The 115343-nt window shown below is 62.4% G+C and carries 101 protein-coding genes and 2 pseudogenes (1 of these 103 running past the window's edge); 60 read left to right on the top strand and 43 right to left on the bottom strand.

Features of this window, described 5'->3' with window-relative positions:
• Window positions 1-367 (top strand): hypothetical protein (locus ABIB06_RS26405; RefSeq protein WP_354125680.1); only part of this gene is annotated, 367 nt, incomplete at its 5' end.
• Window positions 368-486: 119 nt separating this feature from the next.
• Entirely contained in the window at window positions 487-2010 is a 1524-nt protein-coding gene (locus ABIB06_RS26410) for an MATE family efflux transporter (RefSeq protein WP_354069460.1), read from the top strand.
• A gap of 42 nt (window positions 2011-2052) precedes the next feature.
• On the opposite strand, the gene ABIB06_RS26415 is transcribed toward ABIB06_RS26410, so the two are convergent.
• From ABIB06_RS26415 to ABIB06_RS26425, 3 genes are all read right to left on the bottom strand, one after another.
• The gene (locus ABIB06_RS26415) at window positions 2053-3189 is read right to left on the bottom strand and encodes a glycosyltransferase family 4 protein (protein ID WP_354069458.1); all 1137 of its coding nucleotides are present in this window, start codon (window positions 3187-3189) and stop codon (window positions 2053-2055) included.
• Between the two features lie 517 nt (window positions 3190-3706).
• The gene (locus ABIB06_RS26420) at window positions 3707-4789 is read right to left on the bottom strand and encodes a CgeB family protein (protein ID WP_354069456.1); all 1083 of its coding nucleotides are present in this window, start codon (window positions 4787-4789) and stop codon (window positions 3707-3709) included.
• Window positions 4790-4889: 100 nt separating this feature from the next.
• A complete protein-coding gene (locus ABIB06_RS26425; RefSeq protein ID WP_354069454.1) occupies window positions 4890-6218 on the bottom strand; it encodes a hypothetical protein in 1329 nt (442 codons plus the stop codon).
• A 107-nt stretch (window positions 6219-6325) separates the two neighbouring features.
• Here ABIB06_RS26425 and ABIB06_RS26430 point away from each other — a divergent pair, with 107 nt between their 5' ends.
• The 7 genes and pseudogenes from ABIB06_RS26430 (at window position 6326) to ABIB06_RS26460 (ending at window position 13876) form a co-directional block, all read left to right on the top strand.
• The gene (locus tag ABIB06_RS26430) at window positions 6326-6640 is read left to right on the top strand and encodes a Gfo/Idh/MocA family oxidoreductase (protein ID WP_354069452.1); all 315 of its coding nucleotides are present in this window, start codon (window positions 6326-6328) and stop codon (window positions 6638-6640) included.
• 44 nt (window positions 6641-6684) lie between these two features.
• A pseudogene (locus ABIB06_RS26435) lies at window positions 6685-7084 on the top strand (DegT/DnrJ/EryC1/StrS family aminotransferase).
• A 208-nt stretch (window positions 7085-7292) separates the two neighbouring features.
• Window positions 7293-8291, top strand: a complete 999-nt coding sequence (locus tag ABIB06_RS26440) for an NAD-dependent 4,6-dehydratase LegB (protein ID WP_354069450.1) — start codon at window positions 7293-7295, stop codon at window positions 8289-8291.
• Window positions 8292-8296: 5 nt separating this feature from the next.
• The gene (locus ABIB06_RS26445) at window positions 8297-9517 is read left to right on the top strand and encodes a LegC family aminotransferase (protein WP_354069448.1); all 1221 of its coding nucleotides are present in this window, start codon (window positions 8297-8299) and stop codon (window positions 9515-9517) included.
• Window positions 9517-10905, top strand: coding sequence for a hypothetical protein (locus ABIB06_RS26450; protein WP_354069446.1), 1389 nt, complete (start codon window positions 9517-9519; stop codon window positions 10903-10905). The genes ABIB06_RS26445 and ABIB06_RS26450 overlap by 1 nt, the downstream gene beginning before the upstream one ends.
• 62 nt (window positions 10906-10967) lie before the next feature.
• Window positions 10968-12293: an oligosaccharide flippase family protein gene (locus tag ABIB06_RS26455; RefSeq protein ID WP_354069444.1), complete on the top strand. Its 1326-nt coding sequence runs from the start codon at window positions 10968-10970 to the stop codon at window positions 12291-12293.
• A gap of 65 nt (window positions 12294-12358) precedes the next feature.
• Entirely contained in the window at window positions 12359-13876 is a 1518-nt protein-coding gene (locus tag ABIB06_RS26460) for a hypothetical protein (RefSeq protein ID WP_354069442.1), read from the top strand.
• Between the two features lie 43 nt (window positions 13877-13919).
• Here the strand turns inward: ABIB06_RS26460 and ABIB06_RS26465 are convergent, their stop codons facing one another.
• From ABIB06_RS26465 to ABIB06_RS26480, 4 genes are all read right to left on the bottom strand, one after another.
• Window positions 13920-14879 carry an NAD-dependent epimerase/dehydratase family protein gene (locus ABIB06_RS26465; protein ID WP_354069440.1) on the bottom strand — a complete coding sequence of 320 codons (960 nt, stop codon included), beginning with the start codon at window positions 14877-14879 and terminating at the stop codon, window positions 13920-13922.
• Window positions 14880-14956: 77 nt separating this feature from the next.
• Window positions 14957-16111: a phytanoyl-CoA dioxygenase family protein gene (locus ABIB06_RS26470; RefSeq protein ID WP_354069438.1), complete on the bottom strand. Its 1155-nt coding sequence runs from the start codon at window positions 16109-16111 to the stop codon at window positions 14957-14959.
• Window positions 16112-16201: 90 nt separating this feature from the next.
• Window positions 16202-17395, bottom strand: a complete 1194-nt coding sequence (gene neuC / locus ABIB06_RS26475) for a UDP-N-acetylglucosamine 2-epimerase (protein ID WP_354069436.1) — start codon at window positions 17393-17395, stop codon at window positions 16202-16204.
• Entirely contained in the window at window positions 17392-18138 is a 747-nt protein-coding gene (locus ABIB06_RS26480; RefSeq protein ID WP_354069434.1) for an acylneuraminate cytidylyltransferase family protein, read from the bottom strand. Before ABIB06_RS26480 ends, neuC begins: the two co-directional genes overlap by 4 nt.
• 178 nt (window positions 18139-18316) lie before the next feature.
• Between ABIB06_RS26480 and neuB the strand changes: the two genes are divergently transcribed.
• The 8 genes from neuB to ABIB06_RS26520 are packed head-to-tail and all read left to right on the top strand — an operon-like array spanning window position 18317 to window position 25243.
• The gene (gene neuB, locus ABIB06_RS26485) at window positions 18317-19399 is read left to right on the top strand and encodes an N-acetylneuraminate synthase (RefSeq protein ID WP_354069432.1); all 1083 of its coding nucleotides are present in this window, start codon (window positions 18317-18319) and stop codon (window positions 19397-19399) included.
• Window positions 19396-20028 carry an acetyltransferase gene (locus tag ABIB06_RS26490; RefSeq protein ID WP_354069430.1) on the top strand — a complete coding sequence of 211 codons (633 nt, stop codon included), beginning with the start codon at window positions 19396-19398 and terminating at the stop codon, window positions 20026-20028. The genes neuB and ABIB06_RS26490 overlap by 4 nt, the downstream gene beginning before the upstream one ends.
• Before the next feature lie 6 nt (window positions 20029-20034).
• Window positions 20035-21075, top strand: a complete 1041-nt coding sequence (locus ABIB06_RS26495) for a nucleotidyltransferase family protein (RefSeq protein WP_354069428.1) — start codon at window positions 20035-20037, stop codon at window positions 21073-21075.
• Window positions 21072-21884 carry an SDR family oxidoreductase gene (locus ABIB06_RS26500; protein ID WP_354069426.1) on the top strand — a complete coding sequence of 271 codons (813 nt, stop codon included), beginning with the start codon at window positions 21072-21074 and terminating at the stop codon, window positions 21882-21884. Before ABIB06_RS26495 ends, ABIB06_RS26500 begins: the two co-directional genes overlap by 4 nt.
• Window positions 21885-21921: 37 nt before the next feature.
• On the top strand, window positions 21922-23103 hold the full coding sequence (locus ABIB06_RS26505; protein ID WP_354069424.1) for an N-acetyl sugar amidotransferase: 1182 nt from the start codon (window positions 21922-21924) through the stop codon (window positions 23101-23103).
• A 44-nt stretch (window positions 23104-23147) separates the two neighbouring features.
• Window positions 23148-23786 (top strand): imidazole glycerol phosphate synthase subunit HisH, encoded by a 639-nt coding sequence (gene hisH, locus ABIB06_RS26510; protein ID WP_354069422.1) that lies wholly within the window; start codon window positions 23148-23150, stop codon window positions 23784-23786.
• A gap of 10 nt (window positions 23787-23796) precedes the next feature.
• On the top strand, window positions 23797-24573 hold the full coding sequence (locus tag ABIB06_RS26515; RefSeq protein WP_063995631.1) for an imidazole glycerol phosphate synthase cyclase subunit: 777 nt from the start codon (window positions 23797-23799) through the stop codon (window positions 24571-24573).
• Window positions 24574-24577: 4 nt separating this feature from the next.
• Window positions 24578-25243, top strand: a complete 666-nt coding sequence (locus ABIB06_RS26520) for an LbetaH domain-containing protein (RefSeq protein ID WP_354069420.1) — start codon at window positions 24578-24580, stop codon at window positions 25241-25243.
• On the opposite strand, the gene ABIB06_RS26525 is transcribed toward ABIB06_RS26520, so the two are convergent.
• Window positions 25244-26557, bottom strand: a complete 1314-nt coding sequence (locus ABIB06_RS26525; protein ID WP_354069418.1) for an aminotransferase class III-fold pyridoxal phosphate-dependent enzyme — start codon at window positions 26555-26557, stop codon at window positions 25244-25246.
• Between the two features lie 989 nt (window positions 26558-27546).
• Here ABIB06_RS26525 and ABIB06_RS26530 point away from each other — a divergent pair.
• The 4 genes from ABIB06_RS26530 (at window position 27547) to ABIB06_RS26545 (ending at window position 31104) form a co-directional block, all read left to right on the top strand.
• Entirely contained in the window at window positions 27547-28764 is a 1218-nt protein-coding gene (locus tag ABIB06_RS26530) for a class I SAM-dependent methyltransferase (RefSeq protein ID WP_354069416.1), read from the top strand.
• A 62-nt stretch (window positions 28765-28826) separates the two neighbouring features.
• On the top strand, window positions 28827-29213 hold the full coding sequence (locus tag ABIB06_RS26535) for a cupin domain-containing protein (protein ID WP_354069414.1): 387 nt from the start codon (window positions 28827-28829) through the stop codon (window positions 29211-29213).
• Window positions 29213-30334, top strand: coding sequence for a DegT/DnrJ/EryC1/StrS family aminotransferase (locus ABIB06_RS26540; protein WP_354069412.1), 1122 nt, complete (start codon window positions 29213-29215; stop codon window positions 30332-30334). Before ABIB06_RS26535 ends, ABIB06_RS26540 begins: the two co-directional genes overlap by 1 nt.
• Before the next feature lie 80 nt (window positions 30335-30414).
• Window positions 30415-31104, top strand: a complete 690-nt coding sequence (locus ABIB06_RS26545) for a class I SAM-dependent methyltransferase (RefSeq protein ID WP_354069411.1) — start codon at window positions 30415-30417, stop codon at window positions 31102-31104.
• 62 nt (window positions 31105-31166) lie between these two features.
• On the opposite strand, the gene ABIB06_RS26550 is transcribed toward ABIB06_RS26545, so the two are convergent.
• Genes ABIB06_RS26550 through ABIB06_RS26560 form a run of 3 tightly spaced genes read right to left on the bottom strand, consistent with a single transcriptional unit; the run spans window position 31167 to window position 34604 of the window.
• Window positions 31167-32834, bottom strand: a complete 1668-nt coding sequence (locus ABIB06_RS26550) for an ArnT family glycosyltransferase (protein ID WP_354069410.1) — start codon at window positions 32832-32834, stop codon at window positions 31167-31169.
• A 49-nt stretch (window positions 32835-32883) separates the two neighbouring features.
• Window positions 32884-33930, bottom strand: a complete 1047-nt coding sequence (locus ABIB06_RS26555; protein ID WP_354069409.1) for a lysylphosphatidylglycerol synthase transmembrane domain-containing protein — start codon at window positions 33928-33930, stop codon at window positions 32884-32886.
• 5 nt (window positions 33931-33935) lie between these two features.
• Window positions 33936-34604 carry a TVP38/TMEM64 family protein gene (locus ABIB06_RS26560; protein ID WP_354125681.1) on the bottom strand — a complete coding sequence of 223 codons (669 nt, stop codon included), beginning with the start codon at window positions 34602-34604 and terminating at the stop codon, window positions 33936-33938.
• Between the two features lie 452 nt (window positions 34605-35056).
• Here ABIB06_RS26560 and ABIB06_RS26565 point away from each other — a divergent pair, with 452 nt between their 5' ends.
• The 3 genes from ABIB06_RS26565 to ABIB06_RS26575 all read left to right on the top strand — a co-directional run bounded on the left by ABIB06_RS26565 (window position 35057) and on the right by ABIB06_RS26575 (window position 39272).
• Window positions 35057-36091: a glycosyltransferase family 2 protein gene (locus tag ABIB06_RS26565; RefSeq protein ID WP_354069406.1), complete on the top strand. Its 1035-nt coding sequence runs from the start codon at window positions 35057-35059 to the stop codon at window positions 36089-36091.
• A gap of 20 nt (window positions 36092-36111) precedes the next feature.
• Window positions 36112-37209 (top strand): glycosyltransferase family 4 protein, encoded by a 1098-nt coding sequence (locus ABIB06_RS26570; RefSeq protein WP_354069404.1) that lies wholly within the window; start codon window positions 36112-36114, stop codon window positions 37207-37209.
• Between the two features lie 131 nt (window positions 37210-37340).
• Entirely contained in the window at window positions 37341-39272 is a 1932-nt protein-coding gene (locus ABIB06_RS26575) for a hypothetical protein (RefSeq protein WP_354069402.1), read from the top strand.
• 552 nt (window positions 39273-39824) lie between these two features.
• Here the strand turns inward: ABIB06_RS26575 and ABIB06_RS26580 are convergent.
• From ABIB06_RS26580 to ABIB06_RS26615, 8 genes are all read right to left on the bottom strand, one after another.
• Entirely contained in the window at window positions 39825-39998 is a 174-nt protein-coding gene (locus ABIB06_RS26580; RefSeq protein WP_354069400.1) for a hypothetical protein, read from the bottom strand.
• 240 nt (window positions 39999-40238) lie between these two features.
• Window positions 40239-40469 (bottom strand): hypothetical protein, encoded by a 231-nt coding sequence (locus ABIB06_RS26585; protein ID WP_354069398.1) that lies wholly within the window; start codon window positions 40467-40469, stop codon window positions 40239-40241.
• Between the two features lie 1791 nt (window positions 40470-42260).
• Entirely contained in the window at window positions 42261-42671 is a 411-nt protein-coding gene (locus ABIB06_RS26590; protein ID WP_354069396.1) for a hypothetical protein, read from the bottom strand.
• 172 nt (window positions 42672-42843) lie between these two features.
• Complete coding sequence (locus ABIB06_RS26595; protein ID WP_354069394.1) at window positions 42844-44052, bottom strand: glycosyltransferase family 4 protein; 1209 nt, start codon at window positions 44050-44052, stop codon at window positions 42844-42846.
• A gap of 15 nt (window positions 44053-44067) precedes the next feature.
• On the bottom strand, window positions 44068-45036 hold the full coding sequence (gene fcl / locus ABIB06_RS26600) for a GDP-L-fucose synthase (RefSeq protein WP_354069392.1): 969 nt from the start codon (window positions 45034-45036) through the stop codon (window positions 44068-44070).
• Window positions 45017-46102: a GDP-mannose 4,6-dehydratase gene (gene gmd / locus ABIB06_RS26605; RefSeq protein WP_354069390.1), complete on the bottom strand. Its 1086-nt coding sequence runs from the start codon at window positions 46100-46102 to the stop codon at window positions 45017-45019. Before gmd ends, fcl begins: the two co-directional genes overlap by 20 nt.
• 649 nt (window positions 46103-46751) lie before the next feature.
• Entirely contained in the window at window positions 46752-47930 is a 1179-nt protein-coding gene (locus tag ABIB06_RS26610; RefSeq protein ID WP_354069388.1) for an ERF family protein, read from the bottom strand.
• Window positions 47914-48738 carry a YqaJ viral recombinase family protein gene (locus ABIB06_RS26615; protein ID WP_354069386.1) on the bottom strand — a complete coding sequence of 275 codons (825 nt, stop codon included), beginning with the start codon at window positions 48736-48738 and terminating at the stop codon, window positions 47914-47916. Before ABIB06_RS26615 ends, ABIB06_RS26610 begins: the two co-directional genes overlap by 17 nt.
• Before the next feature lie 106 nt (window positions 48739-48844).
• Between ABIB06_RS26615 and ABIB06_RS26620 the strand changes: the two genes are divergently transcribed.
• Window positions 48845-49069 (top strand): helix-turn-helix domain-containing protein, encoded by a 225-nt coding sequence (locus ABIB06_RS26620; protein WP_306664666.1) that lies wholly within the window; start codon window positions 48845-48847, stop codon window positions 49067-49069.
• A gap of 64 nt (window positions 49070-49133) precedes the next feature.
• Window positions 49134-49640: a D-glycero-alpha-D-manno-heptose-1,7-bisphosphate 7-phosphatase gene (locus ABIB06_RS26625; RefSeq protein ID WP_354069384.1), complete on the top strand. Its 507-nt coding sequence runs from the start codon at window positions 49134-49136 to the stop codon at window positions 49638-49640.
• 109 nt (window positions 49641-49749) lie between these two features.
• Here the strand turns inward: ABIB06_RS26625 and ABIB06_RS26630 are convergent, their stop codons facing one another.
• On the bottom strand, window positions 49750-51306 hold the full coding sequence (locus ABIB06_RS26630) for a recombinase family protein (protein WP_354069382.1): 1557 nt from the start codon (window positions 51304-51306) through the stop codon (window positions 49750-49752).
• Between the two features lie 37 nt (window positions 51307-51343).
• Window positions 51344-51565: a hypothetical protein gene (locus ABIB06_RS26635; protein ID WP_354069380.1), complete on the bottom strand. Its 222-nt coding sequence runs from the start codon at window positions 51563-51565 to the stop codon at window positions 51344-51346.
• A gap of 639 nt (window positions 51566-52204) precedes the next feature.
• Here ABIB06_RS26635 and ABIB06_RS26640 point away from each other — a divergent pair.
• Window positions 52205-52567 (top strand): annotated as a pseudogene (locus ABIB06_RS26640) (methyl-accepting chemotaxis protein); the annotation flags it as partial.
• Between the two features lie 47 nt (window positions 52568-52614).
• On the opposite strand, the gene ABIB06_RS26645 reads toward ABIB06_RS26640, so the two are convergent.
• Window positions 52615-52971, bottom strand: a complete 357-nt coding sequence (locus tag ABIB06_RS26645) for a hypothetical protein (protein ID WP_354069378.1) — start codon at window positions 52969-52971, stop codon at window positions 52615-52617.
• Window positions 52972-53172: 201 nt separating this feature from the next.
• Here ABIB06_RS26645 and ABIB06_RS26650 point away from each other — a divergent pair, with 201 nt between their 5' ends.
• Window positions 53173-54021, top strand: a complete 849-nt coding sequence (locus tag ABIB06_RS26650; protein WP_354069376.1) for a hypothetical protein — start codon at window positions 53173-53175, stop codon at window positions 54019-54021.
• Window positions 54022-54156: 135 nt separating this feature from the next.
• Here the strand turns inward: ABIB06_RS26650 and ABIB06_RS26655 are convergent, their stop codons facing one another.
• A complete protein-coding gene (locus ABIB06_RS26655) occupies window positions 54157-55380 on the bottom strand; it encodes a phenylacetate--CoA ligase family protein (protein ID WP_354069374.1) in 1224 nt (407 codons plus the stop codon).
• An 86-nt stretch (window positions 55381-55466) separates the two neighbouring features.
• Between ABIB06_RS26655 and ABIB06_RS26660 the strand changes: the two genes are divergently transcribed.
• The gene (locus ABIB06_RS26660; protein ID WP_354049878.1) at window positions 55467-56609 is read left to right on the top strand and encodes an AGE family epimerase/isomerase; all 1143 of its coding nucleotides are present in this window, start codon (window positions 55467-55469) and stop codon (window positions 56607-56609) included.
• On the opposite strand, the gene ABIB06_RS26665 is transcribed toward ABIB06_RS26660, so the two are convergent.
• The 6 genes from ABIB06_RS26665 to ABIB06_RS26690 form a co-directional block, all read right to left on the bottom strand.
• A complete protein-coding gene (locus ABIB06_RS26665; protein ID WP_354049880.1) occupies window positions 56606-57445 on the bottom strand; it encodes an ABC transporter ATP-binding protein in 840 nt (279 codons plus the stop codon). The two genes, ABIB06_RS26660 and ABIB06_RS26665, sit on opposite strands and share 4 nt — an antisense overlap.
• A 183-nt stretch (window positions 57446-57628) precedes the next feature.
• Window positions 57629-58912, bottom strand: coding sequence for an ABC transporter substrate-binding protein (locus ABIB06_RS26670; protein ID WP_354049882.1), 1284 nt, complete (start codon window positions 58910-58912; stop codon window positions 57629-57631).
• 46 nt (window positions 58913-58958) lie between these two features.
• The gene (locus ABIB06_RS26675) at window positions 58959-60032 is read right to left on the bottom strand and encodes a branched-chain amino acid ABC transporter permease (RefSeq protein WP_354049884.1); all 1074 of its coding nucleotides are present in this window, start codon (window positions 60030-60032) and stop codon (window positions 58959-58961) included.
• A 3-nt stretch (window positions 60033-60035) separates the two neighbouring features.
• Entirely contained in the window at window positions 60036-60929 is an 894-nt protein-coding gene (locus ABIB06_RS26680) for a branched-chain amino acid ABC transporter permease (RefSeq protein ID WP_354049885.1), read from the bottom strand.
• Between the two features lie 79 nt (window positions 60930-61008).
• On the bottom strand, window positions 61009-62940 hold the full coding sequence (locus ABIB06_RS26685) for a long-chain fatty acid--CoA ligase (RefSeq protein WP_354049887.1): 1932 nt from the start codon (window positions 62938-62940) through the stop codon (window positions 61009-61011).
• Window positions 62937-63758, bottom strand: a complete 822-nt coding sequence (locus tag ABIB06_RS26690) for an ABC transporter ATP-binding protein (RefSeq protein WP_354069372.1) — start codon at window positions 63756-63758, stop codon at window positions 62937-62939. The genes ABIB06_RS26685 and ABIB06_RS26690 overlap by 4 nt, the downstream gene beginning before the upstream one ends.
• Window positions 63759-64091: 333 nt before the next feature.
• On the opposite strand from ABIB06_RS26690, the gene ABIB06_RS26695 reads away from it, so the two are divergent.
• On the top strand, window positions 64092-64766 hold the full coding sequence (locus ABIB06_RS26695; RefSeq protein WP_106946375.1) for a Crp/Fnr family transcriptional regulator: 675 nt from the start codon (window positions 64092-64094) through the stop codon (window positions 64764-64766).
• On the opposite strand, the gene ABIB06_RS26700 is transcribed toward ABIB06_RS26695, so the two are convergent.
• Both ABIB06_RS26700 and ABIB06_RS26705 read right to left on the bottom strand, forming a co-directional pair.
• Window positions 64763-66025 carry an MFS transporter gene (locus tag ABIB06_RS26700; protein ID WP_354049890.1) on the bottom strand — a complete coding sequence of 421 codons (1263 nt, stop codon included), beginning with the start codon at window positions 66023-66025 and terminating at the stop codon, window positions 64763-64765. The two genes, ABIB06_RS26695 and ABIB06_RS26700, sit on opposite strands and share 4 nt — an antisense overlap.
• A gap of 123 nt (window positions 66026-66148) precedes the next feature.
• Window positions 66149-66991 (bottom strand): uroporphyrinogen-III synthase, encoded by an 843-nt coding sequence (locus tag ABIB06_RS26705; RefSeq protein ID WP_354049892.1) that lies wholly within the window; start codon window positions 66989-66991, stop codon window positions 66149-66151.
• A 141-nt stretch (window positions 66992-67132) separates the two neighbouring features.
• Between ABIB06_RS26705 and purU the strand changes: the two genes are divergently transcribed.
• Window positions 67133-67996 (top strand): formyltetrahydrofolate deformylase, encoded by an 864-nt coding sequence (purU, locus tag ABIB06_RS26710; protein ID WP_354049894.1) that lies wholly within the window; start codon window positions 67133-67135, stop codon window positions 67994-67996.
• Window positions 67997-68035: 39 nt separating this feature from the next.
• Here the strand turns inward: purU and ABIB06_RS26715 are convergent, their stop codons facing one another.
• On the bottom strand, window positions 68036-68320 hold the full coding sequence (locus tag ABIB06_RS26715; protein WP_354049896.1) for a hypothetical protein: 285 nt from the start codon (window positions 68318-68320) through the stop codon (window positions 68036-68038).
• Between the two features lie 523 nt (window positions 68321-68843).
• Here ABIB06_RS26715 and ABIB06_RS26720 point away from each other — a divergent pair.
• The 6 genes from ABIB06_RS26720 (at window position 68844) to ABIB06_RS26745 (ending at window position 74693) form a co-directional block, all read left to right on the top strand.
• Complete coding sequence (locus ABIB06_RS26720; protein WP_354049898.1) at window positions 68844-70034, top strand: ABC transporter substrate-binding protein; 1191 nt, start codon at window positions 68844-68846, stop codon at window positions 70032-70034.
• A gap of 151 nt (window positions 70035-70185) precedes the next feature.
• On the top strand, window positions 70186-71055 hold the full coding sequence (locus tag ABIB06_RS26725) for a branched-chain amino acid ABC transporter permease (RefSeq protein WP_354049900.1): 870 nt from the start codon (window positions 70186-70188) through the stop codon (window positions 71053-71055).
• An 8-nt stretch (window positions 71056-71063) separates the two neighbouring features.
• Entirely contained in the window at window positions 71064-72092 is a 1029-nt protein-coding gene (locus ABIB06_RS26730) for a branched-chain amino acid ABC transporter permease (RefSeq protein ID WP_247443644.1), read from the top strand.
• The gene (locus ABIB06_RS26735) at window positions 72089-72844 is read left to right on the top strand and encodes an ABC transporter ATP-binding protein (RefSeq protein WP_247352149.1); all 756 of its coding nucleotides are present in this window, start codon (window positions 72089-72091) and stop codon (window positions 72842-72844) included. Before ABIB06_RS26730 ends, ABIB06_RS26735 begins: the two co-directional genes overlap by 4 nt.
• Entirely contained in the window at window positions 72837-73553 is a 717-nt protein-coding gene (locus ABIB06_RS26740) for an ABC transporter ATP-binding protein (RefSeq protein WP_247352147.1), read from the top strand. Before ABIB06_RS26735 ends, ABIB06_RS26740 begins: the two co-directional genes overlap by 8 nt.
• Before the next feature lie 21 nt (window positions 73554-73574).
• The gene (locus ABIB06_RS26745; RefSeq protein ID WP_354049904.1) at window positions 73575-74693 is read left to right on the top strand and encodes a cobalamin-independent methionine synthase II family protein; all 1119 of its coding nucleotides are present in this window, start codon (window positions 73575-73577) and stop codon (window positions 74691-74693) included.
• A 173-nt stretch (window positions 74694-74866) separates the two neighbouring features.
• On the opposite strand, the gene ABIB06_RS26750 is transcribed toward ABIB06_RS26745, so the two are convergent.
• Entirely contained in the window at window positions 74867-76579 is a 1713-nt protein-coding gene (locus ABIB06_RS26750; protein WP_354049906.1) for a caspase family protein, read from the bottom strand.
• Window positions 76580-76754: 175 nt separating this feature from the next.
• Between ABIB06_RS26750 and ABIB06_RS26755 the strand changes: the two genes are divergently transcribed.
• From ABIB06_RS26755 to ABIB06_RS26770, 4 genes are all read left to right on the top strand, one after another.
• A complete protein-coding gene (locus tag ABIB06_RS26755) occupies window positions 76755-78110 on the top strand; it encodes a hypothetical protein (RefSeq protein WP_247352192.1) in 1356 nt (451 codons plus the stop codon).
• 60 nt (window positions 78111-78170) lie between these two features.
• Window positions 78171-79367, top strand: a complete 1197-nt coding sequence (gene metK / locus ABIB06_RS26760; protein WP_247352142.1) for a methionine adenosyltransferase — start codon at window positions 78171-78173, stop codon at window positions 79365-79367.
• A gap of 127 nt (window positions 79368-79494) precedes the next feature.
• Window positions 79495-80916, top strand: coding sequence for an adenosylhomocysteinase (gene ahcY, locus ABIB06_RS26765; protein WP_354049908.1), 1422 nt, complete (start codon window positions 79495-79497; stop codon window positions 80914-80916).
• Window positions 80917-81075: 159 nt separating this feature from the next.
• Window positions 81076-82536 carry a flavin-containing monooxygenase gene (locus ABIB06_RS26770; RefSeq protein ID WP_354049910.1) on the top strand — a complete coding sequence of 487 codons (1461 nt, stop codon included), beginning with the start codon at window positions 81076-81078 and terminating at the stop codon, window positions 82534-82536.
• 18 nt (window positions 82537-82554) lie between these two features.
• Here ABIB06_RS26770 and ABIB06_RS26775 read toward each other — a convergent pair whose 3' ends face one another.
• The 3 genes from ABIB06_RS26775 to ABIB06_RS26785 are packed head-to-tail and all read right to left on the bottom strand — an operon-like array spanning window position 82555 to window position 84789.
• The gene (locus ABIB06_RS26775) at window positions 82555-83796 is read right to left on the bottom strand and encodes an MFS transporter (RefSeq protein ID WP_354049911.1); all 1242 of its coding nucleotides are present in this window, start codon (window positions 83794-83796) and stop codon (window positions 82555-82557) included.
• Window positions 83797-83826: 30 nt separating this feature from the next.
• Window positions 83827-84063 carry a tautomerase family protein gene (locus ABIB06_RS26780; RefSeq protein ID WP_247352134.1) on the bottom strand — a complete coding sequence of 79 codons (237 nt, stop codon included), beginning with the start codon at window positions 84061-84063 and terminating at the stop codon, window positions 83827-83829.
• Window positions 84064-84078: 15 nt separating this feature from the next.
• Window positions 84079-84789 (bottom strand): SDR family NAD(P)-dependent oxidoreductase, encoded by a 711-nt coding sequence (locus tag ABIB06_RS26785; RefSeq protein WP_247352131.1) that lies wholly within the window; start codon window positions 84787-84789, stop codon window positions 84079-84081.
• 213 nt (window positions 84790-85002) lie between these two features.
• Here ABIB06_RS26785 and ABIB06_RS26790 point away from each other — a divergent pair, with 213 nt between their 5' ends.
• The 3 genes from ABIB06_RS26790 to ABIB06_RS26800 all read left to right on the top strand — a co-directional run bounded on the left by ABIB06_RS26790 (window position 85003) and on the right by ABIB06_RS26800 (window position 87293).
• Window positions 85003-85926 (top strand): LysR family transcriptional regulator, encoded by a 924-nt coding sequence (locus ABIB06_RS26790; protein ID WP_354049913.1) that lies wholly within the window; start codon window positions 85003-85005, stop codon window positions 85924-85926.
• Window positions 85927-86073: 147 nt separating this feature from the next.
• Window positions 86074-86229, top strand: coding sequence for a hypothetical protein (locus ABIB06_RS26795; RefSeq protein ID WP_247352127.1), 156 nt, complete (start codon window positions 86074-86076; stop codon window positions 86227-86229).
• 134 nt (window positions 86230-86363) lie between these two features.
• The gene (locus ABIB06_RS26800) at window positions 86364-87293 is read left to right on the top strand and encodes an aspartyl/asparaginyl beta-hydroxylase domain-containing protein (RefSeq protein ID WP_354049915.1); all 930 of its coding nucleotides are present in this window, start codon (window positions 86364-86366) and stop codon (window positions 87291-87293) included.
• A 41-nt stretch (window positions 87294-87334) separates the two neighbouring features.
• Here the strand turns inward: ABIB06_RS26800 and ABIB06_RS26805 are convergent, their stop codons facing one another.
• Complete coding sequence (locus ABIB06_RS26805; RefSeq protein ID WP_354049917.1) at window positions 87335-87877, bottom strand: periplasmic heavy metal sensor; 543 nt, start codon at window positions 87875-87877, stop codon at window positions 87335-87337.
• A gap of 130 nt (window positions 87878-88007) precedes the next feature.
• Here ABIB06_RS26805 and ABIB06_RS26810 point away from each other — a divergent pair, with 130 nt between their 5' ends.
• Both ABIB06_RS26810 and ABIB06_RS26815 read left to right on the top strand, forming a co-directional pair.
• Window positions 88008-88466: a YybH family protein gene (locus ABIB06_RS26810; RefSeq protein WP_354049965.1), complete on the top strand. Its 459-nt coding sequence runs from the start codon at window positions 88008-88010 to the stop codon at window positions 88464-88466.
• A 140-nt stretch (window positions 88467-88606) separates the two neighbouring features.
• Window positions 88607-89947, top strand: a complete 1341-nt coding sequence (locus tag ABIB06_RS26815; protein ID WP_354049919.1) for an MFS transporter — start codon at window positions 88607-88609, stop codon at window positions 89945-89947.
• Between the two features lie 63 nt (window positions 89948-90010).
• On the opposite strand, the gene ABIB06_RS26820 is transcribed toward ABIB06_RS26815, so the two are convergent.
• The 3 genes from ABIB06_RS26820 to galE all read right to left on the bottom strand — a co-directional run bounded on the left by ABIB06_RS26820 (window position 90011) and on the right by galE (window position 93683).
• The gene (locus ABIB06_RS26820) at window positions 90011-90712 is read right to left on the bottom strand and encodes a fumarylacetoacetate hydrolase family protein (protein WP_247352123.1); all 702 of its coding nucleotides are present in this window, start codon (window positions 90710-90712) and stop codon (window positions 90011-90013) included.
• A 35-nt stretch (window positions 90713-90747) separates the two neighbouring features.
• Window positions 90748-92550: an ABC transporter ATP-binding protein gene (locus ABIB06_RS26825; protein ID WP_354069370.1), complete on the bottom strand. Its 1803-nt coding sequence runs from the start codon at window positions 92548-92550 to the stop codon at window positions 90748-90750.
• Window positions 92551-92669: 119 nt separating this feature from the next.
• On the bottom strand, window positions 92670-93683 hold the full coding sequence (gene galE, locus ABIB06_RS26830) for a UDP-glucose 4-epimerase GalE (RefSeq protein ID WP_354049923.1): 1014 nt from the start codon (window positions 93681-93683) through the stop codon (window positions 92670-92672).
• Between the two features lie 126 nt (window positions 93684-93809).
• On the opposite strand from galE, the gene ABIB06_RS26835 reads away from it, so the two are divergent.
• A complete protein-coding gene (locus ABIB06_RS26835; protein WP_354069368.1) occupies window positions 93810-94847 on the top strand; it encodes a glycosyltransferase family 4 protein in 1038 nt (345 codons plus the stop codon).
• A 178-nt stretch (window positions 94848-95025) separates the two neighbouring features.
• Here the strand turns inward: ABIB06_RS26835 and waaF are convergent, their stop codons facing one another.
• Window positions 95026-96096 carry a lipopolysaccharide heptosyltransferase II gene (waaF, locus tag ABIB06_RS26840; protein WP_354069366.1) on the bottom strand — a complete coding sequence of 357 codons (1071 nt, stop codon included), beginning with the start codon at window positions 96094-96096 and terminating at the stop codon, window positions 95026-95028.
• Window positions 96097-96272: 176 nt separating this feature from the next.
• Here waaF and rfaD point away from each other — a divergent pair, with 176 nt between their 5' ends.
• The 6 genes from rfaD to ABIB06_RS26870 all read left to right on the top strand — a co-directional run bounded on the left by rfaD (window position 96273) and on the right by ABIB06_RS26870 (window position 104214).
• Window positions 96273-97253 carry an ADP-glyceromanno-heptose 6-epimerase gene (rfaD, locus tag ABIB06_RS26845; RefSeq protein ID WP_354049927.1) on the top strand — a complete coding sequence of 327 codons (981 nt, stop codon included), beginning with the start codon at window positions 96273-96275 and terminating at the stop codon, window positions 97251-97253.
• 11 nt (window positions 97254-97264) lie between these two features.
• Entirely contained in the window at window positions 97265-98749 is a 1485-nt protein-coding gene (gene rfaE1, locus ABIB06_RS26850) for a D-glycero-beta-D-manno-heptose-7-phosphate kinase (protein WP_354049928.1), read from the top strand.
• Complete coding sequence (locus ABIB06_RS26855; RefSeq protein ID WP_354049929.1) at window positions 98746-100032, top strand: O-antigen ligase family protein; 1287 nt, start codon at window positions 98746-98748, stop codon at window positions 100030-100032. Before rfaE1 ends, ABIB06_RS26855 begins: the two co-directional genes overlap by 4 nt.
• A gap of 101 nt (window positions 100033-100133) precedes the next feature.
• A complete protein-coding gene (locus ABIB06_RS26860; protein ID WP_354049930.1) occupies window positions 100134-102047 on the top strand; it encodes an SDR family NAD(P)-dependent oxidoreductase in 1914 nt (637 codons plus the stop codon).
• Between the two features lie 2 nt (window positions 102048-102049).
• On the top strand, window positions 102050-103270 hold the full coding sequence (locus ABIB06_RS26865) for a glycosyltransferase family 4 protein (RefSeq protein ID WP_354049932.1): 1221 nt from the start codon (window positions 102050-102052) through the stop codon (window positions 103268-103270).
• Entirely contained in the window at window positions 103267-104214 is a 948-nt protein-coding gene (locus ABIB06_RS26870) for an NAD-dependent epimerase/dehydratase family protein (RefSeq protein ID WP_354049933.1), read from the top strand. The genes ABIB06_RS26865 and ABIB06_RS26870 overlap by 4 nt, the downstream gene beginning before the upstream one ends.
• On the opposite strand, the gene ABIB06_RS26875 is transcribed toward ABIB06_RS26870, so the two are convergent.
• Together ABIB06_RS26875 and ABIB06_RS26880 are read right to left on the bottom strand one after the other, a co-directional pair.
• Complete coding sequence (locus tag ABIB06_RS26875; RefSeq protein WP_354049935.1) at window positions 104202-105221, bottom strand: MraY family glycosyltransferase; 1020 nt, start codon at window positions 105219-105221, stop codon at window positions 104202-104204. The genes ABIB06_RS26870 and ABIB06_RS26875 overlap by 13 nt on opposite strands.
• Window positions 105218-106177, bottom strand: a complete 960-nt coding sequence (locus tag ABIB06_RS26880; RefSeq protein ID WP_247443624.1) for a lysylphosphatidylglycerol synthase transmembrane domain-containing protein — start codon at window positions 106175-106177, stop codon at window positions 105218-105220. The genes ABIB06_RS26875 and ABIB06_RS26880 overlap by 4 nt, the downstream gene beginning before the upstream one ends.
• A 193-nt stretch (window positions 106178-106370) precedes the next feature.
• Between ABIB06_RS26880 and ABIB06_RS26885 the strand changes: the two genes are divergently transcribed.
• The 7 genes from ABIB06_RS26885 to ABIB06_RS26915 all read left to right on the top strand — a co-directional run.
• Window positions 106371-107360, top strand: a complete 990-nt coding sequence (locus ABIB06_RS26885) for an SDR family NAD(P)-dependent oxidoreductase (RefSeq protein ID WP_354049936.1) — start codon at window positions 106371-106373, stop codon at window positions 107358-107360.
• Between the two features lie 7 nt (window positions 107361-107367).
• Window positions 107368-108780: a mannose-1-phosphate guanylyltransferase/mannose-6-phosphate isomerase gene (locus tag ABIB06_RS26890; RefSeq protein WP_354049938.1), complete on the top strand. Its 1413-nt coding sequence runs from the start codon at window positions 107368-107370 to the stop codon at window positions 108778-108780.
• 185 nt (window positions 108781-108965) lie between these two features.
• A complete protein-coding gene (locus tag ABIB06_RS26895; RefSeq protein ID WP_247445515.1) occupies window positions 108966-109970 on the top strand; it encodes a Gfo/Idh/MocA family protein in 1005 nt (334 codons plus the stop codon).
• A 9-nt stretch (window positions 109971-109979) separates the two neighbouring features.
• Window positions 109980-111167: a DegT/DnrJ/EryC1/StrS family aminotransferase gene (locus tag ABIB06_RS26900; protein WP_354049939.1), complete on the top strand. Its 1188-nt coding sequence runs from the start codon at window positions 109980-109982 to the stop codon at window positions 111165-111167.
• A gap of 196 nt (window positions 111168-111363) precedes the next feature.
• Window positions 111364-112890, top strand: a complete 1527-nt coding sequence (gene murJ / locus ABIB06_RS26905; RefSeq protein WP_354049941.1) for a murein biosynthesis integral membrane protein MurJ — start codon at window positions 111364-111366, stop codon at window positions 112888-112890.
• A gap of 162 nt (window positions 112891-113052) precedes the next feature.
• A complete protein-coding gene (locus ABIB06_RS26910) occupies window positions 113053-113469 on the top strand; it encodes an SRPBCC family protein (RefSeq protein ID WP_354049967.1) in 417 nt (138 codons plus the stop codon).
• Window positions 113470-113838: 369 nt separating this feature from the next.
• On the top strand, window positions 113839-115343 hold the 5' portion of the coding sequence (locus ABIB06_RS26915; protein ID WP_354049943.1) for a xanthine dehydrogenase family protein molybdopterin-binding subunit. 805 nt of this gene lie beyond the right edge of the window; only the first 1505 of its 2310 coding nucleotides appear in the window; it begins with the start codon at window positions 113839-113841; its stop codon lies beyond the right edge, outside the window.

Below are 115343 nucleotides of genomic sequence, written 5' to 3' on the forward strand. Positions count from 1 at the left end.
CGCCGCCGCGTCGATCTCGGGCCTCTATCTATCGACCGACGCAACGATCACGACTGGAGATACGCTACTGACGACCGTGGCCTCGCCAGGGCTGTCGGCGAACGGGGCGATGGGCTATTTCGATCACCAGACGATCTCGCTGGGGCTGCCAGCCAATCTGGCGCCTGGCACCTATTACATCGGCGGAATCGCGGACTACAATAATGCGATTTCGGAGAGCAACGAGGCCAACAACAATCACAATGTTACGCAAATTTCTGTTATTGCCGCATCGTCTCAGGTGCAGGACACGACTGGCGGCAGGGGGGACAACCCCGACTCCGGATTTCATTTTGTCGACCCGACAGGACACTTCATTATAGTCTGACCTCTTCGGGGGCCGATGACGGGTGATGGTCGCGGTTGTTGCCCCGACCCAACTGCGATGACCAACGGGTGGCCGAGCTATGTCTCTGATCTATCGTTGATATGCAGCTTGAGAGCCGAATGAACGTCCCCGGCCGCCTTCGCCGCCTCATTCATGGCTGGTCTGCGAATGTCGTCCAGATGCTGCTTGCCCTGACCCAGCAGCTCGTTCTGATTCCGGCGTTTTTGCATTTCTGGAGCAGTGACACACTTGCGGCCTGGCTCGCGCTGTATGCGGCCGGAAGCCTCGTTGTCGTCGCCGATGCCGGCCTGCAGCTTCGTGCCATCAACCGCTTTCTCGCGTTCAAGGCCTGCGTCGATTCCGACGGACGCACGGCAACTTTCTACGCGCGCATGATGCGGCTCTATCTGGGGATCGTCCTGGGACTCAGTGTCCTGCTGATTGCGGGTACCGAGCTGTTCCCGCCGGCGGCAGTCCTCGGGTTTCACGAAACGCCGAGCTTCAATGTCGCGATGATCGTCATCACTGTCGGCACGCTGCTCGCTCTGCCGGCCAATCTCGTCTCGGGGCTCTATCGCGTGCGCGGCAAATACAGTCGCGCGGTGTGGTCGCAGAATGTCGCGCTGCTAGTTGGACAGATCGGACAGTTCATCGCGGTTGCATGGCTCGGGAGCCTGCTTGCGGTCGCGATCACTTTCGTCGCGACGCAGATTCTGTTCGCGTTGTTCCTGACCGTCTACGACGCCCCGCGCCAGTTGCCATTCCTGGGGCGGGGACGCGCGGTCACCTCACGGTCCTGGCTATGGAATGCCGGGCAATTCCGTCTTGCGCTGCCATTCGCCGTGGCCAATCTGACGGAGATCGCGCTCGCCAATGCGCCGATGCTGCTGGTCAGCGCGATGGTTGCCGATCGCGTGGCGGTCGTGCAATGGGGCTTGATCCGCGTGATCTCGAGCTTCCTGCGCGGCATCAGCATCCAGATGACATTGCCCATCGGCGCTGAGCTCGGCCACGATTTTGCGATCGGCGACTTGGTACGGCTGCGCGGCCTCTACGCCTTCGGATCGCTGTTCATCACCGCGATGGCCAGCTTGATCGTCGGCGGGTTGCTGCCGTTCTGGCCGGATTTCTTTACATTGTGGACGCATGGCAGTATTCCGAACGACGCTGCGCTCACCGTCACGCTGCTGATAGGTTCGGCTGTCGTTGCGCCTTCCCTGATGGCCCTTAGTTTCGCCAATCACAGCAATCGTGGTAATCTCCTGGTGCGGACCAAGGGAGTACAGCTGGGAGTTTTCCTGGTGTTGTCGGCCGTGCTGATTCCCCGGCTCGGTCCGCTCGGTGCCGCAATCGCGATCGTTGCGAGCGACCTGCTTACCCAGTTCGGAATCCTGACGCTCGTGATCGTCTACCAGACGCTAAGCCATCCGGTCCGCCACGTGGTGGTCCTGATCTCAACCATGGCGACGATCGTGCTCGGCGGATGGGGTCTCGGCGCAGCAATCCGGGATGTCGTGCCGGGGGCGGGGCTGCTGCCTTTCATCGCGGAGTGTGCGATCTGGCTGGTCGTCGTTGCCATCGCGGCCAGTCCGCTTCTGATGGAGCGGGTGCGTGCGCGGGTGCTGGCGGCGGTGCCGAACTGATTTAGCACATCCGGCCAATCGTCTTTCCTGCTCCCGTGGAAGTCAGTAGATCTGGGGATAGCAGCGGTATCGCAGCCGCATCAGCTTCCGGGCGAGCTGGCGATGACCCTCGTCAATCCGCTCGGCAAAAAAAGCGAGCCGCTCCTTGCCGGCCGCGGCGAGCCGGCTGCGCTCCTCCGCCGAGCCGACCTTGACGATGGCCTCGGCCAGCGATGCGGGATCGTCGTAGTCGAACAGGATTGCGGCATCGCCGGCTTGCGCCTTCAATGCTTCCGGATAGATTACGGGCGTTCCGACCGCCCAAGCTTCCAAGGGCGGGAGGTTGGTCGGGCCAAAATAGGTAGCCATCACCATCGCATTTGCTGCCCGATAGAGAGCGGCAAGCTCGGTGGAGGGGACGAAGCCGAGGAAACGGACGGAATCTTCAAGCTTATGATGGGTGACAAGCGCCTCGAAAGTAGATCGGGCACCAGGATCGGAGCCGCACAGCACCAGCGTATGCTTTCGCCCTTGATCTCTCAGGAGGCGCATCGCGAGCAGGATGGTCGCATGGTTCTTATGCGACCAAAATTGTGCAGGGTAAAACAGATAGCCTGGCTCCAAGCCATATCTGCCCAAAATCGCAGCATCCTGTTCCCGTGTTGCCTCGTCCGCGTTCGCTCGGGTCACGTAAGGTGATGGCGAAAGAGGAATGCAAACGGCATGGTCCAGCGCCATCGCATAACGGAAGCATAATTTTTCGATAAGCTCGTCGGCGTTTGTGATGACAAGGGCAGCTTTGGTGCAAGCGCTGCGCCAAACGATTTCCCGTCGCTCGAACTGGGCAAATTCGCGTACCTCGTCGAATTCCGGGCTGTCACGGTGGCAGCCGTCGAAGATTGTGATGATGAACGGCAGCTTGTAGAGCACCAGATTCCAGTTGGACGTCGTGGTGAAGTAGACGATGTCGACCCCGGCGTTCCTCAGTTTTCTCTCAAACGGCGCGCATGTGCGCATGGTGTATTGCAGGAGATCGAACGGTCCCAGATATTTGAGGAACAAGAACAGGCGGTCGAGCCAGTTGAGTTTCAGATACACGCCGGTGATGCCGAGGTCGGCAAGGATCGCAACGTTATCGCGCAGCGTCGTGAATACGGTAACCTCCAGGCCGACGGTCCTGGCCCAGTCGCGCATCCACATGATGTCGGTGAGCGACTGCTGGAAACCGCCGCCGACGTCGAGCGGAAGTTCGAGAAACACACCAATGTGATAGCGTTTCATCGTTCAGCGCCCGCTCTTGTTTGCGACTTCGGCAGCAAGGCGTGATGAGGCAATCGAAACCCGCTGGAGTTTGACGTCGTGCCGACTTTGAATGGACACCCGTAGTACGGTCGGTGACGATTCGTAAGAAGAGCACCTCGTCAAGCGATCCTCTTCGTCAATGAGTATTTGATCCACGCGAATACTCGATCTGATTTTCGACGCTTTGGGGTTGTGCGATCCAGCCCGAATTGAAGCGTCCTGTGCTTGGTCCGCTCGATGCCTGCTTGCTGAGAATGATCTAGATAAAGGTGTTCGCCGAATCTGAAATGATCAACGTCTGCCATCCGGGCCCTCAAACAAAAAAAGGCGCCATCAAAGTGACATGGCGTCTCTTATGCGCAGGCACTTTGGCTATTTTGATTCGTACCGTCAAGGGTGAGGGGACTCGCGACCTTCAGCTCACAAAGCGAAGAATGTCCTCAATCCGTCGCCTGAATGTATGGGTCGATAGTGTCCGCGCCTGTCCTGCGGCAGCAATTGCGCAGCGCTCGTCTTCGTTCCCGAGATAGCGGTCGATCAGCGTCAGACAGTCGTCAGCCGTATGCCAAGCCGCGACCTCGCTGCCCACATCAAACAGTGTGTGGAGATTGTCCTTGAAATCGGTCAGCAGGAACGTGCCGGCGCCGGTCGCCTCGAACAGCCGCGCGTTGCCGGCCTCGCGGCCAGCCTGGTCGATATGCGAATTAAGCGTCAGGCGCGAAGCCCGGAGCGCCTGGTACATCTCCACGCCCCAGACCTCGCCCTGGTAGCAGCGGTGCAGCGGCGACGAGGCGGGCAGGTTCTGCAGGCCGCTGCCGTAGAGCTTCATGTCGAATTTTCGCGCCACCGCTTCGAGTTGTGCCACCCGCTGCTGGTGATCGGCCGAAACCGCGCCGACGAAAGAAATGTCGACGCTGCGTTCAGGCGCGGGCGGAAGACGGTTGAGGATGTCCGGTTCAAAGGCCAGATGGACCACCTCGGACCTGACGCCAACGTCGCTAAGGGACTGAACGACCCGCAGAAGCTGCGAGATCATCAGATCATAGGCCGACCAATCCTCGCCGCGCGAGGGGACGATGCCGACCTGCCCGATCAGAGTCGGCCGCCCGATGCCCTTGATCCGCCGGGCCAGGCGTGCGTCGATGTGGAAGATGTCCTGATTTAGGACCAGGTCCGGCTTGAATTCCTCAATCTGCGCCAACAGGATCTCTTCCGCCTGCGCATCGAGCCGTGGGCTCAAGCCCACTTTTCGTGCCAGTGGCCTGAGGATCGGCTTGAATGGCGCGATCATGCGTTGAAGCGAGCCGGGGATCGCTCGCCGTTGAGCCTCGTTGCCCGGCTCCGGTGGCTGCTCGAAAGCAAGCCCGTGTTCGCGCGCCCAAGCTGCGCGCATCCAGGGATTGTTGATGTGAATGTCGGCGGCGACATGCCCAGCGGCCGCGAAGTTGCGTGAGTAGAAATCGGCAACGCCAAACAGGCTGGCATTGCGCGCCGCCATCTGCGTCGCGTAAGTCGCGCCGGCAAGATCGGGCGTGCGGCGGTACAGCCAGGTCAGGAAGCGTGGATAGTCGGCGTTGAGGATGAGGACACGCATCGCGTTAATCTGCTCGTTCGGTTGTGTCTCGCGGCATCACATACCACAGGAGAAACAACACGACGGCTCCATGAGTCAGCATCACAGTCGTGAACGGCACGTTCAGCAGGGTCTGCGGCAACAGTGCCGAGGATACGAGAACAATCCGCTGGGATGCGCCTGCGGACATGCCGTTGGCGATGGCGACGACGATACCGCATAAGAGTGCAGAGATCGGGGCAAGCAGCGGGCCGACGGACGCAACGCCTTCGGTGGCGAAGAGCGAGGCGTTCATGTAGCCGCCGATGCCAAACCAATTGTAAATGACGACTGCCAGTGGCTCCCGATAGGGGCAAGGCATGATTGGCTTCAAATAGCTGATCTGACAGAAGTGCGTCAGATCGTGAGTGAAAAAGAACGCGTTATAATAGTCCATCGCAAGCGAGGGCATGGTCACCATACGGAGGTTCAGGAGTTGGAAGACCGCCATCGCGAACCGCTCTGGGAATAGGCCCCACTGGTAAAGGCCGAACAGAACCAGACCCGCTGCAGTCGGGAGCAGGAGGGACAGGATGACGGTGAGCCGCAAGCTGATGAACCGCGTGACCACGAACATGAAAACAAGCCATGCGGGGGTAAAGAAGGCCTGCTTGCTCAATGTGATCGGATAGAACAGCAAAAGCAGGATGAGGACTGCGCCAGCCCACCAGAGTTTTCCATGCACTGCGTAGCATGCGAATGCGAACGGCAAGAGGGCCGTCATTGTGCCCCCAACCAAGTAGTTCACCAGTGTCGGTGCGGTCAAAGCTTCTCGATACGTGTAGATGTCTCCAAGCGAGACCAGCCTGAAGTTGTAATATGCTCCAACCGCAGCGACGGCAGCCCCAGTTAGAACGATGCAGCTCAATAGCCGCTCGAAAGTCTGCGTGGACAAATTTAGCAATCGCGGCAAGGTTGGCTGGCAGAGTGCCGGCAACAGGAATGCCGCGGCGGAGGCCGCCGCCGAGAGGCCGCTCAGGCGATGGTTGTAATCTAGCTCAGTGAAGTTGATTAGCCAGAGATAGCCGGCAATCATGACGAAGAGGTAGTAGCCGGCAAAATAGCCGAAGCTGAACCTGGCGCGGACGAACAAGACGGTCAGGACGGCGAACGCTGCGACCGTGGCAATCGCCGCGGGTAGCTTCTCGTTGTCGAAGAGAATGTGGTAGACCGGGTAGATCCGCGCGACGCAGATCAGCGAGATGCTGCCCAGGGCCAGATGGCACAGGATGAGCAGCGGTACGCCGCGATCGTTGCCGCGCAAACGAAATCCGTCCGCGGCCGTGTGATCCGTGAAGTCCGTGAGGGGCGCCATGTGGCGATTCGGATATCCCATTCGAGGAACGCAAGCAATGTCTGAGGTACGCCCGAATGGGGGTATGAACGGTCTGAAACCTTGATTTATTCGAGCTTTTGTTAATATTGGTCAGCCTGGCTGGTGCGCTCAAGACCTTTCGTCACGAGCCCATCAAGGGGAAAGATCGAAGTCTCATGGTTAGGTTCGGCCTGCTCGGATGCGGGCATATCGCCAAGCGTCATTCCGAACTCCTGGGTGGCGGTATTGTCGAAGGCGCTCGCTTAGTTGCGGTGTGCGATTCCGACCGTGCACGGGCTGACGCAATCGCCGCGAAGTTCAAGGTTTCCGCGTATGCCGATCACAACGAGATGCTCGCGCGCGACGACATTGACGCCGTCGCGGTACTCACGCCGAGCGGGAGGCATGGCGGGGTCTGGTGAAGCATCAACACGAGATCGAGGGCGTCAACAGCCGGCTCGATGGGATGCAGGCCGCGATCCTGGCGGCAAAGCTTCCGCATCTGGCCGCCTGGACCGAAGCGCGGCAGCGCGCTGCCGCAGTCTACGATGCTGGTCTCAACCAGATCGAAGGGGTGAGCGTACCGCAGGTCGCCCGGTCGCGATCACGTTTATCACCTCTACACTATCAGGCATCCGCGACGCGATGCGCTGGCGGCTCACCTCAACGCCAATGGCATGCAGACCGCGATCAACTATCCGACCGCGCTGCCGCTGCTTCAGGCCTATGCGCGATTCGGCCACACAGCGGCGCAATTTCCACATGCATGCCGAGACCAGACCAGCATCCTGTCGCTGCCGATGTTTGCCGAAATCACGCCGGCGCAGCAGGAGAGTGTGATTTGGCTCGTTCGCGAATTTGCATAGCCCCGGCTGCGCGTCTATCGCGCGAGATTTATTGATCTTTCTCAAAGACTTGTGCGCCGCGCGCGTTCGTACTTCGTGCGGAGGTTCCCGAGCCCGTTGTTGGCCTGTAGTGCATTCAAAACTGGCCTCCAGCGGCGGGAATGTTTAGAAGCGGCCGTGTCAGGTCGGCAGGCGGGGCGGGTGGCCCGTCCAGAGGGGAACAGGAACTTTGCAAAAAGTACTTTTGACGGGTGCGGGTGGGTTCATCGGATCGCACCTCGCCGAAGAGCTGGTCCGCCGCAATGTCGCGGTGCGCACGTTCGTGCACTACAACAGCGCGGGTTCGCACGGCTGGCTCGATTTCTCGTCGCCCGATATCCGCAAGGAGTTTGACGTCTTCGCGGGCAATATTTGCGACCCCAACGGCGTGCGCACGGCGATGAAGGGATGCGATGCCGTGCTGCATCTCGCCGCGCTGATTGCCATTCCCTATTCGTACCACTCGCCTGATACCTATGTGGAAGCCAACATCCGCGGCACCCTCAACGTTCTGCAGGCAGCGCGCGATCTTGGCGTCGAAAAGGTGATCCACACGTCGACCAGCGAGGTCTACGGCACTGCTCAATTCGTTCCGATCACCGAGGAGCATCCGCTGCAGGGCCAGTCGCCTTACTCCGCGACCAAGATCGGCGCTGACCAGCTTGCGTTGTCATTCGAGCGCTCGTTCGGTACGCCGGTGACCGTGGTGCGGCCCTTCAACACGTATGGCCCGCGGCAATCGGCCCGCGCTGTGATCCCGACCATCATCACCCAGATCGCGGCAGGCGCGCGCCAGATCAAGCTCGGCAGCATTCATCCGACCCGCGACTTCAACTTTGTCGCTGACACCGCCGCTGGCTTCCTGGCGGCACTCGAGTCCAAGGCCAGCATCGGCGAGGTCATCAATATCGGCAGCGCCTTCGAGATCTCGATCGGCGACACCGCGAACCTAATTGCTGAGCTGATGGGAGTCGAGATCGAGATTGAGCACGATGACGTTCGTGTGCGCCCCGAGCGCAGCGAGGTCGAGCGGCTCTGGGCCTCCAACGCCAAGGCGCTCAAGCTGCTCGGCTGGTCGCCGCGTTTCGGCGGCGTCGACGGCCTGCGCAAGGGTCTTGAACAGACCGTCGCCTGGTTCACCAAGCAGGACAATCTGTCCCGCTATCGCGTCAATACCTACACGTTGTGAGCATCATGAGCATGTCCTCCGCGCAAGCGAGCCCTAACCGTCCTGCCGTGCTTGACGTTAATCCGGTGCTCGACGCCGTCGATGCGGCGCTCGGCCCAGCCCAGCGTCCGGTCGAGCTGCACGAGCCGCGGTTCGGTGATCGCGAGCGCGAGTTGGTGCTCGACTGCATCGACACCAATTGGGTGTCGTCGGCCGGCAAATACGTCACTAGTTTCGAAGAAATGGTGGCGGAGGCGACTGGGTCGCGCCACGCTGTTGCGATCGTCAACGGCACCGCGGCGCTGCATGCGGCGTTGGTGCTGGAGGGCGTCGAGCCGAATGACGAGGTGCTGCTGCCCTCGATCACCTTCGTCGCCACTGCCAACGCCATCAGCCATGCCGGCGCCGTGCCTCACTTTGTCGATTCGACCTGGGACACGCTCGGGCTCGACCCGCGTGCGCTCGAGGCCCATCTCGATGCGGTCGCCGTGCAGCAGAACGGCGCCTGGGTGAACAGGCACACGGGCCGCCGACTTCGCGCCGTCGTTCCCGTGCACATTTTTGGACATCCCGTCGACATGGTCGCGCTCTGCGCAGTCGCTGCTCGTTACGGCCTCGTCATCGTCGAGGATGCGACCGAGTCGCTGGGCTCGCGCCTGAACGGCAAGGGCTGTGGCACGTTCGGCCATTCCGCGGTGCTGAGCTTCAACGGCAACAAGATTGTCACAACAGGTGGCGGCGGTATGATCGTGACCGACGATGAGGCGCATGCACGCCACGCCCGGCATTTCACGTCGACTGCAAAGAAAGCCCATGCTTGGGCGTTCGAGCACGACGAGATCGCATACAACTACCGCCTGCCCAACATCAATGCCGCGCTCGGCTGCGCGCAGATGGAACGGCTAGGGGGAATGGTCACGGCCAAGCGCGTCCTTGCTCGGCGGTATCTCGATGCGTTCAACGATTTCCCATGGGCGCGCATCTATCGTGAGCCGAAAGGGTCCGAGAGCAATTACTGGCTCAATACGCTGGTGCTCGACCGCGAATACGCCCCCGAGCGCGACCGCCTGCTTCAGGCCCTGCACGGCCACGGTATTCGTGCGCGCCCGCTATGGACGCCGATGCACCTGTTGCCGATGTACCGCGACTGTCCACGCGCAGCGCTCCCCGTCGCCGAAGATATGAATACCCGCTGCATCAACCTGCCGAGCAGTCCGTTCCTCGCCGAAAACGCGAACGAGCGCTGATGCCCCGGATCGTTTTCTTCACGATTCACAGCACGACGGCCTGGTGGAAGTACCTGGCCTCGCGCATGGAGTTTGCCGACGCGGTTGTGCTCAGCGATCTGCGCGACGACGGCGACTATTCGTTAGTCGACGACTTCTATCGTTTCATCGACCAGGGCGATGCCGCCGCCGCGGCGCTCGACCGCTTCGGCCAGGAGGGCTGCGCCGACATCATCCTGCGCTGTCGTGTGCTCAGGAGCATAGATCGCGATCTCGCGCTTAATATGATCGGCGGCATGGCGCAGGCCATCGAACAGGCTTTTGACACTCTTGGCCCCGAGTTGGTCGTGACCTTCACGATCGATCGCTACGTCATGGACGTGATGGCGCGCGTCGCGCGGCGGCGCGGTATCGACTTCCTGGAGATGACGACCTCGATCATCCCGGATCAGGTGATGTTGATGCGGCGCGGAAAGCCAGCCTGGCTGCGCGAGCCCTCCACGGAGGACATCGACGCGGCAGTCGGTCAGCTCTGCCGGGAAGATTTCGCGCCGGCTTATGTTCGCGACGCCCAGCGTTTTTCACTCGCCAGGTTCTGGTGGATTTTCGGGTATTACGCCCTGCGTGGCGCATATTTCAACCTCTGGCGCTTTCTCAAGCGCGACCGTTACAACTGCCACTATCTCGATGCGTCGAAGCGGCTCAAGCACAAGGTCCGCGTGCGCGACGTGGCCGTGCTTGGAATGCTCGATCATGGCTGGGACAGGCGGCTCGCCGAAGTGCCACGCGAGCGTCGGGTGTTCCTCGGGCTTCAGCTCTTCCCCGAAGCTTCGATGGATTACTGGCTCGAGGCGCAAAACATGCTCGCGCATGACGACGTCGTCGTACGCTATTGCGAGGTGCTCAGCCGCGTCGGCTACCGCATCTTCGTCAAGGACCATCCGCTGCAGTTCGGTTTCCGCCAGCGCGAGCTGTTCGAGCGCCTGGCGAAGCTGCCGTTCGTGGTGCTGGTGCCTTATGACGTGCCGGCGAATCTGCTGAACGCGAAATGCGCGGTGTCGGTGACGTTCACGGGCACCATTGGCTTCCAGGCGGCGCTGGCTGGGTTGTGCTCGATCGCGACCGAGCCGTACTACGCAACCGAGCGGCACTTTCTTCACGTCCGCGACACCAGCGAGGTCGATGGCATCGTTGACCGGCTGGCGCGGTGGCAATCCCCCGACGATCTCGACACGACCCGTCGGGCGATCATGCGGCACTTGGCGTCGATCAGCGTCGAAGGCGACTATTTCGGCTGGCGCAAGTTCGATCCGGGGAGCGAGGCCTTGCGGGCCTCGGTCGAGCCGCTGGCGCGTTCGCTGAACGCGCACCTGCCGCGATTCTTGAAATCCTGCAGAACTGCGGCCTGACGATCCCGTGGGACGCGCGCCTGTAACGGATGTCGATGGCCGGGCGTAGATGGAACAGCGCGATGCGATCTCGTCTGCTTGACCTCGCAACTCGGCCGGCGGTTATTGCCGCCGTCGCGGTCCTTATCTTGCGCGGTTTGACGCTTGGCAGCCGTTTTCTCCTGTCTGTGCTGCTGGCACGGATGCTCTCGCCGGAGGAGATGGGCAAGTACGGACTGATAACAGCGGTACTGGCGTTCGCACTGCTCGGCCTGGGGCTCGAGTTCTATTCCTACATGTATCGCGAGATGGTGCCATCGACGCCAGAAAGGCGGGTGCAGATTATCGCAGATGAGGCCGCACTGGGGGGGCTCACGTTTCTCGCCGTGGTAATCCTCTCGGCTCTGGCGGTCCTTGCGGGGGTGTTTCCGGCAAGGCTCGCTACCTGGTTTCTCTTGATCTTGTTGACCGAGCATATCTCGCTCGAGGCCACGCGCTTCCTCATCATCATGTCGCGACCGATTCGCGCCTATATCGTTGTTTTCCTTCGGGGTGCCGTATGGGTCTACGCCATCGCGATTCTGATGTTCACCGTGCCGTCGTCGCGCTCGTTCGAGACGGTCCTGGTCTGGTGGGGGCTCGGGGGAGCTAGTTCGATTCTCTTCACGGCGATCTCCCTGCGAGATCTGCCGTGGCGCAAACTCCGGAAGCGGCGGCCGGATTGGGCCTGGATTGGTCACGGCTTGCGCACCGCTGGTCCCTTCATGTTGACAGCAGCGGGAGCACTGGTCATCTCCTATGTCGACCGCTTCGTCATCGACGCGTTCGTCGGTCGCGATGCGCTCGGCGTCTACACGTTCTATTCGACGATCCTGATCGGCCTGCTGTCGCTGGGCGGCTCGGTGTCGCATCAGTTCCTGCCAAAAGTTATCGCGGGCTATGCCGCGGGCAGGGAGGCCTATCGCACGGCGTTGCGCTCGTTCTTCTGGTCGATGCTGGCGCTGGACTGCGTGACCATGATCCTTGCGGCCTTTGCAATGGGACCCATGCTCGCGCTGCTTGGGCTGTCCACCTACGCGACGAGCATCGGCGTGTTCTATGCCATGCTTCCAGGGATATTCCTGCGCATGCTGGCGGATGTCCCGTCCTATGCTCTCTACGCGGCGCGGTCGGACAAATATCTCATGATCTGCAATCTCGGTTCAGCCGCGGTGTCGACGCTGCTGAACGTGGCATTGGTTCCCGTGCTGGGCATCTACGGGGCACCGCTTGCCGGTGGAGTTGCCAGTGCTGTGCTGTTCCTCTCCCTGGTGGGGTTCGCAATCCGCAGGATGCGCGGGAGATTCGGGGAACGCTCTGCGACCGAATCCGTCGGCCTTCCCACCGATCCGGACATGCTCTATCCGTGAAAGACTGGCTCATGCGTCAGGGCAATCTCACTTCTAAACCCGAGGGGCGCCTCTTGGACGGAAGCATGCAGAAACGGTTCACTCCGTTGGTCGGCGCTCTCGCGTCGCCCGCGATTCTGATGACGGTGATCTGGCTCGGGACCCTCCTCGCCGTCGCCATCGGGCCGATCAACTATCCGGGACAGCCCTCCGCTGCGGTGCTGACGTTGGTCTCGCTGGGGCTGGCGATCTTTCTGCTGTCCTATCAGGGCGGCAAGCTCCTCTTCGATCGCGGGTTTGTGCTCCTGGCGCGTTCGCCGCGCCTTTCCGAGCCGGTTCTAAACAATGTCACCATGGCCGCATCGCTGTTCGGCATCATCGGCATTGCGCTGGTGGCGCTCGACCGCACCGTCCTCAGCGGCGTGAGCAACAGCAGCTATGCCGAGCTGCTGCGCTGTGCGCCCGGGCTGGTCGACACGATCGCGATCAAGCGCACGCCGCTGCTCTACGGCGGTTACGCGATGTTCTCCTTCGGTTTCGTCTCCATCGTGCTGTTTCTGCTGAAAGGCGAGGAAATCAGAGGCCGGGCGGCTGTGCTGGCGCAACTGTCCATCATCTCGCCGGTCGGGTATGCGCTGCTCTATTCGGGTCGGATGCCGATCCTGTTCGTTTTCGTCCTGGTCGCGATGACGATGATGGTACGCCTCCTACAGGGACGAACGCTGTTGCCCCTTGGCCACTATCTCGTGCTCAAGACCATCATCGCCGTGGGCTTGTTTGCGGTCTATTCGAGCTCGATCTGGACCAGCAGACAGAACTTCTGTATCCAGATGTCGCCTCTGATCTCTAAATTGCAACAGGAGATGACCCAGCGCAACGCGCCTGAGGCCGTTGCTTCGAGCGTATCAGGCGAACCCAACCAGCCCAAAGCCGCGGAGGCCATCACCGCAACCGAGCTCAACAAGCGGGTGGCCGAGGCGCGAGCGGTCGCGCCGACCGCGCCGTCAGCGCCCGACGCAAGCTCGACGGACGCTGTTCTGGCCATGCTGGAGCGCTGGGGTGTCAAGCCGCGCAGATATGTCACTTCGGCAATCGAATCCAGCCACATGTCGACGCACGGAGCCGTAACTGGCCTCGGCACCTATTTCTACCTGACTCATGGTGTGCGGACGGTCGACATGGTCTGGAAGGCGCGCCACGAGTTCACGCCCCAATGGGGCGTGTACGAGATCGGCGTGTTATCGCCTCTGCTGCGGATCTTCTTCCCGGAGAGCGATCAGCTAGCAATCATGGAGGCTGAGCAACGGGCGGCGTGGATCTACGGCTTCTACCCGAGCGCATGGGCTGCGGCCTTCATCGATTTCGGTCTTGTGGGCGCCATCATCTACGTCGCGATCTGGGGGGGGGTGGCCGGCTGGAGCGCGGCCGGAAGCCGGCATTCCGGTCTGATGACACCGTTGCTGCTGCTCGTGTTCGTGCTCGCCAGTGTCCTGCTCAGTCCGGTTCAGGGACCTCTCGGCATGGCCAATTCGGCCCTGGTGCTGGCGTCGATGCTGGTGACCGGACTAATGCTTGATCTGGCGACCCTGCCCGCGAGGGTGTAGCAGGCTGAGGCAAACTCTAGGCCAACGAGCCTGCGACCTGATATCAGCGTGCGGAGGTGTTGCGCAGCCACGCGACGGTCGCCGCGACGCCTTGCTCCATGTCGAAGGGAAGCGGGCCGCAGACCGCTGCGGTCGGCGCGAGATCGAATTGATATTGCGTGAGAACGTTGTTGAGGCGGAACGAATTGAAGGGAAACCGCTTCAACCCGATCGCGTTTGCCGCATCACCGCAGTGTGCCAGCGCGCGTGCGACGCTGTTCGGTAGATGCGGGATCGGCCGCGAACCGAACGCGTGCTGAAACGCGTCGCACCACGCCATCAGATCGATCGGCGTGTAGTCGGCGAGATAAAACGTTCGGCGATGGATCTGCTCCGCCGGTACGCTCAGGAGACGCCAATACTGGAAGACAATGTTCTCGATATAGCTATACGACTTCCAGAGCGGGTCTTGCCCGACGTGGAAATAATGGCCGCGCTCGATCATGCGCAGGAAACGCTGATAGTGGGCGCTCATGCCAGGGCCCCAGACGGTCGTGGGGCGCGCCAGGCACCATTCGCGCCCGGCGCCGTCGGCGCTGCGGACAATCTCCTCGGTGCGGACCTTGCTCTTTCCGTACAGCGTGTCAGCCTGGTAGTCGGTGTCGCTGGTCGGCATATAGCCGACGCGGCAGACGAGCTGTGACGAGGTCCAGATCGCCCGCCGCACGGACGGCGTCTGCCGTACGGCTTCGACCAGGGTCTCGACGCCTTCGATATTGGCGGTGTAGCCGGAAAGGTTGACCTTTTCGTCGAGATCGATGCGTGCGGCAAGATGGACCACCGCGTCCGGCGCAGCGCCGGTCACGGCTCTCGTCAAGCCGTCGGCATCGAGAATGTCGCATACGATATCGGTGGCCCCGGCCGGAACCTTGTCCAGCCCCACGACTTCGCAATGTTCGGCGCGCAGCCGCCGCACCAGTGCCTGCCCGATAAAGCCGGAGCTTCCGGTCACGAGAACTTTCATGCTGATGCCATTGTCTTGAGTATCTCAGGCTTCCGAGCGAGCCGGAAGGCGCGTAGCCGTGATCGACGCCCTCTGCGTCAGATTTCCGCGAGCAGGATGAATAGGCAGCGACGCTCGCCCTTGTTCACCATGCCGCCGCGATGCACGCCGTTGCCGTCGAACAGCACGCAATTGCCGTAGTTCGAGGTCGCGGCGAAATGGCCCTCGCGCAGGCGCGTCACATCGCGCGAATTGTCCAGCAGGTCGCCGCCGAAGTCCGCTTTCTTACGTAGGAACGCCGGCAGCGCCATAAACTTCTTGCGCGCGTCGGGCCGCCGGCCGGAGAAGCCGGAGAAATCGTTGGTGCGCCGGATCATGCCCTCGAACCAGCCGATCTTCGCGTTCTGGCTGCCGCGAATGTAGCAGAACGGGCCACCGTCCGGACCGATGTCGTGGACGTAGATCGCGCATTTCAGCATGCCGTAGGTGGCATCGATGTGCAGGTAGCTGCCCCAAGGATCGGCGAGTTGGGTATCCGGGAATACGCGCTTCCAGAACGCGAGGTCCTGGTCGTTGATCTGCGCGTTGACGTGCTTCACGCCGGCCGGCCGGCCGAGATAGGCGCTCGCCGCTTCCATGATGCCGTAGCGCTTGAAGATGGATTCCACGGTCGCGAACGCCTGGGGATCAGCGGCGCGTGTGCACCAGTAGACGTTGTCGTCGAACTTGCGCTTCTCCGGCGGAATGTTGGCGCGGCGCTCGTCGAGCTTGGCGAAGCCCGGATTGGTGACCCTGCGGATCTGGTCGAGCTCGTCGGGCCCGAGCGTCAGGCAGACGATGCCGTCGGATTTGATCTTGTTGAGCAGCGACGGGTTCGCCGGCCTTGCGGGACGACGCGCGCCGGTCAGCCTGCCGATCGCACGGCTCGCGCGGATGCGCGCAAACATCGACATGTAGCGCAGCGCCGTCCTTGCATTGAGGCCGCTGAAGCCCGCTTCCTTGGTCAGCAGCGGCATGTTGTCGTAGTCGACGATGCGGCGAATGGTGACGAAGGCGAAGGTTCGCAGGAACACGTTCAGCGCATAGAGCCGCTCGCGGGAGGTCGGCTTGGGCAGCATGCCGCCATAGGCCGGATGCGCGTCATAATCGATCGCAGGAAGCGTGTTGCCGCCATAGGGCGGAACCGGAAGTTCACCAATCTCGACGGCGCGTGCCACCGGCGCCGCGTTCGAAAGTGAATCGATCGTCGTCATGTCGCGTTCTCCCGGAACGAGCGCGGTTCGTCAAAAGTTCGCCCCGATCTATACAGCCAGAGGCGCTGCACAGGCAATAATCGCGGACAGTTATCCGGTCGTGCTGGGCGATTCCCGTGTTGCCACTAAATCATGAAAATGCTTCGGAAAAGCGCGCCCGATGTCGATCTTTCGAAGGGTTCCAGCGATCGCCTCGGACGCGCCGCCGCGGCCATAGGGCGGGACCAGGGCCGGATCGGGCTGGAACCGGCCCTCGAAGATGCGCGTGAGGCTCGCGAGGATGGCAGCCGAATCGGCCGGGCAATCGATGATCGACGCGGCGCGAAGCCGGCCCTTCTGGCGGTCGCCGATATTTATTGTGGGCACGCCGACGGCGGGCGCCTCCAAAATACCGCTGGAGGAGTTGCCGGCCACGGCGTCCGCAAGCCGCAGCGCGGCCCAGTAGCGCTCACTGCCGAGCGAGGTGAAGAGATGGGCGCGATCGGGGCGTGTCGCGACAAACGCCCTGATCGCGTCGTCGATGGCGCGATAGCCTGGATCGGCGTTGACGCCGGTGAAGATGAAGCTGCGGTCCTCGAGCTCCGCGAGCGCGGCGAGGAGGGCATCGACATTGGCGGCGTCGGCTCCAGGCTGCGCCGTGGTCGGATGCAGCGTCACCAGCAGGAAGCGCTCGGGGCCGGCGATACCGAGCTTTGCAAACAGCTCGGCGCGGGTCAGCGGCGCCGCGCTATCCGCCAGATCGAGGCCGGGCGCGCCGACATTGAAGACGAGATCGGGCTGCTCGCCCATCCGGATCACGCGCTGGCGATAGGACTCGGCCGCGACGAAATGCAGGCAGGCCATCTTGGTGATGGCATGACGGATCGCGTCGTCGAAGGCGCCCGCGGTGATCTCGCCGCCATGGATATGCGCGATCGGAATGTTGAGAAGCGTCGCCGCGACCGCGGCGGCCAGCACCTCGTAACGGTCGCCGAGCACAACGAGGATGTCGGGTGCGAGCTTCGGCAGCTCCTCGGCAAAGCCGGTCACGCCGATGCCGGTGCCGCGGGCGACGGTCTCGGCGCGGTCGTCGTCGAGCGCGAGATCGATTTTCGCGGCGATCGGAAAGCCGTCGGCCTCGATCGCTCGCCAGGTCTCGCCGAAGCGTGGCACCAGATGCGTACCGCATGCGATCACGCTTAGTGCGACGTCGTCGGCCGCCTTGAGCCGCGTCAGGATGCCCCGCAGCAGGCCGTAGTCGGCGCGCGAGCCCGTGACGACAGCGATGCGGCGGCGTGCGCTCATGCCTGCTGCCGCCAGGGTGACGCGTCGAGCATGCCGTGCTCGATGACATAGGACGCATAGGCGAGATCAGCCGCACTCTCAATCTCGATCGAATGCATGCGGTCCATCATGATGCCGTAGCTCGCGGGCGGATCGGCGTAGATCTTGCGATGCTTGCGCATCGCGTCCCAGCCGACGAGATAGAGCGCGCCGTTCATGGTGACTTCGATCGCCTGGTCCTGCCGCCGCTGCGCCGTGGTCGTCAGCATCTTCTCGACGATGCCGCCGATCGAGCCGTACTTGCCAAGCGTGCCGACGAAGATCGAGGAGACCTCGGTCTCGCGCATGCCGACCACGAGGCTCGCCTTGCGCGCCGCGAACAGTTCGACGGCCTCGTCGAAGTGCTTAGGTGCTGCGAAGGGCGAAGAGGGTTCCAGCAGCATGATGGCGTCGTAGCGCCGCTTCTCATGCGTCTCGATCCAGTCCATGGCATGCAGCACCACGTCGTTGGAGGAGGCGGTGTCGCTGGCAAGCTCGGCCGGTCGCTCGAACGGCACCTCGGCGCCATGCCGCTTTGCCTCGGCCCGGATCTCCGCGCTGTCGCTGGAAACGATCAGGCGGGTGCAGTAGCGGGACTGCCGGGCCGCAATTGCCTTGTAGCCGGTCAGGCTGAGGCCACCGATCTCGCGCAAATTCTTGCCGGGCAAGCCTTTGGATCCGCCGCGGCCGACCAGCAGGAACAAAATCTCAGGCGAATTCGTCATCTGTTCTTCGCAATCCCGTTGCCAGCGCCGTTCGGGAATCGGCGTCATTCGTCGTCCTTTCGGGGCCGTTGGGGAAACGCCGCAAGCTGCCCGCTTGCGTTGCTTTTACCAGTGTACTCGACTAAGACAACCGCTTGATTGGCGAGGCGATTTTGCCTTGCCCCAGCAACGAAAGCCCATGCATCGCCGAACCCTGATCATTGCTGAGGCTGGCGTCAACCACAACGGCGATCGCGACCGCGCGCTTGCGCTGGTGGACGCGGCTGCGATGGCCGGGGCCGACGTCGTCAAGTTCCAGTCGTTCCGCGCCGACAAGCTTGCGACCGCCGAGGCGGCGAAGGCGAGCTATCAGCAGGCGGCCACCGGTAATGCGCAATCGCAGCTCGACATGCTGCGCGCGCTCGAGCTGAGCGAGGACGACGAGGCGCGCATAGCCGCCGCCTGCGCGGCGTCCAACATCACCTACATGTCGACGCCGTTCGACGCCGACAGCGCCACGCATCTGGTGCGCCGCATCGGCGTTTCCGCGCTGAAGGTCGGCTCGGGCGACCTCACCAATGCGCCGCTGCTGCTGCATCTTTCGCGCTTCCGCCTGCCGATCATTCTGTCGACAGGCATGGGCACGCTTGCCGAGGTGGAGCAGGCACTCGGCGTCATCGCCTTCGGCTATCTCAGCGATGCGACGGCAAGGCCGGCGCCTGGCGACTTCGCGAAACTCCTGCTCGATCGCGAGACGTGGACGGAGCTGCGCGCCAAGGTGACGCTCCTGCATTGCACGACCGAATACCCGGCCGATCCGCAATCGATCAATCTGCGCGCGATGGGGACGCTGCGCGATGCGTTCGGCCTCCCCGTCGGCTTCTCCGATCACAGCCGCGGCATCCACATCGCAGCGGCCGCCGTGGCGCTCGGGGCTGGCGTGATCGAGAAGCATCTGACCCTCGACCGAAACCTGCCGGGACCGGACCACCGCGCCTCGATCGAGCCGTATGAGATGGCGGCGATGATTGCCTCGATCCGCGATGTCGAGGCCGCGCTCGGCGACGGGCGCAAGGTGCCCGCGCCGGAGGAGATCCCGAACCGTGCGGTGGCGCGGCGCAGCCTCGTGGCGCTTGCCCCCGTGCGCGCCGGCGAGCGCTTCACGGAAGCCAATCTTGGCGTAAAGCGGCCCGGCAACGGCGTCGCGCCGATCGAATATTGGAATTGGCTCGGCAAGACCGCGCATCGCAATTACGCGGCCAACGAGGCGCTGGAGCCATGAGCCTGATCGTGCTCTGCGCGGGCGGTCACGCCCGCGTCGTCATCGAGGCCTTGCTGAGCCGCGGCATCCGTCCCGACGGCGTGATTGATCGCGACGCAGCGCGTGTGGGCGAAAAGCTGGGCGGTATTCCGATCACGGGATCCGACGACGACATCCTGAAGATGAGCGCTGAGAAGGTCGAGCTCGTCAATGGTCTGGGAAATCGCGCCTCGCGCAGCGATTCGGGGCTGTCGGGGCGGCGCGCCTTGTTTGGCAGGTTTGCCGCGCTGGGCTACAAATTTCCAGTGATCTCGCATGTATCGGCGGTGATCGCCTCCGATGCAAAGCTCGGCGACGGTGCGCAGGTGATGGCCGGCGCCGTCATTCAACCGGCGGCGCGGATCGGGCAGAACGTCCTGGTCAACACGCGCGCGGTGGTGGAGCATGACTGCGTCGTGGGCGATCACGCGCATGTCGCGCCGGGGGCGGTGCTGTGCGGTGGGGTGTCGATCGGCGAGAGCGCGCATGTTGGCGCGGGCGCCGTGGTGTTGGTCGGCGTCAATGTTGGCGCCGGAGCTATCGTTGCCGCGGGCGCGGTGGTTGCAAGGGATGTCACGGCCGGCGGGTTTGCCGGCGGCGTCAGGGATTAGTCTGTCATGAAGGGTGCGTTTGTCGTCAATGAAGATACGCCGTTGATCGAGACGCTGCGGCGCATCGATCAGGGCACGCTGCAACTCGCCATCGTTGAGCGCGACAGCCGGATCGTCGGCACCGTCACCGATGGTGACGTGCGGCGCGCGCTGCTCGGCGGAATTGGCCTCGACGCCTCCGTCGACCTCGTGATGAACCGCTCGCCGATCACGGCGCCCGTCAGCATCTCGAATCCGGCCGCCCTCAATCTGATGCGCAAGCATTCGATCCACCAGCTTCCGCTGGTCGATGCGGACGGGCGGGTGATCGAGGTCAAGCTGATCGACGACCTCGCGCTTGCGCAGCAATCCGATCACTGGGTCGTGCTGATGGCCGGCGGCCTCGGTTCGCGGCTGAAGCCGCTCACCGACGAGATTCCGAAGCCGCTAATTCGCGTCGGCGACAAACCGATCCTGGAGACCGTGCTCGGCGGTTTCGTGAAGGCGGGCTTCGGCAAGTTCTTCATCTCGGTCAACTACAAGGCCGAGATGATCCGGGAGTATTTCGGCGACGGCTCGGCCTGGGGCGTCGAGATCGACTACCTCCAGGAGAACGCCCGTCTCGGCACTGCCGGCGCGCTGTCGCTGTTGCCGGAGCGGCCCAGGCAGCCGTTCTTCGTCATGAACGGCGATCTGCTGACGACGGTGAATTTCGAGCAGATGCTGAAATATCATCGCGAGCACCAGGCCTTCTCCACCGTCTGCGTGCGCGAGCATTCGGTGACGGTACCGTTCGGCGTGATCGACTTCGACGATCATCGCCTGCTCGGCATTCGCGAGAAGCCGACCCAGAAATTCTTCGTCAATGCCGGCGTCTATTTGCTCGATCCCGGTGTGCTCGACCATCTCGACGCCAATGAAGCCGTGGACATGCCGACGCTGATCGAGCGCACCATCGCCAAGGACAAGCCGTCGGTCGTGTTTCCCTTGCGGGAATACTGGATCGACGTCGGCCGGCTCGACGACCTCCAGCGCGCGTCCGACGAGTTCCAGAGGATCTTTGGATGAGCACCGAACGTTCGCTCCGGGAGCTGATGTCGCTCGACGGGCGCGTCGCTGTTGTCACCGGCGGCGCAGGCCATATCGGCCGCGCGATCGCGGGCGGCCTTGCCGAACTCGGTGCCAACATCGCGCTGGTGGACATCGCTGCGCCCGCCGGCACGGAGGCCGCCGCGAAGCTTACGGCAAGTCATTCGGTCAAGGTCGCGATGTTCGACTGCGATTTCGAGCAAAGCGCGGCGGTGAAGGATCTGCCGCGGCGGGTGCGCGAGGCGTTTGGTGGTATCGACATCATCGTCAATTGCGCGGCCTTCGTCGGCACCAGCGGGCTCGAGGGCTGGGCGGTGCCGTTCGAGCAGCAATCGGACGCGACCTGGCGGCGGGCGATCGAGGTCAACCTCACCGCGCCCTTCGTGCTGATCCAGGCTGCGGCAGAGGATCTCGGCAAGTCCGGCCATGGCAGCGTGATCAATATTTCCTCGATCTACGGGCTCGCGGGGCCGGATTGGCGGCTCTACGAGGGGACGGCGCTGGGGAACCCGGCGGCTTATGCCGCGAGCAAGGGCGGGCTGATCCAGATGACGCGCTGGCTTGCCACCACCATGGCGCCAAAGGTGCGCGTCAATTCGGTGGCGCCGGGGGGCGTCTTCAGGGCCACGCCGGAGCCGTTTTTGAGCCGCTATGTAGCCCGGACGCCGCTTGCCCGCATGGCACGCGAGGACGATATGAAGGGCGCTGTGGCCTACCTCGCGAGCGACCTAGCAGCCTATGTGACGGGCCAGTGCATTGCGGTCGACGGGGGGTGGACGGCGTGGTAAGCCAACGGCAAATCATGCAATTGCAGGAATCTCCGAAATGTTGAGCTGTAGCAAGTGCTTATTGCCGGAAACGGCAGAGGCCACGTCGTTCGACGACTCTGGTTCGTGCAGCGTCTGCGCCCAGATCGAGGTCCGTGACACCCAGATCAATTGGGACGAGCGCCACGCTCAGATGCTCGAATTGGTATCGAAATACCGCGACAAGGGGCTGTACGACTGCATCGTGCCCTATTCGGGCGGCAAGGACAGCGTTTTCCAGCTCTGGTACGTCGTCAAGACGCTTGGTCTGAAGCCGTTGGTTGTGCGCTTCGACCATTGGTTCTATCGTCCGCTGATCGAAGAGAACAATACCAGCGTGTTCAAGCAGCTCGGTGTCGACGTGCTGAACTTCACGCCGAATTGGCATGTCGTGCGTGAGCTGATGCTGGAATCGCTGAAGCGCCGCGGCGATTTCTGCTGGCACTGCCATACCGGCATCTACGCCCACACCATGCAGATCGCGATCCGCTACGAGACGCCGCTGCTGTTCTGGGGCGAGAGTTTGGCCGAATACCAGTCATTCTATTCCTACGACGAGATGGAAGAGGTCGACGAGAAGCGCTTCAACCGCGCGATGAATCTCGGCATCACCGCCGACGACATGTACGAGTTTCTGGGGGGCCGCGTTGCCAAGCGCGACCTGTATCCGTTCGTCTATCCGCCGCGCAAGGAATTGATGCGGATCAAGTGCCGTTCGATCTGTCTCGGCAGCTACATCAAGTGGGACACCAAGAAGCACGTTGAGATCATCAAGCGCGAGCTCGGCTGGAAAGGCCAGGAGGTCGAGGGCATTCCGCCGGAGTACGATTACGAGAAGATCGAGTGCTTTTTCCAGGGCGTGCGCGACTACCTCAAGTACATCAAGCGCGGCATGGGCCGGACCAACCATCTCGCCAATATCGACATCCGTAACAAGCGCATGACCCGCGAGCAGGGCGAAGCGCTGGTGCGCGAGTTCGATGGCAAGCGGCCGCCGAGCCTCGATCTGTTCCTCGACTATCTCCAACTCACCGAGGAGCAGTTCCTGGGGATTGCGATCAAGCACGAGGTCAGCCCTTGGCAGTTCTCGCCGAACACGGTCGAGCCGGGACGCCGCATGCCGGACATGGACAAGTGGAACAACACGCAAGTGCCGTGGCCGAACCATCCCGGCGTCGAGATCGGCGGCGGCAAGGGCTAGGCGAGGATTGACGGGCGGCGCGTCGAAACGCCGGGGAGCAGGCGATGTCAGGCGTAGCGATCGTCGATTACGGCATCAACAATGTGCGCTCGGTGAAGAACGCCGTCGAATATTGCGGCTTCGATCCGGTCGTGACCCCTGACGCCGCTGCGATTGCGGATGCTTCCCACGTCATCCTCCCCGGCGTCGGTGCGTTCGGCGATGCGATGAGCAACATCCGCGCCCGTGGCATCGACGAGATGCTGGAGCGCCACGTCCGCGAGAAGGGCAAGCCCTTCCTAGCCGTGTGCCTCGGGATGCAGCTGCTCGCCAACACGTCCGAGGAGCATGTCGACGACGGCGTCGCGCATCGTGGGCTCGGCTGGTTCGATGCCGACGTCCTGCGGCTGATGCCGAACGATCCCGCTTTGAAGATCCCGCATATGGGCTGGAACATGGTGGCGAAGGAGCGCGACCATCCGATCCTTGCCAACATCCGCGAGAGCAATCTGGCCTTCTATTTCGTGCACTCCTTCGCGATGCGTTGCAGGGATGCAGGCGATGTGGTCGGCTTCGCCCAGTACGGCCAATCGGTGACCGCAATCATCGCACGGGACAATATCGCCGCCACGCAGTTCCATCCCGAGAAGAGCCAGGACACCGGGATCGAGCTGATGAGCAATTTCCTGCGCTGGAATCCCTGAAGTTCTCGCGATGTTGAAGAAGCGCCTGATCCCGAAATTTCTGCTGCGCGACGGCAGACTCGTCAAATATGTCCGCTTCTTCGAGAACGAGCGCGCCGCCGGCAATCCTGTGACGACCGCTAAAGTCTACAACGACTACGGTGTCGACGAGTTGATCGTGCTCGACATCGTGCCGAGCGCGGCCTCGCGCGGCCGCGTGGTCGACATCATCGAACGGATGTCGGAAGAGATTTTCATGCCCTTCACGGTGGGCGGCGGGGTCAAGACGCTCGACGACGTCAACATGCTGCTCCGCGCCGGCGCCGACAAGGTGTCGGTGAATTCGGAGGCCGTGCGGCGCCCGGAGTTCTTGCGCGAGGCAGCACGCACATTCGGCGACCAGTGCATGACGGTGTCGATCGACTACAAGCGGATCAGCCCCAACCACGCCAGCGTATTTATCGACGGAGGCCGCGAGCATGTCGCGCTCGATCCGATCGAATGGGCGCAGCGCTGCGAAGACCTGCACTGTGGCGAAGTGCTGTTCGGCTCGATCGACCGCGATGGCACCATGAGTGGTTACGATCTCGAACTGATCCACAAGGCGGCAAGCGTCTTGAGCGTGCCGCTGATCGTCTCCGGCGGCTGCGGTTCGCTCCAGCATGCGATCGACGCACTCGAGGCTGGAGCTTCGGCGGTGGCGATCTCCTCGATGTTCCTCTTTACCGATCACAGCCCGATAAAGTTGCGTAGTCATCTGTTCTCGCGCGGTCTCGACGTGCGCGCTAGCTTCTCGAGCAGGAATTAGCACCGTGCAGCTTTCCCTGGCCCGTACCGATCTTGCGATCTATGTGCGAAAGCAGTTCGAGAACCTATTTCCTGATCGCGCAGATCTCGGCGACCTCCCGAAATTCGTCGAACTTGCACTCGGCCGGGTCGACCATTGCTTTTCGCGGCTGCGGCTGAAAGGGTTCTTTGCGAACGGCGAGGCTCGATTCTCGCACTGGCACTCCGACCAGTATGCGATCTTCCTCTATTTCCTTGCCAATTCAGCTTTTCGCGAATGGCCAGGCCACCCCATCGCGGACAAGGCCTACGCAATGAACAAGGCGCTGCACGCGCTCGACGCGTTCTACGAGGTGGAGCTGCCTGACGTGTTCGCGGTCCAGCATCCGGTGGGCACCGTACTCGGCCGCGCCAGCTATTCGGACTATTTTATCTGCTACCACAATTGCACGGTGGGTGCGAACCTCGACAATGACTACCCGTCGTTCGGCCGCGGCATCGTGATGTACGGCGGCAGCCGCGTCATCGGCAAGACGGCCGTGGGCGATAACTCCTTCGTCTCGACGGGTGCAATCGTGATTGACGGCGGCACGCTTGCTGCCGATAGCGTCTTGCACGGGATCTATCCGAAGGCAGCGCGCTCGCCGACGTCGCGCAACGTGGTGCGCGATATTTTCGGAATGACGACCTGATCAGGTCAGCCGCTTGAATCCGGAGTGAGCGACGGGGCCACGCAACAACTGCTTGACCGCCTTCTGGTCAACGGCGGTGCGGAGCTCGCGGAATACCTCGGACACCGTTTCCAGGTAACGATCGACATGAGCGTCGGTGTGCGACCACATCGCGTAGAACGAGCCGGTTGCGAGGATGCCGCGGTCCAGCATCATCTGCGTGAACAGCGTGCGCACCCCCTGGGCGTCGGGCAGGTCAAAGGCGAAATGGCCGAGCGGCGAGATGCCGGAGACGTGCAGCGGTAGGCCGGCGGCCTGCGACGCGTCGGTCCAGCCCTTCTGGACGCGCTTACCGATCCGCATCAGGTGCCGCGCGACGTTCTGCTCGCGATGTTTGCGCAAGGTGGCAAGTGCCGCGACCGGGCCGACGCGCTCGGTCCATGCCGTCGAGCTGACGAAAGTCTCCTGCGCGGCGTCCATCACCGAGGCGCGGCCAACGATCGCGGCCATCGGAAAGCCGTTGGCGATAGCCTTGGCAAACACGGCTATGTCAGGATCGACGCCGTAAGCGAGATGCGCGCCGCCGGAATTGATGCGGAAGCCCGACGTCACCTCGTCGAAGATCAGCGCGGCGCTGCAGCGGTCGGCGAGTGTACGAATGCCCTTGATGAAGGATGGCTCGGGCTCACTAGAGCGCACCGGCTCCATCACGATTGCGGCGAGCCGCTCGCCATGGGCGACGACGATCGCCTCGATCTCGTCGAGCTTGTTGAAGTGGAACGGGTGCATCAGGCCGGCGAGGCCGCGCGGCACACCCTTGGTATCGAGGCCCGGCAGCAGATGTCCGTCGAGTGCGGTGGTCTCGCCGAGATTGGCGCTGAGGTACCAGTCGTGCCAGCCGTGATAGCCGCAGAACGCCACCATGTCGCGGCCGGTCGCGGCGCGAGCGATGCGCACCGCGATCGCCATGGCCTCGCCGCCGGCGCGTCCGAACCGCACCATGTCGGCCCAGGGATGCAGCTCGACCAGGAGTTCTGCAAGCTCAATATCCTCGGCGCAGTTCAAGGTCGACATCGAGCCCAGGTCGATCGCGGATTTCACCGCAGCATCGACGTCGGGATCGGCAAAACCCAGGATGGTGGCGCCGATGCCGCAATAGCTCATGTCGAGATAGGTCTTTCCGTCCAGATCGACAACTTCCGCGCCCTTGGCCGATTTGAAATAGGTCGGCCATTGACCGGGCAGGAACATCTCCGGACGCTTCGATAGCAACTGGGTGCCACCGGGCATAACGGCGCGGGCACGCTCGTAGAGCGCTTGAGCGGAATTAGACATTGCGCTTCTCCAATACGGTCGTGCAACCTAGGTCGATACCTCAAAGCGACACCAGCTTGCAAGGAGCTCTGGTGCCTTGGCAGAAAGGGCCCGTTGCAACGGTGAGGTGGCGCAAGCCGGGCAGATGAAGAGCGACTCAAAATCCGATCGCCGCAGTCGTCAGACCATCGATCCGCGGCCAGGACCGCGTTGTGGCCGCAGCGATAGCCGGCGTAGTAAGCGAGGACGTCGCGCAAGCCCATTGCGCGCATCTGCCGAGAGTGATCCTCACCGGGCAACCGTCAGCGGAGTCTGATCGTTTGCAAGAGTGGAGGTCAGCGGCATTTGATGAGCTCGCGATCTCGTCGGCGGAAAGCTGTTAGTTCCCCGGCAATCCCATAGCGCATCGTTGCGGATGCTGCGGCCCATTCACGGGCAGTGCGCTTCGTCTCGCGAAGCTCGACCGCTATCCTCGGACGGCGCGCGCTTCGACGGTGCCCTCAACGCGCTTAGCTTCCTCTCATCAGTCAACGGCCGGTGTTGGTGCGAGGACATTGGGAGTGCGCATCTCGAAACACCAACATGGTTGGGACACAGGAGTACTGCGTCAGCAGTTGATTGTGGTGCCCAAATACCAGTTTCCGCGAACTCGGTTCACGTCTCAGGGGCCGATGTTCCTGAAATGTTCTTGTAATTTTGATCGTTAAAGGCCACTCGATCCGTCGGATTTTGTTGCTCTGGGAGTAGACCGGAACTTGCTGTTGAGGCCGCCCAAGCGGTCGTCAGCGCCAATTGAGAGCGGTGGAGGGCAGCTGAACCGGAATGACATCCTGCGGCATTATTTGGGCGGTCCGCGAGGCTAAAGTCTGCACTAATCCATGCCCTCCAACCCTCTCGATTTTACGGAGGAAGTGTGTTCTTAGAAACAGTCTCCAGCTGGAGTCGCGGAACTGGCGACTGCCTTCAACCCCTGAATGATGGGCCGACCTATGTTCGTAAAGAATTGCCGCATGTGCGCGAGCGAGCGTCTCGCGCTCTTTCTCGATTTGGGAGAGATGCCGCCGGCCGATCAGTTCCTGCACAAGCACCAGCTCAGCGAGCACCGGGATGCGTACCCACTGCAGGTCGCGGTCTGCGAAGAGTGCGGGCTGATCCAGCTCAACTATGTAGTGCCGCCCGAGATTCTCTACTGCGACGACTATCCCTACGAATCCTCGACCACCACGGCCGGCCGCCGGCATTGGGGGGAGTTTGCTCGCACCACGACGCGCCTGCTCGGGCTGACCAAGGATGATCTGGTCGTCGATATCGGCAGCAATGTCGGCGTGCTCCTGCAGATGTTCAAGGAGCAGGGCACCAAGGTGCTCGGCGTCGACCCGGCCGCCAACATCGCGGAGATCGCCAACAAAAACGGCATCGAGACCGTCGCCGCGTTCTTCAACAGCGAAAGCGCCAAGAAGGTCGTTGCCAGCAAGGGGCAGGCCTCGGTCATTACCGGAACCAACGTCTTCGCTCATGTCGGCGATCTGCATGATCTGATGCAGGCCGTTTCCATCCTGCTCGCCGAGCGTGGCACCTTCATCATCGAGGCTCCCTATTTCCTCGAACTGCTGCACAGCCTCGAGTACGACACTATTTATCACGAGCACCTGTCCTATCTGTCGGTGAAGCCGCTGGTGCGGTTCTTCAAACAGTTCGGCATGGAGATATTCGACGTGCAACTGCGCGACATCCATGGCGGTTCGATCCGCCTGTTCGTGCGCAAGATCGGCGTCTCGACCAGCCGGGTCGCTCCGATCGTCGAACAGATGCTGGCCAATGAAGAGCGCGAGAAAATCTACGAGCTGGATACCTTGCGGAAGTTCGCGCAGGGCGTCGCCAACAACCGCCTGGCGCTTCGGGCGATGCTGACCGGCCTCAAGCAAAGCGGTAGCAAGATCGTCGCCGTGAGTGCGCCGGCAAAGGGAATGACCCTGCTGAATTATTGCGGACTGGGCAGCGATTTCCTCGACTTCGTCACCGAGAAGTCCAGGCTGAAGCTCGGCCGTTACACGCCGGGGATGAACATTGAAGTCGTTCCGGACGATATGTTACTGAAGCACCAGCCTGATTATGCGCTTCTGCTGGCCTGGAATTTTGCCGAAGAGATCATGAACAACCTGAAGGAGTTTTCGGATCGGGGCGGCAAGTTCATCATCCCGATTCCGACGCCCAGGATCGTCGGCTGACATCTTTCCAACTAGTTCCTGCCAGGCAACTCAACTTGCCATCGGCAGCAGGGAGTCATGAGATGAATTTAAAAAAGCTTCCAATTTCCTTTGCGGATACGCGCGGGGAAATCATCGACGTGCTGCAGCGGGAACCCATCGAGTACGCGACCATCATTCACAGCCGGAAGCACGCGGTTCGCGCCAACCACTATCACAAGGAGACGTGGCAGTGGCTGTACGTACTGTCGGGGAAGCTTCGCACCGTTTCGCAAATGCCGGACCAGGCGCCAGTCGAGGCGATCATGGGGCCTAACGATCTCATCCTTAGTGTTCCCCACGAGCGGCACGCTTTTGAGGCGCTGGAAGACACGACGTTTCTGGTGCTGACCCGCGGCCCGCGCGGCGGCGAGGACTACGAGAAGGACACCTTTCGTCTCGACGTCCCCCTGATCGCACCGAGGTCGTAATGGAAGCGGCCCCGTTCATTCCGGTCTCCGAGCCCCTGATCGGAGACAACACGGCTCCCCTTGTCAACGAGTGCATCGAAACCGGCTGGGTTTCTTCAGAAGGGCGCTTCATCCAGGAGTTCGAGCAGAAATTTTCGCAGTTTTGCGGCGTCGCGCACGGTGTGGCGGTCAGTAATGGCACCACGGCCCTTCAGGTCGCCATGAAGGCATTGAGTCTCGAGCCCGGCTCCGAGGTCATCATGCCGTCCTACACCATCATCTCCTGCGCTATCGCGATACTAGAGGCCGATTGCGTGCCGGTGCTGGTAGATTGCGATCCCGAAACCTGGTGCATGGATCTCGATCAGGTTGAAGCCGCGATCACGCGGCGGACACGCGCGATCATGCCGGTGCACATGTTCGGGCATCCCGTCGACATGCGTCGCGTCATGAAGCTTGCCGCCAAGCATGATCTGCGCATCATCGAGGACGCCGCGGAGGCCCACGGTGCGGAAGTCGAGGGCCGCCGTGTCGGGAGTTTCGGCGACATGGCCTGCTACAGCTTCTACGCCAACAAGATTGTGACCACAGGCGAGGGCGGGATGGTCGTCACCAGCAGTGACCACTATGCCGCCCGGCTGCGTTCCCTGCGCAATCTTTGCTTCCGCCCGGAGCGGCGGTTCTATCACACCGAAATCGGTCACAATTATCGCCTGACCAATCTGCAGGCTGCGATCGGCGTGGCTCAGGTCGACCGCGTCGAAGATCACATCCGGCGCAAGCGAAAGATGGCCGTCGCGTATCGTGAACGGCTGTCCGATCTGGCGCAGATCACGTTACCGATCGAGCGGGAATGGGCAAAGAACGTCTACTGGATGTATTGCCTAATCCTCGTCGATGACGTTGGCTTTGACGCCGTCGAGTTCGCGAAGCGCCTGCGTGCAAAGGGGATCGACACACGGCCGCTTTTCCTCGGCATGCACGAGCAACCGGTCCTGCGCGAACGAGGCCTTTTTGTCGGAAGCAGCTATCCGGTGACGGAGCGGCTGGCGCGCCGCGGCCTGTATGTTCCCTCCGGACTTGGCTTGACCGAAGCGCAGATCGATCGCGTCAGCGCCGCGGTTCGTGAGGTTCTTTCGTGACGGGCGTCTTCAACGACTCCTATGCGGCGACCTATGATACGGTCTACGCCGAAAAGAACTACGCCGCCGAATGCGAGGCGGTGGAGAACCTGATCGCGAAATTCAGGCGCGGCGAGATCAAGAAATTGCTCGATCTCGGCTGCGGAACCGGCAAGCATGCTGTGATCTTCGCAGGCGATGGCTTCGACGTAACCGGCGTCGATCAATCCGAAGCGATGGTGGCGCGCGCACGCCACCGCGCATCGCACATGAAACTCGGTGCCAATCCGGAATTTCTTTCCGGCGATATCAGGAATTTCTCGGGCAAATCACCGTTTGACGCGGCGCTGATGAATTTCAACGTCATCGGCTATATGAGCAGCAATGACGATGCCCTGGACGCGCTCGGCGCGGCGCGGAAGAATCTGCGACAGGACGGATTGCTGATCGCAGACTTCTGGTATGGGCCGGCCGTGGTCGTGGATCCGCCGGGTGAGAACACCCGAAGGTTCGAGACTGGCGACGCGGTCGTCGTTAGGTCCTCTTCAGGCCTGCATCTGCCTGACAGCCAGCGCTGCGAAATCACGGTCAAGGTCATGCGCCTGCAGGGCAACACTGTCCTCGGACAAGCAGAGGAAACCCACCAGGTTCGGTATTTTTTTCCGCTTGAGCTCGAGCTGATGCTTCGGGTCAGCGGATTTAAGTTGCTCGCGCTGACCGGTTTCCCGGACATCAATACGCCCGCGAGTTCGCGTAAATGGGCTGCGGCTATGGTCGCGGTCGCGGTCTGATGCTTTTGCCGAGCAGGCCATTTGGGAAGGCGACCTAATCTCTACTTGCCGCCAGGCGCCACTTACTCGTGCCTGCGGTAGACCTCGAACGTCCGCTCTCCGACTGCGAAGCTGGCCGTGAGCGCGAAATGCTTAGCCACGACGTCGCCGAATGGAATGCCGTCGCGCACGGTCCCGACAAGCGTGTCGCCATAGTCCTTGCGGCGCTCGATCAGCAGCGTCTGGTAGTCCTGGACCAGCGCGAGCCGCATGCTGGCCTCGCTCCAGAAGCCGGCTTCCCAGATCGCCGAATTGACCCTGTCGCGCTGCTCGTTCGTCAATCCGGGCTTGGGCTCACGTAAGACCGTGGGCAGGTATAGGGATCGCGGCTCGATCACGCCGCCGGCCAGCCAAACGGCTTGTGCGACCTCGACGCGATCGCTCAGGACAAAAACGCGGCCTGTTGGAGGGAGGCTCTGCCGCAACTGACGCGAAATGTCCGTTGCGGCTGTCCGCACTTTTTCGGTTTGCGGGCGCAACAGAGAAGGGAAAGAAGGAAAGACATGCATCACCGCGCCTGTGATGCAGAGGCCACCGAGCGCGACATAGACCAGTTGGCGACTGCGCCCAAGCCTGGATATCTCCCCAATTAGGGCCGCCGCGCCAAGCGCGCCAACGGGCAGAAAGTAGTTCGTGTAAGGAATAATGCAGTCGACGCAGTAAGACAGCGACAGCATGTAATGCAGGATGGCGGTGATCCAAAAATAAGCCAGGATCAGGTCGATCGGTTTCAGTCGACGCCCCTCGCTCGAGCGGCTGGCTGAAACAATCCGCAGCCCGATCATCGCCAGCGTGATCACCGACACAACAAAATACGGTCGAAAAAAATATGAGTTGAAATAGACCGGGATTTCACTGAGCCGCACCACAGGGTCCAGCGGTGACACCGTAAGCGGCAGGATGTTGGAGGTTGGAGCCGCCGGCACCCCCAGCGCCATGGCAATCTGCGCCAACCCCGGCGTGTCCAGAACGACATCCACCAAACCACGTCCGAATATCCAGAGTGTTGCCATGGATGCGGCGAGGAACGTCAGAAAGCCGATCGTGAAGCACTGCAGCTTGCGCCTGGGTTCGATCAGGAGGGCCCAGCCGGTCGGGATCATGGCAAACGGCAGCATGTCGGGCCGAGCGAACAACAACGCCCAAAGAATACCGCCGGCAATCGCATAGGCGATCCGTCGTGCGTTCGCAGCGAGCAGGATATGGATCATCGCCAGCGACAGACAACTCACCATCGCATAGGGCGTAGCGGTAGCAAAATAAGTCAGGGTTACGGGATAGCCCACGACGAGGATGGCCGGGCCGACACCGGCAAGGCGAGAACGGCCGATCCGCGCGCCGGCCAGGTAAACCAACACCAGGCACCCGATTGCGAACAGGATCATCAGCGCGCGGCCGGGCAGATAACCGGTGCCGAACAAGCGCTCCATCGAACCGACGGTGTAGAATGGCAGCGGCATGTACCAGGTCGGATCCAGCGCGGAATAGGGTGCGATCTGACCGGTAAGGTACCAGTAGCCCTTCATCAGGTACTTGCCCTCGTCCATCCAGGTGTCGAGCGTAAGAGCGTTGAATACGAGCTGACCGATTGCAAACAGCAGACAAGCCAGCAGCATCCAGCAGGCGAGACGATTGTTGGCTTCTCCGACAATATCGCCGGCCGGATGCGATGCTCGGTCGTGTGCCTGCATCGTCAAATCGTCGCAGCTGGAAGGTCGACAGACGGTCTTAGGCGCGAGATCATGATGGATTCGATATTCCGTCCGTGGCAGATGGCGCAGGCACCGCGTCCCGAGCGTGCAAGCGATGCCATTCGAGAATACTTCCGATGACCGCAAGTAGGCAAGTGACGGCCACGACAAGGGTCGCAAGCGCCAGTGCATCGACCATTGAAACATCTTGCAGACGGAGCAGTGCCACAAGCGCACCTCCCGCAGTTATCTGGCCGACTGTGATCGGAATGAGCCCCGCAATGCTTACCAGTCCGGCGATCCAGCACCAATCGGCGAAGTCGATTTTGATACCGATACCGACCGCCAGAACAATGAATGTCAGAACGTTGACGATGTGCACCAGCGCCCCGATCGATACGCCCATCACCACCCGCCACCACTGACTGACCGCCACATGCCATTGCCGAATAGCGTTCCGCAATTCCCTGGCGAGTGCGACCGAATAGCCGTTCGTCGAACCTTCGATCCACGTCACAACGCGTTCGGCCCAACGGAAGACGGCGTCGTGACGCAGCGCAATCAAGGTCCCGATCAGCAAGACCAGGCTCGCCAGCGCAATGTGCTGAAGTCTCGGTGGGTAGTGACTGGAGGACATCCCAAAGCCGATCACCGAGACAGACAGCATCCCGATGAAGGATGTCAGCCGGTCGGTGAGGACCGAGACCGCCGCACCGCTGACGTTACCCGAACCGCGGGAAATCAGGTAAATCTTGGCGGCTTCTCCGCTGGCCTGTCCGAGAAAGAAAAAGCTGTAGAACTGACCGATAAGGGCGGCCTTGAAGAGGTCCACCACCCTCAGCGCAGGGATAACAAGCTGCCATTTGACCGCATTCAAGCCGACGGCAAGCATGGATAGCACGAAGGCCGCTGCGTCGCAGGCAAAGCTCGAGCGAACCACATCCGCATAAATTTCCCTGACATCGCTGAGGCAGACGACGAGCCCTATGGCGACCGGGATGATCAAAAATTTCAGGATCGATAACAACCTTCGCATCAATGATTCGGCCTTTGAGATGGATTCCGCCGCGGCTTGAGGGCGCGCATCGAGCTTCAATCCGATCAGCGTTCGAGCCGCACCAGCAGCGTTCTTACGCGCCGCGTAATGAGGGCGATGATCGTGGCGGTAAGCAAAAGCGCCACCAGCGGAAACCCAAGCGGTACGCCTGAGGACCCATCATTGAGCAGGGAGGCCCTGCCGGTCGCGCCAAGAAAGGAAAACAGGAATACCTGCGGGGCGCTGAAGACAAAGGTCGCGATCGAATAACTGACGAGGTCGATCTTTGTCAGTCCGAACAGATAATTCTGCAATGCGCTGGGAACGGGTGCCCCGAGGCGCGAAAGAGCAATGATGCGCCAGCCCTCTTCGTCCACGGCCTGCGCGACAACCTTGAGCGTCGGCCTCGTCTCCAGCTTTCGGCGGAACCAGTTTGCAGCGATGTATCGCGACGAACAGAACGCAAGGATCCCGCCGACGGTCCCGCTCAGCAGAATGATTGGAGCAGCTGCCATCCCGAACGCCACGCCCGCCACAATGATCAGCACGGTGCGAGGAAAGACTACGAAGGCGGTCAACAGAAATACCAGGCAAAGTGCCGCCGCGGAAACCGGCGTCAAACTACCAAAATGCTGAAGCCAATTGCTGAGCGCTTCCGTCATCAGACCAGTAGTAGCCCGGATCCTTCGCGGCCCGTGATGGGTGCTGGAGCCATTGCCGCCGATTTCCAACAACCCATGTATTCTCGCACCAACAGGGCTTATTGCAGCCTGACCTGAACCGGCCCAAACGGAAAGCGCACTAATACGAGCGATCCTCTAGCAAATCAAAATAGCCTTGGCTATAGGCGCCTTCAGGACGATGGGGGGCAGGCTAAAACCAGGCAAATTTGCCTGAGACGCGAGCCCCAGGGCCACTAGGTGATGCGTTCCGGCCACGGACGGCTGAGTCGCTATTTGGAGCCGCGCGGTACTTCCCTCTGTGGTCAGATTAGGATAGGCCAAGTCCCTTGGGGCGTCCCCGCAAGGGGAAATGGTGTTGACAGCCCGGAAGGCGCAGACGGCCTCCTGTCACCGCGATGCCTCGGCTTTCATTCTTTCGCAAAAAGCGAACATGGATCTGCTCAGGTATCCTGGTTCGCCAAACCAGATGCTTTCGATCTCGACTACCGTTCTGAGGGACAAAGATGACGAGCAATGTTGAGGTGTCCGTTGAGCCACGGCTGAGCGTCGTCATCGCGGTCATGAATGAGGAGAATAACCTCGCTGCGCTCATCGACGAGATCAACGGCGTCTGCGATGCGCGCGGCTGGGTGCGCGAGATCATCGTGGTCGACGACGGCTCGACCGACAACAGCGCGCGCGTCGCCGGTTCGATGGCGAACGTCACGGTGTTCCGCTTTCGGCGCAATTTTGGACAGACCGCCGCCTTCGACGCCGGCTGCCACGCCGCCCAGTACGAATACGTGATCACCATGGATGGCGACGGGCAGAACGACCCCGCCGACATTCCCAATTTGATTGCGCATCTGGAGGCCAACAATTTGGACGTTGTCTCGGGCTGGCGCGTCCACCGGCAGGATACATTTGGCAAGCGCTTCGTCTCGCGCGGCGCAAACCTGCTGCGCAAGGTGTTTCTCAACGACACCATTCACGACAGCGGTTGTTCGTTGAAGGTCTACCGGCGTGAGTGCTTCGACAACGTCCATCTGTACGGTGAAATGCACCGGTTCATCCCGGCGCTGCTTGAAATGCGGGGGTTCTCCGTCGGAGAGCTGCCCGTCAATCACAGGCCGCGCCGGAGCGGGACGTCGAAATATAACGCGGTCCGGACCATCAAGGGCCTCGCCGATATCGTGCTGCTCTGGTTCTGGCGCAGCTATTCGGTCAGGCCGATCCATCTGCTCGGCGGCATCGGCGTTCTGTTCTTCCTCATCGCGGCGATTTTCGGCTTGCGCACGGTCTGGCTGTTCGTCACCGACAGGAAGTTGTCGAGCACGCTGGAGCCGCTGCTGACTGTCTTCAGCTTCATCGCGGGGCTGCTGTTCGTGTCGCTGGGAATCCTGACCGACATCCTGATCAAGATCTACTATGCGATATCCGCTGAGCGCTATTATTCGGTTCGCGAGATCGTCAAGAACGGCGCGATTATGAAGGTGACCAGCGCCCCAAGCAAGCTGAGCGAAGTGCATTCCGGGCGCGCATCGACCGACGCCTCATGATTGCACCCGGCGCACAATCAATGACCCGCGACGTGTCGCCGGTATCGGCTTCGTTGAACCAGGTCGGCATCAGCGCATTTCCGTTGTCTATCGGACGCGACACTGGACGCGGCCTGGAACGGGTGATTGCGGAGTTGGTCACAGGCCTCGATGCCATTGGGCAGCCTTACGTCTTCCACGATCGCGGCATGCTCCTCACCGAAGCCGCGGTGCTTAGGCAGGCACCGAATTTCCTGTGGGATTTGCGCGGCGTCCAGCACGACGTCTGGTTCGGCGTCTATTCGGTGTCGTCGATCTTCATAATTCTGGCGCGCAAGCGCCCGGTCGTCACCGGGGTTTACGATCTCATTCCCTTTCTGGCGCGGGGTTACGACAATTTCCTGAAATACTCCATCAAGCGCCGCTGCATCGAATTCGCGTGCCGGCATAGCGACGGACTGATCGTGCCGTTTCCATCGACGGCCAAACAGGTGGTCGACATGTTCGGCGTGCCGGCGGATCGTATCGGCGTTATCCCGCTTGGCATCGACCACAGCAGATTCTGGTGTGATGCCGCGATTCCCAAGCGCAAATTCCGCATCGGGTTTTTGGGCGAAGCCAAGCGGGCGAAGGGTCTCGATGCCGCGATCCTCGCCTTTGCCGACGTTGCCAGGCAGAATCCGGATGCGTTCCTCGCAATCGCAAGCGGCGGCAATGAACTGGAAGAGATGAAGGATCTGGCGCGCAAGAACATTCCGCCGGATCGATATGAATTTGTCGGCTTCGTGCCCGAGGAGAACATGAGGCAGTTCTATTCTGAGTTGGATCTGTTCTTGTTTCCCTCCAGGTATGGATTCGGCCTGAGTGCGGTCGAGGCCATGGCGTGCGGAACGCCGGCAATCACCGGTCGTACGCTTGATTCGACGGAATTCTTTACCCACGAACTATCGTTAGTCGATCCTGACTCGCCCTCGGAACTGGCCGATCGGATCTCGCTGCTTCTGAATGACCGCGAGCGCTATGCCGAGCTGCGGCAATGGGGGCTGCAGCAGGTCCAATCGTTGTCGTGGACTCGCATGGCAGAAAAGTACGTGGAGTTCTGGAAGGAGATCCGCTCCCGATACACATCCCGACTTTAGTCTTCCGGCGGAAACTCACCGGCGCCCGCGAATACGGTACTTTGCGCGTCAGGAATTTTCGGCACTTCAAAGGTTTCGCATCATTGTCATCAACAAATTCAGTGTCGCCTAAAACAAAATCGAGCGATGTTTTGCGAATACTTGCAACGGTCGGGCTCCTCGCCGCGAATCTGGTGTCGATTGCCACCTATTTTTGGGCCCTCTCCCAATACCCAACTGCAGATCAGACCTCGACTTTGAAGCGGCTCGGTGCATTTCTCGCCGACGTGAGATCCATTCAGTTGAGCGATGGATCTCTTATCTCTAATCTTCTGATTGCCTACCCGGGAGAGTGGCTGAACTCGATCCTGAGCCGTTTGTATCAGCTCAACGATCTGATCGTCTGGGACATTCACTACACGCCGATCTTGCCGTTTGCGTTTTTTCAGGTCGTCGTTGCACTGGTCTTGATGGCTTATCTGGCCTCGCTCGTCGTGAGATTGGCCGGCGCGTCCGCCTGGAGCTCGAACGCTTTTCTGTTCACGCTGCTCGTCGTCATGAACTTTCCGATGCTCAAGGGCATCGCGAAGGTTCTCAAATACGACATTCTGTCTACATTATTTGCCGCCATCGCCATCCTTCACTACGTCGGATATCGCGCATTTGGGCGCAATGGCGTGGCCGTGATCGCGATATTTTGCGGCCTCGCCTATCTGGAGAAAGACACCTCGCTCTCGATCACGATCCTGATTTGCTGGCTCGAGCTGATGTTGATACCGCTCGTGGTGCCGGCGCCGCGCGAGGCGGCGGCCGCGGCGGGACGATTTTTGGTGATCTTCGGCCTGACCATTTTAGGAACGTGCGTGTTGCTGGTGCCAAAGATCTGGCTCAATCCGCTCCAGATGCGCTCAATCTTCGCCAGCGTGCCGCTGTATTTCGTCAATATCAAGCCGTCGATTGCGCTGCTGCCGCTCGTGGCCCTCTTGCTGATTTACCTGGGGCTGCCGGCGATCCGTAAGCGATGGCCGGCGCTAGTGCCGTCCAAGGTGCCGGCGCAAGTCGCCACGATATTCTTTTCAATCATTTCGCTGACTGTCGTGGCACTTGGCGTGTCGGCAATATTCTTCCAGCAGAATGTTCTGTTTGATCCGACAATCGTCGGCAACGACATCGACGTTGAAGCGCTTCGCGCGGAATCGATCTACGTGGCCAGGCCGATTGCCTACAGCGCCATCACGACGATGGATCACAGCGCCATGCTTCAGCATCTCAAGGAATTCTGGAGCATGGCGCGGGTCATCTTCTACACTTTGCCAGAGATCACCCTGGTGATGATCGTCGCCGCCGCGCCATTGTTCCTGTTTTTGGCGCGAAGAAATCGGTCCGTGCTTGATCGTCACGCGGTACCGCTAATCCTCGTTTTGTTCTTCCCGGTGGCGATGCTGAGCGCGTTTAGCTTCGCGGACCTGCCGTTCGAGCCGAAATACCTCGTTCTGGTAAGCCTGCTACTGACGATTTTCGGCGTCTATCCAATGTTGGTATGGTTCGAGAACATCAGCACCGCGACCACCGCTGCGGTACAGACAACTGTCGCCGCTCTGATGGTGCTGGTCGCACTGTCGGCAGCGCCGTCATATTTGCGATACAAGAACGTCGTGCGGGACCGGGCGCTGGACAATGCCGCTGCGCTAGACATGAATCGCTACATCTGGTGGACGTGGCCGGGATGGGGCGAGACGGCTTACCCAATGAGCAGGTACGTCGAACAGAACGCTACGACCAAGCCCGTGACTATCGCGTTTGATTACTGGGCGCCGTTCTATCGCGCACCGGGATTGACCTGGCTGGAAGCTGATTTTGCGAAATGTCAGTCAATGGATGATCTGAAGAAACGGTTGCAGGAAATGGAGGCGCGGTCGGTCGACTTTCAAATCATCAGCAAGAACATGAGTAATAGGCAATGGTGCTTGAATTCCATACTTGGGAAGATGAGGGACAAGGCCCTCTTCATTGATAGTCAACAGGGATTCGAATACGGCTGGTTATTCCGGTTCAGCGATGTTCTGGAGGCGTTTCCCCGCTAGGTTCGTGGGAGGCTCGGCCCCCGATTTCACTGGAAAGCTAAGTCCTTGGAACCCAGCCTCGGGCGGTTAGCCGATGGCTTCTATCCCAGATGGCGGTTGCGCTGTTTGTGAGAATTGCTCACTGTGCTAGTGAATGTCTCGTGCTCTTCTCGATTTGGGAGGATGTCGCCGCAGATCAGTTCCGGTATCAGCATCAGCTCAGCGAGTACCGCGATGCCTTCCGGAGGTCGAGCGCAACTTTTCCAGTTGTGCGGCGCTGAGCACGAAGGCCCCGTTGCGGCGACTCCTCCTCGCGGCGGCGATCTTTCGCGAGCAGAACTGCCGCAGCCGATTTTGGCAACAACACAGGCGAACCCGGCGATGTCCTCGCCCGTGCCCATGTCGATCAAATTGCTGCCGGCATAGCCTTGAACAGGTGCACACACGCATTCGCCATCGAAATAGAGGAACTCGCGTCACAATGTGCCGCTGCCGCAAGCTGCGATGCTTGTCGCACCTGACATCCTCGCCTCCTGGAAACGGCCGATCAACGTGGTAACGACGTGGCTCCGCTCAGGTGATAATTGTCGCCTGGGCCGTAGAGATTGGCTGGCGAGCGCTGGTGAAGTCGCAGCCATGCAGGCCGCGATAGGCTTCCGCCTTGATGTCGGCAATCTTGGCAATGGCGTAGGGCCGGTTGGTCGGCTCCAGCTGGCCGGTCGGAACGCTGTCCTCGCGCAGGCGCACGGTATGAGCTAGGGACAGATGCAGGACGAGCCGAGAAACATCAGCTTCTTGGCACCGTTCTGATGCGCAGCTGGATCACGTTCGCAGCGATGGGATGTCGTGATAAACTCGGCGCGCAGCTTGTTGTTGGCGAGGTGCCACCAAAGTTTGCCGCAGCGAGAAAGATTCACCTGCGGCCGCACACGTGCGAAGCAGTCGAACAGCGCAGCAGCAAGTGGTGTACGCTTCGAGCGTGGTGCATCAACTGATTTCCTTGATTTCGAAAAGCCGAAGGAAATCCAACCGCACTCCATTCTTTGCCAGATATTCTTTGGCCGCCGAGAGAAGATCGTTAACAGCAACAGCGTCGTAGCCCTCAACATTGGCGCTAAGGGCTAAATATGTCTCTACGACCAAAACCCTCTTTATGCCACCAGCAGTCAGTTCTTTGGTTTCCCAAGCGGTCGTGGCGTGCGGATGATTGAAGCTCATCAGTAGTTGTCCCAACGTTTCAAGCAAATCCCATGCGCACCCCCGGAATGGATTGAACCGCCGGCAGCTCCCAACAGTGCAATTACCACATGTCGCCGTAGTTAAGTACTACCTCGCGGGCGTGAACGAGGACCGCAGACACTGTCCCGACATATCATTTGTCGTGCACCGCATCGAGTGGCGCTTGTCGTTTTCGATACTGCATGAGTTGATCATTTATACTAGGACGCGAATGTCAGCAACTGCCGAGCAGCATTTGCCACATGACTAACCCGTCCAAACTGACCAGGCTGATGCCGCATGTCCCGCCGACAGAGGTCTTCAGTCTGGCGATACGACGCCGGTCGCCGTTCAGCTCAAGAGTCCTGGAGGAGTTCCAAGAAACCGGCGAAGGTCCTCCTGTTTGGACTAAAACCCAACCTTCCCAGAACTTCCTTAGCATCGGCTGCTTGCAGCGTCGTAGACCAGCTCGTTTGAAGCAAGCACGAACATCCCGCTAGTATGGCTTTCCAGGTACACAGCCCGCTATGCACGGCTCAGGACGGGAAGATTGGTCATCGAGCCTTTGAACAGGTACGTAGGTCTGCAGTTCGCACTCTTCCATGATAATGGAGAGTCTCGATCCTTTGTATTTGTCGCCGTCGAAGAAGACGGCGTAAGGCAATTGCTGCTTCCCGGAAAATGAACCTACCTGTCTAATACAGACAAAAGATGACCCTGGGCCGTGATTGGTCTTCCGCACAGAGGACATTTCGAGCGGGCCTGTAAGATGCGCATTGTTGGCTGCTCGCGTTAATCCTGTCCGCTGTGCATTGTCCGTCAATGGATTTTCCGGAGGAGCCGCAGGCGGTCCAACTGATGTTTCTGGCCAGACCGAGCATGCAGACAGAAGAAAACATAGCAACGGAGTCAAGCGTTTCAATGCACTCATAGCCCCAAACCCAACGATCGCAGCGATTGCTGGGGCAAGGGCCCCGCAAGCATCCACTATCTGGTCATGATTATCGGCGCCCTCTGCGCGTGAGTCACTCCCGTCCCGTGGCGGAGAACGAACGGAACCTAGGTAGCTCTTTCGATCGACAGAACGCCCCGCCAATTTGATCCAAGCGCCTCGAGCACAATCCATTCAAATGCCATCTTATTCCTCACCTGTCACTAGAGCGTCATGATGTTGCCTTCAATACGGGTTCTGGAACGCTGGCGGACCTCTTCGATCTGAGTATCCTTGGTTCGAATACGGAGGATGGCCGAGGGACAGCTCCTCGGATCCTGTCAGGTATGAAAAGCGGCTGCAGTGGCTTCACATCACGATTCGCGGCCTTAACCCCCTGCCATCGTCCCAAGACGTTGTACACCTCACGGTAGCATGCGAGAGTACCTTCTTCCGCGTATTTTTTCGGCGAGGCTCGCGCTCCGGTGCCGTTTCTGCTGCGTCTCGCCGCGATCCCGTGCCGCCCGGAAGATCGTCTCTGCAAGTTGGGCGGGGTCTCTGGCGGGACGCCGCCAACAACGCTGGTGTTGGTATTCTAGTCGGACGGTCCGGCTACGCAAGTCATTCTCAATAGTTCGGCGTCAACGGGCAACGTCACCGGTTTGAGCTTTACAATGATGGTACGATGCCATCACTCAAAAATAATGCCGTCGCAGGTAATCGGGCGGACGAAACCTCGTCGGGGCGGCGACTCCTCAGTAGAACACTTTTTCCATGGCCGGCGCCTCGCATGGAAGCGCGGCGCCAGCGGGATGAGAATTGAGGGGAGGGTTGGTAGCATGCGACCGGTACGTTGACGGTTAGCGCCGGCGTTGCGCTTCGTAAGGGTCACGCGCGCCTGGATCTGTCGCCAGATAGACGCGTCCATTCGTGTTGGGGTCGGAGTTGTCGGAGGCTGAGAATACGAGGACGGGCGGGTCCTGACCTGTCTGAAGGAAAATATAGCGGCCGCCGCCCAATGCAGAGACCTCGGCCTCCGGGATGTGCGCCGGTCCGAGCGCCGTACCATTCTCTGTCAACGCGAGCGTGGCACGGCTTAGGTCGCTCGGGACGTCTCCTTTTGCTCCCGCAATCTTGTGGTAAGTCACATAAGCGTTGCCACCGATCTTGATGAAAGGTCTGTGCAGCACGTCGGCATCGAGCGATGGCCTGTACGTTGCGTCAAGGCACCATGCGATTGGAAGGTACGCCGCGATAGCTGCGAACGCCATTATGATAGGTCTCATTCCGATTGCGACTCTGCTAAGACTGCGCCAAGTTGTGAACAACTATACCGTCTGGTCGTTGCTGTCTATTTTCTCTAAGGTCTGAAGCGTTCTCAGACGAGCGGCCGACCTCCGAATGGTCAGTCTTCAACCATCAAATATTCAGAGCGGAGATTGCTCAACGGCGCGCAGCCTGATCGACTTCGTTCATGGCCTCGCGATAGCGAGCAAGGGCGATGTCTTCGCGATATTTCTCTGCGATATCGATCGCACGAACGCCCTTGTCCTTCGTGGCCTGACGATCGCCGGCCGCCTCGCGAATGGCGCGCGCGAGCTCGGCTGGAGCTTCGGGAGGAACGACCCATCCGATTTCTGCTTCTCCAATTACCAGCGCGCCTTCGGAACTGGCTTCCGAGGTGATCACGACAGGCCGCCCGATCGCCAGGATATTATAAAGACGGCTGGGGATCGAGACACCGGTGACATTGCGGCGATAAGGAATAATCCAGAGATCTGCGGCCGACAAAAACTCCACGAGTTCGTCTTCGGGAACAGGTTTCAGGATCGTGACATTCTCGAGTCGGTCCTTGCCGTAGAGATCATTGAGCGTGGCCCAGCCCACGCCCCATCCGGACAGGATGAAATGAATGTCCGTCCGGTGTCGCAACAGGCGGGCCGCTTCAAACACACTGACGGGATCGTGTGTGAAGCCGAGATTGCCGGACAGACCGACGATGAATTTAGACGAATCCGCAGCACGAAAGCGGCTGGCCGGATCGATCGTTCGATAGCCAATCGACGTCAGTGCCCAGTTCGGAATGTAGCGAAGCTGCTCTGGGGTAACACCGCGATATTTTTTGATCAGCGGCGGCACGTCGCGCCCGATCACAACGATCGCATCAAGGCGTCGGAACAACAGCGTGTTGGCAAAGCGAATGAGGCGAGCCGCTAGCGAGGTCGAGCGGACCATGCCGGCTGCCTGGAGGGCTTCCGGATAGAGATCGTATACTAAAAGCGTGGCCTTTGCTCCGCGCAGTTTTCCGGCGACGAGCACACTGTAGGGCAGAGTGAACGGCGTCGTGACGCAAAACACGATGTCGCCCGACCTTGCCCGCCGCAGGACCGAGAAGAACATCTGGGCCGCGAGCAGGCAGATCGCTGCAGCGCGCTGAACGATCGCCGACTTGCGAGGATTCCAGCTTTTTATTTCGACGACCTCGGGCTTGCCGATTTGGCCGGTCGCGCGCGAGCCTGGTGTCGCCGAGATCACAACGACCTGCCGATCCCTTGCGAGGCACTCCGCGATCCTGCCGACATAGATTGCCGTCGTGGTCGTGTCGGGCGGATAGAACTGGGCCGCGATGATCAGTTTTGCGGAAATGGCCATTTGCAAACGTGATCCTCAGGCGTTTGGCTGGTGGCCGTTTGGGTGGCTTTCCGTCTGATACGCCTCGTACGCGCGCTTTAAGCCATCCTCGAGCGGCGTCGTCGCGCGCCAGCCGAGCTTGTCGAGGCTGCCGACATCGAGCAGCTTGCGCGGCGTCCCGTCGGGCCGCGAGGTGTCGAAACTGATCTCGCCGCGATAACCGACGATTTCCGCGACCAAGCGGGCGAACTCGGCAATGGTAATGTCCTCGCCAGTGCCAATGTTGATCAATTTGTTGCCCGAATAGGTCTTCATCAGGTGCACGCAGGCATCCGCCATGTCGTCGACATAAAGGAACTCGCGCCGCGGCGTGCCGGTGCCCCACACAATGACACTCTTCGCGCCCGACACCTTGGCCTCGTGGAAACGGCGGATCAGGGCCGCGACCACATGGCTCATTTCGGGATGATAATTGTCGCCGGGCCCATAGAGATTGGTCGGCATCACGCTGATGAAGTCGCGTCCGTACTGGCTGCGATAGGCCTCGGCCATCTTGATCCCGGCGATCTTGGCGATCGCATAGGGCTCGTTGGTCGGCTCAAGCGGGCCCGTCAGGACGGAATCTTCCCGCAATGGCTGCGGCGCCATTTTCGGATAGATGCAGGACGAGCCCAGAAACATCAGCTTCTCGGCGCCGTTTTGATGCGCGGCCTGGATCACGTTAGCCGCGATCGCGATGTTGTCGTAGATGAATTCTGCCCGGAGCGTGTTGTTGGCGGCGATGCCGCCGACCTTTGCCGCGGCGAGGAAGATCACCTGCGGCCGCGTCTTCGCGAACCAGTCGAACACGGCGGCCTGGTTGCACAGATCAACGTCGCGCCGGTCCACGGTGACTAGCTTGACGTCCTCCCCCGCCAGCCGGCGCACAAGCGCGCTGCCGACCATGCCGCGATGGCCGGCGACGTAGACACTCTTGCCTGTCAGCTCAAACGGAGCGTTTGCCACTCGTCGCGTCCCGTTTTGCTACCGCCAGATCGCTCGCCATCATCTCCGCGACGAGCTCTGCAAAGCTCCGCTTCGGCGTCCAGCCGAGCACCTCGCGCGCCTTGCTGGCGTCGCCGACGAGAAGATCGACCTCGGTAGGGCGGAAATAGGTGGGATCGATCTTCACGACCGTCTTGCCGGTCTTGGTGTCGACGCCGGTCTCGTCGACGCCCTCGCCGCGCCATTTGATGCGGCGGCCGACTTGCGCGAACGAGAGTTCGACCATCTCTCGCACCGAGTGCATCTCGCCCGTGGCGAGCACGAAATCGTCAGGCCTGTCGGCTTGCAGAATCTTGTGCATGCCCTCGACGTAGTCGCGCGCGTGGCCCCAGTCGCGCTTGGCTTCGAGATTGCCTAGGTAGACCGTCTCCTCCAGCCCGACCTCGATACGGGCGACAGCGCGCGTGATCTTCCGGGTGACGAAGGTCTCGCCGCGGATCGGGCTCTCGTGGTTGAACAGGATGCCGTTGCTCGCGAACATGCCATAGGCTTCGCGGTAGTTCACCGTGATCCAGTAGCCGTAGAGCTTTGCCACGCCGTAAGGCGAGCGCGGATAGAACGGCGTGGTCTCCTTCTGCGGGATCTCCTGGACGAGGCCATAGAGCTCTGAGGTCGAGGCCTGGTAGAACCGCGTCTCCTTCTCCATGCCGAGGATGCGGATCGCTTCCAGCAGGCGCAGGACGCCGATGCCATCGGCATTGGCGGTGTATTCCGGGCTCTCAAAGCTCACGGCGACGTGGCTCTGGGCGGCGAGATTGTAGATCTCGGTCGGCCGGATCTGCTGCACCAGGCGGATCAGATTGGTCGAGTCCGTCATGTCGCCGTAGTGCATTTGGAACGGCACATTGCCGACATGGGGGTCTTGGTAGAGATGGTCGACCCGCGCGGTGTTGAACGAGGACGAGCGCCGCTTGATGCCGTGCACGACATAGCCGAGCGACAGCAGGTACTCGGCAAGGTAGGCGCCGTCCTGTCCGGTCACGCCGGTGATGAGAGCGATCCGCTGTTTGGATACTTGAGAGTTCATACTGTTCCAGGCAACCGAGTTTGCTAGCGACGATTTGTTGAGTATCGCAGTTCTCTAGCGATGTCTTGTTTCGTAATGCAGTGCGGTTGGCAAAATGCCCCAAAATTCAAGTATCATAGTGACGCGTCTCCACTTGTGGGCTGTCAAACCTCGGTATTTTCAAGCTTAGTGCCAAACCTCAAAGCTGTGGTTGAGGAACTACCAGACAGCTTTCGCCGGTTCCAATGTTAATTCGCCGAGGCAAAGTGGATTGCTCGACGTCCGCCTAGTTCTTATAGACGTCGGTCGAATCGAGGATTTTCTAACCTTCGAGGGGAGGTTGGAGTGAGAGAGCGCAATGACAAGAGTTTGCTCAGAACGGGCGCAAGTTGCATCGACCGATGTTGAAAAGGCCGCTGCCGCAACCCAGACCGGCTGTTTGAGGTATCCGAGATTAGCGGCGCTGATCCGGAGAACAGGAGAATCCAAAAAAGGGGGCGTCAGCAGTATCGTTGTTTGGATGCGGACTATCCGCGAGCTAAATAGTTCTGTGGTATGGGCCGTCTTGCTCATTGCCATGGTGAATGTGTCCCCAGGGGTACCAGGGGACACGGCCTGCAATTACAGGGGATGCTGTTGACTGAAGCAGCCGTTTATAGACGTGTAGCCTCTACCCCGATCTGCGATGGACCATCATGATGGGGGTGTTCGGCTTGGCGGGGTCATGAATAGGACTCGCCGTCCATAACTCGCTGGCAACAGGCAAGGGCAATATCTGCATATCCACCCACCACGCCTTTTCGTTCCCATGCCGATGGAGAGCGTGGTGGTGAGAGCGGCATAACGGAACGGTGAATTCGTCGCTGACCTTGCGGCCGAGCGTTCGCGGCTGGGTGAACTTGAGGTGGTGGGCGTCGGACGGAGCCTGCTTGCAGACTAGGCAAGGCTGTGCGCGGACAAACGCAAGGTGGGCCTTGCTTCGCTTGCGCGGAGGCTCCTTGGGGAAGGCGAGGCCCCCCTCGCTCTGATCCGCCGGCTCATCGGTGTCTGGGCCTGCGATAACGGCTTGGTCTCGGGAAGGCCCTTGCACCGGTCCCTCTCCTGGGCTGCTCCCAGGCCCAGATCGAGGCATGTCGTTTTCCGTCTCAGGCCGAGCCATTTCCTCGAGCCTCATCTGATAGGCCGCCTCCAGGGCCCGGGCGTCGGCCTGCAGCAGCGTGTTCTTCAGTGGAAGGCTCGCTTTGGCCCAAGCCAGGAGGTCGTCGCCATCCCTTAAGGTCGCCAGCTGGGCTAACAGCCGCTTTCGTAGGTCAGCGGATTGCTGAAGCTCCAGGACCGCCGGTCGGTTCAACACCGCCTTCGCCGGCTTCCCCTTGGGGCCGGGAGCCACTTGCGGCGCGGCGGCAGCGGGAGGTCCGGCGATGGCGTCCGGGGCATCCAGATCGTCCTCACCGGCAATGCCGACAAGAGCGAACAGGGCGTAGCGGCGGGCATAGGTCAAGGACGCGCCCATGCGGTGGGGGGCCTCGACATCCTTTGCGGCGCAGACCGGCAGGTCAGAGGAAATCCATTCTCCGGAGGCATGGGCCAGCAGCGTCGTGAGGTGTATCTGACCTGAGATCTGCTCGATACGCGTAGTCTGGATCGTTGCGATCTCCTGCTGGCTCAGTGTCTTGCGGACGATGTCTAAGCCGGAAGCCAAGGAAGCGTAACGAAAAGTCCTATCGTCCTCCCGTGGGAACGGCGACCGGATGACCGCCGTCAGGGTTTTTTCGGGGTTGGTCAGCGCAGCCTGGGCCTTCGCCAAGGCTGCAGCGAGGGCGCCTATGCGCTCACTGGACTGATGCACGAGCGACCTCCACCCGCAGAGCCTCGAAGCTGATCGCGCCAGATTTGGAACGCTTGGCCTTGATACCGTGTCCGGTGGCTTCCTTCGCATCCTCCGGAACCAGCTTCTTCAATTCGGCTTTAGCGAGCTCATGGTCATCGTGAGCATATCGGGTGCGGAGGTAAGTCGCGGCAAGTCCAGCCCAGGAGTTGGATGTTGCCATATCGACGATCTTGATGGCCTCGAGCCGAGGACGCGGCGTTTCAATTCCGAACAGTGCCGGTGCATCGCCGCTTTGCACGCAGCGCCAAAACTGCTTTTCGGCCGTCAAAAGAAGGTGCTGGTAAAGAGGGTCCGCATGTACCGTGATTTCAACCCACTTTCCACCGCCCGTGATAATGGAAAGCACCGCGGAACGTGCCGACACGACCCACATGTTGTGCTGCAGTTGAGCCATGTGCTTGTCCGCTGCCGCTTCCTCTGAAAAATTCCAAGGCAGCATGAACTTGGCTTCGAATACCGCCCCGGTCTCCTTCACACGCCCGTCCAGTGTTGCTCCCATCCATTTGTGGACCGGGTGCCGGGCCCTTCTTTGAACGTCTTCAACGCGGTTGCCGCTGCTTCGCTCATACCAGGTCCGGTTGAGGTCCTCTGTGATAGTCCCAAGTTGAACGATCAGCTCACCACTCAAATCCACAGCCTCGACCTCACCTCGTTTCTCACGCCAGAGCCGAATGAGCTTGTCTTGGTCCTCTCCCATAATGATCCGGGCGTCGGACCCCCCAATGAAATCTCTTCTTGCATTCCGAAGCTGAGCTGCGTTGATCATGAATCTCTCCATCGAAAATCGACAGAAGTGATTATAATGTACATTTTAGACAAATCAATCCTTTTTCGACATATTAGACTAAAAGGAGTTTGAGATGATTTCTCCGATGCAATGTCGAGCAGCCCGCGGCCTCTTGGACTGGAGCCAGCAGCAGTTGGCAGACCGCTCAAAAGTTGGGATCGTAACAATTCGCCAGCTTGAAGCGGGGGTTCACGAGCCTCGGCGTTCGACATTGCAAGTAGTGCGCTTCGCCTTCGAAGCAGCCGGTGTCGAGTTCATTGAAGAAAATGGAGGTGGCCCGGGCGTCCGCCTCCGGAAGCCAGTACGATAGTGCCGCGAACGGAAAGGCATGCTTGCTCCGAGCCTTGCCTGGTCCACTCCGAGATATCTGTTAAGTGAATAGACCTGCCGTATTCTTTGACCGTGATGGCGTCCTAAATAAGGACACGGGCTATTTGTACGATCAAGCGAACTTCAAGTGGACGGCAGGTGCGCGCGAAGCTGTGAAGTCGGTCAACGACGCCGGATATTTTGCTTTCGTCGTCACGAACCAGTCAGGAGTTGCTAGGGGATTGTACAAGGAAGCCGATATCAGAGCTCTTCATACCTGGATGTCTAAGGAGCTGGCTAAAATGGGCGCTCACATAGATGCGTTCGAGTATTGTCCACATCATCCTGAGGCAAGCGTTGAGCTTTACCGCACTTCGTGCACCTGCCGAAAGCCTAAGCCTGGCATGATCACGAAGATCATGAATCGCTTCCCCGTTGATTCTGCTCGGAGCTTTCTCATAGGCGATAAGCTCACTGACATCGAAGCGGCAACCGGAGCGGGAATACGCGGCTACCTTTTCGGGGGCGGGAATCTTCAGCAGTTCGTCCGTAGCCATTTACCCGCCAGATAAACAAGCCAATCAGGAGAGACGTCCAATCACCAGACGCGCCGAACATGTTCTGACGTAGGTCGTGCAGTTGCCTCGTACAGCCCTTACGTGGAGAGAGCCGCCACTTTAGTCATGATTGCTCGCATGACGTCCTCGATTGTGGGCAACGGTAAGCCGCAAATCGGGAGCGAGGCGTCGCTGTGAGATTAATTCGCTCCTTGGCCTTTTCACTCAGCGGCAAGAGGAAATAGTCCGTCACCTGTCTGTTTGTTGCTGGATCCAGCCTCAGCGCCAAAATGAGCTCGGCGGGTTCGATAATCCGCCGATGTACCAGCGAGGCGGGCGCGTGTCGTGGCGCGATGTAGCAGCGAGCCATTCGAAGAGAAATGGCGAGCCTGCTGTCAATAGTCATCACTTTGGTGTCCTCGTCGAAGGCGGCCGCAGCGCCAAGTGCTCGAATGCGCATGGCAAGCTTCGATGCCTGTTGCAGCAGTTCAGCATCAGATTGTCGGCGCGCGTCAAGGTAATCAAAATCGCGATCAGAGTTCACATAGCCGACCCGGCGGAAGGCTTCCCGCAGGCTGCCGAAACGGTATGCATAAAGAGGCGGGCTCGGCATGCCGTTCGTCGCCGCCATTATCGAGACGCTCAACTTCCCATTTGCTGCGAGCGCCTCGCGCAGCTTTTTCAACAACTGCTCATCCGAAAGCCTGACATACTGCTCTTTCAGAAGCTCTTGAGCCTTGAGAAAAATGCTTCTGTCAACGATCGGCTCATAGAGACCAGTCGCTCTGACCCATAATTCGGGTGGGTTCTTTTTCATCACCTGCTTGAGCCGGAACGACTTGCGGTTATAGACGCTGTTGCCGATGTAGGCTTCGTTGCTCAGTATGTTGCGGATCATCCCTTCGGACCACCGTGTGCCACGGTGATTGGAAACTTGTTCTTTGTTGAGCAAGCGTACGATCGACGCTTGCGACCGTCGTCGGACAACATACTCCCAAAAAATTTGTGCGACGATTTGCTGCTCGTGCAGCGGTCCAGGCTGGACGAGGACTCGGTCGGTCTGCAAATGTTTGCGCTGTCCGCTGCCCAGAATGATGCCTCTAGAGCAGCGGTTTTCATCAACCAGTTCGCGCTTGAGGCCGTAACTGATGGCGCCGCCCTGCTTGAAGCCAAGGCTCGCCACGCGGCAGGCGCCGGCGTGAACCTTGACCGAAAGTTCTCTTGAATACTCGGCCGCCATCACTCGCTTGAGATTTTTCACAATGCCTGCGATCACACTGCCATCGTTGTCGAATTCTTCGGCGCAGTAGCAGACCTTGACCCCAGCCTGGCGGCAGGTGAACTCGTAATACGCGCTCTCATCGACGTCCTGGAATCTTCCCCAGCGACTGACGTCGTAAACCAGGATGTGATCAAAGTCCGCCCGGCCGTTGCGGACGTCGTCAATCAGCTCGACCAAACCTTCGCGGCATTGGATGCGAAGACCGCTCCGACCCTCGTCCGCGTAGGTGCGAACAAGAATCAGATCGTGCTGCGCGGCATAGACGGCGATGGCCGCCGCCTGGTTTTGGGTCGAGTATCGCTGATGGTCCGTTGACATGCGCACATACTGGGCCGCACGCCCGGTTCTGGTCGGCGACAAAACATCAGCTCGAGGCCGAACGATCAGTGCGTTGGCCATGCTTTGCCTCCGCCACGTCGATTGCGAGCCGGTCGTATCACCAACCAGACCACGAAGAGATATGCTTGCCGACCCAGTTCAGCACAACTGAGCAGATGACCGATGCCAAGCCGGCCCAAAGCCAGGATCGCCCCCGCGCTGCGCTGATCGATCTCAGATACAGAAATGCGCCGAGGAGAATGCCGTAGTTTCGACTGAATTCGCCATTGAGTCGGGCGATCTTCGACAGCTCGTTAGACGCTTGGACTTCCTCTGCCATCCGGCTGCTCCTTCAATTTCGCAGGACCAGCACCCTATAAACTCCTGTTTTGCCCGACGGCGCAAGCGGTATTTCGGCAAATCGAAAATGACGGTAAGTTCCGAAAGTCCGCAAACTGGCCTTCACTATGGGAGTGAACATCTAAGCGGCCGTCAGAAGCCCTAAGCATGATCTGGCGCGGTAACAGTAGTGGTTTGGGTTCATCGCCGCGGTGGGCCCTCCAAGACCTCCGCGAAAGGACTCAGAGGTTGGCGCCGAAAAAAGCGGGTAAACAGCTCCGGGATTTGCTTGGTCTTCGGCGGAGGATTTGCGTTCGACCGCGTCCGAGGTATTCCGGCGGTGGGTCGCCTGGTCAGCGCGGATCGCAGGCCAAATAAGCCCTTGCCTCCAAAGCGCTGAGCGGCTTCTTTGCCGGGCAGCGTCCAAGCTGACACAAGCAATTGTCAGATAGCCCGCCGGAACACACGTCCATCGGTCGCTCCGGAATGTTAAGGTGCTAAAGCTTGCCGGCGCGTCGCCAACGGCGGACCTTCTTCAAACTGATGAGCGATCGCAAATGAGGCGGGACTTGTCGGCCCTCGTGTGGTGGATTGCCTGGAGCAGATGGACGTCGAGTTCCTGATGAACGACGACCATGCCGCGGCCGGTGTTGCCAGGCCAGCACCACAAGCGAAGGTCAGCGAGCTTCCGAAGGCCGCCGCCAAGATCGGAGAACTAGTCGAGCTGATCAATCCCATCACCGGGCAGACGAACCTGTTGGTTCAACGCGAGCATTGAGGACGCGCGTGCCGGGAAGGCAGGCCGTGCTTTCGCCGCCGTCACTTCCAAGGTCAAGGCGATCGCCGAGCAGACGGCCAAGGGCGACCGGCGACATCGGCCAGCAGATCTGCAGCATCCAGTCGGTGACCGGTGCAAGCCATCAAAGAAATCTCGGACACGATCGAGCAATTGTCCAAGGTGACATCGACTATTGCCGCAGCAGTCGAGGAGCAAGGCATCGCTAAGTAGGAGATTTCTTGTGGTCAACCTATCGGACCGCGCGCCCGCCGTCAGTCAGCTCCCGTGCAAGCCGGCTCCCGGCCTGATTTCAACAGTTGCTCGACCATCGCGCTAATGCCTTGATGTTCCGCTGCAAGTCGCGTCTGGGCTCGGATAAGGTTTGATACAGCCCTTATTTGCGCGCCCAAAATATATGGATCGATCACCAGCATTTCGTACAGTTCGAGACTCTCCATGATGGAGGCGCTACACCGCCGGTCAAGGATAACCGCGGAGAGCCTAACTGCGACTGGTAGCGTCGCGCCTGCGTCAAGATTTTCAAGTAGCGCTTCCAACTCCCGGCGTGATGCGGCCAGCAGAGTGCGTCTCTCGTCGAGAGATTTTGAGATCTTGTTGATGTGGAGCATCACAGGCGCCTAGACTGTGCATTGCCAGCTCAACAAGCGAATCAGTTTCTATCTGGCGCGGGTCCTTAACAAGGCGAATTGGGCCCAAACAAATATCATCCCCAACTTCTATGTTGCTCGCATCAACATCCACTTGCATCCGACACGCGCCTCGGCGAAATTGATGTGGGACGAAATGATGATCTGTTGAGAGGATACATCGTGTCGCCCAAGAAAACGCGTTCAACTAACGCCCTGAAACACGGCGCCTATTCACACGCCGTGTTGCTTCCGCACGAAAGTCGCCGCGAGTACAAGCGGTTTGTCGCGGAGGTCGTCGCGGAATGGTGCCCCAACGGGCCGACCGAGCAGATGTTGGTCGATCGCTTGATCGATCTCATGTGGCGTCAAAAACGAGTAAAACGCCACGACGACCAGCTGTTGCAGGCACATATCGATAGCGTTCAGACATATAACCGGAGCCTGCCGCTTCGGGCGTCGCTGCAAGCCATGGCGCCAGAGTTCGCGCTAGCCGACACAGTTGAGAAGGTCGAAAAGCTCCTTAAGAAGTACAAGGTCTATGCCGACCTCGTTGTCCATTGGGTCCCGCGCCCAGCTGACGCTGAGACAGAGGCGTCTTGGGGCACTGCTATCTCCGAACGCTTGAAAAAGCTGGAAGTCGGTCAGGTGGTGGAAGGTCCCTCCGAAGTCACCACCTTCGTGAACCCGACCAAAATTGAGCTGCTGGAAGACCGAATGGGACGACTGGACGAGCGAATCTTGACGGTCACTAAGCGGCTTGTGCAGGTCAAAGCATCAAAAGAGTTGCTCGGCACACATAAAATTGCGCCGAAAATGCTGGCCGTACAGGCACCCGGCGCAACGAACTCGAGCGTCACGATCGATCACGAACCGGGCAGCAACGGAGCCATCAATTCGGAGAGTACTTCCAAGGAGAAATGGTGGGTGCCTGGGCCGATCGATTTCCGGACGGGAAACAAGGACATTCTGAACCATCTGGAAGATAAGGAAACCTCGGGTGCCATCTTTACGATGGCAAGGAAACTGTGAAGAAGTGAGGCATTGCAACGGAATTGAAATTGTTGGCGCTGCCCGACAAGGTTGCAAAACTCGCAGGACAAGACCTCCAGCCGGTTTTGGGAAATCGAATATAGACAGGTGGTTACACGCAGAAACACCCGTCCTCTACCGCTCGTCCGCGATCACCTTGCCGTCGTTCGGCAGCGCGCCGGGCCTCACCAGTTCAACGTCGCCTCCGAGTTTCGTCACTGCGCGCAAGCTGCCTGCAATCTCGTCGCGCAACGCGTCGCTCGCGGCCGCCGTTTCCACTTTCAGCGTCATCGCGTCGGTCTCGCCCTGGCGCGCGACGACGAGGCGTAGTCTTCCGAGCGCGGAATGGCGCTTGCCGATCTCGGCGACCTGCTCGGGTCGGACGAACATGCCCTTGACCTTGGTGGTCTGGTCGGCGCGGCCCATCCAGCCCTTGATGCGCATGTTGGTGCGCCCGCAGGGGCTGGTCCCCGGCAACGCCGCGGTGAGGTCGCCGAGCGCGAGCCGGACCCAGGGATGGTGCGGGTCGAGCGAGGTCACGACGATCTCACCGACGTCGTCCGGCGCCACGGGATCGCCGGTGCCTGGCTTGACGATCTCCATGATTAGATCCTCGTTCACGACCATGCCATCGCGCGCCCCGGTCTCGAAGGCGATGAGGCCGAGATCGGCGGTGCCGAAGGCTTGATAGGCGTCGATGCCGCGCGCCTTCATCTCCGCCTGGAGCGAGGGCGGAAACGCCGCGCCCGAGACCAGCGCGCGTTTGATCGAGGAGACATCGCGGCCCGAACTGGCAGCGGCATCGAGCAATATCTTCAGGAAGTCGGGCGTGCCGCTGTAGCCGACAGGGCGGTAGGCCTCGATCAGCTCGAATTGCTGCTCGGTATTCCCGGGACCTGCGGGGATCACGGCGCAGCCGAGCGCGCGCGCCGACGCATCGAAGATGAAGCCGCCGGGGGTGAGATGGTAGCTGAAGGTGTTGAGCACGATGTCATCGGGCCGGAACCCGGCCGCGAACAGCGCCCGTGCGCCGCGCCAGGGGTCGGCCTGTCGTCCCTCCGGCTCGAAAATCGGCCCTGGAGAGGTAAAGAGACGCGCGAACGATCCGGGCGCAGCCGCGACGAAGCCGCCGAAGGGCGTGGAGGCCTTGTGCAGGGCCGGCAGTTCCGACTTGCGCAGCACCGGCAGGCCTGCCAGGGCCGTCCTCGAGGTCACGGCGGCCGGATCGACGCCTTTCAGCCGATCGGCATAGGCGGGCGCGGTCATCGCGCTGCGCAGCACGCCTGGCAGGCGGGAGAACAGATCGGCCTCGCGCGCGGCTTGTTCGCGCGTCTCGAGGGCGTCGTAATGGGCGGTCATGGCTGATCTTTCCGGGTTGGCATCCGTTGCGCGCCGCCGCCGGCATGGGTATCAGACGGCCATTGGCGAGGTTTGAAGAGGACGTGATGGCGGACGAGGGAATCAGTGCGGCGGACGTCGTCGTGCGCCTGAAGCGCCGCATGATCGACGAGGCGCTGCCGCTGTGGTCGACGGTCGGCTGGGACCATGGCGCGGGCGGTTTCATCGATCGGCTGCACCGCGACGGCACCGCGGACGTGACCGGGCCGCGCCGGGTGTTCGTGCAGGCCCGCCAGATCTGGTGCTACGCCAAGGCTGCGCAGATGGGCTGGTACCCTGAGGGGCGCGCCGTCGCACTGAAGGGGCTCGAGCATCTGCTTGCCAAAGCAAAGGCGCCCGACGGCCGGCCCGGCTACGTGCACCGGCTGACGCCGGAGGGTGCGGTGCTGGACGGTCGGCGCGATGCCTACGACCACGCCTTCATCCTGTTTGCGCTCGCGACCGTCTATGCGCTCGACCAGGATGCACAGGTTCGCGCCGAGATCGACGCGCTGCTCGCCTTCCTCGACGGCCATCTGCGCTCGCCGCACGGCGGCGTCCACGAAGGCCTTCCGGTTTCGCTGCCGCGCCGGCAGAACCCGCACATGCATCTGTTCGAGGCGATGATCGCGTGCTTCGACGCAACTCACGATTTGTCGTTCCAGAACCGTGCCGGCGAGTTCTTCGCGCTGTTCCTCGCCAATCTCTACGACAAGCGAACGCGCGCGCTCGGCGAATACTTCGAAGAGGACTGGTCGAGGATCGCGCCGGTCAGCGTCGAGCCCGGCCACCAGGCGGAATGGGTCTGGTTGCTGAAGGGGTTCGAACGCATCACGGGCTGTCCGACCGGACAGCGGCGCGCCGAGCTGCTGGAAACCGCGCTGCGCTATCGCGACGAGGCCACCGGCTGCCTGATCGACGAGGGTGACGACGCCGGCAACATTCGCCGCACTACGCGCCGGCTGTGGCCGCAGACCGAGATTGCGAAGGCGTGGATCGCGCAGGCCGAATCCGGCGAGGCGGGCGCGGCGGACGAGGCGCGCATGGCGCTGGCGCGGCTCGAACGCCATTATCTCAGCCATCCGGTGCGGGGCGGCTGGTACGACCAGTTCGAGCGCGACGGCAAATCGCTGATCGACACCATTCCTGCGTCGTCGTTCTATCATGTTCTCTGCGCAGTCACGGAAGCGGAACAGGTATTGGAAAGTTAGAGCCAGCGCTTGCGCCGCTTGAAGCTCTTGAGGTTCTTGAAGCTCTTGCGCTGGTCGCCGGCGCCGCCGAGATAGAATTCCTTGACGTCCTCGTTGTCGCGTAATTCGTCCGCGGTGCCGTCGAGCACGACCTTGCCCTGCTCCATGATGTAGCCGTGGCTTGCCACCGACAGCGCAGCGCGGGCGTTCTGCTCGACCAGGAGAATGGTGACGCCGAGGTCACGATTGATCTTGTGGATGATCGAGAACACCTCTTTCACCAGCAGCGGCGACAGACCCATCGAGGGCTCGTCCATCAGGATCATCTTCGGGCGCGCCATCAGCGCGCGGCCGATCGCGAGCATCTGCTGCTCGCCGCCGGAAAGATAACCAGCCAGTCCGGTGCGCTCCTTCAGGCGCGGGAAATAGTTGAAGACCATGTCGAGATCGGCGCCGACCTCGCGGTCCCTGCGGGTGAAGGCGCCGAGCTTGAGGTTTTCCAGCGAGGTCATGTCGGCGACGATGCGCCGGCCTTCCATCACCTGGAAGATGCCGCGGCGGACGATCTTGTCGGGATCGATGCCGTTGATGCGTTCGCGCTCGAACAGGATCTCGCCGCGCGTGACTTCGCCGTCCTCGGTCTTGAGCAGCCCGGAGATCGCCTTCAGCGTCGTCGACTTGCCAGCGCCGTTGGCGCCGAGCAGCGCCACGATCGCGCCCTTGGGCACGTCGAGGCTGAGACCGCGCAGCACCAGGATGACATCGTCATAGACGACCTCGATGTTGCGCACGGCGAGGAGAGGCGGCGCGGATACGACGGTCGGGGAGGGGCGCTCGATGTGAGCCGCTTCACTCATGATCAGGTACTCTCTCGATGTCGTCATCTGCCTTGTGCGCAATTGCGCACTGGGGCGGGGTGACTCAGTATTCCAGAGACGCCGGAGATTCACCGGGAAGTCGCGGCGTACTAGATCCCCCGCTCCAGTGCGCGCTGCGCACAAGGCGGGGGATAACCGTTGTGCGTACGGCGAAAGCTAGGTTCACCAGCCCAGCAATTCCGGCTTGCGCGGCAGCTCGACCGTCTTGACCTTCTCGAGTTTGATCGCGCCCTTGGCCATGAGGTCGTTGAGGTCGCCGTCGGTCGCGCCCGCAATCTTGGTGCGGTAGAGATCGACCTTCAGCGTGCCGCGGTGGTCCTTGTCGGTCCAGCTCGAGGGATTGCAGACGCCTTCCATACCGGCCGGCACCCAGTCCTTCTTCTGGTAGAAGCCCTTGGCGACGTTCTCGCCGGTGGCGCCGCCGTTCTTGGCGGCCCAATCGATCGCCTCCTTCATGTAGAGCGCCGAGCACACCGCCGCGATGTAGTGCACGGGCCGATAGACCTTGCCCTTCGGGTCGGACATCTTCGAGATCTCCATCACCGTCTTCATGCCGGGCGCATCGCCGCCCCAGCTCACCGCGGTGCGCAGCGGGAAGATCACGCCGTCGGCGGCATCGCCGGCGGTCTTGGCGGCGTTCTCGTCCATGCCCCAGACATTGCCCATGAACTGGATGTCGACTCCGGCGGTCTTGCAGGCCTTCATCACCGAGATGTTGGACGCGGCGGTGTTGCCGAGATAGGCGTAGTTGGCGCCCGAGGATTTCAGGCTCAGGCACTGCGCGCTGTAGTCACCCGGCGCGAGCGCGAACACCAGCGGCGGCAGCACCTCGAAACCGAGCTCCTGCGCCATGGCTTCGCCGGCGGCCTTGGGTGCGTTCGGATAGGGGTGGTTGGCGCCCATGTGGACGAATTTCGGCTTGCCGGGTTTGCCCTTGGCCTTCCAGTCCTCGGCCGCCCACATCAGCATGGCGCGGAGCGAGTCCGAATAGCTCGGGCCGTAGAAGAAATTGTACGGCGCGGGCTTGGCCTTGCCGCTGATACCTTGGGGGTCGGTGAGCGCGGCGGCATAGGAGCCGGACATGTCGGGGATCTTGTCCTGGGCGAGGAAGCCGGTCAGCGCCTCGGTGTCCGCGGTGCCCCAGCCCATGATCGCGGCGACCTTGCTGTCAGGCGCCGACCATTTCTTGTAGAGCGCGATGGCGCGCGGCACCTGGTAGCCATAATCGTTGGTGTCGACGTTGAGCTGCTTGCCGCCGACGCCGCCGTTCTTGTTGACCCAGGCGAAGGTGTCGGCGACGGCCTGGCCGTAGGGCGTGCCGACGTCGGACGTGCCGCCGGAATAGTCTGCGAGGTGCCCGATCGCGATCTGCGCCTGCGCCCCTGACGCGAATGCGGCGATCGCCAGCGCAAGTGACGCGGTGCTCAAAAGGGATTTTGTCTTCATTGGTTGCCTCCTCCTGCTTATTTGTTGGTTAGAGAGTTGCCCGCGCTCAATGTGAGAACGGGTAGAGTTTCCAGTACGCCTTGATCTGCCGCCAGCGGTGGGCGAGCCCGTCGGGCTCGAACATCAGGAACGCGATGATGATCACCCCGATCGCGATCTCGCGCAGGAAAGTAATGTTGTTGTTGAGCGACAGCGCCTTGTCGATTGCGCTGCCCTTCAGCGCAACGCTGAGGAACTCCATCGTCTCGGGCAGCAGCACCACGAACGCGGTGCCCATCAGCGTCCCCATGATCGAACCGGTGCCGCCGATGATGATCATGGCGAGGAACAGGATCGAGCGTTCGATGCCGAAACCCTCTTGCGACACCACGAGCTGGTAGTGCGCATAGAGCGCGCCGGCGATGCCGGCGAAGAACGCGGCGAGGCCGAACGACAGCGTGCGATACTTTGTGAGATTGATGCCCATGATCTCCGCGGAGAGATAATGGTCGCGGATCGCCACCAGCGCGCGGCCGTCGCGGGTGCGCATCAGATTGGTGACGAGGACGTAGCTCGCGATCACATAGGCGAGCACGACATAGAAATATTGCCTGTCGCCGCGCAGCGTGTAGCCAAAGATCGAGAACGGATTGGCGCTGGCCGGCACCGAGCCGCCGGTGAACCACTCCGCGCGGGAGAAGAAGTCGAGCAGGATGTATTGTGCCGCGAGCGTGGCGATCACGAGGTAGAGGCCCTTCAACCGCGCCGCCGGGATGCCGAAGATCAGCCCAACTAGCGCCGTGACGACGCCCGCGAGCGGAATCGCGAAGAACACCGGAACATGTGCTTCGTTGGAGATATAGGCCGAGGTGAAGGCGCCGAGCAGGAAGAAGGCGGCGTGCCCGATAGAAATCTGGCCGGTGAAACCGACCAGGATGTTCAACCCGAGCGCCGCGATCGAGAAAATGCCGATCTGGATCAGGATGCTGAGCCAATAGCCGCCGAGAATTTGCGGCACGAGGCAGAGCAGCAGCACGCCGGCGATCGCAAAGTTGCGGCTGGTCGTGGTCGGGAAGATCGTGGTGTCGGCCGCGTAAGAGGTGCGGAAATCACCAGCAGGGATGAGGGCGGGGCCGGCCATGGATCAGATCCGTTCGATGTCGTGGGTGCCGAACAGGCCGTAGGGCTTGATCATCAGCACGATGATGAGGACGTAGAACGGCGCGATCTCGTAGAGATTGCCCCAGTGAAGATATTCGCTGTCCACATATTGCGCGATGTTCTCGAGTAATCCGATGATGATGCCGCCCAGCACGGCGCCGCCGACAGAATCGAGCCCACCGAGGATCGCAGCCGGAAACACCTTTATGCCGTAAGCGGCAAGGCCCGAGGATACGCCGTTCACAACGGCAACTACGACGCCCGCAACGGCCGACACCGTTGCGGAGATCGCCCAGGCCATCGCGAATACGCTCTTCACGGAAATACCGAGCGATTGCGCGACCTGTTGGTTGAACGCGGTGGCGCGCATTGCAAGGCCGTACTTTGAGGCGCGGAAGAACCAGGCCATGCCGATCATCATCGCGACCGAGACGACAAGGCTCATGACATAGACGGTCTGGATCTGGAGCCCGAGCAGGCTGACGGACTGGCTCTCGAACACGCGCGGGAACGGCTGCGGATTGACGCCGAACATCCATTTCAGCGTCGCCTGCAGCACGGTGGACAGGCCGATCGTCACCATGATGACCGAGATGATGGGTTCGCCGATCATCGGTCGTAGGATCAGGACCTGCACCGCGATGCCGAACACGAACATGAACACCAGCGTCATCGGCATGCCGATCCAGAACGGCACCTGGTATTTCGCGAGCAAGGTCCAGCACACCCAGGCGCCGACAAGCAAGAGCTCGCCCTGCGCGAAATTGACGACCTGGCTAGCCTTGTAGATCAGCACAAAGGACATCGCGACCACGCCATAGAGCGTGCCGACCACGAGGCCGTTGACCAGGAGCTGGATGAGGAAGGCGGTGTTCATGTTATGCTATCCTTCGCCTCTCCCCGCTTGCGGGAAGAGAGTTCATCGATTGGCAACGCGCGCTGTGTCGGAAGCGTGCTCACTCCGCGGCCTCCGCCATGTGCCGGTGCCCGCCCAGGTCCACAACCCTCAGCGTTGTACGTACGCGCTGCGTGGTGCCGTCCTGGAAGCGGATCACGGTGTCCACGGGGATGTCGGCCTGGCCGCGGTAGATCGCGTCGATGATGCCTTCGTATTTTTCGTTGATGACGCTGCGGCGCACTTTCCGCGTGCGGGTGAGCTCGCCGTCGTCGGCGTCGAGCTCCTTGTAGAGCAGCAGGAAACGGGAGATGCGCTGTGCCGGCGGCAGAGTCGCGTTGACGGTCTCGACTTCCTTCTTGAGCAGCGCATAAACCTCGGGCCGCGAGGCCAGGTCGCTGTAGGTCGTAAACGAGAGCCGGTTCTTCTCCGCCCATTTCGAGATGATGGAGTAGCGGATGCAGATCATTGCGGCGAGCGCGTCGCGCCCCGAGCCCAGCACCACGGCTTCCGCGATATAGGGCGAGAACTTCAACTTGTTCTCGATGAATTGCGGCGAGAAGCGCTCGCCGCGCGAGGTCTCGGCGAGATCCTTGATGCGGTCGATGACCACGAGCTGGCGATTCGCGTTGAAATAGCCGGCGTCGCCCGACAGCATCCAGCCGTCCTTGATGTCGGCGACGCTCGCCTCCGGGTTCTTGTAGTAGCCGAGGAACATGTTGGGATGCCGCACCACGATCTCGCCGACGCCGTGGACGTCGGCATTGTCGATGCGGATCTCGACGCTGTCGGCCATCGGCACGCCCGTCGTGTCGGGGTCGACCTTGCCCTCGGGATGCAGCGTGTAGGCCCCCAGCAGCTCGGTCTGGCCGTAGAGCGTGCGCAGCGGCACGCCCATGGCCTGGAAGAACTTGAAGGTCTCGGGCCCGAGTGCCGCGCCGCCGGTTGCGGCTGAACGCAGGCGGGTAAAGCCGAGGCGGTCGCGCAATGCACGGAACAGGATCGCGTCGGCAAAGCCGGAACGCTCGCCCTGTTCGAGCGCGGCAAGCCCGCTCTTCATGCCGATGTCGAACAGGCGCTGCTTGAACGGCGTTGCGTCCATCACCCTGGCGCGGACGTCGGCGGCGATCGATTCCCAAACGCGCGGCGCAAACAGGACAAACGTCGGTGCGATCTCGCGCAGATCGTTCATCATGGTCTCGGGCTCTTCGACGAAGTTGATTTTCATCCGGCACAAGAGGCCTTTGCCGAGTACATAGACCTGTTCCATGATCCAGGGCAGCGGCAGCACCGACACGTATTCGTCGTCCGGTCCTTTCGGGTCGAAAGCGAGATAGGTCGCGCAATGGCCGAGCACGCGGCCGGCGGCAAGCATCGCAAGCTTTGGATGCGAGGTGGTGCCCGATGTCGTGCAGAGGATCGCGACGTCCTCGCCGTTGGTCGCGTCCACCAGCCGGTCGTAAAGTTCCGGTTCGCGCGTAGCCCGCGCCCGGCCGAGTTCGGCAAACGTCTCCGCCGATATCAAACGCGGATCGTCGTATTTCCGCATGCCGCGCGGATCGGAATAGATGATGTGCTTCAGCTTTGGGACGCGGTCTGCCAGGGTGAGCAGCTTGTCGACCTGCTCCTCGTCCTCGGCGAAAACAAGCTGCGCCTCGCCATAATTGAGGAGATACGAAGCTTCTTCGTCGAGCACGTCGCGGTAGAGCCCGAGGCTCAAGCCTCCAACCGCATGAGTGGCGATTTCCGCCGCGACCCAGTCCGGCCGGTTGTCGCCGATGATGCCGATGACATCCTGGCGTCCAAGGCCCAGTTCGACGAGGCCGAGCGCGAAGTCGCGCACCCGCGTCTGGTAGTCGTTCCAGGTGAACGGGCGCCACAGCCCAAGATCCTTCTCGCGCAGCGCAATTTCGTTGCCGTACTCCTTCGCATTGAGCCGGAGCATCTTCGGATAGGTGTCGGCCTGCGCAACGCGGCCTGCGTAATCCATCATGCCGCGCTCTCCTGCGCCGGCGGCGCATCATCAGGATCGACCAGCACCTCGTCCTCTTCGCCGAGATAGGCGCGCCTGACGTGGGGATCAGCGAGCACGGCGGCCGGATCGCCCTCGGCGATCTTGCGGCCGAAATCCAGCACCATGACGCGGTGGGAGATGTCCATCACCACGCCCATGTCGTGCTCGATCATCACCACGGTCATGCCGAACTCTTCGTTGAGATCGACGATATAGCGGGCCATATCCTCCTTCTCCTCGAAGTTCATGCCGGCCATCGGCTCGTCGAGGAGAATGAGGCGCGGCTCCAGCGCCATGGCGCGGGCGAGCTCGACGCGCTTGCGCAAGCCGTAGGAGAGAGTGCCGGCCGGCGCCTTTCGCACCGACTGGAGATCGAGGAAATCGATGATTTCTTCCACCTTGCGGCGGTGCTCGAGCTCTTCCTTGCGCGCGCCGATGAGCCAGTACAGCGAGCCCGTGAGAAAATTGTTCTTCAGGAGGTGATGGCGGCCGACCATGATATTGTCGAGCACGCTCATGTGGTGGAACAGCGCCAGGTTCTGGAAGGTGCGGCCGATGCCGAGCGACGCGCGCGCGTTGGGCGTCAGGCCGGTGATGTCGCGGCCCTGGTAGAACAGCTGGCCTTCGGTCGGCTTGTAGCGGCCGGAAATGCAGTTCACGATCGAGGTCTTGCCGGCGCCGTTGGGGCCGATGATCGAGAACAGCTCGCCTTCCCTGATGGCGAAGCCGACATCGGTCAGCGCACGAACGCCGCCGAATCGCAAGGACACGCCGCGCACTTCAAGACTGGTAGCCACCAAACAGATCCCTCCCGGTGATGGCGCTTTCAGTGGCGCTCTTCGTCCGTTCTATCGGGCGATCCTAGTACGGCCGTGCCGGTGAGGCCATGCAGCAGATGGTCTCGACCGGAGCCGTGCCGCTCTCGTTCCCGTTTGGGATCAAAAGCCGCATCGCCCGAGGTGGTCCTCAATAGGGGAAAGCGCTATTTTGAAATGTCTCCCGCCTGACAATTCTGCGACAAAGTTTTTTGGGCGCTCGCAGCCTCCATCTTTCGTCTGATGGTAGCCGAGACGATCATGCTGCATTGCAGCAGAACAGGAGTGACGAACGGTGCGGCGGGCTTCGGGTTCATGATTTCAGAGGATCAATTGAAGCGCGTCGCTGCCTGGTCGCGCGAGCTCACGCAAGCGGAGATCGAGGTCGCTCGTGCCGGGATCACGGAGCGGTCCTACGGCACTGGCGAGACCGTCTTCATGCGCGGCGACACGTTCGACTATTGGGCCGGCATGGTCTTTGGGCTTGCCCGGATGGGCGGGGTCTCGCGCGACGGCAAGGAGACGAGTCTTGCCGGGCTGACGGCGGGGGCCTGGTTCGGCGAGGGCAGCGTGCTCAAGAACGAGCCGCGCCGCTATGACGTCGTCGCGCTGCGCAACAGCCGCGTCGCACTGATGGAACGCAGCGCCTTCATGTGGCTGTTCGAGAACAGCGTCGGCTTCAACCGCTTCCTGGTGCGCCAGCTCAACGAACGGCTGGGCCAGTTCATCGGCATGCTCGAGGTCAACCGCACGCTGGATGCCACCGCGCGGCTTGCTCGCAGCATCGCCTCCCTGTTCAATCCGATCCTTTATCCGGAATCCACCGCGCATCTGGAGATCACCCAGGAGGAGATCGGCGCGCTTTCCGGCATGTCCCGCCAGAATGCCAACCGCGCGCTGAACCGGCTGGAGAAAGAGGGCTTGCTCCGGCTGGAATATGGCGGCGTCACCATCCTCGATATCGAGCGGTTGCGCGGTTACGGGGATTAGCGCCCATTGGCGGGGGCGTGCACCGGCCAGAGGTCAGCGCGCCAGCGCACCGCGATCGCCATCATTGCGATGAACCCCGATACGGCATAGAGCGACCCCGTCGCGGAATAGCCGATGACGTCGATCAGGCTGCCGGCCGCGAGCAATCCGATCGGTAGACCGTAGATCACCATCATGCGCACGCCCATGACGCGGCCGCGAAGATGTGCGCTGGCCGTCCGCATCAGGATCACGGCAGCTGATATCATCGACATGCTCTGGGCGACGCCGGCGAGCACGAGGCAGGCCATCGCCACCGGCATGGTCCTGATCTCGACGAACACCAGCAGCATGGCGTACCAGCCCAGCGTCGCGCCGATCAGGAGCCGGGCAATGCGCAATCCGCTGACGAGGCTGAGCGTGATGGAGCCGATCAGCGAGCCGACGGCGAAGCTCGCGGAGAGATAACCGAGGCCGGTCTGGTCGGTATGAAAGATCTCCCGCGCGATGTAGGGCAGCAATCCGCCGGTGAAAGGAAATGCAGTCAGATTGGCCAGGAAGGCGACGCATAGCGCCGCGCGCATCCCGGGGCCATTCCAGGCGTAGACGATCCCTTCCTTCAAATCGCCCAGCAATCTTGAAAAGGCGCGACTGTCTGCCGGAAGATGAGTTGTTGCAATGGTCCTTTCCGGCCGGGTCAGGCAGAGCATGAGCAGCGCGGCCGCGAGATAAAGGCAGACGATCACCACGTAAACGAGGCCAATGCCGAGGACGGCAAATAGCCCGGCGCCCGTCAACGCTCCCGCGATGCGCGCGCTGTCCTGGGTCGTGCGCGCAACGCTGATGGCGCCCACCAGTTGCTCACTCGGCATGATCTCGGCAAGCAGCGCGCCGCGAACGCCAAGGTCCGAGGGGCGAATCAGGCCCATGAGTGCGACGATGATCATGACGCCTGGCGGTGTCAGGTGACCGGTCAGTGCCAGAATCATGATGGTCGACGCGAGCACCATATAGGCAAGACGCATCGCGACCAGGAGATCGCGATGACCCATGCGGTCACCGATCATGCCGAACACCGGCGCCACCAATGTCCCGACGAACTGGAGCGATGCAAGCACGGTGAGCAGCAGCACCGAGCCGGTCTCGACCATGATGTACCAGCCGAGCACCAGCGTCTCGATCTCGAATGCCCAGGAGGTGAGCAGATCGGACGGCCACTGGAAACGATAATTGCGGATACGAAATGGCGCGAGCGCGGAGGGGCGTGCGGGTGTGCTCAAGGCGCGATGGCGCGTATCACGGCGATTCCCTTGCCTTGTTGTTTCTTCTTGCTGTTCGGCAAACTAGCGCTGACGGTGCTCGTGTCAATCGCAGTCGCCGCAGGCCGCCCCCGCGCTCGGCTCTTACCTCGCCGCAGGCCTCGGCTTCCGCTCCGCCAGCGCCGCCGCCATCGCCGAGATCAAGGGCCGCATGAAATAAGCTTCATCCGTGGGCGAGACGTCCGTGCGCAAACCATGCGCGGTGAGTTCGCCCGAGACCGCCGGTCCCACCGACGCGATCAGCGTCCGCTCGAGGCCCGCGCGCAGCTTCGCCTCGCTGCCGTGGGCTCTCGCAGCTTCGATCAGCCGTCGGACCTGGCCGAGATTGGTCAGCGCGATCGAATCGATTCGCCCTTCGGCCATGTCGTGGATGGCGGCGACGATGCTGGCGTCCGCCGCCTTGGAATCGTAGGCATAAGGCAGCACGCTATCGACTTCGGCACCTTGCCCGCCAAGCGCACCGGTCAGCGCGCTGTGATCCTTGTCGGGATAGAGCTGGAGGCCGAGGCGGTGCCCCTTCAAATCGAGCTTGCCGAGCATCTCGATCACGCCCTCGGTGGTCGGCTTTTCCGTGGTCTGCTGCGCCTCGAGCCCGACTTCGCGCAGTGCCTTGCCGGGCTTCGGGCCGCGGGTGAATTTTCGCGATCTGGCAAGCGCCGCCACGAGGGCCTGATCGAGCCCTCGTGCGACGGCGAGCTTCATGATCCGCCGCAGCCCTTCGCCGGTCATCAGCACGAGATCGTCGAAGGGCCTGTCGATGGCGCGCCGGATCCAGGCCTCGACCGGCGTGGGGTCCGGTGCATCCTGAATGGTGAACATGGGGCATTGCACGACCTCGGCGCCTTGCTCGGCCAGCAGCTTCGAAAACCGCGCCTCCTCGCGCGTTTCCAGGATCAGGATGCGGGTGCCGTTCAAGCGGTCGGCCATGAGCCTACTCCGGTCAGTCAAAGCAATCGTGCGTTCATCCTGACTCCACGGTCGGGATTGGCGCAAGGTGGGGGCGGTGATAGAGCAGGGCGTAAATCGCGGGTCGTTCCGCAGCCGCTGCCCAAACCTTCATCAAGGCCCATGCCAGATCATCAATATGTCCTGACCCTGTCCTGTCCGGATCGTCCCGGCATCGTCTCGGCGGTGTCGACCTTCCTGGCGAATTCCGGACAGAACATCCTCGACGCCCAACAGTTCGACGACATCGAGACCAACAAGTTCTTCATGCGGGTGGTGTTCACCGCTGCCGATCTCGCCGTGGAGCTGTCGGCGCTCCAGACTGGCTTTGCCGCGATCGCCGAGCGCTTCGGCATGGAATGGCAGATGCGCGATCGGGCTGCGCATCGCAAGGTGATGCTGCTGGTGTCGAAGTCCGATCACTGCCTGGTCGACATCCTCTATCGCTGGCGCACCGGCGAGCTGCCGATGACTTTGGCCGCAATCGTCTCCAATCATCCGCGCGAGGTCTATGACGGGCTCGATTTCGGCGGGGTTCCGTTCCACTATCTGCCTGTTACGAAAGAGACCAAGCGCGAGCAGGAAGCGCAGATCCTCGATCTCGTCGCCAGGACCGGGACGGATCTCGTCGTGCTCGCCCGCTATATGCAGATATTGTCCGACGATCTCTCGGCAAATCTGTCGGGACGTTGCATCAACATCCACCACTCGTTCCTGCCGGGTTTCAAGGGCGCAAAACCATATCACCAGGCCCATGAGCGTGGCGTCAAGCTGATTGGCGCCACCGCGCACTACGTCACGCGCGACCTCGACGAGGGCCCGATCATCGACCAGGACGTCGAGCGCATCAGCCATCGCGACACGCCTGAGGATCTCGTCCGAAAGGGCCGCGACATCGAGCGCCGCGTGCTGGCGCGCGCGATCCGCTACCATCTCAACGACCGCGTCGTCCTCAATGGCCGCAAGACCGTGGTGTTCGTGGATTGATTTGCTTCGCTCTCGCCGCAAGCGGCGAGGGGGCGCGACTTAACGCACCGCGGTGCCGGACGCCGCGCCCGTTGCGCCCTTCTGCGCCTGCTCTTCCTTTTCGCGATCCGCTGCCGGCATCAGTCGCTTGCGCTCGCGCTCCTTCATGTAGGCATCGTATTGCGGCGTGCCCGCCCGCGGCGGGGCGTCCGCCGGCAAGCCGCCGGCCCATTGCGGGACGTAGTCGCCCATGCCGGAGGAGAGCTTTTCGTTGACTGTGCCGCAGCCGGACAGGCCCGCGGAGAGCGCGAGGAGGATCAGGAGGGAACAAGAGGATCTGGGCATTGTACGGAGGCGAGGTCAGTCGTGTTGGACGCCAGGTCAGGCTGTCGCCCGGAGAGTAGTCTTCAACAAGGTAAAAGAGACTTATTCGAGGTGGGTAATTGGATACCGGATTGTACCGGCGCCAAGCCTTGCCATGTTCCAATTCTGCAAACAAAAGACGAAATCCTCCATCCACGCGACTGGCAGCGTTTCTAGAGTGCGGCAAGGGGCTCGCGACAAAGTGGCTTGGTCGGAGAGGGGGCTTTCTCGTTGACAGGTCCATTTTGTTTGTACAATCGTACAAAAGATAGCGATCGCAGTCACGATGCCGGGGTTGCCCAGATGTGACCCGATATCGCTTCTGCCATCGGCAATCGGAACGCTCGGCTTGGGCCGAATGGTCGCCAAACGTCCGATTGACAATAAGGGCGCGAAAGACGCCATGTTGCGCGCGGCATCACGCGTGCGTGAGCTAAACTAAAGGCAAGGATCGGGCACTCGGTCCGGCGCACAAGAGATCAGAAATGAAGGGGAGGGACATCTGATGTTCGAACGCAAACAACTGTCTCGTAGGACTATTTGGGCCGCAGCAGCTACCGCCATCGCGGGCCTTGCGACCATCGCTCCGGCCAAGGCCGAGGACAGCGTCAAGGTCGGCCTGATCCTGCCAATGACCGGCGGCCAGGCCTCGACCGGCAAGCAGATCGAGAACGCGATCAAGCTCTATATGCAGCAGAAGGGCGACAGCGTCGCCGGCAAGAAAATCGAGATCATCCTCAAGGACGATGCTGCGATTCCCGACAAGACCAAGACGGCCGCGCAGGAGCTGATCGTCAACGACAAGGTCAATTTCATCGCCGGCTTTGGCGTGACGCCGGCCGCGCTCGCTGCGGCTCCGCTCGCGACGCAGGCCAAGATCCCGGAAGTCGTGATGGCGGCCGGCACCTCCATCATCACCGAGCGCTCGCCCTATATCGTGCGCACCAGCTTCACGCTGGCGCAGTCCTCCACCATCATCGCCGACTGGGCGGTGAAGAACGGCATCAAGAAGGTGGCGACGCTGACCTCGGACTACGCGCCGGGCAATGACGCGCTCAACTTCTTCAAGCAGAACTTCACTGCCGGCGGCGGCGAGGTGGTCGAAGAGGTGAAGACGCCGCTTGCCAATCCCGATTTCGCACCGTTCCTCCAGCGCATGAAGGACGCAAAACCCGACGCGATCTTCGTGTTCGTGCCGGCCGGCCAGGGCGGCAACTTCATGAAGCAGTATGCCGAGCGTGGGCTCGACAAGGCCGGCATCAAGGTGATCGGACCGGGCGACGTCACCGACGACGACCTCCTCAACAACATGGGCGACGCCGTGCTGGGCACGGTCACCGCGCACCTCTATTCGGCGGCGCATCCCTCGCAGATGAACAAGGATTTCGTCGCGGCCTACAAGAAGGCGTACGGAAACCGGCCGGGCTTCATGGCGGTGAGCGGCTATGACGGCATTCACCTGATCTACGAAGCGCTGAAGAAGACCAACGGCGACACCGACGGCACCAAGCTGGTCGAAGCCATGAAGGGCCAGAAGTGGGAGAGCCCGCGCGGCCCGATCTCGATCGACCCCGAGACCCGCGACATCGTGCAGAACATCTACATCCGCAAGGTCGAGAAGGTCGACGGCGAGCTCTACAACGTCGAGTTCGCGACCTTCGAGGCTGTCAAGGATCTCGGTAAGACCAAGAAGTGACGCGCGAAAGCGCGTCATCCCGGAGTCCGCCTCCGGTGTCTGCGTCATGCCCGGGGCTTGTCCCGGGCATCCACGCAAAGCCGGGAAAACCACGCAGAACGTGGATGGCCGGGACAAGCCCGGCCATGACGTCCAAGTCCAAGCTGAGACGATGACCTCTATCCTCACCAACCTGTTCGATGGCGTTGCCTACGGCATGCTGCTGTTCGTGCTCGCTTGCGGGCTTGCGGTCACGCTCGGCCTGATGAACTTCGTCAACCTCGCCCACGGCGCCTTCGCCATGGCCGGCGGCTATGTCTGCATGGTGCTGGTCAACCGGATGGGCTGGCCGTTCTTCGCCGCACTTCCGCTTGCCTTCGTCTCCGCTGCTGCGATCGGCATCGTGCTCGAGCGCACGCTATACCGACACCTCTATGCGCGCAGCCATCTCGACCAGGTGCTGTTCACCATTGGTCTTACCTTCATGTCGGTCGCGGCTGTCGATTACATCCAGGGCTCGTCGCGGGTCTTCATCAACCTGCCGGTCGCGCTCCAGGGCCAGTTCGACGTGTTCGGCGTCGGCATCGGTCGCTACCGCCTGATGATCATCGTGATCTGCGGGCTGCTCACCATCGGTCTCCAGATGGTGCTGGCCAAGACCCGGTTCGGCAGCCGCCTGCGCGCCGCGGTCGATGATCCCCGCGCCGCGAGCGGCCTTGGCATCAACGTGCCGCAGGTGTTCGCCTTTACATTTGCCTTCGGTTGCGGCCTCGCCGGCCTCGGCGGCGCGCTGAGCGCCGAGATCCTCGGCCTCGACCCGTATTTCCCGCTGAAGTTCATGATCTACTTCCTGATCGTGGTCACCGTCGGCGGCTCGTCCTCGATCACCGGCCCGTTTCTGGCCTCGCTCCTGCTCGGCATCGGCGACGTGGCCGGCAAATATTATGTGCCGAAGATGGGACCTTTCGTGATCTACACCATGATGATCGTGATCCTGATCTGGCGCCCGAACGGTCTGTTCGGCCGCACGGCCGCGCGTTGAGTTGGCCGATGAGCGCCTCCTCCGACGTCGGCTATCACGCCCAGCGCCAGGCACGCTGGCACTATGGCGAGGCCGCTTTCTGGCTGATCGTGCTGGCCTGCGGCTTCGCATTTCCCACGCGCTATTTGATCATGACCGACATCCTGCGGCTGGCGCTGTTTGCGATGTCGCTCGACCTCGTCCTCGGCTACGCCGGCATCGTCTCGCTCGGCCATGCCGCCTTCTTCGGCGTTGGCGCCTATGCGGCGGGGCTTCTTGCGCTGCACGGGATCGTCAACGAGCCCGTGCTTGCGCTTGTCGTCGCCGGCCTTGTAGCGATGGTGCTCGGCTTTGCCACCAGTTTCCTGGTGATCCGCGGCGTCGACCTGACGCGGCTGATGGTGACGCTCGGCATCGCGCTGCTGCTTGAGGCGCTGGCCGAACGCTTCTCCAACATCACCGGCGGCACCGACGGGCTGCAAGGCATCGAGATGCAGCCGATCTTCGGCGAAATCCCGTTCGACATGTTCGGCAAGACCGGATTTTTCTATTCGCTCGCCGTTCTGTTCCTGTTGTTCCTGTTCGCCCGCCGCGTCGTGCATTCCCCGTTCGGCCTGTCATTGCGGGCGATCAAGAACAATCCGTTGCGCGCTGCTGCCATCGGCATCCCCGTCAACCGCCGCCTGATCGCGATCTACACGCTCGCGGCGTTCTATGCCGGCATCGCCGGGGCGCTGTTCACCCAGACCACCGCGATCGCCTCGCTCGATGTGTTCGCCTTCGAACGCTCGGCGGACCTGATGCTGGTGCTCGTGATCGGCGGCACCGGCTATCTTTATGGCGGGCTGGTTGGCGCGGTGCTGTTCCGCATGCTCCAGGAATTGTTCTCCACCATCACCCCGCAATACTGGCAGTTCTGGATCGGCCTGGTGCTGGTCGTGATCGTCCTGATCGGCCGGCAGCGCCTGCATCGCTGGGTGCTGTATTTGCCGAACCTGGTCATCAAACAGATTGCCGGGCGCAAGGCCGTGGTTGCCGTGCCGGAGAGCGACGCATGACCATCGCGCTCGAAACCCAAAATCTCGAAAAGCAGTTCGGCGGGCTGCGCGTCACCCGCGACTTGTCGCTAAAAATCGAACAAGGCGCCCGCCACGCGCTGATCGGTCCGAACGGCGCCGGCAAGACCACGGTCATCAACCAGCTCACCGGCGTGCTCAAGCCGAACTCTGGCCGCATTCTGCTTGAAGGCCAGGACATCACCGATATTCCCGTGCACAAGCGCGTGTTGCGCGGCCTGTCACGCACCTTCCAGATCAACCAGCTCTATCCCGACCTGACGCCGCTCGAGACCATCGGTCTCGCGGTTTCCGAGCGCCTCGGCCATGGCGGCGACTGGTGGCGGCGGATGGGCACGCGCAGCGACGTCAACGGCGAGATCGCCGACCTCCTGACGCGTTTCCATCTGCTCGACGTCATGAACGAACAGACCGTGACGCTGCCGTACGGCAAGCAGCGCCTGCTCGAGATCGCGGTCGCGATCGCGGGCAAGCCGCGCGTGCTGCTGCTGGACGAGCCTGCCGCAGGCGTGCCCGAGAGCGAGCGCCACGACATTCTCGCCGTCGTAGGCAGCCTGCCGCGCGACGTCACCGTGCTCCTGATCGAGCACGACATGGACCTTGTCTTCTCCTTTGCCGACCGCATCTCGGTGCTGGTCTCGGGCGCGCTGCTCACCGAAGGCCCGCCCGAGCAGGTCGCGCGCGACCCGCAGGTCAAGGCGGTCTATCTCGGCGAGGAGGCGGTCAATGTCTGACCTGCTCGCGATCGACTCGCTTCGCGCCGGCTATGGCGAAGCGGTGGTGCTGCCGAACATGTCCCTGCGTCTCGCCGAGGGCCAGGTGCTGGCGCTGTTGGGGCGCAACGGCACCGGCAAGACCACGCTGATCAATTCGATCGTCGGCGTCACCCGGCGCTTCTCCGGCACTGTCGAACTGGCCGGTGCTGACGTCACGACCTTGCGGCCCGACCAGCGGGCGCGCGCCGGCATCGGCTGGGTGCCGCAGGAGCGCAATATCTTTCGCTCGCTCACGGTAGAAGAAAACATGACCGCGGTGGCCCAGCCCGGTTCCTGGACCGTCGAGAGGGTCTACGAGATGTTCCCGCGGCTGAAGGAGCGGCGGAGCAATTTTGGCAACCAGCTCTCCGGTGGCGAGCAGCAGATGCTGGCGATTGGCCGCGCACTGACCCTCAATCCGAAGGTCCTTCTCCTGGACGAGCCGACCGAGGGCCTTGCCCCCATCATCGTCGAGGAGCTGTTAAAGGCGATCGGCGCCATCACTCGGGCGGGCGGCATCTGCTCGATCATCGTCGAGCAGAATGCCCAAAAAATTCTGGGGCTGGCCGACCGCGTTGTGATATTGGAGCGCGGAACGATCGTCCACGACGCCCCGAGCGCCGCGCTGAAGGCCGACCCGTCGGTGCTGGAGCGCCATCTCGGCGTCGCCGGAGCGGCCGCCCACTAGAGATTTCCGGGAGTTAGAAGAATGCAGCGAACCAAAGCCCCCTTCCGCGCCGATGAGGTCGGCAGCCTTCTGCGTCCTGCCAAGATCAAGGAAGCCCGCGCCAGGCTGGAAAAGGGGGAGATCTCGGCCGACGATCTGCGCAAGATCGAGGACATGGAGATCGAGAAGGTCGTGCACAAGCAGGCCTCGGTCGGCCTGAAGCTCGCAACCGACGGCGAATTCCGCCGCTCCTGGTGGCATTTCGACTTCCTGGCCAAGCTCACCGGCTGCGAAATGTTCCACCCCGACACGGGCATCCAGTTCGCGGGCGTCGAGACGCGGCACGACGCGGTGCGGGTGATCGGCAAGCTCGACTTTCCCGATGACCATCCGATGCTGGGCCATTTCCGCTTCCTGAAGAAGGTCGCCGATCAGGCTCACGTCACCGCCAAGATGACGATCCCGTCGCCGGCGGTGCTGCACTTCCGCGGCGGCCGCAAGGCGATCTCCAAGGACGTCTATCCCGATCTCGACGCCTTCTACGAGGACCTCGGCAAGACCTACCGCAAGGCCGTGAAGGCGTTCTACGACGCCGGCTGCCGCTATCTCCAGTTCGACGACACCGTGTGGGCCTATCTCTGCTCGCAGGACGAATTGCAGAAGGCACGCGAGCGCGGCGACAATCCCGAGGGTCTCCAGCAGATCTATGCGCGCATCATCAACTACGCGCTGGCCGAGAAGCCGGCCGACATGGTGGTAACGACCCATGTCTGCCGCGGCAATTTCCGCTCGACCTGGATTTCTTCAGGCGGCTACGAGCCCGTGGCCGAGACCATGCTCGCCGGCACAAATTACGACGGTTACTTCCTGGAATACGACAGCGACCGCGCCGGTGGCTTCGAGCCGCTGCGCCTCCTGCCCAAGGGCAACAAGGTCGTCGTGGTCGGTGTCATCACCTCGAAATTCGGCGAGCTCGAGAACAAGGACGCCATCAAGCGCCGCCTGGAAGAAGCCGCCAAGTTCGTGCGGCTTGAGCAGCTTGCGCTCTCCCCGCAGTGCGGTTTTGCGTCGACGGAAGAGGGCAACGTCCTCTCCGAAGAAGAGCAGTGGGCCAAGCTCGGCCTTGCGGTGGAGATCGCAAAGGAAGTGTGGGGCAACTGACAGGCTGGTGCGACGCTCGCCTCGCTCGTGTCCCGGACGCGCTGCAACGCTTTAGCGTTGCTGCGCAGAGCCGGGACCCAGAAGGCCACGAACTGCATCGCGGAGACATGGGCCCCGGCTCTGCAGCGCACCGCTGAAGAGGCGCTGCGCTGCGTCCGGGGCACGAGAATATCTCACTTCGCCGCCAGATAAACCTCGCCCAGCAGGGACGAGTTCGACCACGGCACCTGCTTGTTTTTCGTGCTCGAGACCACCTCTGCCCGCACCCGCGTCAGCATCTGCTGTACTTCCAGGCCGGGCGTGCCGAGATGGCGGGAGAGCGCGGCGGAGAACGGCGAGTTGGCGCCTTCGCCGTCGAGCGCGACCTGGCCCGGTGCGGTAGCGAAGGCGATCAGCGTGCCCGCGCCGAGCGTCGCGCCCGTCCCCAGGCTGGTTGGCGCTGCGAGGCCCGAGGCCCCCTCGAGGGCGCGGTTGGTGCCGGCCGATGCGACCCGTTGTGCCATCGGATTATTGCGGCAGGCATCGAAGATCAGAATGTTGGTGCGGACCTGGTCGTCGAGGCCGGCCATGATCGTGTCCATGTCGATCTTCGCGTCCGTCATGCTCGCGCCCGGCTTGAGTTCGACGTCGACCGGAATGAGATAGTTGCGGCCGTCGACCTGCACGCCGTGGCCGGCATAATAAACCACCACCACCTGCGCCCGCGCCGCCTCCCGCAAAAAATCGCGCGTCATCCTCTGCATCGTTGCGCGGTCGAGATCGACGCCTTCCGACACGGTGAAGCCGATGTCGCGCAGTCTCTTCGCGACGGCGCGTGCGTCGTTGGGCGGATTGGGCAGTGCCTTGACATGCGCATAGGCGCCGTTGCCGATGATCAGCGCCATGCGCGTGCCGCGAGTGTCCGGAGCAGGTGAGGGGGCTGTGTTCGTTTGCTGAGGCGCCGGTGCCTGTGCCGGCTGCGTCACTGCTGACGGGGCATCGCGCGGGATCGGCGCGCTTGCGTCCGTGACCAGCGACAGCCGCACCTTTGCGGTGGGCTGGTTGGCCTTGCTGCCGGCATCGGATGCCACGATCGCCAGCGTCGCCTTGTAGTCGTCTCGCGCGTGCGGGTAGTCGCCTTTTGCCTCATAGGCGAGCGCGCGATGGGTGTAGCCCGAGATCAGCACGCTGTTCGGCGGCGTCAGGATGTTGACGGGCGGCTTTTCCTTCGCGAGCCGGATCGCTTCGCTGCCGTCGGCAATCGCGCGATCGTAATCGCCTCTGACACGCCAGATGGCGGTCCGGTTGATCAGCGGCTGCGGCAGCGTCGGGTCGAGCCGGATCGCCTGGTTGATATCGGCGAGCGCGCCGTCGAGGTCCCCGAGCGCCTCCTTGGAGATGCCGCGATTCTGGTACGAGAATGCCGATTTTGGATTGGCCGTGATCGACATGTCGTAGTCGGCGATCGCCTTGGCGTAACCGCCTTTGCCGCGCCAGGCATTGCCGCGATTGTGGAAGATGGTGCCATCAGGCGGGCCGAGCTTCAGCGCATCGTCGAAATCGGCGACTGCGATCTCGTAGTCGCCTTTGTCGTAATACGCCGAACCGCGCAGGTTGTGGAGTGCCTGGTTCGGCTGGAGCCGGATCGCTTCCGTGGCGTCAGTGATGACCTTGGCGTAATCGCCCTTCTTGTTCCAGCCTACCGCGCGCCAGAAGTAGACCGTCGCGAGCTGCTCGCCTTTGAACACCTTCAGCGCAATGATCCTGGTGCAGGCGTCGATCATCTGATCCGCCGGCGTGGTGTCGGTAGTGCAGAGCGGCCCAAGCTGGCTGCGCGCCTGCGCAAAAGCGGGCGCCGACCACAGGGTTGCGGCGAGCAGGCAGAACGCGACGAGCAGGCGACGCATTGGCGGTGGTCCCGTTGAGGAGAGGCGTCTGTTTGTTGTCCGGCGGGGCGCCGTGGTTCACGGCCTCGCCGTTGTGCACACGGCAAACGGAGGGCGGCGCGATCCCCTATTCCCTCGGTGGGCAGATTTTGCTAGGAGGCAGTACCCAACCCTTCTGCCCACCGCGTCCCACTCCATGAAGAACGACGAAATCCTGAGCCAAATCACCGAGTTCTGCCGTAAGGCGGACATGGCGGAGTCGACGTTCGGCCGGCGCGCGGTGAACGATGGGAAGCTCGTGCACCGCTTGCGCGAGGGCAAGCGCATTACCATCGACACGCTGGACCGGATCCAGGCCTACATGGCCGCATCGATGGCCGGCGGCGTGCCGCCCCCGCGGGGGCTTCAGGTGCCGCCGGAAAAGCGCGATCCGCGCGGCAATTTCCGCTTTTTCGAGAACCGCCAGAAATACCTGCTGTTCGTCCACACTTGCAGTGAGAAGCGGGTGGTCGCCGAGCGCGTGGCGCTGGAGCTTGCCAGCATCCATCCGCGGCCCCCGGCGCTGCGCGTGTTCGACGCCGGCGTGGGCGACGGCACGGTGCTGGCGCGCGTGCTGCGCTCGATGCATCAGCGCTTTCCGCACATGCCGTTCTATGTCGCCGGCAAGGAGCTCAGCCTCGAGGACCTCCGCCTGACGCTGGAGAAGGTTCCGGATCGCATTTTCGAGCATCCGGCGTCGGTGTTCGTCTTTACCAACATGTTCTACTCCGAGGCGCCCTGGCTCACGCCGGCATCGCCCGCGGCGGCCGCGGCGACGGTCTGGCACGAGGTTCCCTTGCGGGGGGCTTCCTCGGGCGAGTTCGAGACCCAGATCGCGGAGCTGAAGCCGTTTTTGGAGCAGAATTGGCGTGCGGCGGTCAGCCCGCGCACGGGCATGCCGCTGTATGAGCGGCCTGTCGTGCTGGTGCTTTACCGGGAAGACCAGCGATTTCTGCTCGATTCGACCATTCCGCGGCCAGGCCAGACCGAGGCCAATTTCGACCTCGTTATTGCATCCCAGCCATACCGCGCGCTGTCCTCGGTCAATTTTCGGGCAAAACGGATCATTGCGCCCCTGGCGCGGGCCTTGCGGGCAGGCGGCCGCCTGATCGGAATTCACTCCCACGGCCAGGATCCGGGCATGGAAATGATCCAGGCGATCTGGCCCGGAGAAAATCCTTTCTCAGTGAGCCGTCATGAGCTATTGCGCGCAGTGAAGTACGAGCTCGGCTCGGTGGGCCGCGACTTAAATTTTAATGCTTATGCGGATAACCGCTCGATCTTCAGGTATGATATGGAAGCTCTGCCCAACGAGGTGACAGGCACTATCGGCACCTCGACGGCCTTTGCAGCGTGGAATGCGGCAGTGTACGTCGCTCAGATCGAGGACGACCGGTTGACAGAAATGACTCAAAACGGCCGCACTCTGGATGCCGCCAGGGACGTGCTGCGAAAGTACAATGGGCTCTGGTTTCTCGACGAATCCTACGTCATCTCGCGCCGGCGTGATTGACATCATCCAAAGCTAAATATCGCAACGTCCGCCAGCTAGCGGCGGAACAAGGGGTTACTGATGCGCGCGTCCTATCTCTTCACCAGCGAGTCCGTGTCCGAAGGCCATCCGGACAAGGTGTGCGACCGGATCTCCGACGAGATCGTCGATCTGTTCTACCGCGAAGGACCGAAAGCAGGCATCGATCCCTGGCAAATTCGTGCCGCCTGCGAAACGCTCGCGACCACCAACAAGGTCGTGATCGCCGGCGAGACCCGCGGTCCCGCATCCGTCACCAACGAGCAGATCGAAGGCGTCGTCCGCGCCGCGATCAAGGACATCGGCTACGAGCAGGACGGCTTCCACTGGAACACCGCTGACATCGAGATCCTCTTGCATCCGCAGTCCGCCGACATCGCGCAGGGCGTCGATGCGCTGCAGCCGGGCGAAGTCAAGGAAGAAGGCGCGGGCGACCAGGGCATCATGTTCGGCTACGCCACCAACGAGACGCCCGATCTGATGCCGGCGCCGATCTTCTACGCCCACAAGATCCTCCGCCTCATCTCCGAAGCGCGCCACTCCGGCCGCGAGAAGGTGCTGGGCCCTGACTCCAAGAGCCAGGTCACCGTGCAGTACGAGAACGGCAAGCCGGTCGGCGTGCGCGAGATCGTGGTGTCGCATCAGCATCTCGTCGAGGACATCTCGTCCAAGCAAATTCGCGACATCGTCGAGCCCTACGTGCGCGAGGCGCTGCCGAAGGATTGGATCACGGCGAAGACCATCTGGCACATCAACCCGACCGGCAAGTTCTACATCGGCGGTCCCGACGGCGATTCCGGCCTGACCGGCCGCAAGATCATCGTCGACACCTACGGTGGTGCGGCCCCGCACGGCGGCGGCGCGTTCTCCGGCAAGGATCCGACCAAGGTCGACCGCTCCGCGGCTTACGCTGCCCGCTACGTTGCCAAGAACATCGTCGCGGCCGGTCTCGCCGATCGCTGCACGCTGCAGCTCGCTTACGCCATCGGCGTGGCGCGCCCGCTGTCGATCTACATCGACACCCACGGCACCGGTAAGGTGTCGGAGGATCAGCTCGAGAAGGCCGCTGCCAAGGCGATGGATCTCACCCCGCGCGGCATCCGCAGCCATCTCGATCTCAACCGCCCGATCTATGCGCGCACCTCCGCCTACGGCCATTTCGGCCGCACGCCGGACAACGAGGGCGGCTTCTCCTGGGAGAAGACCGATCTCGTCGAAGCGCTCAAGCGCGCCGTCTGATCATCGACGTCATTTCCGGGGCGCCGCGACAGCGGCGAACCCGGAACCTTATCCATCGTATCGAGATTCCGCGTTCGTCTCTTCGAGGGCGACCCGGAATGACCAATTCAACAACAGGACCTCCGCTATGAATGCGAAGCCCGGCTTCACCGACTACATCGTCAAGGACATTTCGCTCGCCGATTTCGGCCGCAAGGAACTCTCGCTGGCCGAGACCGAGATGCCCGGCCTGATGGCCACGCGGGAAGAATACGGCCCGAAGCAGCCGCTGAAGGGCGCACGCATCGCCGGCTCGCTGCATATGACGATCCAGACTGGCGTGCTGATCGAGACGCTGGCCGCACTCGGCGCCGACATCCGCTGGGTCTCCTGCAACATCTACTCGACGCAGGACCACGCCGCGGCCGCGATCGCGGCCGCCGGCATTCCGGTGTTCGCGGTCAAGGGCGAGAGCCTCACCGAATACTGGGACTACACCGCCAAGCTGTTCGACTGGCACGGCGGCGGTCACCCGAACATGATCCTCGACGACGGCGGCGACGCCACCATGTACGTCCATCTCGGTCTGCGCGCCGAGAACGGCGACACCAAGTTCCTGGACAACCCGGGTTCGGAAGAAGAGGAAGTATTCTTCGCGCTTCTGAAGAAGCAGCTCAAGGAAAAGCCGAAGGGCTACTTCGCCGGGATCGCCAAGAGCATCAAGGGCGTTTCCGAAGAAACCACCACGGGCGTGCATCGTCTCTATGACATGCAGAAGGCGGGCACACTGCTGTGGCCTGCCATCAACGTCAACGACAGCGTCACCAAGTCGAAGTTCGACAACCTCTATGGCTGCCGTGAATCGCTGGTCGACGGCATCCGTCGCGGCACCGACGTGATGATGTCGGGCAAGGTCGCGATGGTCGCGGGCTTCGGCGACGTCGGCAAGGGTTCGGCCGCCTCGCTGCGCCAGGCCGGCTGCCGCGTGCTGGTCTCTGAAGTCGATCCGATCTGCGCGCTCCAGGCTGCGATGGAAGGCTACGAAGTCGTGACCATGGAAGACGCCGCCCCCCGCGCCGACATCTTCGTCACCGCGACCGGCAACAAGGACATCATCACCATCGAGCACATGCGCGCGATGAAGGATCGCGCCATCGTCTGCAACATCGGCCACTTCGACAACGAGATTCAGATCGCGGGTCTGCGCAACTTGAAGTGGACCAACGTCAAGCCGCAGGTCGATGAGATCGAATTCCCCGACAAGCACCGCATCATCATGCTGTCGGAAGGCCGCCTGGTGAATCTCGGCAACGCCATGGGCCATCCGTCGTTCGTGATGTCGGCCTCCTTCACCAACCAGACGCTGGCGCAGATCGAGCTTTTCGCCAACACCAAGGACGGCAAGTACAAGAAGGAAGTCTACGTGCTGCCGAAGTCGCTCGACGAAAAGGTCGCGCGCCTGCACCTCGCCAAGATCGGCGTCAAGCTCACCGAACTGCGCAAGGACCAGGCCGACTACATCGGCGTGAAACAGGAAGGTCCGTACAAGTCGGACCATTACCGGTACTGATCCGCTGATCGTATCGATCATCGACGCAAAGCCCCGGAGCGATCCGGGGCTTTGTTGTTTTTAGCGCGACGCACGTGTCTCCTCGCGGTTGTGTCAGGGCCGATTGCTAGTTGACGCGCGATCGTCTCGGTCAGACAATCCTTGGCGGCGGAGGAAACCATGCCCCAAGACCATTTCGATGTGCTGATCGTCGGCGCCGGCCTGTCCGGCATCGGCGCGGGCTATCATCTTCAGACCAAATGCCCGGGCAAGAGCTACGTCATCCTCGAGGGGCGCGACTGCATCGGCGGCACCTGGGACCTGTTCCGCTATCCCGGCGTCCGCTCCGACAGCGACATGTTCACGCTCGGCTATTCCTTCAAGCCGTGGACCGACTCGAAGGCGATCGCCGACGGGTCGCAGATCCTGAATTATGTGCGCGAAACCGCAGCCGAGAACGGCATCGAGAAGCACATTCGCTTCCGCCATCGTGTCAAGCGCGCGGCGTGGTCGACGAGTGAGGCGCGCTGGACGATCGAGGTCGAGCGCATCACGGGCGAGGGCGCGGCCGAAGCCGTGCGCTTCACCTGCAATTTTCTGTTCATGTGCTCGGGCTATTACAAATACGAGGCGGGCTACACGCCGGAGTTTTCGGGCGTCGCGGATTTCGCCGGCCGCATCGTGCATCCGCAGAAATGGACCGACGACATCGACTGCGCGGGCAAGCGCGTCGTCGTGATCGGCTCGGGCGCGACCGCGGTGACGCTGGTGCCGGAGCTCGCCAAGACGGCTGCGCAGGTCACGATGCTCCAGCGCTCGCCGACCTACGTGGTGTCGCGTCCGGCGCAGGATCCCGTCGCCAACAAATTGCGCCGCAATCTGCCGACGCGCCTTGCCTATCACCTGATCCGATGGCGCAACGTGATGTGGGGGATGTTCTTCTTCCAGCTCAGCCGCCGCCGTCCGGCGAAAGTGAAGGCGCTGGTTCTCAAGGGCGTACAGATGGCCCTCGGATCCGACTACGACGTCGCGACCCATTTCACGCCGCGCTACAATCCCTGGGACCAGCGGCTCTGCCTGGTGCCGGATGGCGATCTGTTCAAGGCGATCCGCGAGCAGCGCGCCTCCGTGGTCACCAAAGAAATCGACACGTTCACGCGCGACGGCATCCGCCTGAAGGACGGCAGCGAGCTTGCGGCCGACATTGTCGTGACCGCGACGGGGCTGGTGCTCCAGGTCGTCGGCGGTCTCGACGTCAGTGTCGACGGCCGCGCCGTCGATTTCGCCGATACGCTGACCTACAAGGGCATGATGTATGCCGACGTGCCGAACATGGCGTCGGCCTTCGGTTACACCAACGCATCATGGACGCTGAAATGCGACCTCACCTGCGAATATGTCTGCCGGCTCATCAATTACATGGACCGGCACAATTTCCGGCAGTGCATGCCGCATAACGACGACCCGGAGATCACCGCGCAGCCGTCGCTCGATTTTACCTCCGGTTACGTGCAGCGCTCAGTCGCGAAGATGCCGAAGCAGGGCTCGAAGCAGCCGTGGCGGCTTTACCAGAACTATGCGTTCGACATCGTCTCCTTGCGGTTCGGCCGGATCGACGACGGCGTGATGCGGTATTCCTGATCGCGTCGCCGCCAGCTTCTATGCCTTGCGCGTGGTGAGCGCGAGGGCGAGATCGATCGCAAGAGCCATCACCACGGCGCCGCCGCCGAGTGCGAACAGAACCAGATAGTCGCCCCCGGTTTGCGCGTAGATCCAGGAGAAACCATAGGCCGCCGCCGCCTGGAACAGCGCAAAGCTGGTCGTGGCGTGGCTCCACGTCGCGCGCTGTTGCTCGGTAGAGTGTGGGACCAGCTCATGGATGCGTCCGAGCACCAGCGGCACAATACCGGGTGTGAAGCCGCCGACCACCACGCTCGACACGATCAGCGAGAGAGGTGCGGTACTGACCGTCGGGAGCAGCACGGCGGCTGCTTCGATCAGGAAGGCGGCGCGCAGCGCTGGGCCGAAGCCCGACCGGTCGCCGAGATGGCCGGTGACCAGCGGGCCGACGATTGCGCCAAGGCCGTACAGCACCCAGTAGCGCGAGCCGGCCGCAATGCCCTGGCCGAGGCCGCGCGCGACGAAATCGACGATGAAGACCATGTGCGGCACCAGAGCCACCGCGTTGAGGCCGTATTGGACCAGCAGGGCGCGGACAGCGGGCGAAGCATGGTCGTGCTTCGCGTGATGCGAAGGCGCCGCATCGGCCTTGGCCTCAGTGGGCCAGCTCCACCAGCTCACAAGCGTGAGCAGGCCGGAGAGCGCACCAAGCCCATACCAGCTCTGCTGCAGGCCCAGTTGCAGCAGCAGCGGCACCAGCGAGCCCGACGCTGCGACGCCGAGCCCGACGCCCGCAAAGATCACGCCGCCGACGATGCCGCGCCGCGCGGTCGAAGTGTGCGGCAGAATGACGGAGGCCGCCAGCACCATGATGATTCCTCCGGTGAGGCCGGACAGGAAGCGCCAGGCAAAGAACCAGGTGAACGACACCGGCGTCGAACTCGCAAAGAATGAGAGGGTGGCAAGCAGCATCATCGCGCGCAGGGCAGGCACCGCACCGATGCGGGTAGCCACAGCCCGCGCCGCGAGCGCGCCCGCGAGATAGCCGGCCAAATTCGCCGCACCGAGATAAACAACATCAGACGCGCTGAACCACTTTGCGGCGATCAGCGCCGGGATCAGCGGTGTGTAGGAAAAGCGGGCGAGGCCAAGTCCGACCAGCGACGCCGACAATCCCGCCCCGGCATATCGCCAGGTTTGAAGCGGGGGCGATCTTAGGTCTGATCCCGGCTGCTGATGCGGCCGGGTCTTGTGCTCGGTATCTGCATTGAGCTCGGTCATGTCATCCTCTTGTGCACGACGGCGCGTGGCTCATCCTGTCCGGGTGGCGCGGCGACGCCGGAATTCCGGCACGGGTAGCCCGCCCCAACCCCAGTTCTCGGTCTCGACCTCCTCGATCACGACGAAGGTGGAATCGAGCGGCTTGCCGAGTACGTCGAGGAGAAGCTGACTTGATCCCTTGATCAGAGCCGCCTTCTCCTCCGCGGTGAGCGACGCCGCTCCCGGCGTCGTTCCCTCCCGAGTCACTTGAATGGTGACGATGGGCATTCGATTCTCCTCTGCTCAGTGACCGGCGCTCTGGCCGCCGTCGACATGCAGGATCTCGCCGGTGACGAAGCTCGCCTGCTCGAGATAGAGCACGGCATCGACGATGTCGGACGTCTCGCCCATGTGGCCCACCGGGTGCAGCGCGCCGAGTTGCGCGTGCGTCGCCACGGGGTGCATCGTCGACTTGATGATGCCGGGCGACACCGCGTTCACGCGAATACCGCGCTTGGCATATTCGATCGCCAGCGACTTCGTCGCGGCGTTCAGCCCGCCCTTGCTCAGCGAGGCCAGCACCGAGGGCACGTTCGAATTGGCCTGATCGGCGAGCGTGGTCGTGATCTGGACAACGTGGCCAGAACCCTGCTTCTCCATCTCGGCGATGGCAAGCTGCGTGATATGGAAGAACCCTGCGACATTGGTCCCGATCACCGCCGCGTAGTCCTCCGCCGTATACTGCGTGAACGGCTTCGCGACGAAGATGCCGGCATTGTTGACCAGCGTGTCGACGCGGCCGAAGCGGGCGATGGCTTGCGAGACCACGCGTTCGGCGGTGCTCCGGTCGGCGATGTCGCCGCGAATAGCAAGGACATCATCGTCGCCCGATGGCTTGATGGAGCGCGCGGTTGCGACGACGCGATAGTTCCGATCGCGAAAACCCCGGACCAGTGCGGCGCCGATGCCTTGCGATGCTCCGGTGATGATGGCGACCTTCTGCTCGATACCCATGACGGGCTCCTGTTGTTGGCTTGAGAACCTGCGCCAGCAGCGCCTGGCTTGCCCGCTGAGGTACGCCGCGATGGCCCGGCTGCGAATACGCGCTGTCCGGCAGACACTCTTTCGCGGCGCGAACGAATGCCGGACCGGCGGTCGGCGATGCTTGTCGCGACGGGAGCGAACGCCTAGTTTGCAGTCGGATTCTGATGGGCTGGCGGGAAACGTATGGATCGTCTGGATGCGATGAAGGTGTTCGTCCTTGCCGTGGACGAGGGCAGCCTCGCGGCCGCAGGGCGCAAGCTCGGCCGCTCGCCAGCGGCGGTGAGCCGCGCCATCGCCTTTCTGGAGGAACGCGTCGGTGCCGAGCTGCTGCACCGGACGACGCGATCGATTAAGCTGAGCGAGGAGGGCGAGCGCTATGTCGCGATCTGCCGCCGCGTGCTGACCGAGCTGGAGGAGGCCGACGACATCGCGGCCGGTCCGCGCACGGCCCCCCGCGGCCTGCTCACGATCACCGCCCCTGTGGTGTCGGGCGAGATGGTGCTGCGGCCGATCCTCGATGCGTTTCTCGACGCCTATCCGGCGGTGACGGCAAAACTCCTGCTGTTCGACCGCGCGGTCAATCTGATCGAGGAGGGTGTCGATGTCGCGCTTCGCATCGGTCCTCTCGCGGATTCGGCTATGGTCGCGATGCGGGTCGGCGAGATCAGCCGCGTCGTGGTGGCATCACCGCGCTATCTGAAGCAGCACCCGCGCATCGCCGAGCCCGGCGATCTCGCCAAGCATCAGGTCGTCGCGATGGCGCACCTTCCCAATTCCTGGACTTTTGCGCCGCAGGCCGGCTCGTCGGTAGCCCGGACGGTCCAGTTCACGCCGCGGCTCGCCGTCAACAGCACCTATGCGGCCGTGGCGTCCGCCGTCGCCGGGCGTGGCGTGGCGCGGATGTATTCGTACCAGGTAGCCGAGCAGGTCACGCGCGGCGAATTAGAGATCGTGCTGGCCGGCGACGAAGATCCGGAGATGCCCGCGCATTTGATCTGCCCGCAGGGCCGGCTCTCGGTGCCCAAAGTGCGAGCCTTCACCGACTTTGCCGTGCCCCGGCTGAAGAAGCACTTTGCGCAACTGAAGAAGAGCATCAAGGCGCGTTGAACGGCTGCGCGCTCGGCAATGCGTTGGGTTTCGCGTATTCGGTCATCCCGGTGAATCGGCCATGCTGGCCGAACGGTTAACGCAGGATTAACCGCGGAGTCCTAGCCTGTCTCGGCTGGGGTTACTTGCAAGGTCGAGGTGAGCCCAATGGAAGCCCAGAAGATCGCGGTCGACGCCGTCGTCGCGTTGACCGATTGCGACCGCGACGCCGTCATCGCCTTCATCCGCCGGCTCTATCTCGCCGGCGTAACCGACCCCAAGCGCCTGACCTTCAAGGGTCTCCAGGCGCTGTCGCGGCTCTGATTCGGCTCGTTTCAGCCTCAAGTCACCCGTCCTTACTCTCTCGAGCGTGATTGCAACCCACCGGTGAATATCTTGCCGGTCGGGCGGTGTCGGGGTAGATCACGTTCCCGGCTGGATCACTGGGGGAACGGGAGATGCTGAAACAGCTTTTTGCACCGCAGCTCGTCATGCTCTATGTGCTGGCGGCGTCGACGATCTACATTCATTTCCGCGGCAAGCACCGGCTGCGCTTCGCGCGCCAGCTCGGCGATCACTCCACCTATCTCTCGCCCTACAACGTGCTGATGTATGCGGGATCGGCGGTGCCGAACAGGCCGGTGATCCCGGTCGATCAGTTTCCCGAGCTCAAGCCGCTCAGCGAGAATTGGGAGACTATTCGCGACGAGGCCATTCGCCTGTTCGACGAAGGCTTCATTCGCGCAGCGGCGAAGAACAACGATTGGGGTTTCTACTCGTTCTTCAAGAGCGGCTGGAAGCGGTTTTACCTGAAATGGTACGACGACTTTCTACCCTCGGCGCGCACGCTGTGCCCGAAGACGGTGGAGCTGCTCAACTCTATCCCGAGCGTGCATGGCGCGATGTTCGCGATGCTGCCGCCGGGCGGCAAGCTCGGCGCCCACCGCGATCCCTTCGCCGGCTCGCTGCGCTACCACCTCGGCCTCGTCACGCCGAACTCGAACAAGTGCCGGATCCTGGTCGACGGCGTCGAATGCGTCTGGCGCGACGGCGAGGCCTTCATGTTCGACGAGACCTTCATCCACAGCGCGGAGAATGAGACCGACGTCAACCGCATCATCCTGTTCTGCGACGTCGAGCGTCCGATGAAGTACGGCTTCATGACCGCGATCAACCGCTGGGTCAGCCATCACATCGTCAAGACGTCTGCGACGCAGAACGTCGACGGCGAGGATGTCGGCGTCCTCAACAAGCTGTTCGGCAAGCTCTACGAGATCCACCTTGCGAGCCGCAAGGTCAAGCAATGGAATCGCAACGTCTACTACACGCTGAAATATTCGCTGACGGCGCTGATCCTCGGCCTCATCGTGATGTCGGCATTGCGGTGATCGCGTTTGCATGGGGTGGCGAAGCAAACCGTCAGCATTTTCTAGTGCTGGTGCTTGTGTCCTTCGGAGCTATCAGGGCGCTGGTAACCGCGCAGCTCCGCGTATCGCTGCATTTGGCTCTGATCGAGCAAGGCTGTTGTCGACAGATGATATTTGAGGTGGCTTTCGCGGAGCAGTGCCTGGGTTTCCGAAATAGCAACGAGGGTCGCCTTGAGTGACTCCGGGGTCACGACGCGGGCAGAGAAGAGCCGGTCCAACTCCGTTTCCTGCTCGACCAGCTTGTTACCCAGCGGGACCGCCTCTTGCTTCATGGCATCGAAGAGGCGCTGAACCTGGATGCGCTGATCCGCGGTCAAGTCAAGCCGATCACCGAACTCAAGAACATGGCTCGGACCGGGATATCCGTTGAGTTCGGCGGCAAGCGCCAAGCCCATGCCACGACCGACTCGAAGATCGTCGATCTGCTGGTGCGACAGCGCCTTGATGGGGCGCTGCTCAAGGCCGGCATAGGGCTGAATGGACTGCGCGCTGGCAGCGTTGCACGAGACAATAAGTGTGGCCGCAAGCAGGATAAGGCGTCTCATGAGCTGGCTCCATGAAATCGGCCCGGCTGGTCGATCGATCTCCACCGGTGCTCTCCACATATCTTGCTGGACGGTTCGCCTCATGGCAACAAAGATTGCCGCGATTGAGTTGCCGAACGTGGAGCAGACGATGGCCTCCTTGCCGACCGCGAATACCGAGATCACGCAGTTCTTCCGCGCCTGGCTGGAAACCTTCGCAGGCTATGTCCGCGACGTCGACTATGCTTCGGCGCGGCCGCTTTTCCATCCGGAAGTGCTGGCCTTCGGCACGCACAATGACGTCATTCCCGGCCTCGACCAATGGATCACCACGCAATGGGACAACGTGTGGCCGAAGACGTCCGACTTCCGTTTCGTCATCGACCAGGCCTCGGTCCTGGCATCGTCCGATGGCACGATAGCGACCGTGATCGTGCCGTGGACAAGCACCGGCTATGATCCCGACGGCAGCGCGTTTCCACGTCCCGGCCGGGCCACGATGGTGTTTTCAAGACATGGCGATGGTTGGCTGTGCGTGCATTCGCACATGTCGCTCAATCGCGGCGTGCCGCAGACAAGCCACGCCGATCGACCGGTGAAGGCTTGGTAGTGCCGCCGGGCTTATCGGCCGACTAAAATTTTGCCCTCTCATTCCAGGTCGGTTGGAACCCTTGGAACCCACCGTCGTTTTTTCGGCAACAACAACAGGTGAAACCACGCAAGCGGGGGCCTATCTGAGGATGCGCTCCCATGGCAACCCTTCATCTCGACGCCACCCGACTTACCGCCACCGAGCATCAGCGCCAGCTTCGCCGCGCCGTGATCGCCTCCACAATCGGGACCGCGATCGAGTGGTATGACTTCTTTCTTTACAGCACCGTCACGGGTCTGGTTTTCGCAAAGCTCTTCTTTCCTCACTCCGATCCCTGGGTCGGCACGCTGGAGGCGTTTGCGATCTACGCGGTCGGATTCGCCGCGCGGCCCGTCGGCGCGGCAATCTTTGGCCATTATGGCGACCGCATCGGACGTAAATCCACGCTGATCGCGACGCTGCTCTTGATGGGACTGGCGACCGCTGCCGTGGCCATGGTGCCGACCTATGCCAGCATCGGTATCTGGGGCGCCGTGATCCTGACCGTGCTGCGGTTCATTCAGGGCGTCGGTGTCGGCGGTGAGTGGGGCGGCTCCGTACTGATGTCGATGGAATGGGCGCGCAACGACCGATCCCGTGGATTGATCGCATCATGGCCGCAGTTCGGTGTGCCCTGTGGGCTTTTCCTCGCCAATCTTGCCGTGCTGGTGTTCAGCCAGATGGCGGGTGATCAGTTCCTGGCATGGGGCTGGCGTATTCCCTTCGCGCTCAGCATCATCCTGGTCGGCGTGGGCCTCTATATCAGGCTCGGCATTCTCGAAACCCCGGTGTTCTCCAAGCTCGTGGCCGAACGCCAGGTCGATCGCACGCCGATGCTCACGGTGATCCGGGAATACCCGAAGGAGATTCTACTGTCTGCGTTTGCGCGCATGTCGGAGCAGGCGCCGTTCTACATCTTCACTGCCTTCGTGTTCTCCTATGGCATCGGCACCCTGCACGTATCACGCGACTTCCTGCTGACCGCGGTGCTCTCGGCCTCGGTGCTGTCGTTCGTGTCGATCCCGCTGTGCGGACATATCTCCGATCAGATCGGCCGCAAGAACATGTATATGCTCGGCGCTGCCGTGACGGGTATCTTCGGCTTCGTCTATTTCGCCATGCTCAATACGGGGTCGCTGACCATCATCTTCCTCGCGATCATCCTGTCGCTGATTCCGCACGACATGCAGTATGGACCGCAAGCCGCCTTGATCGCCGAGAGCTTCACCGGACGCCTGCGCTACAGCGGCTCCTCGCTAGGCTATCAGCTCGCATCGGTGATCGCCGGCGGCCCCGCACCGCTGATCGCTACCTGGCTGTACGGCACGTTCCACTCGGCGACCGCGATCGCGGTCTACATCGCGATTTGCGCGGTCGTGACGCTGGTGGCGACCGCGATGATGACCGATTACACCGGAAAGGACATCAACGCGGCGGGGGCGTATGAGCGACGTAGTTGAATCCGCAAAAAGCCCCGGACGTGATGCCCGGGGCTTTGCTTTCCTGTGATCTCCAGCTCAGCCTTATTCCGGCTGACCGATGCTCACCTTCAGCGTGCCGACGCCGTCGACGCCGCATTCGAGCTTGTCGCCGGGCTGGAGCTGCGATACGCCGGCCGGTGTGCCCGTCATGATGATGTCGCCGGCGGCGAGCTTCACCTGCTGCGAGAGCTGCCAGATGATCTCAGGCACGTTCCAGATCAGCTCGGTAAGGTCGCCCTTCTGCGCTTCCTTGCCGTTGACCGTGAGCCAGATCTTGCCCTTGGCGGGATGGCCGATCTTCGATGCCGGCTGCACCGCAGAGCAAGGGGCGGAGCCGTCGAACGACTTGCCGACCTCCCACGGACGCTCCTTCTTGCGCGAGGCGATCTGGAGGTCGCGGCGGGTGAGATCGATGCCGACGGCGTAGCCGTAGACATGGTCGAGCGCCTTGTCGGCGGGGATGTTGAGGCCGCCGCTTTTCATCGCGACGATCAGCTCGACCTCGTGATGGAGATCCTTGGTCAGCGGCGGATAGGGAATGGTGGCGCCGTCAGGCACCAGCATGTCGGCGTGCTTGGCGAAGAAGAACGGCGGGGCGCGCTCGTCGTTGCCCATCTCGCGGATGTGCTCGAGATAGTTGCGGCCGACACACCAGATGCGGCGCACGGGATAACGACCGCTTTCCCCGACGACGGGAAGCGATGCCTGGGTCGGAAGCGGGATGACGTAGGAGGCGGCGTTCATGAAGCGGTCTCGCTGCTCTTGGGGTGAAGGGAACTCTATGCGGTTGCGCTGATCGGCGCCAGAGCACCGGCGTCGTGATGCTGCAGGCGGAAGAACGAGGCGTAGCGGCCGCCGCGGCGGAGCAGCTCGTCATGCCGGCCCTGCTCGACGATCTCGCCGCCCTCGACCACCAGGATCGCATCCGCGTGCATGATGGTGTGCAGGCGGTGCGCGATCACGATGGTGGTGCGGTTCTGGCAGAGATGCTCGATCGCCTCCTGCACTTGCCGCTCGGACTCGGAATCGAGCGCGGCGGTGGCTTCGTCAAGCAGGATGATCGGCGCGTTCTTGATCAGCGCGCGCGCAACCGCGATGCGCTGGCGCTGGCCGCCGGACAGCTGCGTGCCGTGCTCGCCGACCGGCGTGTCGTAGCCGAGCGGGAAGCCCATGATGAAATCATGCGCGCAGGCTGCTTTCGCAGCATCGATGATTTGTTCTTCGGTCGCACCAGACCGGCCGAAGGCGATGTTGCTGCGGATGGTGTCGCGGAACAGATAGACGTCCTGACCGACATAGGCGGTCTGTGCGCGAAGCGATTTGCGCGAGATCAAGCCGATCGACTGGCCGTCGATCACGATGTCGCCTTGAGTCACCTCGTAGAAGCGCAGCAGCAGCGCCAGCACGGTCGACTTGCCGCCGCCGGAGGGGCCGACCAATGCGGTGACCTTGCCGGGCTCGGCAACGAAACTCATGCGGTTGAGAACGGTCTCGCCGGTCCGGTAAGAGAAGCTGACGTCGTTGAGCTCGATGCGTGCATCCGACAGTTTCAGCGCCGGCTTGTCGTCGTCAGAGTGCTCGCTCGCGGGGCTGTCGACGACTTCGAGCAGCATGCGGGCGCCGACGAGCTGGCTGTTGAGGTCGATGTTGAGCCGCGCCAGCCGCTTGGCTGGCTCGGTCGCCATCAGGAACGCGGTCATGAACGAGAAGAACGCGCCGGGCGTGGCGTTGAGCGCGACCACGCTATAGCCGCCATAAAGCAGGCAGCCGGCGACCGCGAAGCCGCCGAGCATCTCCATCAGCGGGTTGGAGCGGTTGGCGACGCGGGCCATCTTGTTGGCGTTGCGCTCGACGATCGCGATGTTCTCGTCGATGCGGTTCTGCATGGTGTCTTCGAGCGTGAACGCCTTGACTGTGCGGATGCCTTGCAGCGATTCCTGCATCGTCTCCAGGATGTCGGCGGTGCCGGTGAACTGGTTATAGGCGAGGCCCTTGATGCGCTTGACCAGCTTGCGCAGCACCAGCATCGCCGGCGGCACCACGACGAGGCCGATGAACGACATCACCGGGTCCTGCCACACCATCACGCCGATCATGGCGAGCAGCATCATGAGGTCGCGCCCGACGGCGTTGACCAGCATGTTGAGGACATCGGTGATGGACTTTGCTCCGGCCGTCAGCCGCGCCAAAAATTCCGACGAATGCCGCTCGGAGAAGAATCCGACGCTCTCGCGCATCAGCTTGGCGAACAGCTGGCGCTGGTTGGTGGCGAGGATGGCGTTGGAGATCTTGGTCAGGATCACCATGTGGCCGTAAGTCGCCACGCCCTTGATGAAGAGCAGGATCACCGTGATGCCCGAGAACATCGCGATGCCCGGGATGTTCTTGTCGACATAGGCCTGGTTGATGACCTGGCCGAGCACGTAGGTCGCGCCCGCGGTCGATCCGGCGGCAAGCGCCATCAGCGCGAAGGCGACGAGGTAACGCCGCCAGTAGATGACCCCTTGTTCCGTGACAAGGCGGCGAACGAGGACCGCTGCCGCATAGGGATCGTCGGTGATTTTCTTTGGAAACTGGGCCATCCGTAGTCCATTGACGGCACAGGAAAAAAGCCTGCCCGCGCGTCAGGGATCGAACGGCCTCTGTGCCCGCTAAAGCCGCGCTTTTCAAGCCCAATTAAGGACTTGCGCCCGGATGGAATCTAGGCCGAGGCGGCGTGGCGGAGTTCGCCGTGGTGCTCGCGGAACAGCTTGTCCTCCCACGCCAGCGCATGCGCGGCGATGGTCTCGAGGTCGTCGTATTGCGGCTTCCAGTCGAGCAGGCTGCGGATGCGGCTGGTGTCGGCGACCATGGTCATGATGTCGCCGGACCGGCGCGGGGCGTATTGCACGGCAAAGCTGCGGCCGGATACCCGGCGTACCGCGTCGATGGTTTCCAGCACGGAATAGCCGCGGCCATAGCCGCAATTCAGCGTCGTCGAGGCGCCGCCATTGCGCAAATATGCGAGCGCCGAGCGATGCGCCTGCGACAGGTCCGTGACGTGGATGAAGTCGCGAATGCAGCTGCCGTCCTGGGTCGGATAGTCGGTGCCGAAAACGTCGATCTTGGCACGCTGGCCGGTCGCGGCTTCCACTGCGATCTTGAGCAGATGCGTAGCACCGACGGTTGCGAGGCCGATGCGGGCCTGCGGATCGGCACCCGCAACGTTGAAGTAGCGCAAGGTCACGTATTGCATGCCGTAGGCGGCGGCGACGTCGTGCAGCATGATCTCGGTCATCAGCTTCGACGAACCGTAGGGCGACAGCGGACGCGTCGGCGCGTGTTCGGGCACCGGCACCAGGTCCGGATTGCCGTAGACGGCGGCGGTCGAGGAGAAGATGAAGCGGTTGATGCCGCGCTTGACTGCGACGTTGAGCAGGTTGCGGGCGGTCATGAAATTGTTGCGGTAATAGCCGAGCGGATCGCGCATCGAATCCGGCACGACCACCGAGCCCGCGAAATGGATGATGCTCTCGATATTGTGCTGGGCGATCACGCCTTCGAGCAGGTTCTCGTCGCCGGCATCGCCAATGAACAGCGGCACGCCTTCGGGCAGATACGCGGAGAAACCGGTGGAGAGATCGTCGATCACGACGACGTCCTCGCCGGCTTCCGCCAGCGCCAGAACCGTGTGACTTCCGATATAGCCGGCGCCGCCGGTGACTAGCACAGTCATGGTCTCACCCGTCTTCGGTCAACGCTGCAAGTTAACGTCTGCGTGGTGAAGAGGGGGTATCGGCGCGGCTGAACTGGTCACTATGCTTAATGTTGCGTATAGGGGGCCAACGAAGCGGAGCGTGACGTGGCGAATTCCCCGAGCGATCTCGACGTGATCGTGCCAAATCTGCACAGGCGCTATTCCGGGGTCACCGCGACCAACCGGATGGTGGCGCCGCGGCTGGCAAAGCTGTTTCGCGCCGCGTGGTTCGGGTCCGACGCGCCGGAGGGGATCGCGCGGCTGAGCAGTGCCGATCTCCTGAAATTGTGGCGCCGCAAGCAGCCCTTGATCTGGCATGCGCGGCGCAACAACGAGATGATCGCGGGCGTCGTGCTGCGTGCGCTCGGCTGGCCGTTGAAACTGGTCTTTACCTCCGCAGCACAGCGGCACCATAGCTGGATCACGCGCTGGCTGATCCGGCGCATGGACGCGATCATCGCGACCTCGGATCTCTCGGCCTCGTTCCTGAAAGTGCAGGCGACGGTGATCCCGCATGGGGTCGACACTGACGTCTATGCGCCGCCGCTCGATCGCGCCGCCGCGTTCGGGGAAGCCGCTCTGCCGGGCCGCTATGCGATCGGCTGCTTCGGCCGCGTGCGCGCGCAGAAGGGCACTGATTTGTTTGTCGATGCGATGTGCCGCTTGCTGCCGCGCTATCCAGATTTCACCGCTGTTATCGTCGGACAGGTCACGCCCGAGCAAACTCCCTTTGCGAACGACCTGAAGAAGCGGATCGAGGCCGTGGGCCTGCAATCGCGCATCGTCATCACCGGCGAGCTGCCGATCGAGGCGGTGCAGCGCTGGTATCAGCGACTGACCATCTACGCCTTCACCTCACGCAACGAAGGCTTTGGCCTGACGCTGATCGAGGCGATGGCGGCCGGCAGCGCACTGGTCGCCGCGCGCGCCGGCGCGGCCGAGCTCGTGGTCGAGGATGGCGTGACCGGTGTGCTGATCCCGACCGGTGACGCGGATGCGCTGGCAGCAGCGCTGGAGCCGCTGATGGGCGATGTGGCCGCTGCAACGGAGATGGGCGAGCGCGGGCGGGCACGGGTGCTCGAACGATTCAGCCTCGATGCGGAAGCGGCGAGTATCGGCGAGGTCTATCAGCCGCTGCTCTGAGCCGGCGCTGTCGTGACCGCAAACAAAAACCGCGAAAACAACCCCATGCACAGTAGCCGATGATAGTGAAATCAATGGCTTGGCGGCTAGCGTCACGTGTTACTGATTTTACGAAATGGTTTTGACTCGTCGGGCAAAACACCGCATGATGTCATCGTCGGCGCAGCCTCGACGGCCTTCAGGTCATGGTCCGCATCCCAGCCTCACCCAGCACCCGCTCCGCAATCTCCACCACCTCGTTCGCCGCAATATCCCGCATGCAGCGGTGGTCGTTCATCTTGCAGATCGTGCTCTGGCAGGGCTGGCATGACAGCACGCTCTTGTCCTGGACCACGGTCGCTGCGAGGCCGTTGAGGGGGGCCCAGAGGTAGGGGCTGGTCGGGCCGAAGATGCCCATGGTCGGCGTGCCCAGGGCGGCGGCGATGTGCATCAGGCCGGAATCGTTGGAGATTGCGATGCCGGCCGCGGCCATGGCCAGCACGCCGTTGCGCAGATCGTTGCCGGTGAGGTCCCGGACCCCCGGGTCGCCGGCCGCGACGATCTCCTGGGCCAGGCCCTTTTCCCCGGGGCCGCCGACCACCCAGACCTCAAAGCCGCGCGCGGCCAGCAAGCGGGCGGCCTCGGGATAGTAGGTCCAGCGCTTTGACGCCCCGACCGAGCCGGGGGCGAGCGCTACGGCCGCGCCGGCACTGAGGCCGTTGGCCTGCCGCCAGCGGACGATGTCCCCGGCCGGGACCCGCAATTGCGGCACCGGCCATTCCGCCGGCAGGGGGGCGCCGTCGGGCTGGGCGAGGGCGGCGTTCTTGTCGATGAAGCGGGGCAGTTTCTTTTCGCCCCAGCGCCAGCGGTTGAGCAGGCCGAACCGGAATTCGCCGACGAAGCCGACCCTTTCCGGAATCCCGGCCAAAGCGGGCGCGATGGCGGCCTTCCAGGTCCGGGGCAGCACCAGGGCGGTGCCGTAGTTCCGCTCGCGCAGGAGCTTCGCCAAGCCGAGCTGGCGGCCCACGGCGAGTTGGCTGCGCGGCAGGTCCCAGACGACGCCCTCGCGCACGCCGGGCATGTAGTCGACCAGAGGAGCGCACAGGGATGTCGTCAGAAGATCGATCGGCCGGTTCGGCCAGCGCTCCTTCAGGACCCGCACCACGGTGTGATTCCGGACGAAATCGCCGATCCACATGTACGGGACGATCAGGATCGGCCGGGTGTCGCTCCGATCTGTATCTCCGCCAAATTGCGAATCTTTGTTCATTCGTTATATCGGACCGTGGGTTCGCTGATGTGGCGGTTCGGTTAGCCGCTCCGGGCCGGCAGGTAAAGCCGGCAGGAGCGGCAATCCCAAAACCGCTTACACTTTGGCGGATCATGCGCTAGGGCAGGACCGGGCCGCAAAACTTCGGGCAGGCGAAATCTGGCGGGGAAGTTGGAATGTTGCTGGTGACCGGCGGGGCCGGTTTTATCGGATCGAATGTCGTCGCCGCGCTGAACGAGGCCGGCCGTAGCGACGTCGTGGTTTGTGATTTCCTCGGTAACGACGGCAAATGGCGCAACCTCGCCAAGCGGCAGCTTGTGGATATCGTGCCGCCGGCTGAGCTGCCGGACTGGCTGAAGGGCCGCAAGCTCGATGCCATGATCCATCTCGGGGCGATTTCCGCGACCACCGCGACCGACGGCGACCTCGTATTCGAGACCAACTTCCGCCTGTCGATGCGCCTCCTGGACTGGTGCACGGCGAATGCGGTGCCGTTGATCTACGCCTCCTCGGCGGCGACCTATGGCGACGGCGAGGCAGGATTTGACGACGACAGCTCTGTGCCTGCGCTGAAGAAACTGCGGCCGATGAATCTCTATGGCTGGAGCAAGCACCTGTTCGATCTCGCCGTCGCCGAGCGCGCAGCGAACGGCGAGAAGCTGCCGCCGCAATGGGCCGGCCTGAAATTCTTCAACGTGTTCGGCCCCAACGAATACCACAAGGGCTCGATGACGAGCGTGCTTGCGCGCCGCTTCGACGACGTCAAAGCGGGCCGCGTCGTGCAATTGTTCAAGTCGCACCGCGAGGGCATCGCCGACGGCGATCAGCGCCGCGATTTCATCTATGTCGACGACGTCGTGCGCGTCGTCATGTGGCTGCTGGCGACGCCGTCGGTGTCCGGCATCTTCAACGTCGGCACCGGCAAGGCACGCAGCTTCAGGGATCTGATGCTCGCGGCCTATTCCGCGCTCGGCGCGAGGCCCAACATCGAATATATCGACATGCCCGAGCAAATCCGCGGCGGCTACCAGTACTTCACCCAGAGCGAGGTCGATCGCCTCCATTGCGCCGGCTATAATGGTGGTTTCACGACGCTCGAGGACGCGGTGAAGGCCTATGTCGGGGATTACCTCGACCGGCCCGACCGCTTCCGCTGAGGCCTATCACCATGCCGACGCCCATTCTCGATTTCGATGCCCTCGCGCAAGCCATCTCAGGCCGCACGGTGCTGTGCATCGGCGACATCATGCTGGACGAATTCGTCTATGGCGAGGTGTCGCGGATCTCGCCGGAAGCGCCGGCGCCTGTCCTCGCCGCACAGCGCAGCGAGATCCATATCGGCGGTGCCGGCAATGTCGCGCGCAACGTCGCTTCCCTCGGCGCGCGCTGCATCTTCGTCGGCCTCGTCGGCGAGGACGAGGCGGGCAGGCAGCTCGCCTCGGCGCTTGCGCAGCAGGGTGCCATCGAAAGCGTGCTGGTGTGCGATCCCTCGCGCCCGACCACGCGAAAGGTCCGCTTCGTCTCCGAGCATTTTTCCACGCACATGCTGCGTGCGGATTGGGAGCAGGCACAGCCCGCCTCCGATACGATCGAGACCAGGCTGATCGAAGCAATCCTGCCGCAGATCGCGCGCGCCGACATCGTGCTGCTCTCCGACTATGCCAAGGGCGTGCTGACCGCCCGCGTCATCCGCCACACCATCGACGCCGCGCGAAAGCTCGGCAAGCCCGTCATCGTCGATCCGAAGAGTCTCAATTGGGCGATTTATCGCGGCGCGACGCTCCTCACGCCCAATCGCAAGGAATTTTCGGAGGCGACTAGAAGCCGCGCCGACACCTCACAAAGCATCGTCGATGCAAGCGAGGACGTGATGCGGCTCGCCGATTGCGAAGCGATCCTGGTCACGCAAGGCGAGCACGGCATGACGCTGGTGCCGCGCAACGGCGAGGCCGTTCACGTTCCGGCGTTTCCGGTCAAGGTGCGCGACGTCTCCGGCGCCGGCGACACCGTTGCCGCGGCACTCGCGGTGTCGCTTGCCACCGGCGCGGACTGGGACACGGCGCTGCGCATGGCCAGTGCCGCGGCCGCCGTCGCCGTCGGCAAGCAGGGCACCGCCAGCGTGAGTGCGGCCGAGCTGAAGCGAAAGATATTGCCGCATGCCTATCTCGCAGCCGAGGAGAAGATCATGCTCGAGCCCGGCGCGCTCGACGCACAGCTCGCGGAATGGAAGAAGCAAGGCCAGCGCGTCGGCTTCACCAATGGCTGCTTCGATATCCTGCATCCCGGCCACGTCAAGGTGCTGACGGCCGCGCGCTCCGCCTGCGACCGCCTGATCGTAGGGCTGAACAGCGACGCCTCGGTGCGGCGGCTGAAGGGCGCCGACCGCCCGGTTCAGGACGAGCGGGCGCGTGCGGAAGTGCTGGCGGCGCTCGAAGCCGTCGATCTCGTCGTTATTTTCGATGAGGATACGCCGATCGACCTGATCACCCGCATCAAGCCGAGCGCGCTGATCAAAGGGGGCGATTACACCCGCGAGCAGGTGGTTGGCCATGAAGTCGTCGAAGCCGCGGGCGGGACGGTCGTGCTGGTCGACATTCTCCAGGGCTTCAGCACGACGGCGCTGGTTCATCGCGCGCGAGGAGAGGGCAAGTGACGACACTCGCGGGGGAGACGACCGGCCAGGCGCTGTGGCGGCGTCTGCGCAGTCCGGTGGCCTGGTGCGAGACGGTGGACGTGTTCGCGATCCTGACCGCGGCCTCGCTGCCCTGGTCGACCTCGCTCACGGCGATCTTCAACGCCGCGTTCCTGATCTGCATGGTGCCGTTCCTCGATTTCAAGGCATTCCTGCATTCGCTGAAACGTCCGATCTGCGCGGCGCCGATCGCGCTGTTTCTGCTTGCGCTGGCGGGGACGCTGTGGTCGGACGCAGCCTGGGGCACGCGCTTCTACGCGGTCGGTCCGACGGTCAAGCTGCTCGTGATTCCCGTCCTCCTGTATCATTTCGAGCGTTCGAAGCGCGGACACTGGGTCTTCATCGCGTTCCTCGCATCCTGCGCCTTGCTGTCGGTGATGTCCTGGCTGGTGGCCTTCTACCCCGGCCTGTCGCTGAAACCCGGTGATCCCCTCGAGCGGGGCGTCTTCGTCAAGAACTACATCGACCAGAGCCAGGAGTTCACGCTCTGCGCGATCGCGCTGGCCTATCCGGTCGTGGTCCTGCTGCGTGACAAGCGCTACTGGCTCGCCGGCCTGTTGACGGCTCTGGCGCTGAGCTTCTTCGTCAATATGGCCTTCGTGGTGGTATCCCGTACCGCGCTCGTCACCGTGCCGATCATGCTCGCCGTGTTCGCGTTGCTTCACCTGACATGGCGCAGCATCGCGATCATCTCCGCCGTCCTGCTCGCCGGAGCCGCAATCGCCTGGCTGGCGTCGCCGCAATTGCGCAAGACCGTAGACACGTTTTCGCGCGACTATCGGCTTTACACCCAGGAGAAGGTCCCGACGTCCATGGGCGAGCGACTTGTGTACTGGCAGAATTCAATCCAGTTCTTTGCGCAAGCTCCAGTGGCAGGGCACGGGACGGGGTCCGGCTATGGGCTGTTCGACAAGGTTTCCAAAGGCGAGGAATGGGTCCATGGCGTCAGGGTCTTTCCGAATCCGCATAATCAGACGCTGCATGTCGCCGTGCAATGGGGCGTCATCGGCATCGCTGTCCTCTACACGATCTGGATCGTGCACCTTCTGTTGTTTCGCGGCGATGGCCTTGCAAACTGGATCGGCCTGCTGGTCGTGGTCCAGAACGTATTCACCTCGTTGTTCAACTCCCATCTGTTCGACTTCCACGAGGGCTGGATGTACGTCATCGGTGTCGGCGTTGCCGGCGGCATGGTGATCCGGGCCCAGCAGGCCGAGACGAAGGCGGCGGAAGCCGGTTCCTGAACGGCCGGGCGTTGAGCAGCAAGCCTTGACTGGCATGTCTTGCCGAGATGGGTTATCAGCGCGGTCAGGTTGCACCTAACTGGATTTTCATCGGTCAGCGGATGACGCGTCTTTCGCATCTCACCTTGCGCAATTTCTTCATCGCGCTCCACGACCTGCTGGCGACCACGGCGGCGCTGTTCGCTGCCTTCTATCTGCGCTTCGAGGGCGGCGAAGGTTTCTTCGACCGCCTGCCGCTGCTGATCCAGATCCTGCCCTATTTCCTCGCCTTCAGCGTGGTCGTGTTCTTCGTCTTCAACCTGACCACGACGAAATGGCGCTTCATCTCGCTGCCCGACGCGCTGAACATCATCCGCGTCGCGACCGTGCTGACGGTTGCGCTCCTGGTGCTCGACTACATCTTCGTCGCCCCCAATGTCCGCGGCGCCTTCTTCCTCGGCAAAGTGACGATCGTCCTCTATTGGTTCATCGAGATCTCCTTCCTCAGCGCGTTGCGCATGGCCTACCGTTATTTCCGCTATACGCGGGTGCGGCGTCAGGCCCGCATCGGGGATGCCGCGCCGACACTACTGATCGGCCGCGCCGCGGATGCCGAGGTGCTGTTGCGCGGAATCGAGAGCGGGGCGATCAAGCGGATCTGGCCGGTCGGCGTGCTGTCGCCGTCGAGTTCCGATCGCGGCCAGTCCATCCGCAACGTCCCGGTTCTGGGCGGCGTCGATGACATCGAGGATGTCGTCGCCGACTTCGCCAAGCGCGGCAAGCCGATCGCGCGCGTGGTGATGACGCCGACGGCATTCGAGGCGGAGGCCCATCCCGAATCGATCCTGATGCGGGCGCGCAAGCTCGGCGTGATCGTGAGCCGCATGCCCTCGCTCGAGAGCGGCGACACGCCGCGGCTCACTGCCGTCGCCGTCGAGGACCTGCTGCTACGGCCGAGCGAGACGATCGACTATGCGCGGCTCGAGGCCCTGATCGAGGGCAAGGCGGTGATTGTCACCGGCGGGGGCGGCTCGATCGGTTCCGAGATCTGCGAGCGTGTCGTCGCGTTCGGCGCGGCGCGCCTCCTGATCGTGGAAAATTCCGAGCCCGCGCTCTACGCGATCACGGAAGCGCTCGCGGCGCGCGGCACGGCTGCTTCGATCGAAGGGCGGATCGCCGACATTCGCGACCGTGAGCGCATCATGCGCCTGATGGCCGACTTCAAGCCGGACATCGTGTTCCATGCCGCCGCGCTCAAGCACGTGCCGATCCTCGAGCGCGACTGGAGCGAGGGCGTCAAGACCAACATCTTCGGCTCGATCAACGTTGCCGATGCCGCGCACAGCGCCGGCGCCGAAGCCATGGTGATGATCTCGACCGACAAGGCGATCGAGCCGGTGTCGATGCTCGGCCTCACCAAGCGCTTCGCCGAGATGTATTGCCAGGCGCTCGACCATGATCTCGCGGCAGGTCACGGCGGCGCAAGGCGGTCGATGCGGCTGATCTCGGTCCGGTTTGGCAATGTGCTGGCGTCGAACGGCTCGGTGGTGCCGAAGTTCAAGGCCCAGATCGATGCCGGCGGCCCCGTGACGGTCACGCATCCCGACATGGTCCGTTACTTCATGACCATTCGCGAGGCCTGCGATCTCGTCATCACGGCGGCAACGCATGCGCTCGGAACACAGCGTTCCGACGTGTCGGTGTACGTGCTCAACATGGGCCAGCCTGTAAAGATCGTCGATCTCGCCGAGCGCATGATCCGCCTCTCGGGCTTGCAGCCCGGCTACGACATCGAAATCGTGTTCACGGGCATGCGGCCCGGCGAACGCCTGCACGAAATCCTGTTCGCCTCCGAGGAGCCGACCCGCGAGATCGGCGTCGCCGGCATCATGGCCGCGCAGCCGAACGAGCCGCCGATGCAGACGCTGCGCAAATGGATTGCGGCGCTGGAGCAGGCGATCGCGCGCGACGATCGCGCCACCATCAGGACCATCCTGAAGGACGCGGTTCCGGAATTCGGGTCGACCGCGGCCTGATCATGCAGCCTCGAGGCAAGATCGTCGTCGCGAGCCAGCATTACCCGCCTGATCCGAGCACGACGGCGGCGATCATGGCCGAGATCGCCTGCCGCATCGCCGGTGATCACGAGGTCGTGGTGCTGTCGGGCTCATCCGGCGCGCTGCCGGCGTCGCAGACCGGACCCGGCAAGCCGCGCGTCGTCGCCGTCAAGAACCGTATCGCGGGCAAGGCGGCGCTGGTGCGGCGCGGCATCTCCGAGCTGCTGTTCGCGGCCCGCACGTTCCTGGCGTTGACACGGGAGCTGAGGCGAGGTGACGTCGTGCTCACCGTCACCGCGCCGTTCATGCTGCCTTATGCGGTCGCGGCGGCGGCAAGGCTGAAGGGCGCGCGCTCGGCGCTGATCATGCACGACCTCTTCCCCGACGTGCTGGTGATGGCGGGCTTGCTCAAGCCCGGTTCGATCGTGACCATGACGATGCGCGCCGCCAACAGCCTGATGTTCCGCGCGCTCAATGCCGTCATCACCATCGGCCGCGATGCGGAACGGCCGCTGCTGAGCTATTCCGGCATGACGCGGAACAAGATCCGCTTCATCCCGAACTGGGCAACGCTCGCGCCCGCACCCCGCCCGGTGAAGGCGGACAATCCGTTCCGCAAGGCGCATCGCGCGCGCTTCATTGTCGGCCTGTCGGGAAATCTCGGCTTCACCCATGATCCGGAGATCGTGTTCGAGGCGGCGCGCCTTTTGAAAGACGATCCGGACATCCACTTCCTGCTCTCCGGCTGGGGCATCGGCTTCGAGCGGCTGACGCAGTTGCAGGCCGAAGCGAACTTGCCCAATGTCTCCTTCGTGGCGCGGGTCGAGGATACCGAGCTCGAGGCATTCCTGGCGGCGGCCAATCTCTGGATCATTCCGTACCGGAAGGACGTTGCGGGAGTGTCGGTGCCGAGCCGGTTCTACAATCTGCTGGCGGTTGGCCGTCCCGTGGTGCTCGTCTCCGAGCCGGAGGCCGAGGCCGCGTTGACGGTGGTGGAGAACGGGCTGGGCTGGGTCGTGACGCCGGGCCGTGCCGATCAACTGGCCGAGGCGATCCGCGCGGCGTCTCGCTCCGACGATGTCACTATTGCGGAGCGCACGGTGAAGGCGGCAGCGAAGTTCGATCGCGTCACTGCGATGAACGCCTATGCCGCCGTGGTCGACGAATTGCTGCGCAACCCCGAACTGGCGGAGCAACGATGAACGAGCCCAAGCCAGTCGTACTGGTGACGGGGGCGAGCGGTTTCGTCGGCCGTCATGTCGTGCCCGCGCTGGCGCGCGAGGGATGGTCGGTCCGCCGCGCAGTGCGCAGCCCGGAAGGCCTGGACGACGAGGTCGTGATCGAGACGATCGGCCCCGAGACCGACTGGCAGGCCGCGCTTCAAGGCGTCGACGCGGTGGTCCATCTCGCCGCGCGCGTGCATCACAAGCACGAGGAGCATGCGGTCCAGCTCTACCGCAACGTCAACATTGCCGGCACGCTGCACCTGGCGCGCAGCGCGGCGACGGCCGGCGTGCGCCAGTTCATCTTCGTCAGCACAGTTCTCGTGCACGGCCGCAGCAACGAGGGCCGCGCGCCGTTCAGCGAGGACGATATCCTGACGCCGCGCGGTCTCTACGGCATGTCCAAGGCCGCGGCCGAGGCGGGCTTGAAGACGCTGGCGCGCGACAGCGCCATGAAGATCTCGGTGATCAGGCCGCCGCTGGTCTATGGTGCCGGCGCCAGGGGCAATTTCGCGCTGCTGACGCGTGCCGTGAACCTCGGGCTGCCACTGCCCTTTGCCGCGGTCCGCAATCACCGCGCCTTCCTTGCCGTGCAGAACCTGTCGTCGTTCATCCTGCGCCGGCTCTCTCATCCAGATCCCGCGAGCAATTTCGAGATCTTCCTGGTGGCCGACAGGGAGCAGGTCTCCACGCCCGAGTTCATCGCGCGGCTGGCCAAGGCTGCCGGCAAGAACTCGCGGCTGTTCGGCGTGCCGCCGGACCTGCTCGGAACGTTGCTGCGCGTGATGGGCCGGCAGGATACGCATGACAGCCTGATCGGCTCGCTTGAGCTCAACCTCGCCAAGGCGACCGCGACCGGCTGGCAGCCGCCGGTGTCTCTCGACGAGGGGCTGCGGCTGGCGCTGTCGGCTCAGGACGCCTGACGGCGGGAGAAGCGCCGCAGCACGAATCCGATCGCGATCGCGCCGGCGAGCAGGGAGAGAAGCGTGATGGCGATCGCGCCGGCACGCACGGTGACGATGGCAAGCAATGCCAGCACGAGGTTGAGCACGAACACTTCGCGAATCACCTGCGGGACCGTGAAGGCGTTGTCGGTGGCGCGCTGATAGAAGTGCGAGCGATGCGCCGACCAGAACTGTTCGCGGCGCGCGATGCGCCGGAACAGCGTGATGGTGGCATCCGCGAGGTAATAGGCCGGCAGCAGCAGCGCTGCGGCGGCTTGTCCGTGCCAGGCGAGCTCGAGCAGGCACCATCCGAGCAAAAGGCCGATCGGCAGGCTGCCGACATCGCCCAGGAAGACTTTTGCGAGCGGCTTGTTGAACGGCGCAAAGCCGAGCACGGCGCCGCACATCGCCGCGGCGATCAGCGCGGCCGGCCACGACAAATCGCCGAGCAGTCCCAGCAGCAGCAGCGCCGCGGTGACGGGCACGACTTCCGCCACCGTCATCAGGTCGAGCCCGTCCATGAAGTTGACGAGGTTCACGAACCACACGCCCGCCAGCAGGATGAGGCCGCGCTCCAGCACCAGCGGCAGCGCCGGCGCGATGCGCGCGGTCTCGGGCGCGGTGAACACGACGGCGCCGACCGCGGCGGCCTGCAGCACGAGCCGCACGAGCACCGGCAGCGACACGATGTCGTCGGCAAATCCGACCAGGGCGATCAGGATCGTCGCAGCGATCAGCGCGGGTGGAATCGCGACGTTCGCCCAGGCGGCCCAGGCTGATGCGACCAGCAGCGTCGCGGCGATTACCGCGATGCCCGCACCCTGCGGGGTCGGGATACGATGCGAGGACCGCGCGTTGGGGCGCGCCAATGCGTAGCGCTGGAGCAGGGGACGGCTGGTCCAGGTGATGGCGGCCGACACCAGCGCGGCAATGGCAACGGCAAGCAGCGAGGGCAGGGCGCCGAGCGCGTCAACGGCCGCGTTCACTCCGGCACCCCGAGCGGCGCCGACCCCTGCGCGGCTTTCTCCGCGCTGAGGATCCAGACCAGGCCGCCGATAGCGCCGACGATGAAGTACACGGCGCCGAACAGGAGCGAGACGTTGACGCCCTCGTTGGTGGCAAGTCCCGCGAAGCCGAACGCGAGGCCCATGGTGGCTTCACGCACGCCCCAGCCGGCGATCGAGATCGGCATCATCGTGATCAGCATCACCGGCGGTACGAGCATAAAGACGTCGCTGAAGCCGACCGGCGCCGCGATCGACTGCACGACGCACCAGGCGACCACGACGGCCAGCACATGCACGGCGAGCGACAGGATCACGACCGCCGGTCCGCGCGAGCGGCTGAAGATCACGCGGTTGGCGATCACGGCACAGGCGTGAATGTGATGCGTGGCCCACCAGGTTTTCAGCCAGTGCCATTTCAGCGCGCCGAAGACCAGGAAGCCGAGACCACCCGCGAGCGCCGCGAGGTCGACGAGCAGCAGCGCCGAGCGCCCGTGTGGATCGGCGATGAGGGCGTAGCTCCAGGGTAGGCTCGCGACGATGATGATCGCGAGCGCGATCAAACCGATCGCGCGGTCGACGAAGATCGAGTAGGTCGCAGCGCGCCAGCCGGCGCCCGCGCGCGCGACGAGCCAGAGCCGGACCGCATCGCCGCCGATCGCCGACGGCAGGGTCTGGTTGAAGAACGATCCGATCACGTTGTAGCGCATGGCCCGGCCGAGCTCGAGCGGCGCGCCGCATTCCGCGCTGATCTCGCGCCAGCGCAGCACGCCGACAAAGATTTGCAGGAACGTGATCGCGATTGCCAGGCCGATCCAGAACAGGCTGGTCACAGTGAAACGCGAAAACAGTTCGGACAGATCGACCTTGCGCAGCGCCAAATAGAGCAGCGCTCCGGAAATCAGGATCTTGGCCGTCGACAGCAGGATTCGGCGCATTTCGCCCGCGTGAACAAGGGATTTGAAACCACCCGACGCGAGGCGCCGAATTCGGCCGCTTTGGTATGGTTTTGGCGTCGATCTTGCAATAGCGGTTATTAAGAGTTCTCATGAACAGCCTCATGCAGGGTGGCGGAGCTATTGCGCTCCCCGCTAAAGAGGCCTCACGGGCGAAGGATTTCTCGGGAACAGAATGACGGATCAGGCGATTTTGATTACGGGTGCGGCCGGTTTCATCGGCTTTCACGTCACCCGGCAGCTTCTGAGCGAGGGCCGGCCCGTCGTCGGGCTCGACAATCTCAACGGCTATTACGACCCGGCGTTGAAACAGGCGCGCCTTGCGCTGTTGCGCGGGGATTCCCGTTTCTTCTTCGTCGAGGCCGATCTCGCCGACCGCGAGACCATCGCGGCGCTGTTTGCGCGACACCGATTTGCCAAAGTCGTGCATCTCGCGGCCCAGGCCGGCGTGCGCTATTCGATCGAGCAGCCGCACGCCTACGCCGATTCCAATCTCCGGGGCTTTCTCAACGTGCTGGAGGGCTGCCGGCACAATGGTTGTCGTCATCTCGTCTACGCTTCGTCATCCTCCGTTTATGGCGCCAACACAAAACTGCCATTTGCCGTGCAGGACCGGACCGACTATCCCGTGAGCCTCTACGCCGCGACCAAGAAGGCGAACGAGGTGATGGCGCAGTCCTACAGCCATCTCTATCGGCTGCCGGTCACGGGCCTGCGCTTCTTTACCATCTACGGCCCCTGGGGTCGGCCCGATATGGCCATGTTTCTGTTCGTGAACGCCATCATGGCCGATCGGCCGATCCGGCTCTTTAACCATGGCAAAATGCGTCGCGACTTCACCTATATTGACGACGTCACCCGCGTGGTGTCCAAGCTGATTGATCAGGTGCCCGCGGATGACCCGGCTGCCGCAAATGCGCCGTCTAAGGTCTACAATGTCGGCAACCACCATCCGGAAGAACTGATGCATGTCGTCGGACTTCTGGAGCAGGAGCTGGGTCGGACGGCGGTCAAAGAATTGCTGCCGATGCAGCCGGGAGACGTTTTGGAAACGTTCGCGGATGTCTCGGATCTGATGCGCGACACCGGCTTTGCACCGTCAACGCCGATTGCGCACGGGGTTCGTAATTTTGTCACCTGGTATCGGGACTACTTCAAGGTTTGAAATGACGATGGACAAACGCATTATCCCCCTGATCATGTGCGGCGGTGCCGGCACGCGGCTGTGGCCGGCTTCGCGCGAGGTGCGCCCCAAGCAATTCCTGCCGCTGTTCGGCACGCGCTCGACCTTTCAGGACACGCTTTCGCGCGTCTCGGAGGCCTCGCTGTTCGATCGCCCGATCGTCATCACCAATGCCTCCTATCGCTTCATGGTGCTGGAGCAGCTCGCCGAGATCGGCATCGAAGCCGACGTGATCCTCGAGCCGACGCGGCGCGATTCCGGCCCCGCGATTGCCGCGGGCGCGGTGTTCGCGCAGAACCGCGCCGGTGAAGCCATCGTGCTCGCGCTCGCCGCCGACCATGTGGTGCAGGACAATGCCGCCTTCGTCGCGGCGTGCCGCGAAGGTCTGATCGCCGCGAGCGCCGGGCGCATCGTCACCTTCGGCGTCAAGCCGGAGCGGCCGGCGACCGAATACGGCTATATCAGCCCGGGCGAGGTGATCTCCGGCACGGTTCACGCGGTCGCGCGCTTCGTCGAGAAGCCGGACGCGGTGAAGGCGGCCGACTACGTCAATTCCGGCTATCTCTGGAACAGCGGCAACTTCATGTTCCCGGCCAGCGTGTTGCTCGACGAATACCGCAAGGTCGACGCGGCGAGCGTGGAGGCGATCTCCAATGCCGTCGCCAATGCCGGCCGCGATCTCGGCTTCGTGACGCTGGAGCCCGAGGCGTTCGGCGCGGCCAAGGCGATCTCGATCGACTATGCGGTGATGGAAAAGACCGCGCGCGCAGCGGTGGTGCCGGTGTCCTGCGGCTGGTCCGACGTCGGCTCCTGGCACGCGGTGTGGGAATTGTCCGAGAAGGACGCACAAGGCAACGCTTCGCACGGCAGCGCCGTGTTCGAAGATTCCCGCAACTGCAACGTCACCACCGATTCCGCGCTGGTCGCGCTCGAAGGCGTCGACGATCTCGTCGTGGTCGCGACCGCGGATGCGGTGCTGGTCTCGCGCCAGAAGGATGCCAACGGCCTGAAGCGGCTCGTGACCAAGCTCAAGGCGGTGGCACCGAAGGTCACCGAGGAGCACCTTAGGGTGCATCGGCCCTGGGGCAGCTACCAGTCGGTCGACAATGGCGAGCGCCACCAGGTCAAGCGCATCGTGGTGAAGCCGGGCGGGCGTCTGTCGCTGCAGAAGCACCATCATCGCGCCGAGCACTGGATCGTCGTCCGCGGCGCCGCCCGCGTCACCGTCAACGAGACCGTCAAGACGGTGCACGAGAACGAGTCGATCTACATCCCGATGGGCGCGGTGCACCGGATGGAGAACCCCGGCAAGATCATGCTGGAGCTGATCGAGGTCCAGACCGGAAGCTATCTCGGCGAAGACGACATCATCCGGATTGAAGACGACTATCAACGGTCGTAGCCAGCAAGCTCCGAATCACGCGACGCGGGCTGAAACGTTGGTCTCTTTCAGAGGCTTAAGGCCCAGGGAACGTGTAACTTTTTGAATCAAATCGTGTCCGGATCGTGAGGGCGGCATTCGCCACAAATGTGGCGTCCGTGCTAGAGCTGCGCCGGGGATTTTGCGTTGAATCGGGGTTTGCTCAGATGAGTTCCAACGGATCTGCACCGGCAAAGGCCGGCTTGCGCGTCGGCGTCATTGGCGCCGGCGTGATGGGCAGCAACCACGCGCGCGTGCTGAGCGGCTTGCCCGGCGTCAGCCTTGTCGGCGTCGTCGATCCTTCGCCGGCCCATCGCACGCGGGCGATGGAGCTTGCCAATTGCACGGGCTTCGAGACGCTCGACCAGCTCTTCGCCGAAGGCGTCGATGCCGTCACCATTGCGGCGCCGACCCATCTGCATCACGAGGTCTCGCTCGCCTGCATCGCCAAGAACATCCACGTGCTGGTCGAGAAGCCGATCGCCTCCACGGTCGCGGAAGGCCGCGAGATCGTCACCGCCGCGCAAAAGGCCGGCGTGACGCTGATGGTCGGCCATGTCGAGCGCTTCAATCCGGCGGTCGCCGCCGTCAAGCAGGCGATCGCGGGCGAAGATATCCTCTCCATCGCGATCACGCGCGTCGGCCCGTTCCCGCCGCGCATGTCCAACGTCGGCGTCGTCATCGATCTTGCCGTGCATGACATCGACCTGATCCGCTGGTTCACCGAATCCGACATCGTCGAGGTGCAACCGCAATTGTCGAGCGCGATCGCCGAGCGCGAGGACATCGCGCTGCTGCAGTTCCGCACCGCCAACGGCGTGCTCGCCCACATCAACACCAACTGGCTGACCCCGTTCAAGGCGCGCAGCGTCACGGTCGCGACCCGCGGCAAATACGTGATGGGCGATCTCCTGACGCGTCAGGTCACCGAATGCTTCGGCTTCAAGCCGGACGGCAGCTATTCGATGCGGCATCTGCCGGTCGGCCATGACGAGCCGCTTCGCGCCGAGCTGATCGCGTTCCTCAAGGCCGTGCGTAACGGCGAGACGCCGGCGGTCACGGGCGACGAAGGCGTTGCCAGCCTCGAGATCGCGACGCAGTGCCTGGAAACGCCGTCCCGCCCCGCAGCCACGTCGTCCGCCCGCAAGGGTCCGCGCCGCGTCGCCGGCTGATCCTTTTCCATGTCGACCATTCAAGAAGGCGCCAAGAACCAGGCCATGAACCAGCATCTGCGTTCCGAACTCATTCCCTTCGTCGACGTCGCCTCGCAGCGCCGCCGGCTCGGCGATTCGCTCGATACAGCCGTGAAGCGCGTTCTCGACCATTGTCAGTTCGTCAACGGCCCTGAAGTCGCCGAGCTCGAGAAGCAGCTTGCGGCCTATTGCGGCGCCAAGCACGTCATCGGCTGCTCCAGCGGCACCGATGCGATCCTGATCGTGATGATGGCGAAGAATGTCGGGCCGGGCGACGCCGTGCTGTGTCCGTCCTTCACCTTCATCGCGACGGCTTCGCCGGTGGCGCGGACCGGCGCGACGCCTGTTTATGTCGACGTCGATGAGGCGACCTTCAACATGAGCCCGGAATCGCTGAAGCGCGGCATCGCGACCGCCCGCAAGCAGGGCCTCAAACCGGTCGCGGTCATTCCGGTCGACCTGTTCGGCCAGCCCGCCGATCACGACGCCATTGCCGAGATCGCCAAGGCGGAAGGCCTGTTCGTGCTTGACGACGCCGCGCAGGGCTTTGGTGCGAGCTACAAGGGCCGCAAGCTCGGCACGCTGGCGCTCGCCACCGCGACCAGCTTCTTCCCCGCAAAACCGCTTGGCTGCTTCGGCGACGGCGGCGCGATCTTCACCGATGACGACGAGCTCGCGGCGACGCTGCGCAGTATCCGCGTGCACGGGCAGGGCGTCGATAAATACGACAACGTCCGCCTCGGCCTGACCGGCCGGCTCGACACCATGCAGGCCGCGATCCTGATCGAGAAGCTGAAGATCTTCGACGACGAGATCGCTGCCCGCAACAAGGTCGCCGAACGCTACGCGCGAGGACTCAGCAATGTGGTCACCGTACCGCGCGTTGCTCCCGGCAATACATCGGTCTGGGCGCAGTACACGATCCGTCTCCCTGAGGGCACCGACCGCGACGGCTTTGCCGCCGCGCTGAAGGCCCAGGGTGTGCCGACCGCGATCTATTACGGCAAGTCGATGCATCAGCAAACCGCCTACAAGCAGTATCCGGTTGCAGAAGGCGGCCTGCCGGGCTGCGAGAGCCTGTCGCAGGACGTCATCAGCCTGCCGATGCACGCTTATCTGACCGAAGCCGATCAGGAGCGAATCATCGCGGCCGTGCGCGGCGCGATTGCGGGCTGATTTCGCCGTTATTCTTTACCTCTCCCGCTTGCGGGAGAGGTCGGATCGCGCAAGCGATCCGGGTGAGGGTTCTCTCCTCTGGGGGCTCAATTGCGGAAACACCCTCTCCCCAACCCTCCCCGCAAGCGGGGGAGGGAGCGGACCTGCGCCGCAGCTTGCACCTAGACCTAATCTCGCCATGCTCTAAAACATACGCATGCTCGGACGCATCTTCACGGTTGGCGGATATACGCTGCTCTCGCGGCTGACGGGATTTGCCCGCGACATCATGCTCGCGGCGATCCTCGGCGCCGGCCCCGTGGCCGACGCCTTTTTCGTGGCGCTGCGGCTGCCCAATCATTTCCGCGCGATCTTTGCCGAAGGCGCGTTCAACGCCGCCTGGGTGCCGGCCTATGCCCACGTCCATGGCGAGCGCGGGGAGGGGGCGGCAAGATTGTTCGCCGACCGCATCTTCACGCTGCTGCTGGCCTCGCAAGTGGTGCTGCTGATCGTCGCCTGGCTGTTCATGCCGCAGGCCATGAGCATTCTGGCGCCCGGCTTTAGCGAGGATGTCGAGCAGCGCAGGCTCGCGATCGAGCTCACCCGGATCACCTTTCCCTATCTGCTGCTGATCACGCTGGTCACGCTCTATGGCGGCATGCTCAACGTGATGCAGCGCTTCGCCAGCGCTGCGGCGGCCTCGATCTTCCTCAACATCTCGATGATGATGACGCTGGCGCTCGCTGTCTGGTTTCCCAGCGCGGGCCATGCCGCCGCCTGGGGCGTCCTGATCTCGGGCTTCCTGCAATATTTCCTGCTGGCGGGCGATCTCGCGCGCCATGGCGGCCTGCCGCGCTTTGCGCCACTCAAGCTCGACGAAGACGTCCGCGGCTTCTTCAGGGCGCTCGGGCCCGCGACGCTGGGTTCGATGGGCACGCAGGTCGCGCTGTTTGCCGACACCATCATCGCGACCTTCCTGCCCGCGGGCGCGCTGTCGGCGCTCTACTATGCCGACCGCCTCAACCAGCTGCCGATCGGCGTGATCGGCATCGCCATCGGCACGGTGCTGCTGCCGGAGATGTCGCGGCGGATCACCGCCAACGACCATGACGGCGCGATGAAGGCGCAGCGCCGCGCGTTCGATTTCACGCTGCTGTTCTCGGTGCCGTTCGTCGCCGCCTTCCTCACCGTGCCCGACGCGATCATGCGTGCGCTGTTCGCCCGCGGGGCGTTCTCGAAGGCCGATGCCGCCGTCGCCGGCGCCACGCTCGCCGCCTATGCCATCGGTCTGATCCCCTTCGTGCTGATCCGCAGCGCGGTCGCGACCTTCTATGCGCGCAAGGACACGGCGACGCCGGTTCGAGCGTCACTGACCGGCATCGCGGTCAACGTCGCCCTGAAGGTCGCCTTGATGGGATCGCTCGCCCAGATCGGCCTGGCGCTCGCAACAGCCGTCGGTGTCTGGACCAATCTGCTGCTGGTGCTCTTCTTCGCAGTGCGGCGGGGCTTTCTCGTGCTGGACCGTGCCTGGCTGTTGTCGCTGGCCAAATTCCTGCTGACCGGCATCATCCTGGCCGCCGCCTTCTGGCTGATCGCGCGGTTCAGCGGCGCCAATCTTGCCTCGATGCACTTCCAAGACGAACTGACGCTGGTCCTGTTGGCCCTCGGGGGCACAATCGTCTACGCGCTCGCGATCCTGGTTCTGTTCGGCCGCCGCTGGCTAGTCTCGCTGGTGCGCGGCTAGCTTCTTCGAATTTTCAACGCATTGACGGCTCGACCTTGTCGGCACGGACCAGTCTCGATCGTCCTTGGATGGACACATCGCGGAAGTGCGGTGGATGGACCCTGCACACGTGAAGTGATGCCGTCACCTCGATCCGGCAAAATCGAACCAGGAGCACTGTTTATGAGGATCACCGTCGAAACCAACGTAGCAGCCCCCATCGATCAGGTCTGGCGCGCTTATACGACGCCTGCCGACATCATGAAGTGGAACGCCGCGTCCGACGACTGGCATACGACCAAGGCTACCGTCGACCTGCGAGAAGGCGGTGCCTTCTCATCTCGCATGGAGGCCAAGGACGGCAGCATGGGCTTTGACTTTGCCGGCACCTACACGAAGATCGTCGAGCACAAGCGGATCGAATACGCTTTCGGCGAGCGAAAAGCCGAAGTCGAGCTTGTGCCGGGACCGAAGGGCATTCTCGTCCGCGTTGTCTTCGATGGCGAATCGACGCACTCGGTCGAGCAGCAGCAAGGCGGTTGGCAGGCCATCCTCGACAACTTCGCACGACACGTGGAAGCGAGGCAGAAGAAGTCGTGAAGGCGTGCAGGGGGAAGAGATGAGATTCCCGACAGGCGTCGTCGGCTCTGACGGAAACTGAACCGTCGGGGAATGATCGGCTTCGGCTCATTGGCTAACCTCTCAGAGCGGTCGCAAAACGTCCGCTTGACTCCCATTGGCCGATGATTGGCCGGCACGACCAATGTGCTCATTGCGACCTGTGAGGGGTTTTCCGAGCGGGCCTGGGACGTCCGCAGGACCATCGATCTTCACAGGGAAATGAGCGAGCCACGACCTTTCCATCCCATCCCCTTCTGACCGGCAGACCGTGCCCAGCCAAAGCCATTTGCCTTGCCAGTTTTTCCACGGCAATATGCCGGCAAAACAACCATAGGACGGGACAAGAAAATGGCGGCTCCCATCAAGTTCGGCGTTGGCCAAAGCGTGCTGCGCAAGGAGGATGATGCACTCATCCGCGGCAAGGGCCGCTACACCGACGATTACGCGCCGCAGGCCGCGTTGCGCTGCCTGATGCTGCGCTCGCCGCATGCGCATGCCAAATACACCATCGATGCGAGCCGCGCCCGCGGGCTTCCCGGCGTCGCGCTGATCCTGACCGCCGACGACGTCAAGGATCTCGGCAATCTGCCCTGCCTGTTCAATCTCGAAACCGATCCCTTCACCGGCCCGCCTTACCCGATCCTCGCCAAGGACGAGGTGCGCCATGTCGGCGATTCCATCGCCTTCGTCGTGGCTGAGACCATCGACCAGGCCCGCGACGCGATCGAGGCGATCGAGGTCAAATGGAGCCCGCTGCCGGCTGTGACCGGCGTCGTCAACGCCATCAAGAAGGGCGCGCCGCAGGTGTGGCCGGACAAGGCCGGCAATGTGCTGTTCGACGTCTCGATCGGCGACAAGGCCGCGACCGAAGCTGTGTTTGCCAAGGCGCATGCAGTCGCCGAAATCTCGATCGTCAATCCGCGTGTGGTCGCGAGCTTCATGGAGGCGCGCGCTGCCGTGTGCGAATACGACGCCAAGCGCGACCATCTGACGCTGACGGTCGGCAGCCAGGGCAGCCATCGCCTGCGCGACATCCTCTGCCAGAACGTGCTGAACATCCCGACCGACAAGATGCGGGTGATCTGCCCCGACGTCGGCGGCGGTTTTGGCACAAAGCTGTTTCCATATCGGGAATACGCCCTCCTGGCAGTCGCCGCGCGACAGCTGAAGAAGGCGGTGAAATGGGCGGCCGACCGCACCGAGCATTTCATGGGTGATGCGCAAGGCCGCGACAACGTCACCACCGCGAAGATGGCGCTGGCTGAGGACGGCAAGTTCCTCGCGATGGATTGCGACCTGATGGGCGACATGGGCGCGTATCTGTCGACCTTCGGCCCCTACATCCCGCATGGCGGCGCCGGCATGCTGCCGGGCCTCTACGATATCCAGGCGTTCCATTGCCGGGTGCGCACCATCTTCACCAACAGCGTGCCGGTCGATGCCTATCGTGGCGCGGGTCGGCCCGAAGCGGCTTATGTCATCGAGCGCCTCGTGGATGCCTGCGCGCGAAAACTCGACATGACGCCGGACGCCATCCGCCGCAAGAATTTCATTCAGCCGAAGGCGCTGCCCTACAAGACCGCGACCGGCAAGATCTACGATTCCGGCGACTTCGCCGCGCATCTCAAGCGCGCGATGGAGATCGCCGAGTGGAAGGAGTTTGGAAAGCGCGCAAAGCTCGCCAAGAAGAACGGCCTGATCCGCGGCATCGGGCTTGCGAGCTACGTCGAGGTCTGCGGCACCATGGGCGAGGAGACCGCCAATGTGCGGATGGATCCCAATGGCGACATCACCGTCCTGATCGGCACGCAGTCGAGCGGGCAGGGCCACCAGACCGCCTATGCGCAGATCGT

The organism is Bradyrhizobium sp. LB8.2, from assembly GCF_040548035.1.
Lineage (GTDB): Bacteria > Pseudomonadota > Alphaproteobacteria > Rhizobiales > Xanthobacteraceae > Bradyrhizobium.

Excerpts from the sequence above, each read along its gene's own strand:
- galE (WP_354049923.1), bottom strand. The coding sequence starts at position 93,683 with ATGACTGTGCTAGTCACCGGCGGCGCCGGCTATATCGGAAGTCACACG.
- murJ (WP_354049941.1), top strand. The coding sequence starts at position 111,364 with ATGCTCGGACGCATCTTCACGGTTGGCGGATATACGCTGCTCTCGCGG.
- ABIB06_RS26865 (WP_354049932.1), top strand. The coding sequence starts at position 102,050 with ATGCAGCCTCGAGGCAAGATCGTCGTCGCGAGCCAGCATTACCCGCCT.
- ABIB06_RS26615 (WP_354069386.1), bottom strand. The coding sequence starts at position 48,738 with ATGATCAACGCAGCTCAGCTTCGGAATGCAAGAAGAGATTTCATTGGG.
- ABIB06_RS26870 (WP_354049933.1), top strand. The coding sequence starts at position 103,267 with ATGAACGAGCCCAAGCCAGTCGTACTGGTGACGGGGGCGAGCGGTTTC.
- ABIB06_RS26670 (WP_354049882.1), bottom strand. The coding sequence starts at position 58,912 with ATGAAGACAAAATCCCTTTTGAGCACCGCGTCACTTGCGCTGGCGATC.
- ABIB06_RS26695 (WP_106946375.1), top strand. The coding sequence starts at position 64,092 with ATGATTTCAGAGGATCAATTGAAGCGCGTCGCTGCCTGGTCGCGCGAG.
- ABIB06_RS26565 (WP_354069406.1), top strand. The coding sequence starts at position 35,057 with ATGACGAGCAATGTTGAGGTGTCCGTTGAGCCACGGCTGAGCGTCGTC.
- ABIB06_RS26720 (WP_354049898.1), top strand. The coding sequence starts at position 68,844 with ATGTTCGAACGCAAACAACTGTCTCGTAGGACTATTTGGGCCGCAGCA.
- ABIB06_RS26495 (WP_354069428.1), top strand. The coding sequence starts at position 20,035 with ATGAAGGGTGCGTTTGTCGTCAATGAAGATACGCCGTTGATCGAGACG.
- ABIB06_RS26810 (WP_354049965.1), top strand. The coding sequence starts at position 88,008 with ATGGCCTCCTTGCCGACCGCGAATACCGAGATCACGCAGTTCTTCCGC.
- ABIB06_RS26460 (WP_354069442.1), top strand. The coding sequence starts at position 12,359 with ATGCAGAAACGGTTCACTCCGTTGGTCGGCGCTCTCGCGTCGCCCGCG.
- ABIB06_RS26455 (WP_354069444.1), top strand. The coding sequence starts at position 10,968 with ATGCGATCTCGTCTGCTTGACCTCGCAACTCGGCCGGCGGTTATTGCC.
- ABIB06_RS26585 (WP_354069398.1), bottom strand. The coding sequence starts at position 40,469 with ATGAGCTTCAATCATCCGCACGCCACGACCGCTTGGGAAACCAAAGAA.
- ABIB06_RS26800 (WP_354049915.1), top strand. The coding sequence starts at position 86,364 with ATGCTGAAACAGCTTTTTGCACCGCAGCTCGTCATGCTCTATGTGCTG.
- neuC (WP_354069436.1), bottom strand. The coding sequence starts at position 17,395 with ATGAGCGCACGCCGCCGCATCGCTGTCGTCACGGGCTCGCGCGCCGAC.
- hisH (WP_354069422.1), top strand. The coding sequence starts at position 23,148 with ATGTCAGGCGTAGCGATCGTCGATTACGGCATCAACAATGTGCGCTCG.
- ABIB06_RS26880 (WP_247443624.1), bottom strand. The coding sequence starts at position 106,177 with ATGCGCCGAATCCTGCTGTCGACGGCCAAGATCCTGATTTCCGGAGCG.
- ABIB06_RS26620 (WP_306664666.1), top strand. The coding sequence starts at position 48,845 with ATGCAATGTCGAGCAGCCCGCGGCCTCTTGGACTGGAGCCAGCAGCAG.
- ABIB06_RS26820 (WP_247352123.1), bottom strand. The coding sequence starts at position 90,712 with ATGAACGCCGCCTCCTACGTCATCCCGCTTCCGACCCAGGCATCGCTT.
- ABIB06_RS26895 (WP_247445515.1), top strand. The coding sequence starts at position 108,966 with ATGAGTTCCAACGGATCTGCACCGGCAAAGGCCGGCTTGCGCGTCGGC.
- ABIB06_RS26425 (WP_354069454.1), bottom strand. The coding sequence starts at position 6,218 with ATGGCGCCCCTCACGGACTTCACGGATCACACGGCCGCGGACGGATTT.
- ABIB06_RS26910 (WP_354049967.1), top strand. The coding sequence starts at position 113,053 with ATGAGGATCACCGTCGAAACCAACGTAGCAGCCCCCATCGATCAGGTC.
- ABIB06_RS26450 (WP_354069446.1), top strand. The coding sequence starts at position 9,517 with ATGCCCCGGATCGTTTTCTTCACGATTCACAGCACGACGGCCTGGTGG.
- ABIB06_RS26595 (WP_354069394.1), bottom strand. The coding sequence starts at position 44,052 with ATGGCCATTTCCGCAAAACTGATCATCGCGGCCCAGTTCTATCCGCCC.
- ABIB06_RS26645 (WP_354069378.1), bottom strand. The coding sequence starts at position 52,971 with ATGCTCCACATCAACAAGATCTCAAAATCTCTCGACGAGAGACGCACT.
- ABIB06_RS26790 (WP_354049913.1), top strand. The coding sequence starts at position 85,003 with ATGGATCGTCTGGATGCGATGAAGGTGTTCGTCCTTGCCGTGGACGAG.
- ABIB06_RS26730 (WP_247443644.1), top strand. The coding sequence starts at position 71,064 with ATGAGCGCCTCCTCCGACGTCGGCTATCACGCCCAGCGCCAGGCACGC.
- ABIB06_RS26705 (WP_354049892.1), bottom strand. The coding sequence starts at position 66,991 with ATGGCCGACCGCTTGAACGGCACCCGCATCCTGATCCTGGAAACGCGC.
- ABIB06_RS26770 (WP_354049910.1), top strand. The coding sequence starts at position 81,076 with ATGCCCCAAGACCATTTCGATGTGCTGATCGTCGGCGCCGGCCTGTCC.
- ABIB06_RS26630 (WP_354069382.1), bottom strand. The coding sequence starts at position 51,306 with ATGGCCAACGCACTGATCGTTCGGCCTCGAGCTGATGTTTTGTCGCCG.
- ABIB06_RS26750 (WP_354049906.1), bottom strand. The coding sequence starts at position 76,579 with ATGCGTCGCCTGCTCGTCGCGTTCTGCCTGCTCGCCGCAACCCTGTGG.
- ABIB06_RS26655 (WP_354069374.1), bottom strand. The coding sequence starts at position 55,380 with ATGACCGCCCATTACGACGCCCTCGAGACGCGCGAACAAGCCGCGCGC.
- ABIB06_RS26745 (WP_354049904.1), top strand. The coding sequence starts at position 73,575 with ATGCAGCGAACCAAAGCCCCCTTCCGCGCCGATGAGGTCGGCAGCCTT.
- ABIB06_RS26740 (WP_247352147.1), top strand. The coding sequence starts at position 72,837 with ATGTCTGACCTGCTCGCGATCGACTCGCTTCGCGCCGGCTATGGCGAA.
- ABIB06_RS26590 (WP_354069396.1), bottom strand. The coding sequence starts at position 42,671 with ATGGCGTTCGCAGCTATCGCGGCGTACCTTCCAATCGCATGGTGCCTT.
- ABIB06_RS26490 (WP_354069430.1), top strand. The coding sequence starts at position 19,396 with ATGAGCCTGATCGTGCTCTGCGCGGGCGGTCACGCCCGCGTCGTCATC.
- ABIB06_RS26890 (WP_354049938.1), top strand. The coding sequence starts at position 107,368 with ATGGACAAACGCATTATCCCCCTGATCATGTGCGGCGGTGCCGGCACG.
- ABIB06_RS26680 (WP_354049885.1), bottom strand. The coding sequence starts at position 60,929 with ATGAACACCGCCTTCCTCATCCAGCTCCTGGTCAACGGCCTCGTGGTC.
- ABIB06_RS26805 (WP_354049917.1), bottom strand. The coding sequence starts at position 87,877 with ATGAGACGCCTTATCCTGCTTGCGGCCACACTTATTGTCTCGTGCAAC.
- ABIB06_RS26470 (WP_354069438.1), bottom strand. The coding sequence starts at position 16,111 with ATGACGACGATCGATTCACTTTCGAACGCGGCGCCGGTGGCACGCGCC.
- ABIB06_RS26795 (WP_247352127.1), top strand. The coding sequence starts at position 86,074 with ATGGAAGCCCAGAAGATCGCGGTCGACGCCGTCGTCGCGTTGACCGAT.
- ABIB06_RS26660 (WP_354049878.1), top strand. The coding sequence starts at position 55,467 with ATGGCGGACGAGGGAATCAGTGCGGCGGACGTCGTCGTGCGCCTGAAG.
- ABIB06_RS26725 (WP_354049900.1), top strand. The coding sequence starts at position 70,186 with ATGACCTCTATCCTCACCAACCTGTTCGATGGCGTTGCCTACGGCATG.
- ABIB06_RS26635 (WP_354069380.1), bottom strand. The coding sequence starts at position 51,565 with ATGGCAGAGGAAGTCCAAGCGTCTAACGAGCTGTCGAAGATCGCCCGA.
- ABIB06_RS26860 (WP_354049930.1), top strand. The coding sequence starts at position 100,134 with ATGACGCGTCTTTCGCATCTCACCTTGCGCAATTTCTTCATCGCGCTC.
- ABIB06_RS26410 (WP_354069460.1), top strand. The coding sequence starts at position 487 with ATGAACGTCCCCGGCCGCCTTCGCCGCCTCATTCATGGCTGGTCTGCG.
- ABIB06_RS26715 (WP_354049896.1), bottom strand. The coding sequence starts at position 68,320 with ATGCCCAGATCCTCTTGTTCCCTCCTGATCCTCCTCGCGCTCTCCGCG.
- ABIB06_RS26570 (WP_354069404.1), top strand. The coding sequence starts at position 36,112 with ATGACCCGCGACGTGTCGCCGGTATCGGCTTCGTTGAACCAGGTCGGC.
- rfaE1 (WP_354049928.1), top strand. The coding sequence starts at position 97,265 with ATGCCGACGCCCATTCTCGATTTCGATGCCCTCGCGCAAGCCATCTCA.
- ABIB06_RS26735 (WP_247352149.1), top strand. The coding sequence starts at position 72,089 with ATGACCATCGCGCTCGAAACCCAAAATCTCGAAAAGCAGTTCGGCGGG.
- ABIB06_RS26445 (WP_354069448.1), top strand. The coding sequence starts at position 8,297 with ATGAGCATGTCCTCCGCGCAAGCGAGCCCTAACCGTCCTGCCGTGCTT.
- ABIB06_RS26780 (WP_247352134.1), bottom strand. The coding sequence starts at position 84,063 with ATGCCCATCGTCACCATTCAAGTGACTCGGGAGGGAACGACGCCGGGA.
- ABIB06_RS26420 (WP_354069456.1), bottom strand. The coding sequence starts at position 4,789 with ATGGCGGCGCGCAATGCCAGCCTGTTTGGCGTTGCCGATTTCTACTCA.
- metK (WP_247352142.1), top strand. The coding sequence starts at position 78,171 with ATGCGCGCGTCCTATCTCTTCACCAGCGAGTCCGTGTCCGAAGGCCAT.
- ABIB06_RS26465 (WP_354069440.1), bottom strand. The coding sequence starts at position 14,879 with ATGAAAGTTCTCGTGACCGGAAGCTCCGGCTTTATCGGGCAGGCACTG.
- rfaD (WP_354049927.1), top strand. The coding sequence starts at position 96,273 with ATGTTGCTGGTGACCGGCGGGGCCGGTTTTATCGGATCGAATGTCGTC.
- ABIB06_RS26665 (WP_354049880.1), bottom strand. The coding sequence starts at position 57,445 with ATGAGTGAAGCGGCTCACATCGAGCGCCCCTCCCCGACCGTCGTATCC.
- gmd (WP_354069390.1), bottom strand. The coding sequence starts at position 46,102 with ATGAACTCTCAAGTATCCAAACAGCGGATCGCTCTCATCACCGGCGTG.
- ABIB06_RS26515 (WP_063995631.1), top strand. The coding sequence starts at position 23,797 with ATGTTGAAGAAGCGCCTGATCCCGAAATTTCTGCTGCGCGACGGCAGA.
- ABIB06_RS26550 (WP_354069410.1), bottom strand. The coding sequence starts at position 32,834 with ATGCAGGCACACGACCGAGCATCGCATCCGGCCGGCGATATTGTCGGA.
- ABIB06_RS26535 (WP_354069414.1), top strand. The coding sequence starts at position 28,827 with ATGAATTTAAAAAAGCTTCCAATTTCCTTTGCGGATACGCGCGGGGAA.
- ABIB06_RS26755 (WP_247352192.1), top strand. The coding sequence starts at position 76,755 with ATGAAGAACGACGAAATCCTGAGCCAAATCACCGAGTTCTGCCGTAAG.
- neuB (WP_354069432.1), top strand. The coding sequence starts at position 18,317 with ATGCATCGCCGAACCCTGATCATTGCTGAGGCTGGCGTCAACCACAAC.
- ABIB06_RS26815 (WP_354049919.1), top strand. The coding sequence starts at position 88,607 with ATGGCAACCCTTCATCTCGACGCCACCCGACTTACCGCCACCGAGCAT.
- ABIB06_RS26540 (WP_354069412.1), top strand. The coding sequence starts at position 29,213 with ATGGAAGCGGCCCCGTTCATTCCGGTCTCCGAGCCCCTGATCGGAGAC.
- ABIB06_RS26525 (WP_354069418.1), bottom strand. The coding sequence starts at position 26,557 with ATGTCTAATTCCGCTCAAGCGCTCTACGAGCGTGCCCGCGCCGTTATG.
- ABIB06_RS26675 (WP_354049884.1), bottom strand. The coding sequence starts at position 60,032 with ATGGCCGGCCCCGCCCTCATCCCTGCTGGTGATTTCCGCACCTCTTAC.
- ABIB06_RS26505 (WP_354069424.1), top strand. The coding sequence starts at position 21,922 with ATGTTGAGCTGTAGCAAGTGCTTATTGCCGGAAACGGCAGAGGCCACG.
- ABIB06_RS26685 (WP_354049887.1), bottom strand. The coding sequence starts at position 62,940 with ATGATGGATTACGCAGGCCGCGTTGCGCAGGCCGACACCTATCCGAAG.
- ABIB06_RS26775 (WP_354049911.1), bottom strand. The coding sequence starts at position 83,796 with ATGACCGAGCTCAATGCAGATACCGAGCACAAGACCCGGCCGCATCAG.
- ABIB06_RS26480 (WP_354069434.1), bottom strand. The coding sequence starts at position 18,138 with ATGACGAATTCGCCTGAGATTTTGTTCCTGCTGGTCGGCCGCGGCGGA.
- ABIB06_RS26500 (WP_354069426.1), top strand. The coding sequence starts at position 21,072 with ATGAGCACCGAACGTTCGCTCCGGGAGCTGATGTCGCTCGACGGGCGC.
- ABIB06_RS26530 (WP_354069416.1), top strand. The coding sequence starts at position 27,547 with ATGTGCGCGAGCGAGCGTCTCGCGCTCTTTCTCGATTTGGGAGAGATG.
- waaF (WP_354069366.1), bottom strand. The coding sequence starts at position 96,096 with ATGAACAAAGATTCGCAATTTGGCGGAGATACAGATCGGAGCGACACC.
- ahcY (WP_354049908.1), top strand. The coding sequence starts at position 79,495 with ATGAATGCGAAGCCCGGCTTCACCGACTACATCGTCAAGGACATTTCG.
- ABIB06_RS26825 (WP_354069370.1), bottom strand. The coding sequence starts at position 92,550 with ATGGCCCAGTTTCCAAAGAAAATCACCGACGATCCCTATGCGGCAGCG.
- purU (WP_354049894.1), top strand. The coding sequence starts at position 67,133 with ATGCCAGATCATCAATATGTCCTGACCCTGTCCTGTCCGGATCGTCCC.
- ABIB06_RS26415 (WP_354069458.1), bottom strand. The coding sequence starts at position 3,189 with ATGTGGATGCGCGACTGGGCCAGGACCGTCGGCCTGGAGGTTACCGTA.
- ABIB06_RS26885 (WP_354049936.1), top strand. The coding sequence starts at position 106,371 with ATGACGGATCAGGCGATTTTGATTACGGGTGCGGCCGGTTTCATCGGC.
- ABIB06_RS26785 (WP_247352131.1), bottom strand. The coding sequence starts at position 84,789 with ATGGGTATCGAGCAGAAGGTCGCCATCATCACCGGAGCATCGCAAGGC.
- ABIB06_RS26900 (WP_354049939.1), top strand. The coding sequence starts at position 109,980 with ATGTCGACCATTCAAGAAGGCGCCAAGAACCAGGCCATGAACCAGCAT.